Source organism: Corynebacterium renale (genome assembly GCF_002563965.1).
Taxonomy (GTDB): domain Bacteria; phylum Actinomycetota; class Actinomycetes; order Mycobacteriales; family Mycobacteriaceae; genus Corynebacterium; species Corynebacterium renale.
Genome location: NZ_PDJF01000001.1, coordinates 977211 through 1090286, shown reverse-complemented (window position 1 = coordinate 1090286; position 113076 = coordinate 977211). Strand labels below are relative to the sequence as shown.

Sequence of the window (113076 nt, the reverse complement as noted above, 5' to 3'; positions counted from 1 at the left end):
TCATCCCGAGCTACCTACTTTTGTCCATGGGTGTGAACCTGTCCTTCCTCGCAGGCGACCTCTTCAACCTGTACGTGGGCTTCGAGATCTTCCTCGTGGCCTCCTACGTCCTGCTCACCTTGGGTGGTTCGGCCTCCCGCGTGCGCGCTGGCGTGGGCTACGTGATGGTGTCCATGGCGTCCTCGATGATCTTCATCTTCGGCCTGGCCATGGTGTACGCCTCCGTGGGCACCGTGAACATTGCCCAGGTGGGTATCCGCATGGAAGACGTCCCGGACGGCACCCGTGCTGCGATCTTCGGCGTGCTACTCGTCGCGTTCGGCATTAAGGCAGCGGTCTTCCCGCTGGATGCGTGGCTTCCGGACTCCTACCCCACCGCCCCGGCGCTGGTCACCGCGGTGTTCGCGGGCCTGCTCACCAAGGTGGGCGTGTACTCCATTATCCGTATCCAAACCACGATCTTCTCCGACGGCTCACTGAACACGATGCTCATGTGGGTGGCGCTGGCCACCATGCTCATCGGCATTTTGGGTGCGATGGCGCAGAACGACATCAAACGTCTGCTTTCGTTCACCCTGGTCAGCCACATCGGCTACATGGTCTTTGGCTTGGCGCTGGGTACCGCGCACGGCCTGAACGGCGCGATCTTCTACGCCGTGCACCACATTCTGGTGCAGACCGCACTCTTCCTGGTCGTGGGTCTGATCGAACGCCAGGCGGGCACCTCGTCTCTGCGTCGCCTGGGCTCGCTCATGTACCTCTCCCCCATCATCGCGGTCTTGTACTTCATCCCGGCCATCAACCTGGGCGGTATCCCACCGTTCTCCGGGTTCATTGGCAAGGTCATCCTGCTCCAGGCCGGCTCTGAGGTCGGCGGGTTCATGGCTTGGCTGCTCATCGGCGGCGCGGTGGCAACCTCCCTGCTGACTCTCTACGTGATGATCATCGTCTGGTCCAAGGGCTTCTGGCGTGACCGCAAGGACGCACCTGAAGGCCACCTAGCTATGGCGTCGACTTCCCCGCTGGTTGATATCACCGAAGAGGTTGAGGTGACCGAGCGTGAGGACGTCGGCAAGCTCCCGTGGGGCATGGTCGGTTCCACCGCCCTGCTGGTGATCGCCTCCCTGTCCGTGACCGTGTTCGCCGGCCCTATCGTGGGCGTCACCGAGCGGTCCGCCGAATCGATCTCTGAGGTTGAGAATTACCGCACCGCAGTCCTCGGCGACTACGACCCCGCCACCGGTGAACCGGCTAACATTTCCCGCACGCTCACCCCAGAGCGGCTTGACGACGGCTCCGACACCCGCGAAGGCGACCTCTCCGACCTGACCTCACACCTCAATGCAGGAGGACAGAACTAATGCTTACTGGAGTAAAGAACCGGTTTAGGCCCTGGACCGTCCTGTGGATCACGTTCATGTGGGTCATGCTCAACGGCGAAGTAACCTGGGGCAACGTGATTGCAGGTGTGCTGCTAGGCACATTCATCGTACTCGCCCTGCCTTTGCCTAAACTCCCGTTGCCGGATAACACCAGCATCAACTGGGGTCTGCTGTTCAAGTTCATTCTGATCTGGATCAAGGACCTCATGGTCGCCTCCTTCAAGGTGGCGTGGATTGCGATTCGCCGCGAGGACCCACCAAAGGCCGCGATCGTGCGCGCCCCGATGCGTGTGCAAAATGAGCTCGTCCTGACCATGGCAACCTCGCTGTACAACTTGCAGCCAGGTGGTTCGGTCACCGACATCGACATCGCGAACCGCATGTGGACCTGCCACCTACTCATGGCCGGCACACCAACGGATCTTGAGAACGAACTGCAGAATATTGCCAACCTAGAGAAGGCAATGATCAACATTTTCGAAAGGGGCTGACATGGATTCCACAATCTACAACGCGATTCTGGCCGTTGCGGCCGCCATGTTCGCCGTCGCCTTCGTGCTGGCCGCGTACGCGATTGCACGCGGGCCCAACTCCATGGACCGTGTACTCAGCCTCGACGGGCTCATCGCCATGGTGCAGTGTGCCCTTGCTGTGTACATCTGCTGGACGCTAGATACCACCGTGGTCAACGCCATGATCGTGGTCGCACTGTTGGGCTTCATCTCCTCGACGTCCGTGGCTCGCTTCCGTAAGAGGGATGGTGCATAAATGAACTGGCAACTTGTCACAGATATCGTCTCCCTGGTGTTCATCCTGGTCGGCGCGTTCCTGGTGCTGTCTGCGTCGATTGGTTTGGTGCGCTTCAAGGACACGATGAGCAAGATTCACATCATCACGAAGCCGCAGACCACGGGTCTTTTGCTCACCGTCATTGGCGCAATTATTCGTGTCGCCGGTTCCGAGAACTTTGGCGTCGGCCAGCGCGGTGACATGGGCATTCTGGTCCTACTGATCCTCTTCACCTTCGTGACCAACCCCGTCACCGCCCAGCGCCTGGGTCGCGTGGCGCGCCGCGAGGGTCTCTACGGCGACCGGCATCGCCTTTCGCGTAACGACGCCCCCGCGCAGCGTTCCCTGCGCAACAGGCGGAAGTAGCCGGACTACAGGTTGGCCGGGGTCGCGTACGTGGTGCGTGGCCCCGGTTGTGTATTTATGTTCTTTTACAACACCGCTGGCCTGCGTTTTTACATTTACTATTGACACACCTGTTCTAGTCTTTTATTGTGGTAGTACAGCAAAAAAATTCTCGGCCCGGGGTGGGCCAGATAACGGGACGGGGTTGTGGAAACTCTTGAGATACCGCCACATATCCGAAGAGAACCGGGGGTTAACCCGCCGGCGTACTTCGCGTGCAGCGACCAGACTGATCCGATTGCAGTCATGCTTGAGGGCGCCAGGCGCCCGGAGTTCATGGCCTTGGAGCACATGATGCGCAAACCGGATGCCACGATGCGGGACACCATCAAATCCATTAGGCGTTCTTCCCAATACACGCGCGGGCGTGCCCACAACGTGGTCATCGTCGGAATGTCGATCTTGCACCAGTTACCTAAAACATTGGCGCTGCAGCGGGAACTTTTTCTCCTGGATGCGCAACACATTTCCATCATCGCATCCATCCTGGACGCTGCACCGGATGATACGTTGCCGGATATTGACGGGCTACTGGCCACACTCCTCCAGCCGACCTTGCCTGCCCAGACGTTTCCGGACCACACCGCGTTCCGCAAGGAAGTGACCAAAATCCTGGTCGCGGTGAATCCTCAGTTGAAGCCGGAACCTACCAAAAAGGAGCTTCCACCATTCGGGCTGGACCTCCCCGAGGAGAACGAAGGCGACGTCGCAGCCCTCCGCGCCGAATTCACGAAGCCTGATGGCCTCATCCTGGACGAGGCGATCCGTTCCATCGCGCGCGAACACGACTGCACGCGCGAGGATGCCTTCTACAAGCTCATCTTTGAGAACATCACCGTGAAGCTCACTCTCAACGTCTACCAGGCCGAAGACATACCGGACGCTCCGGCGTGGATGTCGGGCGTCGGATGGATGACCGGCGAATTACGCGACGAACTGCTGGCCAAGGTCACGAGCACGCGCAACCTGGCGGATTACAAGGACGCGAAATCCAACTCCTACACGCCCGGCCCAGGGCTGAAAGCCTACTTGGAAGGTCGCGACGGGACCTGCGGGGTGCCCGGCTGTACTACGCCTGCGCACCGGTGCCAGAAGGACCACCGCGTGGAGTACGCCGAAGGTGGGGAAACCTCCGCGAAGAACTTACTGAACGCCTGCTCTTACGACCACAATCACAAGACCAACGGAGGCCTGCACTACATCCTGGACCCAGAAACGGGCACCACAATCTGGCTACACACGGACGGCACCTTTGAAATTGGGCTAGCTACCGGCCCACTCTCGCCGCAAGGCAAGTGGGAGGCGAAAACGATCGCGGAATACCTGAAGGAACGCAAGCAGCGCGCGTACCGTAGCCGGCTCAATACGGAGGTGCACCCAGACCCTGAGTTTTAGCGCAGCGGAAGCTTCTCCCACATCTCCGCACACGTTGCATCAACGGCCGGGATCCACGAACCTTCACGCTTAAAGATCTCACGTTGGCGGTCGGAACCGGAACCAGTCTCTAGGATCTCGGACAGCAACTCCAGTTCTGGCAGGCAGCCTAAGTCTTCGGCTGTGCTGCGTAGGGTTTCGATGAGGGCCGGGAGGGCGTCGTGAAGCCATTCTTCATCGGTGGCGCGGCTGGTGATAATCTGCGCACCCAACCCGTAGCGGGCGGCGCGCCACTTATTCTCGGCGACGTGCCATGGTTGCAGGGTCGGCAGTTGCTTGCCTTCGGAGAGCATGCGGTCGTAGTAGACGACCAGGCTGTGCGTGAGCGCCACGATGGCGGATAGTTCGCGCAGGTTGGAGGGCGCGTCGGAGATGCGGACCTCGATTGTGCCCCACTTCGGGGCCGGGCGGATGTCTAGGTGCATGGACCCGGTGTGGCTCATGACCCCGGAAATCTCCTGGTCGTGCAGGTATTCCTCCCACTGCGCCCAGTTCTCGAACGGGTACGGCATGCCGGCGGTCGGCAGCTGCTGGTACAGCATCGTGCGGTTGGACGCGTAGCCCGTGTCCAGGCCATCCCAGCCCGGGGAGCTTGCCGACGGCGCCAGCAGGTGCGGGTAGTGCGTCATCAGCGCGTTGATGATCGGCCACACGCGATCCTCATGCGAGATGCCGATGTGCACGTGCAGGCCCCAGATGAGCATCTGGTTACCCCAGTACTGGGTGCGCTCGATGATCTCGTTGTAGGAGCCCTTCTCGCTGACGGGGTTCTCGCGGAAATCGGAGAACGGGTGCGATCCGGACGACCACAGTTTGAGTCCTAGCTCGTCGGAAGCCTCTTTGACGGCGCGCAGGTCCGCGTACAACTCCGCGACGGCGTCGGGCACACGGTCGTGGACGCCGGTCACCAGCTCCACGGTGTTCTGCAGGAATTCGCGCTCCAAGTGCACCTCGGGGTGGCGCTGTGCGACGATGTCGATAACTTCAGCGGCGCGCGGGGCCAGGTCCCGTGACTCCGGATCAATGAGAGCGATTTCCCACTCCACTCCGAGAGTGTGCCGTGGGGACCTGTTAAAAGGGGTTGCCATGGGGCCCTAGTTTACGGCCGCAATGGGCCCAACGAGAACTAGGGTGAGATCCTGGGGGTGGCGAGTTTCGTCACGAGCCTCCCCAATCGCAGGGTTATACGGCGCCGCGACGGCACCAACGCGGTCGGCGAGTTCACGGGCAGCCTGCTCGTGGCCGGGGTGGAAGAACACGGTGTTCTGCGGGACGGTCAGAAGGTCGCCGGCCAGGTTGCCGTCGATGCCTACAGCCTCCCCACGGCCACGCAGCGCATTCGCCGTATCTGCAGCTAGACCGGATTCCGTAGAGTTATTCAGCACGTGCACCACGCCGGTTGCCGGGGCCGGCGCAGGAGCTGCCGGGGCGGGCGTGGCCGCTGCGGGCTGTGTCTCTTGAGGGCTGGCCGCGGGCTGCTCCGCAGGCGCCGACGAGGCCGGGGCTGCGGTCGTGGGCGCGCTCGTGGTGGAGGTTTCGCTCGCGGTGGTGGTGGAATCAGAATCACCTTGAGTCAGTGCATAAATACCCCACAAACCAAGAAGAACGGCCACGGCGATAAGCACCATGGCGAGTCCACGCTTGGGAAAAGGTTGGGTGTTCGCATTCTCGTTAGTCACACCAGCAACTCTAGTCACATTTGGGGTGTGTCGCGTAAACGGCGCAGGCGCATCACTAGGGAGGGATAGGCCTCTAGGGCGCAAGCGTCGTCGAGAAGCGAATTGAGGCGCTGGTAAAAACGCACAGCACTCACACCCAGCTCGGCGCGAATCCGCTCCTCCGACGGGCGGCCGGCGGCCAGTTGCAGGAGGCGGTCATCGAAGTCAGACAAAGACACGTTTACACTGTAAGCCATGACTGTGCGCCCAATCGTTATTTACGGAGACCCTGTACTGCACAACCCCACCGCCCGCGCGGAGGAACCATACTCCCAGTACACAGAACTTATCGACGACATGTTTGAAACCATGAAGGTAGCAAACGGCGTCGGACTTGCAGCCAACCAAATCGGCTTGAGCCTGCGCATCTTCGTCTACAACTGCCCCGACGACGAAGGCCACTGGCACCGCGGCTACTTCATCAACCCCGAGCTCGAGACCAGCGAAGTCCCCAAAACCATGCCGGCCTCCGACGGCTCCGACGACGAAGGCTGCCTCTCCGTCCCAGGCGAAGGCTTCCCCACCGGGCGCGCCCACTACGCCAAGGTCACCGGCTACGACCTTGAGGGCAACGAAATCTCGGCCGAAGGCGAAGGCTTCCTAGCCCGCTGCTTCCAACACGAAGTGGGCCACCTCGACGGCTTCGTCTACCTCGACGTTCTGACCGGCCGCTACAAGCGCCAAGCCAAGCGCGCAGTGAAGGCCAACGGCTGGGACCACGCCGGGAACACGTGGATGCCTGGCGTCGACCGCGACCCATTCGGCCACGACGAATAATATGGGGTTCTTCCGCTCCCAAAGCTACGAGGTCGGCGACCGGATCGTGGTCCGCCGCAAGCTGCCGAACACCCCCGGTCTGGTCGGGGACATCATCGGGCACGTCGTGCAGGTAGACCCCCTCGTGGTCCGCCCGCAGAAAGTCGGCGGCTGGCCCTCTGACGAAGAGGCCATCGAAGTGCCGGCCGAACTCATCGTGATCGTGCGGCGGATGCCCGCGCGCACCGTCCGCACCGCCGACATCCGACACCTCGAACACGCGGCCGCGCTGGCCTTCCCCGGCCACGACCACACGTGGAGCAGCAACGGGAGCTGGCTGCTCCGCCAAGGCGACTCGATTACGGAGCGTTCCAACTCGGCCATCCCGCTTGGCCCGTCGGCAGGCTTCGAGCCCGTGCCCCTCCCCGAAATCCAGGCGTTCTACGACGCCCACCGCGAGCCCGTCATCCTGGCCATCCCCGAACGGATCGGCCGTGGGGCACAACAGCTTGTCGACGCCCATCCGGACCGCTGGCGCCTCTCCGACGAAATTCTCGCGATGGCTCTCACCCTCGACTCAGCCGAGGGGCCGGCCACTTTGCCCGCAGGCTACCGCTTCGATGTCCTGGACGAACCGACCGACGAGTGGTTAGCCCTCTACCACTTCCGTGGCACGCCCCTGCCCCCGAAAGCGCTGCGCCTCCTGCACTCCACCATCGAGGGCACCCTGGCGTTTGGGACCATCTTCTCGCCTACCGGCCAGGTGGTTGCCATCACGCGTGCCACCATTACCGAAAGCCCGGACGAAACCCAGTGGCTGGGACTCTCCGCTGTGGAGGTCGCCGAAACTGAACGCGGCCGCGGCCTTGGGAAAGCCATTGTGCAGCACGTTGTGGGCTGGGGACAGTCCCGTGGGGCGGGGCGTGCCTACTTGCACGTGCTCGCTTCTAATACAGGCGCGGTGTCCGTATACGAGAAGGCCGGTTTCGTGGAGCACCACCGCGTCCGGTACGCGCACGAAATTTCCCGCTAGACTGTCGCGTATGCGCATCGCAACCTGGAACGTTAACTCTGCCCGTGCTCGTGAGGAGCGCATGCTCGCGTTCCTGGACCGCCACGATGTGGACGTGCTGACGGTGCAGGAAACCAAGTGCACCGACACAAACTTCCCGTTCGCCGCCTTCGAGGACGCCGGCTACGAGGTCGCGCACGTCGGCTACTCGCAGTGGAACGGTGTGGCGATCATCTCCCGGGTAGGGCTTGACGACGTCCACGTGGGCTTCCCCAACCAGCCGGGCTTCGCAAAAGATCCGGCTAAAGAGCAGGCCCCCGAAGCTCGAGCGGTCGGCGCTACGTGTGGTGGCGTGGAGGTGTGGTCCCTGTACGTGCCCAATGGCCGTGAGATCGCTGACCGCCACTACGACTATAAAATCCGGTGGTTGTACACGCTGCGCGATTACGTCGAGAGGCAACTCGCGGCCGAACCGGCCCGGCGGCTCCTGCTCACCGGCGACTTCAACATCGCACCCCGCGACGAGGACGTCTGGGACATCACCGTCTTCGAAGGCCTCACCCACGTCACCGAACCGGAACGCGCCGCTTTCCAAGCCCTGGAAGAAACCGGATTAACCGAAGTCACCCGCGGTTTTACCGAATCCCAGAAGTACACGTACTGGGACTACAAAGCCGGGCGCTTCGGCAAGAATGAGGGCATGCGCATCGACTTCCAACTGGCTTCCGAGCGCCTCGCCGCCGAAGCGAAGGCCGGGTTCGTGGATGTGGACGAACGCTCCGGCAAGGGCGCCTCCGACCACGCGCCCGTCGTCGTGGATTATGAGTTCGCACCAGACTTTGACTCGGTGAGGTAACCCCCGCACCGTGAGTTGGAACATTGATACGTGGCAGGCCATCGGCCTGATTCTGGATTATGGCATCAAAATTTTTGCCATCGGCTACGTGCCGGAGGGACGCAAGCCATCCTCATCGACGGCGTGGCTGCTGGCCATCCTGCTGATCCCGTTCATCGGCCTGCCCCTGTTCCTCATCATGGGTTCGCCCTACGTGTCCCGGCGCCGGCACCGCATCCAGCGTGAAGCCAACGCCATGATCGAAGACGTGCAGGCAGACGTCCCCGACTACCCCGAGGGCGCGAACTTCACCCCGGAGATCGAGTCCCTGTTCAAGCTCAACCGGTCGCTGACCAACCTGCCGGCGGTCGTCGGAAAGAATAAAGGCGTGTGGACCGACTACAACGCCACGATCGCGCGCATGGCCGAGGCCGTCGACGAGGCACAAGAGTTCGTGCACGCGGAAATCTATATCACCGTGTGGGACGACACCACCGACCAATTCTTCCAAGCCTGCAAACGCGCAGTCGAACGCGGCGTGACCGTACGCTACATGTTCGACCAAATCGGGTCCTTCAAATACCCCAAATCCTCCAAGCTGAAGAAACGCCTGGAAGCAATCGGGGTGCAGACCTACGAGATGCTGCCCCTCGCCCCGTGGCGCGGACGCTTCCGCCGCCCCGACCTGCGTAATCACCGCAAAATGCTCATCATCGACGGCGAAACCGGCTTCCTGGGTTCCTTCAACATGATCGAACGCGGCTACGTGATGAAAAACCACAAGCGCGCCGGCCGCCAGTGGATCGACACCATGGTGGAACTCGAAGGCCCCATCGTGGACTCCATGAACATGATCTTCTCGGTGGACTGGTACAGCGAATCCGAAGAGCTTCTCGACGTCACCGACCACTACCAGGAACCCGAAATCCCCGAAGATGACACCTCCAGCGACAATATCGTCCAGTTGGTGCCCTCCGGCCCGGGTTATTCCACCGAGCCGAACCTGCGCATGTTCAACTCGATCATCCACCACGCCAAAGAACGCCTGGTCATGTGCTCCCCGTACTTCATCCCCGACGAGTCCATGCTCGACGCCGTGACCACCGCCTGCTACCGCGGGGTGCGCGTGGAACTCCTCGTCGGCGAAGCCTCCGACCAGTTCATGGTCAACCACGCCCAATCCTCCTACTACCAGGCACTCCTGGAGGCGGGCGTGAAGATTTACCAGTTCCCCAAGCCGTACATCCTGCACTCCAAGTTCGTTATCACCGACCCCGACAACCCGGAATTATCCCCGCTTGCGGTGGTGGGATCCTCGAACATGGACATGCGCAGCTTCGGGCTGAACTACGAAGTCTCACTCATGGTGGCGCGCGGCAACCTGATCACCCAACTCAACGAGACCGCCGCGGCATACCTTGCCGTGAGCCCCGAACTGACCTTGGAGCGGTGGAACGAGCGTGGTTGGGGCCGCCGCTACGTCGATAATGTGATGCGCCTGACGTCGGCATTGCAGTAAAGGCACCTGCCCGCCATTTCCGGTTCACCTAGCCCATCGCTAGACTTAACCTAGTTTTAGGTCTACGAGCAGGGAGGTTGTTCATGGCGTTAGTGCCCACCTCCCCGCTGGGGACCCAACACTCCGTCAACCCCAAAGACATTCCTGCTTCCGAGGACATGGTCCTGCTGTCTACCCCGGGCCGCGTAATCCGGTGGTTGGGCGTTCTCGTATCGGTGTGCGCACTGTTCGTGGGGGTCTACTTGATCATCGACGGCGTGTATGGGGCCGGGGCGGGATATATAAATCAGGCCGTCTCCCTGGCCGTGCACCCGATCTTGGGCCTGGCGTTGGGCGTTGTGGTCACCGCGCTGGTGCAGTCCTCCACGACGACGACCGCCCTAGTCATCGCGGCAGTAGGCACGGGTGCGATGTCGGTGGAGGTCGCGATTCCCGTGATCATGGGCGCGAACATCGGCACCACCATCACCCCGCTTATGGCCTCCCTGAGTTTCGCGGATAAGCATGAGCACCTGCGCCGCGCGCTCTCCGGTTCGAGCATGCACCTGCTGTTCAACCTGTCCCTCGTGGCGGTGCTCTTCCCCCTTGAGCTGCTGTTTCGCCCTCTGGAAAGGCTTTCGGCCGCGATTGCGCAGGGCCTCGAGTTCATGGACGCCATCGAGGTCCCCGCTTTCGCCATGGATCGGCTCCTCGAACCATTGATCGGTGCGGTGGGAACTGACGGGCTGCTCGGTTCGCTTTTCGACGTCCGCCTCGCCGGCCTCATCGCCATCCTTTTGGGCACAGCGATGGTGTGGACGGCGCTGCGGGTTATGAGTTCGCTGATTCAGACCCTGTTCGCTGCGACGACAAAGACCGTGCTGGAATCCATGTTTGGTGCCAGCACGGCCTCCGGTTTCGCCACCGGCTTCCTTGCCACGGTCGTGGTGCAGGCGTCGGCGGTCACGATTTCTACCACGGTCCCGTTTGCTGCCGCGAAGACGATCCGCCGCCGCGAACTGTTCAACATCATCGTGGGCGCGAACCTGGGTACTACGGTCGGCGCGTTCATCACGGCTATCGCGGTGCCTGGGGCGTTGGGAACGTTCGCGATCCAGGCCGCCCTGGTGCACATCCTGTTCAACCTGGTGGGCGCGATCGTGTTCTTTAGCGTGCCGGCTTTGCGGACGCAGATCCGCCGTATAGCACGCCAGTTTGGGCGCTTCGCTGCACGCAACGTTCCCGTCACCGTAGCGCTGTTCGCGGCCCTGTACGTGGCCGCTCCCCTGGCAGTGTTGGGGATTGGCGCCTGGAATTCTTAAGCGTCGCGCTTCATGGTGACGAACGTGCCCACCGCGAAGAGGCCCACCGCCCACGCAGTGAAGTACGCCAAGCTGGGCCACACTTCCCACGTGCTCGAAGAGAACAGGGGCTGGCTTTCGGTCACAAAGTAGGTCAGGCGCTTAAACGGCATCCAGTCGACCACCTTCGGCCCGATTCCGGGAAGGAAAGACACCACGTTTTCCAAGGCGATCGCCCAACCCAGGATCAGCGTGACGGCACCTGCCGTGTGGCGCAAGAGCATGGCAATACCCTGGCTGAAGACCACCACAAGCACCATAGCCAGCGGGAAGGCCCACATGGCGCGCACGGAATCCGCGCTGCCGAGTTCGAATCCCCGCCCCTCAGCGGCGAGCGCGTTTGCCAACACGGCCGCGATGATCCACGCCAGGAAGCTCAGCACCGCGGTAATCACGGAGTACAGGACTACCTTGGCCAAGGCCACCTGCCACCGGTTGGGCGTGCCCAGGTAGGTGGTGCGCTGCAGTCCGTACCGGTTTTCGGTGGTGAAAAGCATGGCAGCCTGGATAATCACCACGATGATAACCATTTGCCGCAGCGACTCCACAACCACGCCGGGGCGCAAAGGACCCAAGTCAAAGCCCAACTCAGGGTTAGCTTGGCCGTAGCTCTGGCCGCTCAACCAGCCGATGAAGACTGCGAAGAGGAGGATAAGACCGCTGGTCAACCACAGGGATTTCGTGGTGGACAGTTTGACCCATTCAGCTTTTATAGCGTTCACTTGGTGCCCTCCATCTGCTGGGACTGGTACTGGACGGCGTCGCCCGTCGATGTCATGTACGCCTCTTCCAAAGAAGCGTGGGTTTCGGTCAGCTCCGTCAGCGGCACGCCGAGGGAGAAGGCGAGCAGGCCGACATCGTCGCTGGTGGCGTCGGCGATGCGGAGGGTGGGCCGGCCGTCGGCGTCAACGGCGCGAGTGACGTCGAGGCCTTCTTCGCGGAAGCCAACCTCGAGGGCATCAATTTCGCGGGCGCGCACAGTCACGGACGTACCGGAGTTGGCGGCGATAAAGTCACGCACCGAGGTTTCGGCGATGAGCCGGCCCCGGCCAATGACCACGAGGTCTTCGGCGGTTTGCGCCATCTCGGAGAGCAGGTGGGAGGACACGAGCACGGTGCGCCCCTCCCGGGCGAGTTGTTGCATCAGGCCACGTACCCAGCGGATGCCTTCGGGGTCGAGGCCGTTGACGGGTTCGTCGAGAAGCACGGTGTGCGGGTCGCCGAGCAAGGCGCTCGCGAGTCCCAAGCGTTGGCTCATGCCCAGGGAGAAGCCGCCAGCTTTCTTGCCGGCGACGTCGGATAGCCCCACAAGCACCAGGACTTCATCCACACGGCTGGCAGGAATGCCGTTGGAGGCGGCGATCCACTTCAGGTGGTTTGCTGCTGTGCGGTTCGGGTGGACCGCCTTGGCGTCGAGAAGCGCCCCTACTTCGCGCAGTGGGTGCTTGAGTTCGTGATACCGCTTACCCCCGATGGTCGCGGTGCCCGCGGTGGGGTTATCCAGGCCGACGATCATGCGCATCGTGGTGGATTTGCCCGAACCGTTCGGCCCGAGGAACCCGGTGACCACCCCGGGTTTGACGCTAAAGGAAAGGTCGCTAACAGCGGTGACCTTCCCGTACGTTTTGGTCAGTCCTTGACATTCAATCACCCTGCCCACCCTACGTGAGCACAAACGCGCAGGGTAGGGTTTTCAGGAAGCCCACAGCAAAAGATCAGGCCACGACGCACCAAAGGCCGGCAGCAGAGGCAGCTTATCGACGTCCCCTAGCGGCACCCAACGCAACTCCAAAGACTCCGCGTTCGCGGTCGTGGAAAGCCGCTTTTCGCACCGCGCCAGCACGGTAGTGTACGTCCACCCCGTCGGGCCGGGACCTGCCGTGACTTTCTCGCCCACCACGGTGACGTTGGCCGGGTCGATCTCCGTTTCCTCTATCGCTTCACGCACCGCTGCCTCGGCCGCAGTTTCGTGGGAATCGCGGGCCCCACCCGGAAGCGCCCAGGTACCGCCCTGGTTCGTCCACTCCGCCCGGTGCTGCAGGAGCACGTATTTACCTTCCGCGACGAGCAGCAATCCCGCCGCCCCGTACTTTCCCCAGACTTTCTGTCCCTCGGGGCCGTCATTCCATCCGTTGCCGTCGCCGATCATGGGCCCTAGCGTAGTCGCGTTCCACAGCGCGCGGAACCGTCCGTCTCCCCAATACTTAAGACCCGATTCGTACCGCCGAAACCGAGGAGCCGATAGTCCTGGCACCACTGCACATCCGGGATGCGATTCACGTACGCGCGCAGGAGGGCGTAGTCGTGGTGCCAGCCGCGATGCGGCCCACTAGGGGTGTCGAAGGTGATGAAGGCGCCGTCGAAAGCAATGCCCGTGACCTTCTCCCACCCCACCCCAGGTTCCTGGGCACGCAGTGCGCTGTTGGGGTAGACGGCATGGCCTGCGCCGTGGTGTCCACAGTCGTAGCGTCGTGGGAAAGGGGGGTTGGGCATCGTGTACTCCTGACCTGCTTGTGACTATGATTACTGAAATGATGGCAGCTACGGGTTCGACACATACCCAACCCGCCGGGGCGGCGTCCCGCCCGGCGCGGTCGGGGTGGAATTCCGTCTGGGAAGTTCCCGCCCATTATTTCAAAACCACCTGGTCTTTCATCCGCACCACACCCGGCACGATGCTGACCATGGTCCTCCTGCTGTGCGCCGCGATCTTCGCCGCCGGCTATTCCATGAGCGTGTCCACGGCGTCGCGCCACACTGCGCTCTCCGAACTCTTACAGACCACGGAACCGACTTCCTACGCTGCGCACAACCTGTACACCTCCCTTTCCTTGGCGGACACGATCGCCACTTCTTCCCTGGTGCAGGTGGGGCCTGCTAGCCCGGAGCAGCACCGCGAATACACGTCCGCGATCCTGCAGGCCAGCACCGCGGCCTCCCAAGTAGCGTCCTGGGTGGGCTCCGGGGATCAGCGCGCCACCGAACTTATCGCGGCAATCCAGCGTGACCTGCCCATGTACACCGGCATCGTCGAGACGGCGCGCGCCAATCACCGGTCCGCGAACCCGGTGGCGGTGGCGTACCTGACGCAAGCGTCGGCGATGATGCGCGAGGACATCCTCCCCGCCGCCGAGGAACTCTTCGACCGCACCAGCCACTCCGTGTCCGCAAACCAGTCCCGGCTGGCTAAACCGCAGTGGGTTCCGCTCTCCGGGTTGGTGGCCGCCTTCGGTTTCTTGGTGGTGGCGCAGTGGTGGTTGTGGCGGCGGACGCGGCGTCGTTTTAACGCCGGCTTCGGGGTGGCCACCGTGTGCATGGTGGTGGCCCTGGGTTGGGTGGGCGCGTCCAATTTCTTCGCGTGGCAGGCAGTCTCCCGCGGCTACGAGCTGGCCGCCTCCCCGTGGGAAGCGCTCACCGATGCCCGAATCGCCGCCCAGCAGGCCCGCACCACGGAGACCCTGGCGTTGGTGCGCCGCGACACCCTGGCGGAGGCGGAGGCCTCCTTCCGGAACACCACCCGCCAGGTCACCCACGCCCTCGACGACTATGAAGCAGCCACGACGAAGGTTCACGATGACGTGGTCGCCGCCCGGGAAGCAACCGTCGCGTGGGAGGACGCGCACACCGAACTGGTGGGCGCCCTGGCCCGGGGTGATTTCCAGGAGGCCACCAGACTGACCACGCAGCACGGCGACACCGCGGCCAGCGCATTCCGTGACTTGGACGGGGCACTCGCCCAGCTTATCGACGACTCACGCACCACCCGGCGCGCGTTCGTCGGTGAAGGTGTCGCCGCCACCACGTTCCTCTCCATTTCCGTGCTCCTGCTCTCTGTGGCCGCTATCGTGGCCGTTATCGTCGGCATCCGTCCCCGTTTGCAGGAGTACCTATGATCCGCCGCCTCGCCTGCCTGACCCTGGTTGCCGCCCTGGCCGGCTGCAACGCCGTGCCGCAGGAAGCCGACAACCCGCAGATCGGGGTCGGTGCGGATACCCGCGTCGGGGTGGCCCCCTTGCCTGCCGACGCCAGCGTGGAACTTCCCGGCACGCACCCGCCCCAGGAAATCGTGACCAGCGGGTTAGAAGGCTCACTCGCCCCGGATAACGCCACACCCGAGGAGCGCATCCCGGAGATCGTGGAACGCGGGAAAATTATCGTAGGTGTGGACCAGGCGCTCAACCTGATTTCCTTCCGCGACCCCATGACCGGTGAACTCACCGGCTTCGACATCGACTTAGCCCACGAGGTTGCCCGCGATATTTTTGGCAACCCGGACGCGGTGGAATTCCGGTTCGTGGAATCCGCTGACCGCGTCGACGCGATTACCTCCGGCAAGGTGGACATGGTGATTCGGTCGATGACCATCACTAAGGACCGGGCGGAAAAAATTGCTTTTAGTACCCCGTACCTGGACGTGTCCACGCGCATGTTGGTGCGCACCGGCAGCCCGGTACGCACCCCGGAAGATATCGGTACCGACGCAGTGTGCGTCACCGACCGGTCCACTGGCCTGCAGAAGGTACGCCAGCTGGCGCCCGAGGCCACGATTATCAAGACGCGCTCCTGGTCCGATTGCTTGGTCACCCTGCAGCAGGGCCAGACGACCGTCGTGATGACAGATGACACCATGCTGTCCGGCATCGCCGCCCAAGACGCCTTCACCAACATCGTCGGGCCCAGGCTGGCGCAAGAAAGCTACGGCATCGGCATCGCCCAGGCCAACGAAGGGCTCGTCCGCCAGGTGAATTCCACACTCGAGCGCATTTTTAACGACGGCACCTGGGACGCCATGTACACCACGTGGTTCAGCAGATGGCTCCCGCCTGCCAGCCCGCCGCCCCTGCACTACCGGGAGGAAGAACAGTGAACGAAGAAACGTTCGACCCCACCGAACCGGGCACCCAAGCCGTACCCTTCGACCCCTTCGCGGACGATTCGGAACCCCTCACCGCCGGTGAACTTCCCGTCGGCGGCGACGCCGACGTTGCCGCCCTCCTTGCGGACATTGACGAACGCCGGGAGCGGAATCGTCGAGAAGCAACCGCGAAGCGGGCCCGCGAGGAAGCGATATCCACGTTCAAGAAGCGGCGCAGCGCCCGGGGCGCAGACCGCACCGTCGCCGACGGCATGGTCACCCTGCCCTTCGTACCCACCGTCAACGACGACGCCGCACTCATCGACCCCACCGACTCGAAGGTCGCCGCGCCCCAACTGCAACCCGGCGACATCGTAGCCGACCAATACGAAATCAAAGGCGTCATCGCGCACGGCGGCATGGGCTGGATCTACCTGGCCACCGACCGCAACGTCTCCGAGCGCGTGGTCGTGCTCAAGGGGATGCAGTCGCAGGTCAAAGGCCATGACGTGGGCGTCGCCGAATCCGAGCGCGAATTCCTAGCAGGCGTGACGCACCCGCTGATCGTAAAGATTTTCAACTTCATCGACGACCCCCGCGTCCCCGGCGGATTCATCGTCATGGAATACGTGCCCGGGCCATCACTAAAGGACCGGGCCCGCACCTACGACGGTGGCCTCATGCCCATCGACGTAGCACTCGCCTACATCCTGGAAATCCTGCCCGCCCTTGACTACCTGCACGAACGCGGCGTGGTGTACAACGACCTCAAACCCGACAACATCATTGCCACCGAAGACCAAGTCAAACTCATCGACTTGGGTGCAGTCTCCGGGATCGGGTCCTTCGGATTCATCTACGGCACGCGCGGATACCAGGCACCCGAGGTGGCCACCGAAGGGCCGTCGATAAGCAGTGACATCTACACCGTCGGCCGCACCCTCGCCGCACTCACCCTGCCACTGACGCGCGAGAACGGCGCACTTGCCCCGGGCCTACCCTCACCCAACGAAGAACCCCTGCTCCGCCGGTACACCTCCTTCTACCGGCTGCTCCTGCGTGCCACCCACCCGGATCCGAAGGCCCGCTTCATCACCGTCAACGAGCTGCGCACCCAGATCTACGGGGTGCTGCGCGAAGTCATCGCGCTGCGCGACGGGCGCCAATTCCCGCCCCAACACTCCCTGTTCTCCCCGCAAAGGCGCACGTTTGGCACCAAACACTTGGTCTTCCGCACCGACCAACTCATCGACGGCGTAGACCGCTCCGTACGCATCACACCCGGCGAAATCATTGCCGCCCTGCCCGTGCCACTGACCAACGCGAAAGATCCCGGCGCGCCCCTGCTCGGCGGTATTTCCTACACCGAACCCGAAGAAACCCTTGAGGCGCTGGCCACTGCCCTCGATTCTGAGCAATACGCGCAGTCCCAAGAAATCCCGTTTGCGATCGTGCGCGTCACCCTCGAACTCGGATTCACCGGCCGCGCCCGCCGCTGGCTCGACTCGCTGGAACCGCGCTTCGGGCACACGTGGCGCTACCACTGGTATTCCGCCATCACCGCACTGCTTCTCGACGACTACCCCGACGCCCAACACCACTTCGCTGAAGCACTCACGCTGCTTCCCGGAGAAGCCGCCCCCAAACTGGCACTCGCAGCAACCAACGAACTCCTCCTCCACGGCCAGTACTCCACCACCCAATTACTGCCGGAGGAATTAGCCGTCGCGGCCGCGTCCCTCGACGTTGGATTATCGGACATTCCCAACGATCGCTTCGCCGACGGCAGCCTCAACCGCGACTGGACCGTCCACACCACAGACCCCGCCCTGCTGCGCTTCCACACTATCCGACTGTATGCCCTGGTGTGGGCCACGAACCCCACCACAGTGTCGTCCGCGTTCGGGCTCGCCCGCCAGCTGCGCGCCGAAGGTGCGGTCGCGGCCGCGGTGGCTGCGCTGGACAAACTGCCCGGCGCCTCCCGACACCAGCGCATGGCAGCCCTGACCTCCGTGCTGCACCTCATCGGGCGCGAGGGCGCGTGGGCCACCCCCGAATGCATCCGCGAAGCAGAACGCCGCCTCATGGAAATCCCGACCAACGAGCCGCGCTTCTTACAGATTCAGACCGCCGTGATGGTCGCCGCGCTCGGCGGGCTCCGCGAGGCCGGCCTTGAACAACCGGACGGCGCACCCGCCACGCTTTTCGACTACCCGTACACCCAACGCGGCCTGCGCACCGGCATCGCGGAGACGCTGCGCGTCGTGGCGCGCACCGCCCCATACGCGAAACACCGGTACTCGCTGGTGGATATTGCGAACCAGATCCGCCCGGTGACCTGGCTGTAGCGGCGCGGCGCCTTAAGCGAACGCGGACGCGTACCTGGCGATCGCCAGCTCTTCGTTGGTGGGGACCACGAAGACTTTGATGGCGGAATCGTCGGTGGAAATTTCGCGTGGGCCGTCGTTAGGCAACTCGTTGCGGGCCTGATCGACCTTGATGCCGTACATCTCCAGGCCGGCCAGCGCGTCGGCGCGCACAGCCTTGTCATTTTCGCCGACGCCGGCGGTGAACGTGATCGCATTCACGCGGCCGAGCGCAATCATGTAGGAGCCGATGTAGCGACGCAGCTGGTGGATGTAAATGTTGTACGCCAGCCAGGCGTCTTCGTCCTCATTCTCGATCATTTCGCGCAGGGCGCGGAAGTCGTTGACGCCGGAGAGGCCCTTCACACCGGAGGTCTTGTTGAGCATCGCGTCAATCTCGTCGATGCTCATGCCCGCGTTGCGGTGCAGGTGGAAAATCACGCCGGGGTCCAGGTCGCCGGAGCGGGTACCCATGGCCAGGCCGGCCAATGGCGTCATGCCCATCGACGTATCAATCGCCTGGCCGCCACGGATTGCGGCCGCAGAAGCACCATTACCCAGGTGCAGGGTGATCTGGTTGACCGCAGCCTCCGGCATGCCCAACAATTCCGGCACCTTCTTGGACACGTACTCGTGCGAGGTGCCGTGGAAGCCGTAGCGGCGCACACCGTTGTCCAGGGCCACGTCCTTGTTCACCGCGTACAGTGCAGCAGCCGGGGGCATGGAGTGGAAGAAGCCCGTATCGAAGACGGCGACGTGTGGGATGTCCGGCAGGATTGCGCGGGCCACCTCAATGCCATCAATGTTGGCCGGGTTGTGCAACGGGGCCAGGGGGATAAGGTCGCGGATCATGGCCACGATCTCATCGTTGATCAGCTCCGGCCCGGAGAACAAAATACCGCCGTGCACAACGCGGTGCCCCACCGCAACAACGTCCACGTCCTGTGGGCCGCAGTGGTGCTTTGCCATGAGGTCAAAAGAAAGATTCAGGCCGGCGGCGTGGTCGGGAATCGGCTGCTCGACGACGTGCTTCTCGCCCGCGTGCTTCAAGGTGAGGCGGCCCATCGGTTCGCCCACCTGCTCGACGAGTCCGACGACGAACGGCTCGTCCTCCGCGTGCGCGGTAGGGTCAACAAGCTGGAACTTGATGGACGAAGAACCAGAATTTAAAACGAGTGCATAAGCCATTTAGCTGGCGCCTCCTGCCTGGATTGCGGTAATGGCGACGGTATTAATAATGTCGGGGACGGTGGCGCCACGGGAAAGATCGTTGATCGGCTTGTTCAGGCCCTGCAGGATCGGCCCGACGGCCAGGGCACCGCCGGTGCGCTGCGCGGTCTTGTAGCCAATGTTGCCGGATTGCAGGTCCGGGAAGATGAACACGTTCGCCTGGCCGGCAACCGGGGATTCGGGGGCCTTCTTCGCGGCGACGGAGGGTTCGCAGGCGGCGTCGAACTGCAGCGGGCCGTCGACGGCCAACTCCGGGTTGAGCTCGCGGGCTTTCTCTACCGCAGCGACAACTGCCTCAACATCAGGACCGACACCGGAGGCGCCCGTCGAGTAGCTGAGCATCGCGACCTTCGGATCAATGCCGAACTGGTGCGCAGTCCGCGCGGACACCACGGCGATCTCGCCCAACTGCTCGGGCGTGGGGTTTGGGTTGACGGCGCAGTCGCCGAAAGCCCACAGGCGGCCACGCATGACCATGAGGAAAATAGAGGACACCACGGACGCGTCCGGGGCCGTCTTGATGATCTGGAACGCGGGGCGAATGGTCTCCGCCGTGGTGTGCGCAGCGCCCGAAACCATTCCATCGGCGTCGCCGGCCTGCACCATCATGGTTGCGAAGTAGGATTCGTCCTTCATCTGCTCGCGCGCCTGCTCGATGGTCACGCCCTTCTTCTTGCGCAGCTCCGCGAAGGCGGCGGCGTACTCCTCGGCGCGGTCGCTGGTCAGGTGGTCCACGACGTGCGCGCCGTCCAGGTTCAGTCCTAGCTCCTGGGCCCGCTTTGCGACGCCCTCCTGGTCCCCCAGGATCGTCAGCTCGGCAACGCCACGGGCAAGGAGGGTGTGCGCGGCCTGCAGGATGCGGTCGTCGCCACCTTCGGGCAAGACGATGTGGGATTTCGCGGACGCGGCCTTTTCTAGCAGCCACGTCTCGAAGAGATCGGCGCTCATGACGGGCTTAACGTCTGCATCGCGGACCGCGGGGGCAACCGTGGCCAGCTCCCCGGCCGCGACCGTGGCCACGAGGTGCGCGCCGGTTGCTGCAATGTCGCGGCTGATCAAATCAACCTGGGGGCCCTCACCTTCGGCGACAAGCACGAGCGGCAGGCCGAGGGCGGCGGCGGCTTCGGCGTCGAAAAGCGGGGCACCAGTGCCGACGACCACAGTGGGTTCGGTGGGTGCCTGGGCCAGCACCTCGGCGATGGTGGTGGCGCTCAGGCGGGACGTGGCCGCGCCGAGTTCCTGCGCCAGCGACGCCACATCAAGATCGTCGACAGTGCGGTTCGCTACGGTCACGATGACAGATTGAGAGGTCAAGATGGGCACACTCCTTCGCAGAACGATAAACAACGCCAACACGGCGTAAGATACACACACCAACTCTACTATTAACCTGGCCGCGAAGCCCGGTAAATACACCCAAACCACCAGTGAGTGCGCCCGCCATATGCGACACAGTTAATATGCAAATATAAAGCGGGCCTTTCGCAAGAGTAGACAAGTCTGTACACTAGGCCGGTACTAGTTAGCACAACCGCAACAATTCGCCCGCTCAGCCTGGGTAGAGCAGATGAAAGGTAAAGAGGAATACACATGAGCCGCCCAATGCGCATCGCCGTCGTCGGCGCTGGTCCCGCCGGCATCTACGCATCCGACCTTCTGGTCAAGTCCGACCATGACGTCCAGATTGACCTATTTGAAAAGATGCCCGCCCCCTTCGGCCTGATCCGCTACGGTGTCGCTCCCGACCATCCGCGCATCAAGGGCATCGTCAAGTCCCTGCACAACGTCCTCGAACGCGAAGAGATCCGCTTCCTGGGCAACATTGAGGTAGGCAAGGACATTACTGTCGACGAACTGCGCGAATTCTACGACGCCATCGTCTTCTCCACCGGCGCCACCGGCGACAAGCCACTGAACATCCCCGGCGCAGACCTGCCCGAACATTACGGTGCCGGCCAGTTTGTGGGCTTTTACGACGGCAACCCGAACTTCACCCGCGACTGGCCCCTCGACGCCGAGCAGGTGGCAGTCATCGGTGTGGGCAACGTGGGCCTGGACATTGCACGCGTCCTGGCAAAGACCGCCGACGAACTCAAGGTCACCGAAATCCCGGACAACGTCTACGAAACCCTCTCCAAGAACGCGGCCAAGGAAATCCACGTCTTCGGACGCCGCGGCCCGGCCCAAGCTAAGTTCACCCCACTCGAACTCAAGGAATTGGACCACTCCGACACCATCGAAGTTGTCGTGGACCCCGAGGACATCGACTACGACGCAGCCTCCGAACAGGCACGCCGCGATTCCAAGTCCGTTGACTTGGTGTGCCAGACCCTCGAAGGCTACGCCATCCGCGAACCCAAGGGCGCACCGCACAAGCTGCACATTCACCTCTTTGAGGCGCCCGTCGAGATCCTGGGCGAAGATGGCCACGTCGTGGGCCTGAAGACTGAGCGCATGCAACTCGACGGCAACGGCGGCGTAACCGGCACCGGCAAATACACCACCTGGCCAGTCCAGGCCGTGTACCGTGCGGTCGGCTACCGTTCCGACGCAGTCGAGGGCGTGCCGTTCGACCACGAACGCGCAGTCATCCCGAACGATGGTGGCCACGTCCTCGACGAAGATGGCCAGATCGTGCCATCCCTCTACGCCACCGGTTGGATCAAGCGCGGCCCCGTCGGCCTGATCGGCAACACCAAGAGTGACGCCAAGGAAACCATTGGCATGGTCATCGCAGACTTCGACGCCGGCCACCTGCCTTCCCCTGCCGAGGAAAACCTGGATCCGCAGGCGATCTTGGACTACTTCGAGAAGAAGGACCTGCCCGTGACCACGTGGGAAGGCTGGCACCGCCTCGACGCAGCCGAGCGCGCCCTCGGCGAGGCCGAAGGCCGCGAGCGCAAGAAGATCGTGGAATGGGAGGACATGGTCCGCCATGCAGGACCTCAGGACTAAGATCGCACCCCTCGAGGACTTATCGGTCCGCGAGGTCCACGACCTGTACAAACTGCGCGTCGACGTCTTCGTCGGCGAGCAGGAAACCCCCTACTACGAAATCGACGACGCCGACATCCACCCTGATACCCGCCACATCCTGATCCTCGACGGGGAGGAACTGGTGGGCTGCGGGCGCGTTGTCGGCAACGTGATCGGGCGCATCATCTCCCGGCGCCCCGGCGTAGGAAGTCACGTGGTGCGCACCGCAATGTCGCTTATCGACGCCCCCACCGCCACCCTATCCGCCCAATCCCGCCTAGTGGGCTGGTACGAACGCTTCGGTTTCCAGGCCTGCGGCCCGGAAACCCTGGACACTGGCGTTCCACACACCCCGATGGAAGCGGACCTACCTGGTGAAAAACCAGGCCAGTAGCAGCACTACCGCTATCGCAGCCAGCGCGCCTAACACCCACCAGAGTGTTGCTGCTGAGATGATGCCGAAGGCATAGAGTCCGAGGGGAATGAGCGCGGCCGGAAGCACTGCCAACGGCCGCGTCGGTGGGACGATGGGCTTCTTGTGTGTGTCCATAGCGGGTCTCCTTAGGGGGAATAACCTGGAGCATATTAACCTCGGCACCCGTTAGCAATAGCCCGATAGCAAAAACGCTCCACTCCCGTGGGGCATTAAGCATAAGTGATGCTATGGCAGCAGGTTGGCGATCTGTGCAGGCAACAGTGGCTTAATCTGCGGCAACGCTGCAACCAGAAGGCCAAGGACAGCAGCTACGGCACCCGCGACGGTAACGCCGATTCCAGCCGGGGTCAGGCCCTTGCCGTCTGCGGAGCTCAGCGCGACCTGAGCTTCGGAAGAAGTCTGGCTGAGATCCTTGCCCTCAACGCAGGCGCGCAGTGCTGGCATCATCCCCCCGTAGTATTTATTTACTTGTTCGGCTCTAACTTTTGCGTCGTGATAGTCAAACTCACTGATAGTACCGGCTTTGCGCTTCGCTTCATTCTCAGCAAGCAGAGACTCGTAACTATCGATGTATGCCAATCCGCCTGCAATGTAGCCTTGAGCCTCGTTAGGAGTAAGCGTCCACGTACCATTTTCCATCTCGAAAATGTGCTTTTCGCTTTCAGGAATAGTGAACGTGCAAACCTGGCCGTCAACCTTGACCGACATTGCGTTTGCAGCTGGTGCGCAGACGCCGGTGGTAACGGCTGCGGCGGCGGTGATGGCAAGAGCGCCCTTGGTGAATGCTCGCATGGCGGAACATCCTTTCTCAGTAGCTTGGATTCAGTTCAAACGGAACTGTACGTTAGCTGAGAATTGTACCTTTTTTCGTTGCATATAGAAGAAAAAGGGGGTGCGGGTACCCCTAAGCCCCAAGCCCCGCCGCTACCCCACCGTGTTTTCCACGCTGATCGCGTCAGCGACGGCGCGTGCCCGCTGCGCGGCTTCGCCGATTGTTTCGGCGGTCGCCAAAGCAACGCCCATGCCGCGTCCGATGGTGGCGTCCTGCTTGCCGAACAATTCCACGCGTGACTCCGGCACGGCGAGTGCTTCACCCAACCCGGTGATACGAACCGAGTGCGCATCGACCGTGGAAAACAGTGAACAGGCGGCCCCCGGGGAGGTCAGGGTGACGTCGATAGGCATGTTGAGGATTGCGCGGCTGTGCAGCTCAAACTGGGATAGGCGCTGGCTAGCGATAGTCACTAGGCCGGTTTCGTGGGGGCGAGCATGGACTTCGGAGAAGTAGACGTCGTCGCCGGCGACGAACATTTTCACGCTGAACACACCGCGCCCGCCGAGCGCATTACTCACGCGCGCAGCCACGGATCGCGCGTTGCCCAGCGCTTCTTCGGAGATGCGCATCGGCTGCCACGACTCGACGTACTGGCCGGCGTCGTACTTGTAGCCGATCGGCTCGCAGAACCAAGTTGCCAGCTGCCCGGTGGCGGGGTCCGTGGAACGCACGGCAAGCATGGCGAGCTCGTAGTCAAAGTCGACGAGTTTTTCCACCACGAGGCGGGTCTCCGGCTGGCCGTCGCAAAGCACTTCCCAAGCCCGCTCAACATCTTCCTCGGACTCGATGACGCAGTTCGGGCGGGTGGACTGCTCCGCCGCCTTCGCCACGACCGGGTAGCCCAAGGAACCGATCGCCACCTCAAACTCAGTGTGGGTGGAGACGAACATGTAGGACGGCGTAGGCAGGCCCAACTCTTCAGCGGCCAGGCGACGCATGCGTTCACGGTTCGTCGATAAGGCAGCAGCCTTCGCCGAGGGCACCACCGTCGCATGCCCCCGCTCCTCGACGGCCTCCAACACGTCGGCGGCGATCGTCTCAATCTCCGGAATAATAAAATCCGGGCGCACGCGCCGAATCAGCTGCGTCACCGCCACCGGATCCGAAACGTCCACAACGTGCGCATAATGCGCCACCTGCTGCGCCGGCGCATGCGACGTCCGATCCACCGCATGCACCTCTACCCCGAAACGATGGAACGCAATCGCCAGCTCACGGGACAATTCCCCCGACCCCAGCAACATCACCGTCGTAGCATTCGCCGTCAACGGCGTGCCCAGCTCGACCTGCGCCGGCTTCGGACCAGTGCTTTCCGACGCCTCCGGGAGTGAACGTTCTTCAGAAACCATGCCCCCAAGACTACTAGCCGCGGTTACGCAGCACCGCATCTACAAAAGCCAACGCAAGATACGCCCCCGCAAGCACAAAGAACGTAATACCCATCCACCCCTGCAACGGACCCAACCACCACAACGCTACCGCGCCCACAATGAGAAGCAGCACGAGCCCCCACACCCACTGCACCACCGGATGAGATTTCTCGTCCGCACGCGACCGCGAAAACCCCATGTACCCCAAAAGCCCGAAACACAGCAATAAAATGACAATCCGCTGCTCCTGATCCCACCGCGAACCGCCAGCCGCGAGCAGCAGCACGATTGCCAAAACCAGCAGGACCTTATCTTTCATGGTGCCCACAGTAGCAGTGGGGCGTGGTCGGCGCTCCACATTTTTGGCATACTGGTGCGCATGGGGAAAAGAAATCGGGGGGCCTGGATACTTTTAGTAGCCCTCACAATGTGTGTATGTGTTGCGGCAGGTTTCGTCGTGAGTAAATTACTGACCGGCATGTCGTGGGCAGCAACGACGCACACGTGGCTGGACTATCAGGGGTCCCTGCCCACCTCCTTGACCGGGTTGCTGGCCCTGATCCTTGCGCTGTCGACGCTGAACCAACGCACCCGCTCCGACGACCGCGCCGCCTACTACGACCGCGCGCAATGGGCAATCAACCTGACGCTGGAGGAAGATCCCGCCAAGCGGTCTGCGGGGTGGGCGTTTTTGGAGGCGATTGCCGATTCTGACTGGAAGGATTCAGACGACGAAGCCTTTGCTCAAGCCGTCTTAAATTATGGCCGTCACCCACAACGCGGACGTGAGCGTTCCGGTAAGCTCGACCACGACAATAAGGAGGCGCAATGAGTTCACCTACATCGAATATGCCGCGTGACATTAACCGTGCCGTGACAGAAGAAGATGTTGCCAGAGCTCGGGAGAAGGCGTTAGACGCTTTCCAGCGCAAACTAGACGAAATCCAGCGCGAAGAAGCCAAGAACCAGCGTGGTATCCGTAAATACCTGCACCGTTTGGGGCTCGTCTAAGCCTGCCAGCCACTAGTGTGGGGGCATGACAATTCACGCAGCCCTCAACAAATTCCTCGAATCCACCCGCGCGCGGCGCGAAGAGACCTACATCTGGTTCCACCAGCACCCGGAGCTGGCTTTCCAGGAGCATGAAACCTCCGGCCGCATTGCCGACGAACTGCGTCGCCTCGGCGTGGACCCAATCGCGGTCGGCCAGACCGGCCAGGTGGGCGTGGTCAGCAACGGCGAGGGCCCGACGGTACTCATGCGCGCCGACTTCGATGGCCTGCCCGTCGCCGAAGAATCCGGCAAGCCCTACGCCGCCGACGTCGAGCTGGGGCGCATGCACGCGTGCGGCCACGACTTCCACGTCACCTGGCTACTCGCCGCCACGGAATTCCTTTCCACCCACCGTGACCTGTGGAAAGGCACGTTCATTGCCCTGTTCCAGCCGGCGGAGGAAATCGGCCAGGGCGCCCTAGACATGGTCAATTCTGGGCTTATCGACGCCATCCCCGCCCCCGAAGTAGCGTTCTCCCAGCACGTTTTCGCGGACGTCCCCGGCGGACACGTCGCTGCGTGCGCGGGCCCAGCAATGAGCGCCACGGCGAACACGCGCGTCACCATTCTGGGACGCGGCGGGCACGGCTCCATGCCGCACACCACCATCGACCCCGTGGTGATCGCGGGGCATATTATTACCCGCCTGCAAACGATCGTGGCGCGTGAACTAGCACCCGGCGAGTTCGGAGTGGTGACCATCGGCGCTGTTCATGGTGGTGAAAACGCGAACGTTATCGCCGATTCAGTCCGCCTGGAGATCAATACCCGCGCGTACAACGACGCCGTCCACGCAAAGATTTGGGCCGCAATCGACCGGATCGTGCGTGCCGAGTGCGCAGCCGCCGGCTGCGAACGCGAACCCATCATCGACCGGTGGACCGAAGTTCCCGTCACCGACAACGATGCGGCCGTCACCGCGCAGGTCATGGATTCCTTCCGCGAGATTTTCGGGGAACGCGCGGGCGAGTTCACGCCGTCGACAGGCTCGGAAGACTTCTCCCACCTCCCGAACGCCTGGGGCATCCCCTACTGCTACTGGGGCGTAGGCGGATTCGCGGCCGAGGACGCACCGAGCAACCACTCCCCGCAATTCGCCCCGGACCTGCACCCGACCCTGGATTTAGGCACGCAGGCAATTATCGCCGGCGTGGCCCCCTGGTTGACCCAGTAAACCCTTTACGTGGGAAGTGGCGCACGTTACACTCCCCGGTATGGGTAAGAACAAAATAAACCTCGGCATAGCAGCTGCCACCTTTCTCGTCGGCGCTGCCGTCGGGGCGGGCATATCTCACGTACAAGATTCCGAGCCCGAACCTTCGGTGCACGGGGGTATCGTCGATTCCTACCGCACCGAAGAGGATTGCCTTCAACATCGCAAACGGTCGGCTCCCAGCTACCCAGAATAGGATCTCAGCTGCACGTTTGATGAGCAGATGCAATCCTGGATGCTCACGTACCGGGACACCGGCGTACCGTAGGGTACATGGATGAACTGTTTGAACACTTAGCTACCACCCGCGAAGCCCGCGAGGAACTGTACGTCTGGTTCCACCAGCACCCGGAGCTGTCCATGCAGGAGGTGCAGACCCGCGCCCGCATCTCCAAAGAGCTGATGCGCATGGGCCTGGAGCCGCAGGAATGCGGGGGTGGCGTCGTAGCGGTCGTGCGCAACGGGGAGGGGCCGACGGTGCTGGTGCGCGCCGACTTCGACGCCCTGCCCATGGCGGAGGAATCCGGCAAGACCTACGCCGCCGACCCCGAGCTGGGCCGTATGCATTCATGCGGCCACGACGTCCACACGACCGCCCTGCTCGGCGCCACGGAAACCCTAGCCACCTGCACGGACGCGTGGTCGGGCACGTTCATTGCCCTGTTCCAGCCCGGCGAAGAAATTGCGGCCGGCGCGCAGTCCATGCTTGACGACGGCCTCGCCGACCTCATCCCCACCCCCGACGTCGCCTTAGCGCAGCACGTCCTCACCGGCCTGCCGGGCGGTTGCGTGGGCGGTGTCCCTGGGCCTTTCCTGTCCACTGCGAAGAACATCACCGTACGGATCCAGGGCAAGGGCGGGCACGGTTCGATGCCGCACCTTGCGGTGGACCCGGTGGTGATTGCGTCCTCGACGGTTATGCGCCTGCAGACGATCGTCGCCCGCGAACTGGCACCTGGAACGTTTGGCGTGGTCACGGTAGGTTCTGTGCAGGCGGGGACGAGCGCGAACATCATCCCCGATTCGGCGACGCTGCAGATTAATATCCGCGCTTTCGACGAGTCCGTAGCCCAGCACCTCACAGAGTCCATCGAACGGATCGCGCGCTCCGAGGCTGCGGCCGCCGGCGCGCCGGAGCCCACGTTCGAATACTCGAACTTCTACCCGCTCACCGACAATGACCCCCAGGCAGCCGGCAAGGTCATGGACGCTTTCCGTGCCACGTTCGGCGAGCAGGCGGTTCCGTTTGAGGGCGCGCAGGCTTCTGAAGACTTCTCTGTGATCCCCCGGGCGCTTGGCGTGCCCTATTTCTACTGGGGTTTGGGTGGTTTCGCCGCCCCCGAGAACGCTCCGGGAAACCACAACCCCGCGTTTGCCCCCGATATGCAGCCCACGTTGGACCGCGGTTCGGAAGCTATCCTCGCCGCGGCCGGCGCGTGGCTAATCCCCTAGGATTCGAGGACGTCGTGCAGGACGATCGTCTGGTCGCGGCCTGGGCCGACACCCACGTAGGAGATGCGGCAGCCGGATAGTTCCTCGAGGCGGCGCAGGTAATTCTGTGCCTTCTCGGGGAGTTCGTCGAAGGTGCGGCAGTCGGAGATGTCCTCGTCCCAGGCCGGCATGGTTTCGTAGATGGGCTTCGCGTGGTGGAAGTCGGACTGGGTCATGGGCATTTCGTCGAAGCGCTTGCCGTCGACGTCGTAGGCCACGCAGATGGGGATGTCGCCGATGCCGGTAAGCACGTCCAGCTTGGTCACGAACAGGTCGGTGAAGCCGTTGACGCGGGAAGCGTAGCGGGCCACCACGGAGTCGTACCAGCCGCAGCGGCGTGGGCGGCCAGTGTTGACGCCGAATTCTCCACCGGTGTTGCGCAGGTGCTCGCCCCACTCGTCGAAAAGCTCAGTGGGGAACGGGCCAGCGCCCACGCGGGTGGTGTACGCCTTGATGATGCCCAGGGAGCTGGTGATCTTGGTCGGGCCAACACCGGAACCGACGCAAGCGCCGCCGGCGGTCGGGTTGGAGGAGGTCACGAATGGGTAGGTGCCGTGGTCGACGTCCAGCATGGTGGCCTGGCCGCCTTCCATGAGGATGGTCTTGCCGGCGTCGAGGCCTTCGTTGAGCAGGCGTTCTGCGTCGATGACCATGGGTTCCAGGCGGTCGCGGTAGCTCAGGAAGTACTGGACGATTTCCTCGGCGACGATTGCCTTGCGGTTGTACATCTTGACCAGGGTCTGGTTCTTGATGTCCAGCGCGGATTCAATCTTCTGGCGCAGGATCGACTCGTCGAAGACGTCCTGGACGCGGATACCAATGCGGGAAACCTTATCGGCGTAGGTCGGGCCAATGCCACGGCCGGTGGTGCCGATCGCGCGCTTGCCCAGGAAGCGTTCCTGGACGCGGTCGAGCACCTGGTGGTACGGGGCAACCAGGTGGGCGTTCGCGGAAATGCGCAGGCGGGAGGCGTTGGCTCCGCGTGCTTCGAGGCCATCGATTTCGTCGAAAAGCGCCTCCAGGTTAATGACAACACCGTTGCCCAAAACCGGGGTCGCGTTTTCGCTCAAAACACCTGCGGGCAGCAGCTTGAGCTCATACTTTTCACCGCCGACGACCACGGTGTGGCCCGCATTATTACCGCCGTTTGGCTTCACCACGAAGTCAACGTGCCCGCCGAGAATGTCGGTGGCCTTACCTTTACCCTCGTCGCCCCACTGGGCGCCCACGATCACGATTGCAGCCATTGGAATCCTTTCCTTCATGTGGCGCTTGCTCGCTATAGTCTACCCACATGACCATTCTCTTCCTGCGCTGTGGCCCCCGTTCCCACCAGTTCGAACCGTTCGGGGAAACACTCGACCTCCCCGAGGTGCCCACCAGGAAGGATCTGCGCAGGCTAGATGTGCTTTGCGACGCCCACCTGCCGGAAGACCCCACCCCCACCTTGGACGAAATCGCGGCGCAGCCCGACGTCGCCCATCTCAGCACCCCCGGCCCCGCCCCACAGGCGCCCTACCTGGCAGAACCGCTGCGTGTGGTCGTCGCGGGAACGGACGCCGCGCTGTCCGCCGTGATAACGCGCCTCATGCGCCGCGACAGCCTGTGGGTCGAGGTCGGCTACGTGCCCGTGGAAGAATCGCCGGCCTCCGTGAACTGGGCAATCCCCGTCGGAGCGGTGGCGTTGGCCCACTACGGGACCGTCAACCCGGTACCCCTGATCCGCAACGACCGCTCAATCGCAGTGGCCGGCTCCGCGGTGATTGCGCTGGATGCCGGCGAGATTATCGTCGACGACACCCCCATCCTGCGCGGCGACCGCGACTACGGCGCCCGACTCGTCCCCCAAACCGACGCCCCCGGCATCGCCGCCGTCACGCTTCTCGACGCCTCCGGCCGCACCCGCGGCCTCTTCCGCTCACCGCGCGTAGAAACCGGGCGCGCCGTGCAAGTCGGCGGCGAAAACATCATGGTCACCGTCGACGGAGTCACCCACCCGCGCCCGGTCACGCGCGCTACGTTCTACCGGCACCTGCGTGACCTGCAAATCGTACGGCCCTGAAGCGGGCGCATAGCTAGTCGTCGTAAATCTCTGGAGGATACGCTGGAGTAGACGAAGTCGGCTCCAGTACCGCCAACGCGGATTCACGGGACATGCCGCATACTTGCAGCAGGTCTACGATGATCGACCGTGTCTGTGCCAACAGCGCGTACGCGGATAGAACACGCCCTTCAGCGACCTCCATCCCTGTCCGCGCCCCCAGCGCGCGCAGCTGGTTTACGATCAGCGGGATTTGCGTCGCCTCGGAGACCTCGGGTTTTGCCTCGTAGACCTCGGATAGGGCGAGCGTGATGTCGGAGAGTTCGTCGATGAGTTCGATCTGCGTCGGCGAAACCTCGTCGTCGTCCTCCGTGAGCGTGACCGCCCGGCGCGCCAGCACGCGGCAGTTGCGCACGCAGTTGTCCAGGGGCATGACGATGCGTTCCAGGATGCGCACCCGCCGCCGCGACGCCCACAACAGTGGCGAAAGGGTGGTGGATTCCTTGCCGATCTTCGCGGCGTCCAACATTTTGTCAATATCGCCCTGGGTATCCCGGACGGCATTGAGCGCGGCGGCGAGGGTTTTTTCGTCCCCGTCTTTGAGGGCCTTGGCGACGTCGCCAAGCACTGAAGACGCAATCGTGAGCACCTTCGACAGTTCCTGCCTGCCCGCGGCAAGTGGTGAGGACGGCAAGAAAGCAATCACCACCAGGCCTGTTATGGAGCCGATGATGGCGTCGACCATGCGGTCCGGGCCGCCGGGCGCGGTGGGAGCGCCGGCGATCGGCACCGTGACCGAAATGAGGATCGAACCGATCGCCATCTGGTTATTCACCAGCGGCGAAGCGCTAAGAAACGAGGCCACGACCAGCGCAATCCCCACCGCCACCCCAAGCTGCCACACCCCGGGGCCCAGCAGAGGGATAACCAGATCCGCCAACCCCACACCCAGGACGCAGCCCAGCGACATCTCGAGCGCGCGCTTCATGCGCTCGCCGCCGGTCAACCCGAGGATGATCACCGCGGAAATCGGGGCGAAAAACGGGTACGGGTGGCCGGCCACGTGGACTGCCACCCAGTATGCGATCGTCGCGGCCAGCGCCGACTGCACGATCGGCCACAGGCGCTTGCGTACCCTGCGCAGGCGCGAATGGAAAGACTTATCCACGATTTTCAGACGATCGCGGGTGCTTAACTTCACTGCAGGCATGGCAACCAAGCATAGTTGGCAAAAAATATGTATGCTTCGGGGGTATGCTTACAACCTATTTGCAAGCTACTCGGGGAGGGATCGCATTAATACGCGAATCCGGGGGCTTCACACTAGAACAACTCGTGGCCATGGGTGCCACACGCGACCACGCACAGGCGCTTCACGACGCCTTCGCACTCTTCTACGGACGCACTCGCTACACAGCACAGCAACGACGCGCCCAACGCACCGGCTTGAGCCTCGATGGGCTGCTTGCCGTCGTGACGTATTCCAAGCGCACTCAATCGGTGGCCGACACGTGGAAACTCGTCGTCGAACTGTGCGCCCTCGACGGCGGGCCCACCGAAATCCGCAGCGTAGCGCTCGCCCGTCTGCGCGAATGGTATCCGCCACGCACCCGCAAGGACGGGGTCTACATGCAACGGCCCAAGGGCAAATCGTGGACCCTATCAATCCAAGGTTCGGCGGACCTTATCGCCTCGCTCGGGGCGCAGATCAAAACTCTCGACGACGCCGAAAACGTCTTCCGCGACGGTGCCACCAAATTCGGGGTGATCACCAACATTATCGTCCCCATCGACGACCTGTGGAAACTCAAATACGACAACCCCGAAGACGTCACACTCCAATGCACCAACGGAGTCACCCTCACCGGGACCGAATACCTGCAACGCGCCGTGGGCACCTTCTTCCGCGGCCTCCTGTGGCACCCGATGAAAGGAATCATTAACGCCGGCCAAACGCAACGGTTCGCGAACCCGAAACAACGGCTCATGGCCATGATCAACGACCCCGTGTGCCCCTGGCCCGGCTGCAATACCCCAGCCGACGACTGCCAAGTCCACCACATACAACCCTTCTCCGAGGGTGGGCGCACCGACCTCGACAACCTGATCATGGCGTGCGCCTTCCACAACGGGGTCAACGACGACCACCGCGAAGGAACCCACTGGGGCTACCTGGACAAAGACGGCCCCAACGCCACCTGGCAGCGCGCCTAAACCCCACGCGCCACCCCGCCGGCCTGCACCGCGAGCAGGACCGGCTACTTGGCCTGCCGCATCGCCTTCCACACCACGAACACCACCAGCGCCACCGTAATCCACAGGGCGTACTTATTGATCACCTCAATGACGTTGAGCACCTGCTCACCATACCGGCCGCCCAGGTAGAACATGACGGAGTTCACCGCCAACACCCCGAGCACGTTGAGCAGCATCACAAACCAGAGGCGGACCTTAGCGATCGCCATCATGAGCACCGTGATGTTCGAGGAAATGTACATAAACGGCAGGTACGTGAACGGCGTGACCGCGGCGGCGATCCGGTTCATGGGGCGGACGTCACCGCGCATGTACTTCATCATCCACCGGTTAATCCGCGGGGTGGACTGTGTAGCAAAGTCCGCGAATTCCACACCCCACTTGCGGCCCAGCGCGTAGTAGATGGGCAGGAACTTCACCGCCCCCACGGCTGTGAGCAGCAGCATCCACGGGCTGAATCCCCGGGCACCCAGCACGATCGAGGACGTGTAGCGTCCGACGAGTAGCGCGTACCAGCCTGGGTTGTTAATCAGCCAGACGCGCAGCGGGATGAGCGCGAACGAGAAGAGCATCATGCCGATCAGCCCGGCCCACAGGAGTTTGTCTGTGCGGTCGGGGTTTTTCATGAAGCTGGGTAGTTGTGGTTCCTGGTGAGTCACTCGCACTACTCTAGTGCACAAAAAATGGGCCAGGGTTGCCCCTGGCCCAGTAGTCTGCGAAGTTTTACTTCGAGACGGAGGTTCCTACGGAGTGCAGGTCCTGGCAAGCTTCGACCACGCGGTCGGCCATGCCCTGTTCTGCCTTCTTCATGTAGGAGCGTGGGTCGTAGACCTTCTTGTTGCCCACTTCGCCGTCGATCTTGAGGACGCCGTCGTAGTTCTCGAACATGTGGGAGACGATTGGGCGGGTGAATGCGTACTGGGTGTCGGTGTCAACGTTCATCTTGATGACGCCGTAACGCAGTGCTTCCTCAATCTTCTCCTTCTCGGAGCCGGAGCCACCGTGGAAGACGAAGTCGAATGGCTGCGCATCTTTGTCCAGGCCAAGCTTCTCGATTGCAACCTTCTGGCCCATGTCCAGGACCTCTGGGCGCAGCTTCACGTTGCCTGGCTTGTACACGCCGTGGACGTTGCCGAAGGTTGCGGCCAGCAGGTAGCGGCCGTTTTCACCGGTGCCCAGGGCGTCGATGGTCTTTGCGAAGTCTTCTTCGGAGGTGTACAGGTTAGCGCCGGCCTTGGCCTCAACGCCGTCCTCTTCACCGCCGACAACGCCGATTTCTACCTCGAGAATAATGTTGGCCTTGCGTGCCTTCTCCAGGAGTTCCTGGGCGATTTCCAGGTTCTCGTCGATGTGAATTGCGGAGCCGTCCCACATGTGGGACTGGAACAGTGGCAGTTCGCCACGGTCAACGCGTTCCTGGGAGATTGCGATTAGTGGGCGGACGTACTCGTCGAGAACTTCCTTCTGGCAGTGGTCAGTGTGCAGTGCCACGTTGATGCCGTAGTGCTTAGCGGCTTCGTGTGCGAACGCTGCAAGAGCCTGTGCGCCAGCAACCTTGTTCTTTACGGAAAGTCCGGAGCCGAACTCTGCACCACCAGTGGAGAACTGGATGATGCCGTCGGATTCTGCTTCTGCGAATCCGCGGAGAGCGGCATTGATGGTCTCAGACGACGTGCAGTTGATTGCAGGGTAGGCAAAGCCACCCTTCTTCGCACGGTCGAGCATCTCGTTGTAGATTTCCGGGGTTGCTACTGGCATTGGGTAACGCCTCCTATGAAAGGTGGATAAATGCGCTTACCATTATGCCAAACTATTGGAGGTCTTGTGTAACTTTCGCGGCGGCTTCCATAAGCATCCAACCGGACAATTGTACGGAGAGATCGCGTTCGTCGATGCGGATCACGCCGGCAGTTTCCGCAAGTGACCGGGGTCCGAGCCCGTAATTGTGGGGCAGACGTGCGTCTTTGGTCCAGTCTGTAGAGAAAACGGGAAGCCCATCTACCTCGAGTCGGTGGTTCCAGACGCTCTCAGCGGACTGCACCACAAGGCGAGTTGCTAATCGACGCGTCGCCCGGTTCGCCGGCGAGTCGTCGGGAAGCCGGACGGCAACGTCGGCAAGGTAGCGCACCAGGATCCCCTTGAACAGGCCTCCGTCACCCTGCCCCGTATCCCAGTCGATGACACCGTGCGCGTTAGCCATGTAGCTGGCCACTGCCTCGACGATGCTGCGGATGGCCACGATATATTTCATGGAATCGTGTGCCCGTTCAGCGTCGGCGTAGTCTTCGATCTCCTCGCTGGTGTGTAGCCCTGCCTGCTCACGCAGGTGTAGTGCGATCTCTAGGCACGCGCCCAGGGTCACACCCTGGCAGTATGGGTGCAGGTCACGCACGATTTCGGGGCCGTGCATGCGCATGCGCAGGCCGTCCATGACGAGGCCGTCATCGTTGATGAGGTTGTCCAGAATCCAGTCTGTGATCCGGATGGCGTCGTTAAGCCGGCCAGTGCGGGCGAAAAGGATGGCACCCGGCCCGTTGGATGGCACGTTGTAGAACGTTTCGCCCTCCCGCCAGGGCAGCACGCCGGTCAGGGAATCTACGCCGTCGAGGATGTTCTCTTCGAGCCGGTGGGCGCTGCGCGGTTTCTTCAGCTTCGGCATGCCGGTCGCGCGCCCGAGGGCGAGTGCAAGCCAGGCTTTGTCGTCGTAATACTTGTTCTTTGTCAACGGGCCGAGGTTGCGGATCCGCATGCCCTTGAGTGTGTCGTGCAGGCGGTGGCGGCGCCTCTTGGTGGCCCGCCGGGAGTAGGCGTCGAGCTGGCAGTCGATGTAATGCGCCTGCCACCAGTAGTGCCAGCGCACGAACAGTGTTTCGCGGCTGGTCGGCGGCCAGGCGATGACGGCGAGATTCGTGCGCGGGATGCCCCACAGGCGTGAGGCGTGGCGTTCGTTGATAGCCTGTTCAGCGAGGTCAGCGCGGTGAACCCACTTTTCTTGCACGTAATATCCGTCCCGTCTTAACTAAATGTGACTTCTCCCATCATAACGTGACGCGCGAGTTTTGCGTTACACGCTCCTACCAGGCCTGGCCCAAGTCGGCGTGTTGCCGAATCCAGGCGTGCATCGCGATGCCCGCCGCCACACCGGCATTGATTGAACGCGTCGACCCGAACTGGGCAATCGAGCACGTCATCACCGCACCTTGCTGCGCCTCCGGGGTCACACCCGGGCCCTCCTGGCCGAAGAGCAGGAGGCAGTTTTCCGGCAGGGTCGCGGTCTCCAGGGGCACGCTGCCGGGCGTGTTATCAATCGCCACGACCTGCAGCCCGTGCTCCGCCGCCCACGCCAAGACCTCGCCGACGGTGTCGTGGTGCATGAGGTGCTGGTAGCGGTCGGTGACCATCGCGCCACGGCGGTTCCAGCGACGACGTCCCACAATGTGCACCGTATCGACGGCAAACGCATTCGCCGTCCGCACCACGGTGCCAATGTTGGAATCGTTCTCAAAATTTTCGATCGCAATGTGGAGCGGGTGGCGCCGGGTATCGATGTCGGCAACGATCGCCTCACGCGTCCAGTACCGGTAGGCGTCGACCACGTTGCGGGTATCGCCCTCCCGCAGGAGGTCGGGGTCGTAGCGTGGGTCGTCGGGAAGCGGGCCCTCCCAGGGGCCTACCCCATGGCGGCCCTGCCCCCACTCAGTAGGGCCGGGCTCACTCAAGGCCCAAATCCTCCAAGCCGAGCAGGTAACGGTATTCCAGGCCGGCCTCGCGGATGACGTCCTCGGCGCCGGTTGCCCGATCCACCACGGTAGCCACACCCACGACCTCAGCTCCCGCCTCGCGCGCAGCCTGCACGGCGGTCAACGGGGAGTTGCCGGTGGTCGTGGTGTCTTCGACGATGAGCACACGCTTGCCCGCAATATCCGGGCCCTCAATGCGGCGCTGCATGCCGTGCTTCTTGGCCTCCTTGCGGACCACGAAAGCATCAATATCCGTGCCCGCGTGCATAATCGCGGTCGCCACCGGGTCCGCGCCCAGGGTCAGGCCACCGACGGCGTCATAATCCCAGTCGGCGGTGAGTTCGCGCAGGAGCTGGCCGATCAGCGGGGACGCCTCGTGGTGGAGGGTCGCCCGGCGCAGGTCAACGTAGTAGTCGGCCTCCTTGCCGGAGGAGAGGGTCACTTTGCCATGAACAACAGCCAGGCTGCGCACCAGGCCAGCCAGGCGTGCTTTATTTTCCGCGTGCACGTGAATCATGCACCCTACCTTAGCGCTGTGGGTAGTCTTTAAAAATTTCGGAGGTACCCTCCAAATCGCGCACCATCCGTGTCCCTGCCCGCGGGTCCACCTCGCGGGGGCGCTCCCCGATCGCGGCCACATCATCGGCGCCGACCCACCCCTGGCCCACTTCACCGCGGGAGGCGGCCTCACCGCGACGTGGCAAGACCGGGGGTTCCTCTGGGCGCAGCACAGCGGGCTGCGCGGACTCCGGTTCTAGGGCGCGCTCGCCGACCAAAATGGGTGGTGCCGGCGGCAGTGGCCGGCTGGGGTCAAGGTCACTGGTGTCCAGCTCGCGGAATTGGTTCGCGCGCGGCGGGAGGACCCGGAGGGCGTCGGCAAGCAATTTGAGGGGCTCCAGACATGCTTCCCAATCGGCGGGCTCACCCGGGCACTGCGCCACGACCCACCCGTTTTCCGCCCACACGACCGGCACCACGGCAGGCAGGCCGGACAGTGCAGCCTCGACGCGGGCATCGAGGGCCCGCTTTCCGACGCCCTGATCCGTCGCAGCCACCGCGAAACCCTGCACGTCCGCGATGTGAACAAGGTCCGGGTCGGGATCGACGCCGGGGCGGGTGGCTTCGATGATGATGTCGGACTCCGCTCCCCTACGGAAGGCCACGATGGTGGTATCAGCGATGTCGCACACCTGGAATTCCGCGCCCAAGACCACGCCGGATACCACGTCGCGGGGCACCTCATCGCCTACGCGGCGGCCCCACTCCCCCTGCAGGAAATCGTCGGTCTTGTGAAATTCGGCGCCCATGTGCTGGGCCCAGTCGCGGCGCTGCCGGCGCAGGCGCCCGAAGGTCGGCAGCCAATCGCGCTGCGGGGCGTGCTCGGTGTCCGGCGCGGGTTCGGGTTCTGGTTCTGAATCGCGGTCGGCCTCCGGGATGGGGGTCTTCGGGTCGCGGACCGGCACGTTGTTTAGGTCTTGCTCGACTTCCACGTCGAGGGGTTCGGAATCCTCGTACGCCACCGGGGTGTGCGTATCGGGTTCCGGAGTTTCTGGTGGCTCCGGAGGTGCGGGCTCCGAAGTCGCACGCGACTCCGGAGGGGTAGTCGACACGTTTTTATCGCGGGCGTCGGAACGCAGCAGCCACACCCCACCTGCAGCTGCTGCCGCTGCTAGTACTAATGCCACCGTTGCCATCACGGGTACTAGCCTAGCTGTTGATTAGCCCCGATACTTAACCTTGGTACTCGTTGCCACGCTCGACAGGCAGTCCCTTGCGGGCAGCCCACTGGGACCAGCCGCCGACGTAGTGCGCTGCCCCACCGAGTCCGATGTCTTCCATCGCTGCGAGCAGCTGTGCGGAGTGGTTACCGGAACCGGAGTACACGATGATGTTCTTCGGATCCGTATTCAGCGGCACGCCGGCACGCTCGAAGACGGAACGAATCTCACCTGCAGGAAGCAGGACATCATTCTCGTCCTTGATGGCGCGCACTGGCACGTTGATCGCACCCGGGATGTGGCCGGCCTTCAGGTCCAAGGTTTCGCGCTTACCGGCGAAACGGGAAGGCTGGCGGGCGTCGATAAGCACACCATCAAAGTCCACGACCTCCTCCAACGTAGCCACGCGCATCTGGGCGGGCTGCGGGGTCAGGTCGGAAGGAAGTGGCAGGTTACCGGGGCCGCCCATCAGTGGGTTACCGGCGCGGTCCCAGGCTTTCTGGCCGCCGTCGAGGATGCGGACGTGCTCCACACCAGCCCAGCGCAGGATCCACCAGGCGCGCGACGCGAAGAGGCCGTGACCTTCGTCATAGACAACGATTTGACGCTTGGAATGCAGGCCCCACCGGTCAAACCAGCGGGCCAATTGGTCCGCATCTGGAAGCGGGTTACGCCCCTGGCGCGAACCGGGGACGCCAGCCAAAGCCATGGCCGGGTCACAGAACACGGAAGTTGGGATGTGGTGGGACACAAAGCGCCGGTAACCTGCGCCTTCTTCGTTCCCCCACTGGCAGGCAATCAGGGTTTCCCCGTGACCGTCCGCGACGAGGTTTGCAAGCTCTGACACGCCGATGAAATTGCTCATGGTTTCTTATTCTACGTCGCGCGTACCGTCCCCGCTGAGAATTGTAAGGTTCCCTGGGCCGGGCTTCGTTTCGCCGATCCTCTCCGCCGGCACTGCAGCGCCTTCGGCCACGATCACGGACTCTAGGTGGGCGCCGGCCGGGACCGTCGTAGCGCCGGAGACAATACTGTTGGACACCGTGGCACCCGGTTCCACCACGACGTCCGGGCCGATCACGCTGCGGGTGACCTCGCCGCGCACGCTCGCACCCGGCCCCACCAAAGAATCGGTCACACGCGCCGATGGTCCCACGTACGCGGCCTGGGCCTGCTGGTTCGTGCGCCACGGCCAGGACTTCGAGTTCAGGTCCGGGCCCAGCTCGTCGAGCAAGTCCATGTGCGCGGAGAAGTACGCCTGCAGCGTTCCGATGTCACGCCAGTAACCCTCGAGTTCATAGTGCGCGACCTGCTTGTTTTCCACCAGCCACGGCACAATCGTTTCACCGTAGTCGCCTAGGTCCTCGCCGTCGGCGCGGTCGGCTTCGGCGTCGATAGCCTCGCGCAAGGCGGCGACATCGAAGACGAAATCCTCCGTAGCAATCCGGTTCGTGGCCGGGTTTTCCGGCTTGTACACGTAGTTGGTGACCAGGTCACCGTCAGTTTCCACGACCCCGTAGCGCGAAACGTCCTGGTCCAGGACGGTGGTCACCATCGTCAGTGCAGCCGCTTGACGACGGTGCGTCTCCAGCACCTTCCCGTAGTCCAAAGAAAAAATGTGATCCGCCGACGCCACGACCACTTCCTTCACGCCCGCCTTCTCCAAGTCCGGGAGCTGCTGAAACAGTGCGTGCCCATTGCCGGTAGAAAACCCATCCTCCGGAGTTTCTGCCTGCTCCGGCGGGAGGATGCGCAGGCCTGTGAAGGTGCCGTCAAGATCCCACGGCCGGCCCTGCGCAAGGTGGGCGTTGAGCGGATCGGGAAGATACTGCTCCACCAGCCAAATATCGCGGATGCCCGAGTTCGCGAGGTTGTTGAGCACGCAATCGATAATGCGGTGTCCGGCCCCGAAGCGTACGGCGGGTTTCGGGCGGTCGTCGGTGAGCGGGGAAAGGCGACTACCCCGGCCACCAGCCAGGATGAGCGCCACGGTCTTCGTTGGAGTAGTCATAGCCCCACTCTAAGGAAATGTCGCGGGGCGCGCTTTGGTGCTGGGACAAAAAATTACCTATTGTGCTTGATTAATTTCGGTGCAATACTTTGCACACCCCAACCCCGCAGAGAAGGTGAATGTGATGCAAAAACTGACATGGACCGTCGTTGCCATTACAGCCGCATTGAGTTCACTGGGTATGACCGCCGCTTTTACCGCGCTCCTCCACGTATTCTTCGAACGTTCCTTTGCCACGCCAGGCGTGGGCCTGCCTTATGAAGTGTGTGTCGCGGCTCTCGGGATCGCGTTTTCTGCCTTTATTCTCTACTGCGGATTCCTCCTTGTGACGTCATGGAGTAACCGCAAGTTTGCGCTGGCGATCCAGGTGTTTCTCGCAGCGTGCGTCGCCGTATCTGCTCTTTCGACGGCGTGGTTCTTTTTCGCCACCGGGCACGGGGGCCTAATTAATATTCTGTGCCTGCTCTTCGTCTGTCTCGCGGCCACGCTTGGCGTTGGGGTGGCGCGGCAGGTGGGTCACTGAAATCGGCCATTTGGCAGCCGGATTAATTTTATTCATCTAGAAAACGGGAAAAGTGGCTGTCGAATGGCCGGTTTTCGGGACCGCGGTCTAACAGCCCCAACACGCCTAATAGCCGCGCTTGATCCATTCGTCCAAGTGCGGGGCCTCACCTCCGATGGTGGTGTCGTCGCCGTGGCCGGTGTGGACGATGGTGTCGTCGGGAAGCTCGAGGACCTTCGTGCGCAGGGATTCGATGATCGTGTCGAACGAGGCGAAGGAGCGGTCGCCGGTGGCGCCGGGGCCGCCGTTGAACAGGGTGTCGCCGCCGAAGAGTACCCCGTGGTCAGGGGCGTAGAAGACGGTCGAGCCTGGCGAATGGCCGGGGGTGTTCAGGGCGGTGAGGAAGGTGCCGTCGGGAAGCGGGAATTGCTCTTGGTCGGCGATCTCTTCGTAGCCCACCTCAGGGTGGGTCATCTGCCAGAGCATGTCGTCGCCGGGGTGCAGGAAGATGGGGGCGTCGAAGCGCTCGGCCAGCTGCGGGGCGACGGTGACGTGGTCGTTGTGGCCGTGGGTGAGCAATACGCCCAGGACTTTGCGGTCGCCGACGGCCTGGATGATGGGTTCGGCTTCGTGGGCTGCGTCGATGATGTAGCAGGATTCGTCGTCGCCGATGAGCCAGATGTTGTTGTCCACATCCCACTCGCCGCCGTCGAGGGCGAACGTGCCGGACGTGACAACTTTGTCGATACGAATAGTCATTAGAGAACCACCACCGAACGGAGAACTTTACCTGTCTTCATTGTTTCAAAGGCTTCCTCGACCTGGTCGAGGGAAACCCGCTCAGAGACGAACTTGTCCAGCGGGAGCTGCCCGTTTTCAAAGAGTTGGGCGTAGGCCGGGAAGTCGCGTTCTGGCAGGCAGTCGCCGTACCAGGCAGGTTTCAGGGACCCGCCGCGGGAGTAGAAGTCGATTGCCGGCATCTGGATTTCATCGGTCTGGTTGGGCACGCCGACCATGACCATGCGGCCGGCGTGGTCGCGGGAGTAGAACGCCTGGTAGAAGGTGGGCATGATGCCCACGGCGTCGATGGCCACGTCGGTGCCAAAGCCGCCGGTGAGTTCGCGTACCTTCTCCGCGACTTCGTCGACGGACAGGTCCTTGGAGTGGATGGTGTGGGTGGCGCCGAAGTCCTTGGCCCACTGTGTCTTTTGCTCGTCGATGTCCACGGCGATGATCTTGGCGGCTCCGGCCAGCTTTGCGCCGGCGACGGCGGCCATGCCCACGCCACCCAAGCCGAAGACGGCCACGGATTCGCCCAGCTGTATGTCGCCGGTGTTCACCGCGGCGCCCAGGCCGGCCATGATGCCGCAGCCCAGGAGGCCTACGGCGGCGGGGTCGGCGTCGGGGTTGACCTTGGTGCACTGGGCTTCGTGTACCAGGGTCTTTTCTGCGAAGGAACCGATGCCCAGCGCGGCCTCGAGCTCCGTGCCGTCGGGCAGGGTCATGGGTTGGGAGGCGTTGTGGGTGTTGAAGCAGTTCTTGGTGTCGCCCTTGCGGCAGGCGCGGCATTCGCCGCAGACGGCACGCCAGTTCAGGACGACGGTGTCGCCGACCTCGACGTGGGTGACGGCCTCGCCGATAGTTTCCACGATGGCGGTGGATTCGTGCCCGAGGAGGTAGGGGTAGTTGTCGCCGATGTCACCGTTTTTGTAGGACAGGTCGGTGTGGCAGACACCGCAGGTGAGCACCTTGACGACGACGTCGTTAGGCCCTGGATCGGGGATCACAATATCGGTCAGCTGGGTGGGTTCGCCCTTGGCGAAGGCGACCACACCTTTCACAGTTTGGCTCATGGCCCTCCTTTGTTTTTGGTTTGGGGCCCCAGCCTAACTAATAAATTCATCCACTGTTGATAACTGTTTCCAATTATGTGCGCCGTTTGTCACGCCGGCTTAACACCGCACACGCCCCCACGAACAAGCACGCCCACACCAGGCAGTTGACCACGGCGTACCAGAGGGGGTCGTGTACCACGTAGGGGTCGTCGCGAAGCACTTGGTACCCCTCCGAGACCGGGTACCTGGCCAGCGCTCCCGCACCGTACACCGGGGTCAGCCGCCCACCTTCGAGCCAGTCGAGGGGCAAGGGCATGAACAGGTTTCCGGCAAACGCCAGGATGACCACAGAGGTCGACGCCATGGCGACCGTATTTTCATTGGGCACCAGCAGCACCCACGCCAGGCCGTAAAAACCGAAGGGCAGGCACGCCACCACTGCCAGGGCGAATGTGGCCGCCCAATTCTGCGCGGGCATCGACGCCCCGGTCAGCGCGCCAGCCAGGTACACCGCACCGATGGAGAGCACCGCGCGGGCCACGATGATCAGGGCTTGTGCCGCGATAATCTGCGCCGGCCGCATGGGGGTCAGGGCGAGCTGGCGGCCCCAGCCGGAGTGGTTTTCCACGACTGCCGAACTCGCCGCGGACACTGCGGCGGTGATCCCGGCGTAGAGCGCCATACCCACCATGACGAACGCGGTCACGTTCCCGCCGGCGAAACTTTGGCCACCGTAATCTTGCGCCGCCCCGAAGATGAGGTACAGCACCACCGGGAGCAGGACGGAAAAGACCAGGTTGGGCCAGTCTTTTACCACGCGCTTGAGGTTGATCGCCGTAAATGCCAGGACCGCTTTCATCCCTTGTCCTCCGCGAGTGCCCGGAACACGTCATTGAGTGAGGTGGGCGTGATGGTCACATTACTTGCCGACGTCCGCGTGAGCAGCTGCCTGGCCACAGCGTCAGAATCTACCGCGCGCACCTTGTAGGTGTTTTCTCCGGTGCGCTGCGGGTTGAGACCCCAGCCGTCAAGTTCTGCTGGGTCGTGGAGTTCGAATTCGACCACGTTTCCGCCCGCGGCGCGCAGGACCTGCTTCGTCGGGCCGTCGGCAATAATCCGCCCCGCGTTCAGGAAGAGGATTCTGCGGGCGTATTGCTCCGCTTCTTCCAGGTAATGCGTGGTGAAAATGATCGTGGTCCCCTGCTGCGCGCGGGCGTCAATGTCCTGCCAGAACGCACTCCGGGCGGCGGGATCCATACCTGTGGTGGGCTCGTCGAAGATGATCAACTGTGGGTCCGCGAGGAGGGCGAGTGCAAATTTGACGCGCTGCTTCTCCCCGCCGGAGCAGCGGGAAATACGGCGCTTCGCGATCGGGGTCAGCCGGGTATCGTCCAGCACTTCTGCGATGGGCCGCGGGTTGGGATGCGTGGCCGCAATCATGCGCACGGTGTCTTCGACCGTGATGTCGGGCAACAGGCCGCCGGTCTGCAAGATGGCTCCGACGTGCCCGGAACGCACGGCAGCCCGCGGGGTCGTGCCAAAGACCTGGAGGGTTCCGGCGGCGGGGCGGGTGAGGCCGAGGAGGACGTCGATAAGCGTGGTCTTACCAGCGCCGTTGGGCCCCAGGATGGCGATGACCTCACCGGGGTGGACGGCGAAGGAAACCCCGTGCAGCACTGGGGTTGCGCCGAACGATTGCCGCACATCGCGGGCGGCGACGATGGGCTGGCTCACGCGGGTGCCACCGCCCACAACAGTGCCATCGTCACGATGAAGCCCACCACGTAGTTGAGCACGAGGAAGACTTTCCACGCGCGGCGAGTGTCCTCGGCGTGGGCGTCGTCGATGTTCCAGAACCGGGCCGCATTCAGGGCGTAGCCCAGGCCCGCGACCGCGACAACCCAGCCTGGCGACGGCAACGTGAACAGCAGCCCAGCTGCTACGAGGTAGGTGACGGTGACTGCGCGCGTCGTGAAGCGGGCACCCAACTCCGTGGCGATGGAGCTCAAACCGCCCTGGCGGTCGGCGTGAATATCCTGGACCGCGCCAAGCGCGTGAGAGGCCATGCCCCAGAGGAAAAAGGCGCCGATCGCCACCCAGAACGGGGTGGTGACCGCCGGGCCGACCATCGCCGTACCCACCAGCGCGGGGGTGGCAAAGTGCGCCGACGACGTCACCGAATCCAAGACCGGTTTTTCCTTAAACCGCAGGCCCTTGGCCGAATACGCCACCACCGTGAACATGGAGACCACCAGCCACAACGCCGACGCCCACGTCCCGCCGACCAGCAGGGCGACGATAAACGGCACGGTGGTCAGCACCGAGGCCCACAACACTGGCTTATGCCACTTGGGGTGCAACACGGAGCCTTCGAGCCCGCCCTTGCGCGGGTTGCGCATGTCGGACTCGTAGTCGAAGACGTCGTTGATGCCGTAGATCGCGATGTTGTACGGGATGAGGAAGAAAATCGTGCCCACGACCAGTTGCCACGTTATCCCGCCGCCGGCAAACAGGTAGGCGGCCGCGAACGGGAACGCCGTGTTTACCCAACTAATTGGGCGCGACGACGCCAGCACTACGCGTAGAAGTTCCATGTCTTACTCCTTCTCCCGCGGGCGGGGCGATTGCCCCTTCTCTGGCCGCCGCGCCAGCGGTGGCCAGAGCGCGGTGATGATCAGCCCGGCGAAGATTGGATAGAAGAGGTCCTCGATGGGGACCAGTCCCAGGTAGATGCCTAGGTTCTGGTGCTCGCCGTAGGCCACATTGCCGTAGGCGATCATGAGGTTGTCAAAGATGACCGTCAACACCAGCACCACGGCCAGTACGATGCCCACGATGGCACCCTGGCGCGGGTACTTCCGCCACCGGGCCGCGGCAACCACGAATGCGACGATGAGGAATGGTAAAGAAATCAGCAGGTACGTCACCGGGTGCCCACCACCATCCGCGCGCCCGTGGTCAGGTTCAGTAGCAGGTAGCACAGGAAGAAGAGGAAGACCGGTTCTTCGATGGGCATCTCGGGGCCGAGCATGATGCCCGTCATGTAGTCCGCGGTGCCGCGGAAGAACGTGCCCGTGGCAATACCCAGCACATCCCAGACCAGGAACGCCGCCACCAGCACCACGCTGATGATCGCGGCCCGGCACGCGTCAAGGAAGAACGTGAGCTTCCAGCGCCAGTCGCACAGGACCATGCACCCGATCGTCGCAAGCAAGAAAATTAGGTACAGGCTACCCATCGAGTGACTCCATCGGCTCGGTGTCCGTGCGCCCATATACCCGCTTGACCACGTTCTCCGCGGAAATCAGGCACATGGGAACCCCCACGCCGGGGACGGTGGTCTGGCCGGCGTAGTACAGGCCTTCGACCTTCTTTGACTTGTTGGAGCCGCGCAGGAAGGCGGACTGGCGCAGGATGTGCGCCGGCCCGATCGCCCCCGCGGAGAAGGAGAAGTAGCGGCGGGCAAAATCGGCAGGCCCGATGGAACGCTTCACCGTGATCCGGTCCCGGAAATCCGCGATGCCCGCCCAGTCCCCGATCTGGGTGATCGCCTGGTCCACGATCGCCGCCACCTTCGCGCTTTCCTCGTGGCCGTAGGCATCGCCGTGGCCTAGGGATTCGTCCGGGGCAACAGGGATCAAGACGAAGAGGTTTTCATACCCCTCCGGGGCTACCGACGGATCCGTGGCTGAAGGCTTGCACACGTAGATGGAGTACGAGGACCCCTCCGGCCGGGATTCCTGCGGGCCGTCGTAGACGACGGCGAAATCGTCGTCCCACTCCCGGGAGAACATGAGCGTGTGGTGCAAAAGCTCCGGCAGTTCGCCCTGCACGCCAAGCAGTGCCAGGACCACGCCCAAGCCGGGGTCAGTGCGGTTGAAATGGCCTGCGGAATAGGTGCGCAGCTTCTTCGGAAGAAGGTGCGCCTCCGTGTGCTCCAAGTCGCCGGCTGCGACGACGATGTCGGCCTCTAGGGTGGCCGGGTGGCCGTCGTGAAGCATCCGCACCCCGGTGGCCTTCTTGCCGGCGGTGCGGATCTGGGTGACCTCCGCGCCGGTGATAATGCGCGCGCCGTGGGCCCGGGCCAGGCGTTCCAGGGCGCGCACAATGGAGGTGAATCCACCCTGCGGGTACTGCACGCCAAGGTTCAGATCGGTGTGGCTCATGAGGTGGTACATGCTCGGCGCCTTCTTCGGCTGCGAGGACAAGAACACCGCCGGGTACTGCAGAATCTGGCGCAGACGAGGGTCGGTGAAGCGACGATCCACGTAAGACTTCAACGATTCCGTTAGCAGCACAGCCAGCGTGAGCAGGCGCGAGGTCACGTCCTTGTGCAGCAGGGGTTTCACCGCCGCGAACGTGGTGTATAGGAAACGGTCCAGGGCAACCTGGTAGACGTCGGCGGCGCTGTCTAAATACTCGCGAATGGCCGCACCCGCACCCGGTTCGATTGCTTCGAAGAGTTCGGCCACGCGCTCGGTGCCCTGGGGGACGTCGACGGGAGCGAAGCCCTCGGTGTACACGCGGTAGCCCGGGTCCAGCAGCTGCAGATCCAGCTCCGCGGCGGTGGAGGTGCCCATGAGTTCAAAGAAGTGGTCGAAGGCCTCGGGCATGAGGTACCAGGAGGGGCCGGTCTCGAAGCGGAAACCGTCGACGGTGATCTCGTCGGCGCGCCCGCCGACGTGTTGGTTCTTCTCCACGACCGTGACGTCCATCCCGGCGCGCGCCAAAAGACCCGCGGTTGCCAGGCCGGCGACACCTGCCCCGATCACGATTGCTGACTGCGGATTTTTCACTAGTGGGAACCTTTCAAACGAGGCGCCTGCACGACAGCACCCGCAATGATGCGGGCCTTCGTTGTCGACGGGACGCTAATACGATGCTGCTCGAGTTCTGCCACCGGGGTGGCATCGGCGAGTTCCGTGAGCTCTTCAAAGAAGTTCGCCGCCGCGACCACACCCATCCGGGCGCTCAACGGCAGGCGCGGGATCACGGTCCACGCGTGTTCTAGATCGCTGCGAATATCCGCGACGATCGCGTCCTTGTTGTCTTCGGTGAGTGTGGTTTCCGTGCCCGGGAAATACGCGCGCCCCAGTTCGGTGGAGTCTTCGGCGTAGTCGCGCAGGAAGTTAATCTTCTGGAACGCCGCACCCAAGGAACGGGCGCCGGCCTCCAGTTCCGCGTACTCCTCCTCCGCGATCGCGGCGCGGTCCTCCGCGAAGAAGATCGCCAGGCACATGAGGCCGATGACCTCGGCGGAACCGTAAATGTATTCGTCTAAACCCGTGGCGTCGTAGGTGGACTTATGCAGGTCAGTTCTCATCGAGCGGAAGAAACCGGCCAGGTGGGCGTCGTCAAGCTGGCAGCGGCGGGCCGTCTGCGCGAACGCATGAATCACCGGGTCAGTGTGGAAACGGTGCAGTGGCGACTGGCGGACTTGCTGCTCGTAGGTGTCTAGGAGCTTATCGACGTCCCCGTGGCCCGCCTGATCCGCCGTGCCGTCCACGATCTCGTCGGCGATGCGCACCACCGCGTAGAGGTTGCGGATATCGCGGCGCACCCGGGGCGCAAGCAGCTGGGTGGCCAGGCCGAAACTTGTGGAATAGTTCGCAATCACCTCATTGGCGGCACGGTCTGCCATGTGGTCATAGCGGGTGAGGAAATCAGTACTCACGAAGCTTCCTTTCCATCTGCGCCACAATATCTTCCACCCCGGCGCGAATCACCGGCGTCAGGTCTGGCGATTCGGCCGCCGCACGGGCCTCGGCCAGGTAGTCGGTGGCCTCGTGTGTGACCTCCGCGACGGCTTCATCCAGGCTGAGGTGGTCCAGGCGGATCGTCAACAGTGTCGAGCGTCCCGCCTGAATGTCACCGCCGGCGATCTTGCCGGTAACTTCCATGGGGGCGACGGCGCCGGCAATATCGTCGAGTGCCTGGTAGGCCCGCCCCAAGGGGTCCGCCACCTTCTCTAAGGCAGCCACCCGCTCGGGAGTATTCTCCCCGGCTGCCAACGCGCCCAGGTGCAGTGGGGCGAGGAAGGAATAGATGCTGGTCTTGAGGTAATTACTCTCCCGGACCGTGTCCATGGAGGTGTCGTGTGTGACCAGGTGGGAGACGTCGAGAAGCTCCCCATACACCGTCTGCGCCGCGTAGCCGGACATCATGGCGCACGCCTGGCGCACCAGCTGTGGGCTCAGTGCCGACGACGACAACGCCTGGAACGTGGCCATCAACCCCAAATTACCGGCCAAAATACCCGCCGACACGCCGATGTGGGCGTCCCCGCTGGACTCGGCCACCTGCGCATGGATGGTGCGTACGCCCCGGCGGTACGGGTCGGCGTCGATGATGTCGTCGTGGATCAACAGGGCGCCATGCAGCAGGTCGACCGCCCCGCCAAACACGACGGCCGCTTCTTTCTGCTCGCCCTCGACGTGGCCAGCACCGATGTGGACCAGGCGGGCACGCAGGTGCTTCCCGCCCATCGCGTTGACGCGCAACGCCTCCAGCGCGGTGCGGAATAGGGGCTCGTCGGAGTAGTGAAAAACGTACTCGAACTTCTCGCGCAGGAAGTCCAGGGATTCCTCCACGCGCTGGTCAAGGAAACTGATGTCAGTCATGGGCAGCCACCTTTCCGAGGTTGCCGGGTAGTTGTCCGCGCTGCGCTAATCGACGCCACGGCGGTTGCATACGGAAGTTCAGAAACATCGTGCGGAAGCCCCGGCGGAACCGCCGGACCAGCTGCGCCCCGCCCCGCAGCGCACGGGTATCCATTTCCACGGTCAGGTCACGCTGCAGCCACACCGTCTCCCCCGGCCGGATGGCAAAGGAAAGGTGGAGATCATCGTGGACCTCCTCCACGGTGGTATCCAGGTCCGTGCGGATGTCTCGCCACCAGCTGGTGAGCATGGAAAAGTTCGTCCCGAACAGGGGATAATGCCCCAACGCGCTACCGGTGGTGGCGTAGTAGGCGCCCAGGTACGCCGTGCTGATTAGGCGCGTGTACCAGGTTGGGGTGCCGAAGAGTGCGGTGCCTGTGGCCGCGACGGTGCGCTTGGTTGCCCACACGTTGTCGGCGTGGATGCGTTCCCACATGCGCGTGACGTCCGCGATGAAGGTGGGCGCCGGGAGGGTGTCGGCGTCGATACGCACGATGACTGTGCCGGTTGCGGCATCGTAGCCGGTGGCTGCGGCCGGCGGGATGCCCTGGCGGGGTTCGGTGATGTAGTAGGCGGACTGGAAGGCTTCGGCGACGGCTCGGGTGGCGTCGGTGGAATTGTTATCCACGACGATGATTTGGTGAGGGCGCGTGGTCTGGTTGGCTAACGCGCCCAGTACGCGCTGGAGAAAACCAGCATCGTTGTAGCACGGTATGACAACGGAAACCGTCACTTCCCCGTCCGGGAGTGGTGTCATGACGCACACCCTAAGCCAGGAATACCGGTTGTACGATTTATTACACCCGCGGGGGTAATTTCCACCTATCCGAGCAGGCAGAACACCGTTTTGTTAGGCCTAGGAACTCACTGTCGACGACGCCTTCACCGCCAGGGCGTGAATCCGCTTCCGCAGGGCATCCAACGTGTGTGCGGGGCCGGGGAATGGGATAAAGACGGTGGATTGGGTGCGGTTCGTGGTGCGGATGAACGTGATGCCCAGCTGGCAGACGTCCGCAACGAAGATCTGGTTAGCCATGTGCGAGCACCCGCTGAAAGGCTGCGTTCCGCCGACGTGGCCGTCGATGATGCCGAGGCAGGCGGCGTCGATAAGCGTGCCCAGGACCGCGTCCCCGAAGCCGGCGACGACATCGTAGGCGCCGATCCGGTCCGTGTCCGCCTGGACGCGGGCAAAATGCATGGGAAGCTCGTTGACGTCGAATCCGAGGGGTTCCTCGTAGTGGTGGACGTACACGCGCCCCAGCACGACGACGCCACGCACCCAGCCGTCACCGCGGGCAACCCACTGGACCTGGCCCAACGCGTGCAGGCTGGCTGCGGTGACCGAGTACCGGAACATCGGGGCCTGGAGGGTGACGTCCACGCGGACTTCCGCGACCGGGGAGGAAGACACTTCATCGGAGAAACAGGTGACCATGACTTCCCCACGGTTATTCAACCCGTGGCGGACCACGCGCATGGGCTTCTGGCCGTGGACAAGGTAGGGAACCAAGGTCATGTCACCGGCACCGTCGAGCATGCGGGCTGCCAAGTTTGCTGCGAGCGCGCGGCCGGGAGCATGGTTGTCCGTCATGGTTCACCCTTCCTAGAAGCAATAAAGTAACCCTACCCTAACCAGTTTGATGGGTCGGGGTCAAGCATAAAGAAAGCCCCCGGGGTAAACCGGGGGCACTTCATCAGGGGCACCTGCTTCTTAGGCGGGCTTAGGCTGCGGAGATCTCCAGCCCGTCGCGGCCTTCCGCGACATCCACGTTGACCGTGTCGCCATCGCGGATCTCACCAGCGAGCAGCTTCTTGGCCAGCGCATCGCCGATAGCCTGCTGGATCAGGCGGCGCAACGGACGAGCACCATAGGCGGGTTCGTAGCCACGCTCACCCAACCAGGACCGTGCAGCGTCCGAGACGTGCAGGTTCAGGCGGCGGGCAGCCAGGCGCTCGGCAAGCTGGCCGACCTGAATGTCCACGATGTGCTCCAGCTGGTCTGCGGACAGTGGTTCGAAGACCACAACATCGTCGAGGCGGTTGATGAACTCCGGCTTGAAGTGATTCTTCACGGCCTCCATGATCTGGTCGTGGTTGCCACCAGCGCCCAGGTTGGACGTAAGGATCAGAATCGTGTTGCGGAAGTCCACAGTGCGGCCCTGGCCATCCGTCAGGCGGCCGTCGTCAAGCACCTGCAACAGGATGTCGAAGACGTCCGGGTGAGCCTTCTCGACCTCGTCGAAAAGCACCACCGTGTACGGGCGACGGCGCACAGCCTCGGTGAGCTGGCCACCCTGGTCGTAGCCGACGTATCCAGGAGGGGCACCGACCAGGCGAGCCACCGAGTGCTTCTCCGAGAACTCCGACATGTCGATGCGGACCATGGCGCGTTCATCGTCGAAGAGGAACTCGGCCAGAGCCTTCGCCAGCTCCGTCTTACCTACACCAGTTGGGCCTAGGAAGAGGAAGGAACCGGTCGGGCGATTCGGGTCCGCAACCCCGGCGCGCGCACGACGCACCGCATCAGAGACCGCCGTGATTGCATCATCCTGGCCGACGACCCGCTTATGCAGCTCACCTTCCATATGCAGCAGCTTCTCGGTCTCACCCTGCAACATCTTGCCGGCCGGGATACCGGTCCACGCCTCGATGACCTCAGCGATCGTGTCGGGGGTGACTTCCTCACTGACCATGGGGTTCTCCGAACCGCCCACGGCCTCCTCGGCTTCGCGCAGTTTGCTTTCGGTCTCAGGGATGTCCGCGTACCGCAGCTTTGCGACGGCTTCGTAATCCCCATCGCGTTCGGCAATTTCGGACTGATTGCGCAGGTTCTCCAACTCCTCCTTGAGCTTCTGAACCTGGTCAATAGCACCCTTTTCGTTCTGCCAACGGGCCTTCATCTCGCCGAGCTTTTCACGCTCGTCGGCAAGTTCCTGCTGCAGTTTCTCCAGGCGCTCCTTCGACGCTGCGTCAGTTTCCTTCTGCAGTGCCACTTCCTCAATCTCGAGGCGGCGGACAATGCGCTCGGCTTCGTCAATCTCCTGCGGGGAAGAATCGATTTCCATGCGCAGGCGCGACGCTGCCTCATCGACCAAGTCGATCGCCTTGTCCGGCAGGAAGCGACTGGTGATGTAGCGGTCCGACAGTTCCGCAGCGCTGACCAGGGCGGAGTCCATGATGCGCACACCGTGGTGCACCTCGTAGCGTTCCTTCAGGCCACGCAGGATACCCACCGTGTCTTCCACGGACGGCTCGCCGACGTACACCTGCTGGAAGCGACGCTCCAGGGCGGCGTCCTTCTCGATGTACTTGCGGTACTCATCGAGCGTGGTCGCACCAACCAGGCGCAGTTCACCGCGAGCCAGCAGGGGCTTAATCATGTTGCCGGCATCCATTGCCGAATCGCCGGTAGCACCAGCGCCGACGATGGTGTGCAGCTCATCGATAAAGGTGATGATCTGGCCATCGGCGTTCTTGATTTCGTCGAGAACCGCCTTGAGGCGCTCCTCAAACTCACCGCGGTACTTTGCACCCGCGACCATCGAACCCAAGTCCAGGCTGATCAAAGTCTTGCCCTTCAAGGATTCCGGGACGTCACCTGCGACAATGCGGCGGGCTAAGCCCTCGACGATCGCCGTCTTACCCACACCAGGTTCACCAATAAGAACCGGGTTATTCTTCGTCCGGCGCGACAGCACCTGCACCACGCGACGAATCTCCGCGTCACGGCCAATCACCGGGTCAATCTTGCCCTCACGCGCACGCGCGGTCAGATCGGTCGAGTACTTCTCTAATGCCTGGAACTGGCCCTCCGGATCTTGGGAGGTCACTTTCTGGCCACCGCGTACCGACGGGAACGCGCCCGTAATGGACTCGTACGTTGCACCCTTACCTTTAAGCAGGTCAGACGCGCCCGAATCCCCGCGCGCAATACCAGCGAGGAGGACTTCGGTGGAGACGTATTCGTCGCCAAGCTCCCCTGCAAGTTCCTGCGCCGCAGTCATCGCATTAAGGGCGTCGCGGTTAAAGTTCGGGTTCGCCATGCCCTGGCCCTGCGCCTTCGGATAACCGTCGACGAGGTTTTTCGCCTCGGACAGGACCGTTTGCGGGTCCACGCCTGCGGCCTTCAGCACCGGCGCAGCGATACCGTCAGCCTGATCCAGGATCGCGACCAGCATGTGAGCTGGGCGAATATCCGGGTTACCGTTGGCGGAAGCTAATTGGAGAGCCGCTTGTAAGGCTTCACCAGTTTTCGTAGTTGGATTAAATGAGTTCACTATAAATTCCTTCTTTCGTTGTGTTCCTACTCAGTGTAACGCTTTAGAGTTGAGTCTATTCCACTCAAGGAAAAATTTCTTGAGTCGGGGGCGCGCAGGTTTTGGTTGGGGTTGCGTGGGGTTGGTCGGGGTTGGCGTGGTTGCAGGTTTTGCATGCGGTTTTACGTGCGGTTTTACGTACTACTTTGCGTGCGCCGCGTGAATATTTAGTGCACATCCTTGATACGCCAGGTCGCGGAAAACTCAGCCGGGGTGGCGACCTGGCGTATCAGAGATGTCAGTCAAGAACGTGGATCAAGGACGCGCGCACCTTGGCAGCCCCAGGTTTCCCACCTGCAGGGATAGATCTGTCCGGCGCCCCTGCGCCGGTCCTTTTAGCTACGCCCCCTTAAAGCGTGCGCGGGCCAGAACGAGGCGCGCTGCCGCGCGCCACAGATCTTCCCGTCCGGCTGAATGCTGACACTTAAAAGGCCAGAGCGTTGCACGCGTGGACTTTGGCGGACGGCGCAAAACTCAAACGCAGGACAGAATGATACGAAAACTACATTTTGCCTTCCACTGCTCTGCGTTTCTGCAGGTCGCGTTTTCTGAAATTCGGGAAAATGTAGTTTTCGTATCACGCACGCCCGAAAGCCCCCGCCCGCAGCCACCGAAACACGCACCGAAAAGCCAGCCTTACGAGCCAGGCTTAACATCCCAGGTCGCAAGCATTCGCCGCCCGGGGCGCGACCAAGCATATTAACCCTAGCCGATAAATATGCACGCCGTCGCCCGAAAGCTCCTGCCCGAAACCACGCAAACGCCACCCCACCACATTGCTATCGGAAACGATTTTCATTACGCTAAACGCATTATTGAAAACGGTTCCCGAAAGCGACGTTCTGCCTGATGACAAGATTCCTTTCCCTGTTCGCGGCGCTCTTCCTAGTGTTGGCCGCTGCCCTCCCCCACCCGAAATCCACCGCGGAGACGCCGCTGGTAGTGCATACGCAGGAGCACGTGGACGCACCGCACGCCACGTGGGACGGCTCGAACTTCCAGCTCATGTCCAATAGCTCGGGCCTGAAGCCGATCGAGGACACGGTGAACTGGGTGTCGCGCGGGCAGGTCGATGGCGGCCTGGGCATGTATGCCTGGCGCGTGCCGGACGATCCGCGCCTTTCTTTCATGGGCGACCCGGGCACGCTGCTGTATTACGGAGGCCCGGCGACGGGGTTCCCACAGGAGCAGATTCCGATTTGGGCGGGCTTCGGGGCGTCGGCGAACCTTCCGACGGAGAACTTCCGCGACCAGTCGTTCAATATGGAGATCGTCGGATTCGATGGGCCCGGCCGCATGGAATTGTTCAACTACGGTGGCGAGGAGTGGCCGGCGCAGCGTCTGTGGTCGTCGCACGATAAGGGCTTGCGCGCAACGTGGGTGGCGCAGGGCACGCACACTCACAATGACATGACGTTCACCAAGCCGGGCCTCTACCAGGTCTGGTATCGGGCCAGCGCGCGCACCACGGATGGTCGGTTCATCGCATCGGAACCGCAGGTGTTGCGGTGGCAGGTAGGCGGCACGGATCCCCGCCTCACCACGCTTCACGACGTCGCCTCCTCCTACAACGCCGCCCCCGCGAAGCAGACCGGCAACACGCCGACGTTGAGTATTGCGCCCTCAGCCGCCGACACGAAAGGTGCCCGGGAAGGCGTGCTCACCACCCTTTCTTTCGACACCGGCAACGCGAAGGACAGCGGCCACGCGGTCTTCTACATCGACGGATACCGGTTGGCGGAAGTTCCCGTGGAGGCGGGTAAAGCGCAGTGGGATGAGATGATTGGCGGTTATTCTTCGGATTTCCAGGTGGTGTATGTGCCGGGTGGGGCGTCGCAAAGCGGGCGCTGGGTGTCCGCTCCCTTGCAGCACCACACCGGGAAGGTGGCGCAGAGTACGTCAGAGATGGGCGAGTTCCCTACCCCGAACAGCGCGGATCCAGCGCCGGCGTTTGAGACCGCGCCGTTTAGCCCGAGCAGCCACGAGGTTGCTGTGGCGACCAGCGAGGTCATGGGCGAGGATTTTGAGGTGACCATCACCCCGGCGGATGCGGATACGTCCGTCGAGGTCAGGGGTGGTTTGTATCGCGTCGGCGATGAGCCGCTGCAGGAGCTTCCCGAGCGCGTGCCCGCCGACTGCGAACTCAACTACATCAGCTCGCCGGGCAACCGGACGCTGCGCACGTACGTCGGCGATTGCACCGGCCCCGGCTACCAACTCCTGCTGCAGATCACGCCGGAATCGCGTTCCGACGCCCCCGGCGCAGCACTGTTCAGCCGCCTTTTTGCCGAGGGCTACCGGGCGTTGCCGGCGACGTCGACACGCTACTCCCGGGCCGAGGGACCCGCCGCGTCGGAGCAGAAAGATGGTTGGGCCGACGCGGTCACGCTTTACGACGGCCACGTGGACATCGCCCCACACCAGCGCGAGGGAAAACTCGTGATGGCTGCCAAAGACGAGACCAACAACCACGCCCGGGGCGCAGTGTGGCGCGACCTTAATGCTGTGACGTTTGCGGTGCCGCAACAGGCGCAGAAAACCCTCCGCCGCCCCGTGCCCGGCCTGGCCTCTGCTGGCGAAAGCGTCTACGAACTGCCCGCGACCCAACGCCGCGGGTTGGTGTGGCCGGGCCTGAGCAACGAGCACATGTACCAGAGCCACCCGGGTAAGTACGTATTCCACTTCACGCCGGTGAGCGCCCCGGCTGGCGGGCAGTGGCGCGCGTTCAACGGGACCGAGGCGATTGCTGGGAATCAGCAGGCGACAAGCTACTCCGAACAGGGTTCCATGCACCGGCATCTGGCCTGGTATTTCACTCAGCCGGGGACGTACGAGATCGAAGTGAGAGTAGATACTCCGCTGAGTACTACGGAGGCGGGTACTTTGCGCTTCCGCGTTGGCGAGACCGACGCTGCCGGCGGGGCGCCTGGGGTTGATGTTCCTGCGCCCGGCCAGCCGGGGCAGCCTGAACCTCCCGCCCCGGGTTCGGTGGCTCCCGCGAATCCGAACGCTGTTGAATTGACCAGCGGACACATCGACTTCGGCCCCCAGCACCGCGACGGCACGCTGGGTTTTTACGTCACGCACGAATCGGATACCTACAAGCCCCAGGACGTGGCGCTCGTGGTGGGCGCGCAGCGGCGCGTCCAATTTGAGGCCGGTTCCCTACCCCGGGACGTCGCTGCGATCGTGGGCCGATTCGTTTCACCCGGCACCGGCTTCTACCATCTGCCGCTGACCCAAGCGCCGGATGCGCCATGGCCCGGATTTAGCACCACGCACGTGGCCCAGCAATTCCCGGATGGCATGAACATCGAGGTCGCGCCGCAATCCGCGCCCGAGGGTGGACGCTGGTGGGCCGGCCACCTGCCTGGCTTGGGTGTCGACGCACGCACCCTGGCCAGCAGCGACGGACCTTCGGTAGTGGCTGGCGACGGGCCTTTCCACACGCACGCCGACTGGATCTTCAGCACCCCTGGCGAATACACGATTGCGATGCGGGCCGTTTCCCTGGACGGGGCGACTAAAACCGAGTGGGAGACTATCACTTTCCGCGTGGACCTCGGGGCGGCCGGTTCCGCGGGCTCGGGCGGTTCTGGCGTGGGCGGCAGTGCAAGCACAGACAGCTCAGGGTGGAAAGGTGTCTTCGACGAAGCCAAGAAAATGTTCACGGCCGCGGACAAGTTCGCAGCAACAGCCCTAGGCAACAGCCCCGCCGACCCCGCAGGCAAACCAGCCGGCACGGCTCCGGCGGGCGCGGGCGCGAATGCGCCTGCAAACACGCAGGCCAGCAGCCCAGGGCGCGCGGCACTCGCCGATACCGGCGCGCACACCCAGCTCCTGTGGGCGGGGGCGTTGGCGCTGCTTGGCGCGGGCGCCCTGACCTTGGGCGGCAGCGCGTTCCGGCGGGCGCACGCCACTCTGCGAGAGGGTTAGACTCGGGCCATGACTATTCGCGTGCCGCACCACGAACTCGCCGACACCCTGGCTTTGTACGGGCCGGGGATCATCATCCCGACGCCCGCGGACGGCGATTTCGCCCGCGTCCACGAGGTGGTGGTGCGCGTCGTTGACGGTGGCCGGGCCATGGAGGTGCCGGGCAGCCTGGCGCGCAGCGTCACAAACCGCCTGCCCGCCGACGACCGCGTGACCATCATCTTCCAGCCCCGCGACCCGCACGGTTGGGTCCTGCTTATCGAGGGCCACGCCTCCACCACCCACGGCAGCTGGGAAGAATCACGCTGGTCTTTCGCCGGCGGCTTTGCAGTCGTCGACGCCCAAGACACGATGGTCCGCGTGGAGGTGGCGTCCGCGATGCTGCACCGGGCGCGGGGGTTGTAGTTACAGGGCTCGCGCCCACTCCACGATGGGGTCAAGCTTCTCGACGTCCACGCGGTCCACATCCTTGCCGTACGTGTCAATCATCATGCGGTCATTGTCCGACTTACGCGGCTTCAGCTTCAACGCACTAATTACGCCCCGCATCGTGGCACTGTGCGCGGTCGACAGTTCCGAATAGTTCAGGCGTCCGGGCAGGTAGAAGCGGGTGACGCAGCTAGCTCGGTCACCGAGGAGCTTCGCCGCGAAGTCCTTTTCGACGGCCACCTCATCCAAACTCATCCCCACCGTCACCAGCGCCACCGGGTGCACCTGCAGCGCCTCTTTTGTTTGGTGACGCAGGTAGCTAACCCCCGCGCTCGCCGGGCCGTGAATCGGTGCGAGCACAATCGTGGGCTTATCGAGCGCGCCCGCGCCCTCAAGTTCGCGGGCGGTGACCCCAAGGCGGTGCGCTAGCGCCTCCGCATACTGGCGGGTAGAACCATAAAACGACGAGAACAAAACATCGCAGGCAGACATGGTCTTTATTATCCTAGAAAGGTGCTGATGCCTCAAGCAATGGTGGCCTTATTTATTTGCACAAATTTTCTAGTTGGCAATAATAATCGAGCACGAATAAAACAAAATTCGACACGGAATGGCTTTAAATTTTCTTAAAAACAAGCCCCATACACATTTTTATGCAATCACCGAATTACACCCCAAAAGAGCGATTTATTGCATCATAACATTTTCAAATTCGCCAATCCATAAAATAAGAGACACCAGTCTCAACTGCGAAACAATCGAGGATAAACATTACGAAAGTAAATGCATGTGCAGGTTCCAAACACCTTCTTCACAGCAGAAATATTAGATTGCTTAATTACATGAGAAACTGTTTTTTTCCACATTCCAATAAGTCGAGGAGGATACTTGCCCGCCCATTACAACGCGTGATGAAAGTTTATATTGATTGTAGACGGATGCACCAGAATAGACTGGCTCATCATCCCCGTTTACCTCATAAACTAAGTCAAGTACTTCAGAAGGAGACACGCCAGTAAAAGCCTGTTGCAGCCTACTATTTCGCAAACGGTCATAGTCTTGATCCTCGTCATTACTTTGCAAATGTAAATTTTCTTTTCCGTTGTCTAAACTTGAAGTGTCTACTACAAAAACCCCTCCCCCTACGTCTTGATAATACCACTTACCTGAAGGTGCCTACACAACTAAAGCCAGTTCCGCCAGAGTATTTTTATCAAAAAGGAGTTCTTCACCAAAAGTTTCTCCATCATCTTTTTTCAAATCTTTATTAACCATTTCGACAGATTCCCTAATTGATTCCCAAGGAATTACAATAGAGCTACAAGCTGGAATCACCTCCACCTCCCCCATTAGGTCAGAAACGCCCCCGTCAATCCCTTCTAACCTAGCGAAAAAGGCAGCGGGTGAAGTACGCTGCGTTGCATAATTGGTTAACTCAACCCCCTCAGGCGTTAACTCGCCAGTCAATTTCCCCAAATATACCCGATCCTGCAGCTCTATATCCCTTTCAGCTTTCCCAACTTCGACCAAATACGTGTCTAATGTGGTCTGATTCAGTTCCCGATTAAGCTCTAGCTGTTCGGAGATCTGAACTATTCCCCAAATTCCAACAATTACCATACTGAAACTCGTTATAATCTCAGTGACATTTTTAAATTTAGAGGTCCTGTCCATTTCTGCACCTTGCCTTAAATCGTTGTTATGAAAATGCATCAAGCAATATACCTCCTTCTTGCAATACACTTTAATACGCGTATACAAGTTTTTCTTTTTGGGCCACGCCGATTTAGCAGTGCGGAACACTGTAGATTTCCCCAATTCTTTCGCAGCATATTTGCAAATGACTTAACAAACACTTTTAAAACATTTAATTCTCACCCTCCACTTCCCGCACCTTTCTTCCCAATATATAAAATATTCGTCGTGATTCAAAAAACAGTGAGCACATTTTATTGGATAAATCCGGCATTCTAATAACACCTTCACAATCTTTACCATCTAGCACTGAACGAAAACTTACAGGTTTGCAAATTGTTTTATTAAAAATATTTTTTATTTTTAATAAATATTAAAGGCAATCACGCTTTCTAGACCTTCAATTTATAAATATTAACGCTACTTACAGAACAAAGGGCGGTAAGCGAAACTCTGAAGTCATACGGCAATGAAAAGTGTACTAATAAATAAGTTAGTCTTGGTTTACACGATCGCTGCAGGAATTTCGTATTCCGCTTTAGCAACCAGGCCAACAGTGCATCCGCCCTTGCCTGCGTTGATCACACTGCCCTGATCGACAAAGAGTCGCGACTGCGCCTGGCTCGGCGTAGCAACAACGGCCGTCAACGCCAGCGCAACTGAAACCACCGCGGCAAGTACTGCGCGTGGGAAAGAATAAAGGGAACGAAGCATGGAAAACTCCTCTTGGGAAACAGCTGTCAAGAAGCTGATTTTCGGCTAGGTATATAGCTTCGCACATTGGCCGGTGTTTTGCACCTCACGCACCCTTTTCACGGGAGGGGAATGGGCCGGTAGGGGCGTCGATAAGCACCCAACTAGCGGAGGATGTGGGGCACACCCACGCCCAGGAAACTCAGCAACAGAATGATGATCGTCGCGATGATGCCTCCCGACGAAGAACCTTCCCCGGCCGGCTCAGGGTTGGGGAACGCCTCCCGGTAAATCGCGTCCATCTGCTCAAGAGTGACCCGGGGACGATCGCGGGGATACGTGGCGCGCGCCAGCTTATTGTTGGGACTCTGCACCTGCCAGTACCAGCCGGACGTCACGCCCACGAAGTAGCGCTGGCCACCGCGCTCAATCCAGGTGGGGCCGCCGGAATCGCCCTCGTGCAGCGCCTCGCCACCAACGTAGAAAATCGAAGACCCCGCAACTGCCGCAACCGTGCTGCACGAATAACTCACGCCGTCCGGGTGCGTCGTCCTGCCGTGGAAACAGATCCGGTCACCCGTGCGCACCTGGTCCAGGTCCATCTGCTCCGCAGCGAACACGTTCTGCCCCACCTGCACCCCATCGCTGAGCTTGATGATGGCCCAGTCGTTGGAAAACGTACCCGGATCCCACTGCGGCGAAGGGTGGAACGTGCCGGCCTGCGGGTAGTACTTGCCGCCCGAATAGAGCGCCACCGGTTCGCCGGCGCGGTTACCGCAATGCGCCGCAATCACAGCGATACGGCGCTGCTGGTCCACGGCGCCCACCGTGCAACTGCCCAGCGACGTTTCCACCACGCTGCCCTGGTTGACCACCGGTCGCGCCTGCGCGCCCGCCGGCACGGGGGCCACGAGAGAGGTCAGCAGTAATACGAAGGCCATAACAGCGGCGAGCGCAGTACGGGCTCGGCGGGCGGCGCTAGTAAGGGGAGCTGGATTCACCACAGGGTCCTTTCCCGGAAGAAAGCAGGAGACGTGCAGCATAGTAACCCGCGCGCCTACTCCCACGCCCCAACACCCCCACGCGCATCCGCACGCGGAACCCCAACCCGCCCCCGCTACACTTAACCGAATGGAGCCTTTACGCTTAACCTTCGCCGGCGACCCGGCGCGCATGGATGCCCGCGCGCTCACGGAGACCGCCCAGGCTGCGGTGCGCCTCGTACAAGCGCTACAGCCAGGTAAGCGCACCACGTTGACGGTGGCCGACGTCCACTTCGCCGAACACAGTATTACTGTGAACGCGCCCGCAGAGGTCACGGAATTGATTGAGCGGGGCTTAAGCCAGCTGGCACAGGAGGCGACGCGGCCGCGCGGGTGGTCGGACCAGGCGTTGTCGGCGGCGTCGCGGGTGCTACGCGGTGCGTCTCGTCGCGGGGTGAAGGAGATGCGGGTGGGGCGTGTGGGCGTCGATAAGCAGTTGAAGTCCCACGTCAAAGCTGCCCGCACCGGGGAAGTCCAGTCCTTGGGCAGCGTGCGCGGGCGGCTGTTCCGGTACTCCAGCCGCGGCGGGTACGAGGCCGCCATCGAGACCCCGCAGGGCGTGGTCCGCCTGACGTTGGGGCGCGAACACGCCACCACAGTCAAAGCCCTCCTGGACAAGGAGGCCGTGGCATGGGGCGTGCTCACCCGCCACACCCGCGACAATTCCCCCACCGCATTGCAGGTCACGGGCATTTCCGCCCCGAAAACTAGGAAGTCACATGCTTAAACCCACCCTTCCAATCCAGCTCGTCGACGCATCCGTGCTGATCGCCGCATTCACCAACGACGACACCGACGACCGCGCCAGCCGCGCCCACCAACTCCTCGCCGACCACGGCCGCACCTGCACCCTCGCCGTCCCGGCGCTCGCCTACCTGGAACTCTGCGCCGCCGGGGCCGGCGCGTGGGTCGAAGAACTCGGCCTCATCATCGCCGAACTCGACGCCCTGACCGCCGCCCAGGCAGCAGAAATCGGCAGCTCTTTACCGCTTCACGACGCCACCCTCCCCGCCACCGCCCTCATCCACGGAATAGACCGCCTCTACACCTTCGAGCCCGCGCTGCTGGCCTTGGACATCGAAGGTGTCGATGTGGTCGAGCCGACCGCTGCGCAGGGGATGCTGTTTTAGCGCTTGTAAAGTTGCACTGGGTCGTGGCAAGTTTGCGGTCTGGTACCTATGATGGGGCCCGTACACAAAACCGTACGAAGGAGAACTTTTATGAAGCCCGTATACACCCAAACCGTAACCTCCACCGGCGGCGGCCGCGACGGCCACGTTAAAGGCGAAGGCGGCATCGACTTCAAAGTCGCCGGCCCCAAGGTAGACGGCGCGGTCAACCCGGAGTCCCTGCTGGCAGCAGCATGGGCTGCCTGCTTTAACGGCGCACTCCAGAAGACCATGAAGGAAGCAGGCGTAGACGTCGAGGCACACCAGCCGTCCGTCGACGCATCCGTCACCCTTAACGAAGTCGAATCCGGTTTCCGCCTCTCCGGCGAAATCGTCGTCACCTTCACCGACAAGGACTCCCTCGAGGACGCCGACAAGCTCGTCGCCGACGCCCACGCCTTCTGCCCATTCTCTAAGGCACTGTCCGGCGACATGGACATCGCGGCACGCGCAGCGTAGCGCTTGCTAGGGCGGGGGCGCTTGGGCGCTGCGTTGCTGGCGCTTGCGCTACGTGATGCGCCGCGTTTCCGCAGGCCACGGGCTTATGCTCGTGGTCTTTTCTTCTGCGCTGGCGCGGATTTGCTGCTAACGCATTCATTTCTTTGCATAATTATGGGCTGGAGTTAACATCCCAGGTCGGCCAGCTTCCGCGCGGGGCACGCGACCTGGCATATTAAGTCTGGCTGGTAAGGCTGGCTTTTTGGGGGACGTTCCGGGCCGGTTAGGAGCGCCCGACCAGACCCGCGTGATACAAAATCTACAATCTGCAAGATTTCCAGAAAGCCGACCTGGGGAAACGCCGACCGGTCGAAGCCAGAATGTAGTTATCGTTTCATTCCATATTCTGCTTGAGTATTTTTGCCTGGCCAGAACGCCGTGCACTCCCGGAAATCCGCCCCGAAAAGTTCTGGCGGACCACCGGATGGGACAATCTGCGGCGCGCGGCAGCGCGCCACGTTCCGGCCACGTCCACTTAAAAAGGGGCGGAGCTAAAAGGACCGGCGCAGCAGCGCCGGACAGATCTTTCCCTGCCGGTGGTGAGCCTGTGAGAGCTCAGCAGACCGGCATTCGTACTCCCCGAGTGCTCTACTCAGATTAAACCTCAGCAATGAATACAGCGCCGATTGCTTATGCATAGCAAGTTTGCACTATGCACGCTGTTTCTAAATCAAACGCTGATCCCAGTGCTTCTGCAGAAATTGCAACCCCTTAAGGAAGCATCAACCAATGCCTATAGGCGACATCGTGGTCCCAAACATGCTCTCTGCGTACAACTCACAAGAGATTTTGAGAATCAATCTGTTAGCCAATTAGGCTATGCAGCCAGCCACAGGTACCTGGTAGATTCGAGTGCTTTAGTTTTTATGTCTCCTTTCGAACAGTCCTAAAACGAGAAATACCAGGGTAACTATCGCCGCCACCATCGATATTAGGAGCGAAATTGCCCCCAATGGCAAAAGCCCAATGGCTCCAAAAACAATAACAAGGATGAAAGAGACGACCGCGGTAATAGCACTTTGTCGCGCTCGTCTCATTGATTTCCCATGTTTCTGGGGAGATTCTTGGAGATAGCCATTTACCACATTGGAAGGCGTTAATTCGGCAGTGTTGTCAGCCACCTTAACCATAGGAACAGACGTAGTTTCGACAGGCTTTTCACCCACCACAGTTTGATGTTCAGCTTGTGGATCTAATTTTTCCTTCGATGATGACTCTAACCGCGATACAAAAGCATGCCGAACTTCTGAAAGTTGGGTTTCGGGAATCTCGTTACTCTCTGTTTCCAACTCTTCAAGCTGTTTAGCTGCCCATTCCTGAAAATCGGATTGCAGGATCACCGGTTTGTTGTATCGCCGGGCTAGATTCATTTTTCCATCTACCGCCTCAGGTGAGTCAGTAATTAGTACGTCGCAACGAGTTTTGGTCACGGCCTGCTTGTATTCCAAACCAAGCTGATCACACAATGCTTGTAGCGCTGCACCTTGAGGATAAAGCTTGCCGTCAATGATCGTTGATCCGCGGAACGAGACTCTCGTTCCTAGTCGGAAAACCTCTTCCGGGCTAACACGATCTAGTTCTCCACCAAACGTATCCTCAATAGCTACAGATGCTGGAATGCCTGTGCTAAGTTCAACAACATCCTCATTCGAGTGCTCTTCAAGTGAAGCTTTCGTAAGAAACGGCCCATTGGAATACCAATACTCAAAGTCTTTTTGGGAAACAATTGGGTGTCCGTACTCACGGGCTCGCTTTGCTTTCGTGGACATTGAGGAGGGGTCAAAGGCAACAAGAACATCGCATCGAGTCTTTGATACGTTCTTTTTGTATTCGAGACCGCGTGCGCGACAGATTTCGTCGAGACGATCATCGTCAGCCGTACCGCCAAGAAGATTATTCCGACCTGTGAAAGCGACGCGGGTGCCAGGCAGAAAGAGCTGGGATGGATTAATCTCCGTGGATTCGACGTCAGGTAGCGTAACAGTATCCATACCGGCAGAATGTGCGCGACGGATGATTTCATCCCGGACGCTTTCCGTCCAGACACCGCGAGAAATCGCCCATGCAGAAAAAATCTCAGCCGTTTCGGTCAATTCTGCACGGTCCAAGTCATCAATGGGACCTCCAGAAAATGCTGCCCACGCATTGTCAGAATCTGTAGCACGGCGAGCATCAAGAACCATCTGCATAGAGGGCGCCCACTCCGGGGCATATACAGATCCTTCAGTTTCCGCAGGAGCACTTGGCACTGGTTGAGCACTGTCAACAGTAAATGCATGATTGCGATACGCCTGTGCCATCGAATGGGCACGTTCAGCTACGTTTTGACCGTCTGGCTCATAAGCCAATTCACTTATGTCGTAGCCCATACCCAGGGACAAATCAAGCCCTTTTTCTTGATGCCGGACAGCCCGCTCAAGCATGGCCAATCCATCGGCCACGACAATACTTCCTGCTGCTTGTCGCAATAATAGAGGCCAGAAATCTCCAAGTGTTGGGGCTAAGGCGAGTCCGCCAATAGGAACATTATGTTGGCGGCCGAACTCTCCAAGATCTGACATTGGGTTTAGCCACGTTCCGAAGTCAGCAACGACTTCCCCTGATTCGACAATCACTGCATGCGCACAAACAATATGGTCACTGATACCGAACTGAACCCCGTCAAATGCCAAAAATGCGATGCGATTAGTTGCCTCAGATGAGCTAACCTCTCGACGGATCATACGAACCAACGTGTTGTTCGCGCGGATGTGTCGACGCTCGAGGGGAGCACTAAAGCGGAGATGCTCGAGATCTACAGCACGCGACAGAGCAACATAAAACTGGCCATCGGTGTTCATCCCACCCTTCAAATCAATGAAGAGTTTCGGAATAGTTTTTCCCTGTGATTTATGCACTGTCAGTGCCCATGCCAAAATGACTGGAAATTGTGTAACGGTCCCAGCAGTATCACTGCTCAGATCTCCGTTTGAGATACCAGGTGTCTTAATCTCCCAAGTGTGTTTACCCAGTTCTACAACTTTGCCACTGTGGTCAAGACGTACCGCCAGATGATTGGGGGAAGCCTCGATTAACGTGCCGAAGCTACCGTTGACAAACCTGTTGTCTTTGTCATTGATTACTGTCATGACGCGAGCGCCAACCGCATAGCTGAAGTTCTCAGTCCCACTAAACGACTTGCTGTCAGCGTTACCGGTGTATTCCGCTATTGAGAGGAACTGTTCAGTTTGAAGAGCATCTAGATGGCGCTGATTGATTTTATCGACAGTGTTACGCCGTGCGGCCAACGTTACCCAATCATCAGGCGCATCAAAGTCAGCGTCAACCAGTTCGTTAAGCACGCCAAGAGCATTATCACTGACGCTGCCCTCTCTGACTTGATTAAGCACCTCAAGGAAAGTGGAGTCACTTTGGCGCCACACCGTCGTTAAGTTGATTGGTGCGATACGGACCGAATCATAACAGTGAGCAGAAAAGAAATAAGGTGAAGACCACCGGCTGTCGAAATACTCAACCTCAGCAGCGGTAACGACGGGCGGCAACTGCAACAAGTCGCCGACGAGGATCAGCTGTATACCGCCAAAAGGATCGTCATTACCTCGCGCTCGCTTCAAGGCAATGTCCATCATGTCAAAGAGGTCCGCCCGCACCATTGATATCTCATCCACGACAAGGACATCCGCGGCTTGGAGCACGGATCGCGGCCACCATTTTCCACCCTCAGTAATATCCTCAGGCCCCATGCCCGGCCGGAAACCAAACGTCCGGTGGATTGTAAAGCCGTCAATATTCAGTGCTGCCACGCCTGTCGGCGCCGTAACTAAAACTTTTTTGCCAACATTGCGATCCAAATACATCCGCAACAACGTAGATTTACCGGTGCCAGCTTTACCGGTCAGAAGCACGTTCTCCCCAGAATCCATCAATTCCAAAGCCTGCTGGAATTCAGGTGTTATTTGGATATTCTCCGCCTTTTGCAATGCGGGCATTTTGCTAGTTGCAGTCTCGTAAGAACCGTGTATCTCGCGACTTAGTTTATCCCCAACAACTGCACTATTTCTTATGCTCTTACCAATTGCCGTTTCGCTATTCTTCTTGCTTTTGGAAGCCCTCGAAGTTCGGCTCCGCTGGCATGGACAACCCCAACCAATATCTCCATAACGTTGAGCCGTAACGCGGCCACATGAGTTACAACGTGTAGCATGCGGATCGCCGGCCAAACTGGGATTCGTTAACGGCCCAAGGTAGGTATATCCATTATCCTCGGCGTTTTGCTTAACTGTGGATAAATCTACTGGCATCTCGCTATCGTTTTGAAGGACTCGCGCTTCTTTGGCCCATTCGCGCCAGTAACAGGCTCGACACACAGGTTCGCCAATCTTCAACCTGTCTAGAACATATTCAAAACGATAGTGTCCCTCGAAATTGCAACGCGTGCATCGAGTCAGTAGAAACGCGGTAGGTTTGGTGAAATTTTCTAGGAGAGTCAAACCTCCTTGCGAATACAACCCGCGGAGATGCTCTAAACACCACGTAGGCCGGGTCCTTGTCGTAAACGCACCGGGCTTGTCGCATCCTTCTACACAGCAAGTTTTCATCGATTTATACTTTCACTCTCGAGCTAATTTCATCGTTTCAAACAGTCAGGGGGGTTAACCAACCGGAAAGGTTGTCGCCCTGTGTCATTAATGGGTCTCCATTGTCGCAGTTCTCCTATTCATCTAATCTGAGCTCTGCGGACTTGACGCACCCCACATGATGGGCATTTTGGCTACCAGTCCGGCGATCTGGCCGGCCAATAGATTCCCGAAAGCGGGCAATACTCTTTAAATATCCACAACTCTTCGACAAGACAGCTGAAGTTGGCAGACTCATAGGTTCTCACCTTAGCTGGTCACCCCTAGCAGCGTCTTCGGAATACCCACCATCCCGATCACGTTGCTGCCACTGCCGTTTTTGCTGCTCGGACCTCTTGTGATTCCGTACTGCCAGGAATGCAAGCACGACTGCGATGGCCAGTGGCATCCAGATCTTGGAGTATTCGGCGAGGAATAGGATCCAGTCGGGGACGTCGAAATGCGGCAGCGAGGGAAACGGAATATGCGGAACCGGTAAATCAATCTGCGGCAACGTAGGCACTGGCAGGGTGATGTCGGGAAGCGAGGGAAGATCCGGGAGGTCGAAGTCGGGGAGGAAGCTGAACAACCAGTGCAGGAACCGCCCGACCAAGGGGCCGAGCACCAAAAGCGCGATCGCCCACCCGCTCTTACCCAGGCCGGCCATAAGTGGGTAGGCCACTCGCTTGAAGTTCGAAGATTCCATCTCCGCATAACGCTTCGCCCCACGTGAGTCCTCAGGAGGGGTGAACTCGACGAGGCCGGTGGCGTCGCGGAAGTCGATGCCAAGAACTTCGCCAAAAATGTTCGACCGTATCTCCAGATGCGGCTTCGTGCGCAGCGTGGACGCCGACGACACAGAGGTCAGCTTGTTCGGGTCGATGTGGCGGCTCAACGCGACGCGCCCGTTGGGGACGTTGTCGAACTGGCGGCGAACCTCACCATCGACGCTGATCTGCAGGCGTAGCTGCGGGTTGCCGGCCCATTTTTTCAACCGCTCAAGATAAGAATCTTCAACCAAGTACGGCTTCGCGTCCCGATCTTCGTCGCCCGGCCAACTCGGGTCAATGGCGCGGAACTCTGCATCAAAACCGGTGGTGACCTCGATCGCGCCGTAATCGGGGTGGTCCAAGCGCCAGGTTTCCACTTACGCAGCCTTCCGCGCACGCCCGAGAGGCAGGTGGCTTCCGACCAGTGCGAGCACCACCAGCACCGGCAAATAGATCCAGGTGCCCTCGTCGAAGTACATGCGCATGGCGATGAAGTAAGCCACCCCCACGATCACTGCAAAGGTGAGGTTCGGGCGGTGCAGGTGGGCGTCGATAAGCGCACCAACGAAAGCGATAACTAGTAGCCCTGCGAGGATCCAGCCGCCGACGGCCGTGTGCGCAAGTGGCGGGCCGAGGATGATGAGCGCGGCGGTGACCGCGGGCGTGACCCAGGCGATGGGACGGCGCGGCTTATCCTCCGAGGCTTCCTGTTGCATGGCAAACAGGCTAGCACGCAGTTGAATGTCCCGGCCACAGAACAAGGCACGCACATTCCCGGGCGCCCTCACCTGCTTTCTCATCACCGTAGCGAACCTGAGTGTGGCCGGCGTCTCTGCCCCATTTTGGGGAATCCTCATCGGCTGCGCGGTGGCGTACGTGATGGACCGCGAGTAGGTGGTTGGGGTTGCTGGCACTTAGTCAAAAAGGCTACGCCGGTTGAGGTCCGCGAAGTCGTCGAGAAGCTCCAAGAGCTCAGGTGCACGCCAGGCGCGGGTGCGCTTGTCCAGCTGACTGTCCACTAGTATGCCTTGTTTCTCCAGCGTGGTCAGCGCATTCAGCGCAGAGGCAGTTGTCGCGCCCAACTCTTCGGCGACGATACGCGTAGTCAACACTGGGCGCTGCAGCAATAGTTCCAGCACCCGCCATGCCAGCGCGTCCGAGCGTGCCTGCAGCCTACTTCCCCATGAGCGCATGACGGCGCGGAGTTCACCGGCTAGCCACGTCCCATGCTCAACCGCCTCCAGTGCTGCTTCAGCGAAAAAACGAACGATGGGATCCAGCCGTCCGTCGCGGTAGGAGTCCAGGGCTGCAAAGTATTCGTTGACCCGGTGCAATAACGCCACAGAAAGCGGCACCGGCCCATTCAGGCTCAGTCCCCGGGCTTTTAGAAGCACGTGGATAAGAGCGCGACCAGTTCTTCCGTTACCGTCGGCGAACGGGTGAATCGTTTCGAACTGCGCGTGTGCAATCGCGGCCTGCGCAAGTGCCGGCACATCGTCCCGGCAGATGAAGGCTTCCAAATCCTGCAGCAGCTCAGGGATATGTACGTGGTGCGGGGGCACGAACAGTGCACCGCCAGGATGATGAGCGTCAGGCCCGCCGATCCACACCGCCTGCTCGCGCACGCGGCCGGCGATGTCTGGTTCCGCCTCGCGCAACAAAATCCGATGCATTTCTAAGATTGTTCGCAAGTTGATCTCTTCGGCTTCGATTGCACTGCGCATCTGACGGACATTCGCAACAATCAACTGGGCATTACGAGACCCGGCACCCGAGATTTCTGCTTCAAAAATCTTGCGCGACGATGCGGTGAGCTGCACGATCCTGCTAGACGCCACGGATTCACCCCGCAGAAGTAAGGGGATGAATGGCAGGAGATTTGTTGACTCCTGCGCATCGAAACGCGTGATCGCTACGGTCGCGCGGTCGGCGAGCGCAATAGTAGCTGGCTCTATAACTACTTGCTCATGTGCGATGGCGGGGACGATCGCACTCTCATAGTGACTTGGCGTGCGCTGCCGTGCCCGGCGCGACAGGTTCTCCAAGGACCCCTCCCACGGCAACATTTCACGTGAAACACTCGGCCAAGTCATACAGCAAAACTTAGCATGCTATCTTTGCGTGTCCACGGAAACCACCAAACTTAAGGGTATAAGTTTGCGGGTTTGCAGGCTTCCGCAAAGTTAGTGGCTTAAGTTGAGTTGACCCGGTGCCCGTTTCCTATCCATACAGTGCATGGATAAGGCGACGCTACCTGAGGTTGGCTGGGATTGTCGCGAAGCCTCCATTCTGCAGGTTTCCAAAAAACGTGACCTGGGGAAACGCGCCTACAGGCAACGCAGAATGGAGGCTTTGCGACAGCCCGCCGGTTTCCCCTCCGGTTTCCGCCCTGGTCCGTGCACCGAAGCCAGTCACTCCGTGAATAATTATGAGCCAGCCTTAACTTCCCAGGTCGGCCCGCCACCCCACGAAGCCCGCGACCTGGGATATTAAGCCTGGCTGCAAAGGCTAGCTTTCGCGTCCAGACGCACACCCGGAAGCCGCAGGCAAGCGTGTAAGCGTTATCCCTGGGAGCCCATCACCCGGTGGCAGCCGGTGGAATAACTCAGCCCGAGGTCATTCTTCTGCGTTAACCTGATGTCAACATAGCCATCAGTGAGGGGGTTGTGGAAGGTTGTCATCTCTCCAGAAGAACTCACAATTTCTATGGTGTACCCCAGTGGTTTGACGTGCTCACCCAGAATTTCGATAGCCGCATCTTTTTTTTCTGCGGCTCAAAACCTCTCATGAGGCCACCAATGCCGGAGTCGATCCGAGCTATATCGACCGCTTCTCCCCCGCAGGCTCCGGGCGAGTTGGGTTTATCTTCAATATCCCAGGTAGTACCGGACGTTAGTTCTTCACGGATGTCCCGCCGAACATCGGTAAGCGCACTACGCAGCGCCAACTGAACTTCTTCAGCTCCCTGACGTTCGGAAAGTGGCAGCTGACCGCGGGAGTCAGATAGGTAGGGGTCTCCCGGCACGCAGGAGCACGGCGCAACACTGGCGACAGCGACGGTGAAGATGGCGTATTTCTTCATGGCTTTGACTCACAATCAGCGTAGCGAACTGGATATGCGAATCATCGTGATAACTATATCGGTGATGCGATGCAACCCGTGGGGCGTTAGAGCGCCTGCATCCTTGATCAGCATCCTTGACTGACATCTTGTATACGCCAGGTCATAATTTCAGGCCGCCAAAACCCGACCTGGCGTATACAAGATGCGCTACAAATATTCACACCAAGAACGCGCCCAGCCCCTACCCCAGCGCCCAGCCCCCAACCCCCAGCAACAAGAAAACCTCGCCACCTGCGCATTGACGCACCGGCAGCGAGGCCACACACCTAAAAATCAGCTAACCAAAAACCTATTCCACTTGTCCCGGCAGTAGGTCGGCGGTCTTTCCGGGCGCCCACCTGAAGATCCACGGGGAGGCCAGGATGAGCGCTGCGATGATCGTCGATACTATGCCTAGGCCTAGTGTCCATCCTGCGACAACGGCGATTGGTGCGATGACTGTCATGCCGATTTCGAAGGGCGCGAAGCCCACGTAGGCGACGCCGTATTCGTTGAGGGTGCCGGATTTCATCTTCGGGTCGACCATCTTGAGTAGTGCGATGCCGGTTGCGACTGCGGCGGTTGCCCAGCCCCAGCCGAAGATGCCGCGTTCGACCCATTTTTCACCGAAGAATTTCGGCGCGAGGTAGGCCAGGAAGATGAAGCAGTAGATGATGCCGATGACGAACAGGACCACGAGTGGGATCCAGTAGTCGGCGATTGCGGCCGGCACGATGGATGCGATGCCGAAGGCGATGAGGTAGTCGGTGGCTGCGCCGGAGACGGTGTTGATGGTGTCGCGGTCCAGGTAGTCGGGGGTTTTCACGGCGTTGAAGAAGAGCTTCACGACGATACCGACAACGAAGGACATCGCAAACAGTGGGATGGAGACCTGTGGGAAGAGGTCGTTGATCCAGCCGTTGAGGTAGTACGCGGCCATAACCACGAGTGTGACCACGCCGGCGTGCAGGGCCATCGGTTCGATGGAGGATGGGCTGGTGGTTGCTTTACCGATGGAGGGGCGTTCTTCGAGGCGGTCGATGTAGCCGGAGAGTAGTTCGGCCGGCAGTTTCTCGGGGAGGTCTGCGGTCTTGCCCTTCTTGATGGCCCAGGATGCGAAGATCACGCCACCGATGATGGCCGCGAAGGTACCGACGGTTGCGGAGGTAAAGCCCAGGGAGGATGCCACACCATTCATGTCCATGGCGTTGTCCATCGCGGAACCCACAGCCGCCGCGGTACCGAAGCCGCCGACGAAGCCGACGGGCAGCATCATGCCGAACCACGGTTCGGTGCCCCAGACCGGCTGGAAGAGGAAGAGGCCGAGCAGGATGAAGATGCCCCACTGACCCATGAACATGCCGGCGGAATACGCCCACATGGTGCGCGCACCGGAGCGCACGGAGCGGTCGAACTGCATACTAAACGGCATGGACGCGAAGACCACGGCGATCAGAATCGTGGTGTAGGCGCCCATCTTGTCGGAGAAACCGATCCAGCCGAGGACCTCGGGCCCGAAGATGAGGCCCAGCAGGCCGGCGGTGATGGAGGACGGGATAAGGAGGTTTTGGAATAGTTTCACCCGGCGGCGGATAAAGTTGCCGATGACCATGAGGATGGAGATCCATCCGACGTCGATAAGCAGTGAAAATGGGGTGTATTCCACGCTAACCTCCTCTATTTAATATGCGGTCGAGGCTTTAAGACGACCATACTGTGACCCAGTAAGCATACCCGGAAACGTAGGATTAGGAACATGCTTTCCCCCGTAATCATCATTGGCGCAGGTCAGGCAGGTTTGGCAACCGCCCACGAGGTACTTAGGCGGGGGATAACTCCTTTGCTTGTCGACGCCAACCCCGCCCCCGGCGGCGCTTGGTTGCACAGGTGGCCGTCGCTCACGCTGGGTCGAGCGCACGGTATTGCTGATCTTCCGGGTTTTCCGCTGGATAGGCCGTCGAGAAGCATTCCGGCGTCGCGTGTGGTCAGTGACTATTACGCCGCCTACGAGCAGCATCTGGGGCTGGATGTGCGCCGGCCGGAGAAGGTGCTGCGGGTGGAGCGCGAGGGCGCCGTTTTTGTGGTGGCCACGGATAAGGCCGAGTACCGGGCGCGCAGTGTGGTGTCGGCGACGGGGACGTGGGATTCCCCGTTTGTGCCGCACGTGCCGGGGCGTTTCGGCGGGCGGCAGCTACACACGGTGGATTACACGCGGGCGGAGGATTTCGCTGGCCAGCGCGTCCTCGTGTTGGGCGGCGGGTTGTCGGCGGTGCAGTTTCTCCTGGAGCTTGCGCCCGTGGCGGAGACCACATGGGCCACGCGCCGCCCGCCGGCGTTTACGCAGCGCACCTTCGATTCACATTGGGGTTTGGACGTTGAGCGCGCGGTGCGGGAGCGCACGTTTAGTGGGAAGCGGCCGGCGTCGGTGGTGTCGACGACCGGTATCCCGCAGTGGCCGGAGTACATGGCAGCTGTCCGCGACGGCGTGTTGGTGTCGCGGGGGTGGCCGGCGCACCTGACGCGGAGCGGCGCGGTCTTCGGGCAGGCGCCTACGGCCAGCGACCTGGTCGTGCCGGAGAGTTGGGATCCCTTCCCCGCTGGTCACGCTGAGGAGTACAACGTCTTGTTCTGGAACACTGGCTTCCGGCACAGCCTGGGGCACCTGCGCGGGTTGGGCCTGCGCACGGGTGGCCCGCGGATGCTCGACGAAGTCACGCCGGAGGGCCAGCCGGGCCTTTTCCTGGCGGGTTACGGTTCGACGGCGTCGACGACCGGCGCGAATCGGGCGGGGCGGCGCGCGGGTCTGGCGGTGTCGAGGTATCTGCGCAACCTAGACCGTTGACACGTCAACATAATCCCCGTAGGGTGGAGCCATGAAATACTTTGGATTCCTTTCCTTCGGACATTATGCACTTCCAGGCCAACGCGGCCCCAGCGCGAAAGACGTACTCCAGCAGTCCGTCGACATCGCACAAGCCGCCGACGACCTCGGCGTGAACAACGCCTCCTTCCGCGTCCACCACTTCGCCCCGCAGGGCGCGTCCCCCATGCCGCTGCTCGCGGCGGTCGCGGCGCGCACCAAGCGCCTTGAAGTGGGCACCGGCGTTATCGATATGCGGTATGAAAACCCGCTCTACCTGGCCGAAGAGCTCGGCGCCTTAGACCTGTTAGCGGACCAGCGCACCGCAATCGGCGTCTCCCGCGGGTCACCCGAGCCGGCCGTGCGCGGTTGGGAATCCTTCGGCTACCAGGCCAAGGCCCCCAACGGTGCCGACCTAGCCCGCGAACATTTAGAGAAGTTCCTCGCTGCGGTGCGCGGCCACCAGATGGCTACCGCCGCCCCACTGGGCGAGCAGTACCCGCAGATGTACCAGCCGGGCTCCGCCCTGCCGATTTTCCCGCACGTCCCGGATTTGGATAAGCGCGTCTTCTACGGTTCCGGCTCCTACGATTCGGCGGTCCAGACCGCGAAGGATGGCCTGAACTTGATGAGCTCCACCCTGGTCAGCGAGGCCGACGGTTCTTCGCTGGGCGATATTCAGTACGAGCAGATCCAGGCGTACCGCACCGCCTGGAAGGAGGCCGGCCACGACTGGGAGCCGCGCGTTTCGGTATCGCGCTCCATCTTCCCGATCGTCTCGGATGAGGATCGCCGCCTCTTCGGCCCGCACGGCGCCAGCGAGGATCAGATCGGTTCCCTCGGGGAGGGCCGCCAGGTCACGTTCGGCAAGACGTACGCCGCGGAGCCGGATCAGCTGATCGAACAGCTCAAGGCGGATAAGGCCGTCATGGACGCCGACACCCTACTGATCACGATCCCGAACACGATGGGCGTGGACCTCAACGTCTCCATCCTGGAGAACTTTGCCAAGCACGTGGCGCCCGAGTTGGGTTGGGAGCCCGGCACCCCGTACATGCCCGGCCGCTAGCCCGCGCATGTACGGCTAGGCCGTATGATGAGCACCATGTTGCACCGTGCTCCGCTTGGTTCTGGACCCTACGCCGAGGTAGCTGACGCTATTGCGTCCTACCCTGACGTATTTCGCGATGCCGTGCATACCCGGTTCTACCAGGACCAACTGGAGGCACGCGCCCTGTTCACTGTGCGCATGGAAGAGGCGCACTTGGATTTGGCACCGCAGGTGTCCGCCGTGCTGGAGCGCGCCCACGACTGTCAGCTTCACGACGACGACGTCGAAATCCTCGAGGCCCTAGGCCGACAGCATCGCCGGCACGGGTTTCCCAGCGCGGTGTATTCCGTTTTTGCGAACGCCCTCAAGGATGGGTTGCGTGCCGTGCTGTGGGAGGCGGGGATCCCCTACTCGGTTGCGGCCGCTGATTCCGAGGTCGTCTTGACCCGCATCTGCGAGACGATGGCGCAGGCTGCCCTGGAGGCCGACTACCTGGGCATCCCACCGGCTGCCGCCGGGGAAGTTATCAGCGTCAACCGAGTGAGCCGGCGCATTTCGGTGGTGACCGTGGACCTGGGACTGCCCATGTTGTACCGGCCCGGCCAGCATGTTTTGGCCACGGCCACGTATACCCCGGGCCAGTGGGTACGGCTCGCCCCGGCGGTTCCGCCTTCGGATTTCGGGCAGGTGGAGTTTCATGTGCACCGCGAACCGGATTCGGCCTACGAGAATCTGGCGTCGGCGCAGGTGGGTGACCATTGGACGTTCGGGCAGCCGGTAGGGGCGTCGATAAGCGATGGGCCGGTGACCGTGATCGCCCGGGGTGCGGGCTACGGGGCGGCGCGGTCGGTGATTTTCTCCCGCCTGGCGCACCCGAATCCACAGCGCATGGACGTGTACCTGCAGGCCGATTACCCCGGTGAGCTGTACGAACTGGCGCAGTTGCGCACGCTCGCGGCGGCGTCGCAGTGGCTGAATATTACGGCCGCCACCGTCCACCCCCGGGACGAATGGTGGGTGAAGCCGGCCGTCCCGGTCACGGGTGCCACGCCGCTAGACGGCCGCGACATCGCGGACCTCATCCGCCCCGATTCCCCGGCGTACCGGGTGGAGTTTTAAAGAATCGGCAGGATTTTCCGCTGCTTTTCGACGTCCTCCGGATCAACATCCACGTACAGAATCTGGGCGTCTTCCCCCGCTTCGGCGATGATCTCCCCATCCGGGGCGGCGACCATCGAATGCCCAATCCCTCGCGGCGCGGAATCCTCCGGGTCGAGGTCGTGGGGTTTCGCCATGTCACACATCGCCACAAACGCCCCGGTGTCCAGCGCCCGAGCACTGACGAGCGTGCGCAGCTGGCGCAGCTTTCCGGGCCCGTGCGCCCACGACGTCGGCACCACGATCACCTGCGCCCCGGCGCGCGCCAAGTCCTGGAATAGGGCAGGAAAACGTAGGTCAAAGCAGATCGCCACGCCTACCTGGACGCCCGCGATCTGGTGAATCACCTGCCGGGAGCCGGGGCGTACGGTGTCGGATTCGGCGAAGTTGAAGGCGTCGTAGGTGTGGATTTTGCGGTACGCTCCCCTGGTCCGCCCGGCGATGAGCGCGGTGTTGTACACCCGGTTCACGGTGCCCACGGTGTCCGCGGGTTCGAACATACCGGCAATTACGGTGACGCCATGCTCGAGGGCGGCGGCCTCGAGGGTCTGCGCGAATTCCCCGTCGCGGCCCTGGGCCTGCGTATCCAGCCGCCCGGTGCCGAAGCCCTGGGAGGTGGCCTCCGGGAAGACGATCAGTTCCGCGCCTGCGCCGGCGGCCTCGGCGACGCGGGCGGCCGCCCGGCGGGCGTTGTCGGCTGTGACGTTTCCTGCGTCAAATTGGACGAGGGCAATTTTCATGGGCCACCTTCCCTGTGGATAACTGGGGTCTTCGTACCATTATCCACAGATTTTTTGGCGGTTTGCGCGCGGGAAAAAATTTCCTGCCACAGTGGGGGTATGCATTCTGAAATTTCTTTAGACACCACCTTTGAGCTGCACTCTTACCAGCCTGCGGTGAGCCCGGGCGTCGATAAGCTCTCCGGGGCGGGGCGCACGGCCGCCGCAACTTTCCATGCCGCGTCGGTGTGGCAGGGCCGCCTTGACCACGCCGCTGCCGAGCACGCGCGCCTTACCGACGGATTGCGCCGCGCTGCTGCCGACGTCCGCCGCCTCGACCGGGAGGTCGCCGCATGGTTCTAGACCCCACCGAACTGCGCGCCCTTGCCGCCGCGTGGGATGCCGCCGCCCGCGCCGCCACCGCCGAAGCACACCTCGCCGCCGACACCGGCCACCACTTGGCCCGCGCCAGTACCGGATCGCTTCACGACGGCGCCCTCCGGCTAACCCACGTCCTCACCCCATGGCGCGACACCGCGGCCGAACTTCGTGCCGGCGCGACCATCCTGCGCCTGACCGCCTCCCTGCACGAGCACCTCAGCCAGTGGGTGCGCCGGCTGACTCCCCGCGCGGAGGCCTCCGGTATGCTCGACCCGCTTCTCGACGCCGCCAGCGCTCTCGGCGACGTGCTGGACTGGCAGTGCGCCAACGCCATCCGCCTGCTGTGTACCCCGACGTGGCCAACCGGTACCACCTTGGGCATGTACCACGACCTGGACCTGGCTGCCGTCCACGAGATGGTCCTGCTGGACAACCCAGACCTGGTACCGCTTGCGTCAGCCCACCCGGATGCGCTCTTCTTGGAAGCCCCCGGTGGCGGGGTCGTGGCCGCGTTCGGCGATATCGATACGGCCCCAGCCGTAGCCACCTTTATTCCGGGTGTCGGGTCCGCCGACCCCGCCCGCTGGGCCAGCAGCTTCGCCCACGCCCGCGCGGTGCACCAGGCAACGGGTGCGGCGGCGGTCGCCTGGATTGGATACAACGCCCCCGCCAGCCTGGACCGCGCCCTGAACAAGGAGCCGGCGCGGCACGCGGGCGCCGAGTTGCGACGCTTCCAGCGGGACCTGCGCGCCCGTAACCCGCACGCCCGGTTGACGGTGATTGGGTATTCGTACGGGTCGGTCGTCGCGGGCACTGCCGCGCGCGACGAGCCTCTTATCGCGGACTCCTTAGTACTTGTGGGTTCGCCGGGCGTGCCCGCAGATTCCGCCGCTGACCTGCATGTGACCGGCCGTGGCGGGGTGCATGCGATGACCGCAGCCGGCGACCCGATCGACCTCGCGGCCGGCCCGCGCGGGGGCGTGCACGGCACAGACCCCACCTCCCGGCGCTTCGGGGCGCGTGTGTGGGAGGTGGGGCCTGGGGATCACGGGTCGTATTGGAACGATCCCGCATTCTTCGATGCGTTACGCCAGATTGTGCGCTAGTCGCGGGGGATCCACATTTCGATGGCCACGTTGCGGGGCACGGGAACGATCTCCCCGCCGGCGATACGTTCGGGGCGGGGCCGGCCTTGGGCGGCGTCGCGGAGGGCGGCGTTTTCTTCCTCGAGTTCAGCGACCCGGTCACGCAGCCTTCGGTTCTGGCGGGTCAGGTCCAGGATTTCCTTGATACCGGCGAGGTTGACGCCGTCGTCTTGCGAAAGCCGCTGGATTTTGCGCAGCGCCGCAATGTCTTGGTGGGTGTAGCGACGCCCGCCGCCTTTGGTGCGCTCCGGGGTGACCAGGCCTAGGCGGTCGTATTGGCGCAGGGTCTGGGCGTGCATGCCCGCGAGTTCGGCGGCTACGGAGATCACAAAGACTTGTCGTCCTTGGCTGTCTACCATTTAGACCGCCCCTTCCCAACCGGCCCGGGGGTCGAAGCCCGAGTCGCGTTCTGCTTGGGCGTAGGTGCGCAGGGCGGAGCGGGCGGCGTCGTCAAGCTTCTCAGGGACCTTGACCTCGACGGTGACCAGCAGGTCCCCATTCTTGATGCCGCGGCCACGCACGCGCAGGGTGCGCCCGGAGCGGGTGCCGGCGGGGACCTTCACGCGGACGGGTTTGTCCAGGGTCGGGACGGTGAGCGTCTCGCCGAGGGCCAGTTCGGCGAAGGATACGGGCACGGTGACTTGGAGGTCGTCGCCTTTGCGGGTGAAGACCTTGTCGGGGCGCACGCTCACGGTGACGAACAGGTCACCGGCGGGGCGGCCGTTGGGCCCGGCTTCGCCTTGGCCAGCGAGGCGTACTTTCTGACCGTCGGTCACGCCGGCCGGGATGCGCACCGTGATCGAGCGCGTCCGGTGGACGGTCCCCGTCCCGTTGCAGGTGCCACACGGGTCTTCGATGACTTCGCCGTCGCCACCGCAGGTGGAGCATGGTGCGGAGAAGCCGAAGGTGCCGCGCTGTTGCTGCGTGTAGCCGGAGCCGTCGCAAGTAGCGCACTTCTTTTTCTTACCCGTCTTCGACCCCGAGCCGTGGCAGGTCCCGCACGGCGCTTCGCCGGAGATGTTCAGGGGGATGGTGGTGCCGGTTGCGGCTTCGCGGAAGTCGAGGGTTATTTGCGTCTCGACGTCCGCCCCGCGCGTCGGCCGAGCTGACTTCCGAGCACCGCCGCCACGGTGAGCGAAGCCACCGAAGATGTCACCAAGACCGCCGCCTTCAAAAAAGCCTCCACCTTGTCCACCAGCTCCTCCTCCGAAGAGGTCGGAGAGGTCGAAGTCTTGGAATCCCGCTTGGCCGCCCGACGAGCGAAACCCGCCCGGGAACCCGGAACCTCCAAACCCGCCACCATTTTTGACCATGGTGCGAAATTCGTCGTATTCCTTGCGCTTGTTTTCGTCGCCGACGACGTCGTACGCCGCTGCGGCACGCTTAAATTTTTCTTCGGCGGCTTTATCGCCCGGTTTCTTGTCCGGGTGATTTTCGCGCGCTATTTTGCGGTACGCTTTCCTAATTTCGTCGTGGGTGGCGTTTTTACTCACCCCAAGGTCGGCGTAATAATCTTTGTCTACCCATTCCCTTTCGGCCATGGGGTCCTCCTAGTGTGTGTTTTGTTCTAATTCTAAATAACTAAAAGGGCGGCACCGCACCACCGTCGCCGGGCCCGTGAAGGGTCCGTCGGTGGCGGCGGTGCCGCCGTGTGAGTACGGGGGTGCTTTACGCGTTGTCCCCGTCTGCTGCGTCTTCTGCAGGCGCGTCGTCGATGACGACCATCGCGGTGCGGATCACTCGGTCGCCGATGCGGTAGCCACGGCGCAGGACCGTGCCGATCGCTTTGTCGTCGCCGGTGGAAATATCCTGGACGGCTTCGTGGATGTCGTGGTTGAATTCCTCGCCGGGTTCACCGAAGCCGGTGACTCCCAGGCCCGCGACGGTGGACTGGAGTTTTTCCGCGTAGGCCTTGAAGGGGCCTTCGAGGTCGCCGTGTTGTGCGGCGAGTTCCAGGTCGTCGAGGATGGGGAGGAGTTCTGCCACGACCGCTGCCTTTGCACCTTCGATTGCGGCGGTGCGCTCCCGGTCGGTGCGGCGGCGGTAGTTGGTGTATTCGGCTGTCAGCCTTTGCAGGTCCTCGGTGCGTTCGGCGAGGGCTGCTTCGGCTTCGGCTACGGGGTCGGTCACGGGGACTGCGTCAGGGTCAAGCTCGTTGCCTTCGACGACGGCCTCTTCTTCCGGTTCCAGTTCGGGTCCCGGTGCTGCTGTGGCCTCCTCGTCGGTGACCTCAGGAGCACCCGGATCGTCGGGCATCTCGTGAGGGGTAGTCACTACTTGTCACCGTCCTTGGTGTCGTCTTCGTCAACGACCTCTGCGTCGACTACGTCGTCGCCATCGGCCTGGCCAGCTTCCGTGGTGCCCTGGTTAGCTGCGGCTTCGTAGATAGCCTTGCCCATTTCCTGGGACTCGGTTGCCAGCTTCTCGACGGCTGCCTTAATAGCATCCAGGTCCTCGCCCTTGAGAGCTTCCTCGACGCCCTTTGCGGCCTCTTCAACCTTATCCTTGACGTCCTGGGAGATCTTGTCCTCGTTCTCCTTCAGGGCGTTGCGGGTCTGGTAGACCAGGGACTCTGCAGAGTTGCGGGTCTCCTGCTCTTCGCGGCGCTTCTTGTCCTCTTCGGCGTGAGCCTCAGCATCCTTGACCATGCGGTCAATCTCCTCCTGGGAGAGGCCGGAACCATCCTGGATGGTGATGGTGTTTTCCTTGCCGGTGCCCTTGTCCTTCGCGGTCACGTGGACGATGCCGTTAGCGTCGATGTCGAAGGTGACCTCGATCTGTGGGACGCCACGTGGTGCCGGAGCGATGCCGCCAAGTTCGAAGGAGCCGAGCAGCTTGTTAGCTGCTGCCATCTCACGCTCGCCCTGGAAGACCTGGATCTGGACGGAAGGCTGGTTGTCTTCTGCCGTGGTGAAGGTCTCCGAACGCTTGGTTGGGATGGTGGTGTTGCGCTCGATGAGCTTGGTCATCACGCCGCCCTTGGTCTCGATGCCGAGAGAAAGCGGGGTGACGTCGAGAAGCAGAACATCCTTGACCTCGCCGCGGAGAACACCTGCCTGCAGGGCTGCACCCACTGCAACGACCTCGTCAGGGTTGACACCCTTGTTTGCGTCCTTGCCGCCGGTCAGTTCCTTGATCAGCTCGGAGACTGCTGGCATACGGGTGGAGCCACCGACCAGAACAACCTGGTCAATGTCGCCGATCTTCATGTCAGCGTCAGCCAGTACCTGGTTGAACGGCTTCTTGGTGCGATCCAGCAGGTCCTGGGTGATCTTCTGGAACTCGGAACGGGTCAGGGTCTCATCCAAGAACAGTGGGTTCTTGTCTGCGTCGACGGTGATGTACGGCAGGTTGATGGAGGTCTGCTGGGAAGCGGACAGCTCAATCTTTGCCTTCTCTGCTGCCTCACGCAGACGCTGCAGGGCCATCTTGTCCTTGGTCAGGTCGATGCCGTTCTGGTTCTTGAACTTCTCGACGAGCCAGTCAACAATACGCTGATCCCAGTCATCGCCACCGAGCTGGTTGTCACCGGCGGTTGCCAGGACTTCCACGACGCCGTCGCCAATCTCCAGCAGGGAGACGTCGAACGTACCGCCACCAAGGTCGAAGACCAGGATGGTCTGCTCTTCATCATTCTTCTCCAGGCCGTAAGCCAGAGCCGCGGCGGTTGGCTCGTTGACGATGCGCAGGACGTTCAGGCCTGCGATCTGGCCAGCTTCCTTGGTTGCCTGACGCTGTGCGTCCTCGAAGTATGCAGGGACGGTAATAACTGCGTCGGTGACATCCTCACCCAGGTAAGCCTCTGCGTCGCGCTTCAGCTTCTGCAGGATACGTGCGGAAATTTCCTGCGGGGTGTACTTCTTGTCATCTACCTCAACGGTCCAGTCAGTACCGATGTGGCGCTTGACGGAGCTAATGGTGCGGTCGACGTTGGTGACCGCCTGGTTCTTTGCCGGCTGGCCAACAAGGACCTCGCCGCCATTCTTTGCAAACGCTACGACCGAAGGCGTGGTGCGGGAGCCTTCAGCGTTAGCGATAACGGTGGGCTCACCACCTTCGAGTACGGAAACAACAGAGTTTGTTGTACCTAAGTCAATGCCTACTGCGCGTGCCATAGTAAATATTCCTCCTGATTGTTAAGCTTTTCATCTTAAGTTAAGTGCGGGTGACTCAACTTCTAGTGAGCCACTGTAGCACAGCCCTTGAGCCTGTGCCACTCAACCTCACACCCAGTACAACGAACAAGCCCCAAAGTTATTCCCACCCGACTCAACTTTCTTTGTCTGGGCGTAGTCTGACATTAGATGACACCAAAAACACCAGCGTGTAGGGTTATCACTCATGAGCAGCAAGGATAAAGACAGCTCACCGGACGCTTTCGGACAACATTCCGAAGACATCACCCGGCGTGCTGAAACCACCGCCCCACAAGATGACATCAGCGCCGAGGCCCGCGAAGCTTTCGCCGAGGAACTCCCCGCCGCCATCGAAGAAAACGCAGGCGAAGACCCACACCTCGACGACGATTCCATCACCGACCGCTCCATCATCCTCGGTCGCGACGGTGCCACGATCGCGCGGTGGGCACTGCGGTTTATCATCATCGTCGTGGCCGGCTGGATTCTCTGGCAGGGCATGGGCATCATTTGGGCAGGCATCCTGCCCGCAATTCTGGCCCTCCTCATTAGTACGGTCCTGTGGCCGCCCGTGAAATTCATGCGCGGCAATAAGGTTCCTCCGGCTCTGGCCACCATCATCGGGATGGTCGGCGCCATGGGCATCGTTGGCGGAATCATCGCCGCGATTGCGCCGTCGATTTCTGATCAAATTCCGCAACTTGCCAACCGCGCCCGCGAAGGCCTCAACCGTCTGCTGGAGTGGATCCAGGGTCCACCACTGAACTTGGAGTTGGGCGAGCTGGAAAAAGAGATCGACAACCTGATCAACACCGCCACCGACTTCCTCCAGAACAATTCCCAGAACATTGCCTCCGGCGTGTTCAGCGGCGTTTCCATCGCCACCTCTTTCCTCACCACCGCCGCGATTACGCTGGTTCTCACTTTCTTCTTCCTCAAGGACGGCGTGCGCTTCCTACCGTGGCTGCGTTCCTACACCGGTGGCAACATCGGCTGGCACCTCACCGAGGTCCTGACCCGCACGTGGAACACCTTGTGCGGCTTCATCCGCACCCAGGCGATCGTGTCTTTCGTTGACGCCTTCTTCATCGGCCTGGGCCTCATCGTTCTGGACGTCCCGCTGGCGCTGGCGCTGGCTGTGATCACGTTCTTCGGTGGCTTCATCCCAATCATCGGTGCATTCACCGCCGGTGCCTTGGCCGTGGTGGTGGCACTGGTGACCAACGGCGTGACCAATGCGCTGTTGGTCTTGGCGCTGATCCTGATCGTCCAGCAGATCGAGGGCAACGTGCTACAGCCGATGCTGCAGTCCAAGGCCATGAACCTCCACGCCGCAATCGTGCTGCTCGCGGTGACGGTAGGCGGCGGCCTCTTCGGCATTCTGGGCGCCTTCCTGGCGGTCCCGGTTGCTGCGTCCATCGCGGTGTGGGTGCGTTACCACTCCGAGATGGTGGCGTTGCGCGCCGGCGAGATCACCATCGAAGACATCGAAATTGCCACGTCAAAGGGTGAAACGATGACACCGTCGGAGGCATTCACCGCGGTCAAGGACAACATCGTCCACATGGCCAAGAAGATCACTCCAGGCAAATCTGCAGACTAAACCGCTTCACGACGTCCCTCCGGCCGCCCGGCCGGGGGGAATTTTTATATCCGCCCAGCGCACACCGGTTTCCCTTGAAAGGTATTCCCAACGCCGTTACCGTGGGGTCATATCAACAAAACGAAAGGATGTATTTATGACTTACGATCTTTCCGGCAAGACCGTCGCTGTTATTTCCACCGACCAGTTCGAGGATTCCGAGCTGCAGAGCCCAGCTCAGGCGGTCAAGGATGCGGGCGCTAACGTCGTGGTCCTGGCCCCTGAGGCTGGCTCCATTACCGGCAAGAAGGGCGCAGAAGTTGCAGTCGACCAGACCACGGCCGACGCGCTAGCCGCCGGCACGACTTTCGACGGCATCCTCATCCCGGGCGGCACGAGCAATTCCGACCAGATCCGTATGGATGAGGCAGCCGTCGAGATTGTGAAGAAGCACAACGAGGCAGGCATGCCCATCGCCGCTATTTGCCACGGCCCATGGCTGCTCATTGAGGCAGAGGCCGTTCGCGATAAGAACGTTACGTCCTACCCTTCCCTGCGCACCGACCTGGTGAACGCAGGCGCGAAATGGGAGGATTCCGAGGTCGTCTGCGACAAGGGCCTGGTCACCTCGCGTACGCCTCGCGACCTTGAGGCTTTCAACGCCAAGTTCGTTGAGGAACTCGCCGAGGGGTCACACAAGGACCGCCGCTAAATAGCAAAAAGAAATGGCCCCGAGGGGCCATTTTTTAATGCTCGTGATCGGCGTGGTGGAAACCAACGTGGTGCAAAATCCGGTGCACACTGTCATCTTCAAGCGTGTAGCGGACCTCGCGGCCGTCACGCTTACTACTGACAACACCGGAGTGTTCCATGGCACGCAGCGCGGCAGAGGCCGTGGCCACGCGCACGCCGGTTAATTCCGCAAGCTGGGTGACGGTGGTGTTTCCGGCACCACGGTCGTGAAGGACAGCCATCAGACGCAGGCGAGTTGAGTCACCCATGAGTTTGAACACGCGGGACCATTCGTCTGCTTTATCCAAAATTTCGTCCATGGTTACCTATCCTAGTGAAAAATATCGGTCTAGTACTTGCGCAGGTTGATCGGGCCTTGGCCCCGGAACTCACCGCGCAGGTAATCTGCGACCACCAACAGCAGCTTATACAGGTCCTCCGTTAACGTACCCAGGGCACGCACGGCCAACGCCCCACCCTGGGTGCGCGTAATCGAGGCGCGCGTTGGGGTGGAACCCTCGTACTCGTTAAGCATGCGGCGCAGGGTGTCCACGTGCTCGTCGTTAAGCTGCGGGTCGTATGCCAGCAGCGTCGCGACGTGCGTGAAGCCTTCCAGGATGACCATCTGGTCGGTGTGGAAGCGCTCGCCCTTCGGTTCTACGTAGAGGTTGTCGATGACCTGCAGTTTCCCGTCGATGAAGAGGCGGGTGTGCAGGCGGGCCTCGTCGTAGAGGAAGGACCCACCCTTCGGGTCCCAGCCCGGCGTGATGATCTCCGCGGTGAGGAAGCTGGATTGCGAATCCAGGTGCGCTTCCGTGAACTGGCGGTAGCGGGAATCACGGTACAAAATCAGCTGGTCAGGAATGTACTCGAAGACGGAATTCGGTGCCATCTTCACGGTCATCACCTGGGCGCAGTAATCGTCCGGGGTCCGGTACACCTTCGTGGCACCCTGGCCGGTGAGCAGCAGCGAACCGCCCTCCTCCACGGTGATGTCGAGGGTGTAATCGTCGCCGCCCAAGTAGCCACCACCGGGGATGATCAGCGTGTAGTACACCTGACCCGACTTGTCCAGGTAGTGGGCGCGCATGAGCTTCATGGAACCCTGGTGGAACTGGTGGGTTGCCACCGACTTGCCCGCGCGCGGAGCGATGGTCAGCTCCAGCTCACCGATAGGATTGCGCGGCACGTACGGCTGGTTCCCCACAATTTTTGGGAAGTCAGGCATTTACTTCTCCGCGAGGTCGGTCATGAGGACATCCTTGCGGATCCACTCCAGGACGGCATCCAGGCCCTCATCGGTCTTCAGGTTGGTGAACGCGAATGGCTTGTCGTGGCGGAAGTTCTTGGAATCAGACTCCATGACGGACAGGTCAGCGCCCACGTACGGTGCCAGGTCCGTCTTGTTGATCACGAACATGTCAGCCTTGATCATGCCCTGGCCAGCCTTGCGTGGAATCTTCTCACCCTGGGCGACGTCGATGATGTAGATAGAGAAGTCTACGAGCTCTGGGGAGAACGTTGCGGACAGGTTGTCGCCGCCGGACTCGATGAAGACGACGTCCAGGTCGGGGTGGCGCTTGAGCAGCTCTTCGTAGGCGGCGTCGTTCATGGACGTGTCCTCACGAATTGCGGTGTGTGGGCAGCCGCCGGTCTCGACGCCGATGATGCGGTCCTCAGGCAGGATGCCTTCGCGTGCCAGAATCTTGGCGTCCTCGGTGGTGTAGATGTCGTTGGTAATTGCGGCCATGGAGAATTCATCGCCGAATGCGCGGGTAATACGCTCAATGATCTGGGTTTTGCCGGAACCGACAGGGCCGCCGACACCAATCTTGATAGTCATAATAAAACTCCTTTGTTGTGATTTTTTAGGACATGAACATGCGGGCGTGCAGGCCCTCGTGGGCCATCTGCGCCAGCTCGATGCCTGGCGACGCCGCGCCCAAGTCCAGTTCCGTGAGCTCCATAGTATGCGCCGCAGCCTCCCGAATCGCAGGGTAGGAAGCGGTGAGCACGCGCTGTCCCGCATCTTGGCCTAGCGGGATGCCGCGGATAGCGTTCTGGGTCATGGAGGTGGCCTGCTGCATGAGGAACGCGCGCACCGTCGTCAGCACGTCGGCGCCGGCAGAGCCCAGAGCCAGGCCGAAGACGATCGCGGGGTTGCCGTGGAAGCGGTCGTCGTTCAGGCCTTCCTGGTAGAACTCCACGAGGGGCTCGCCGGGGAGCACGATCGCGGCAATCTTGGACATGCGCTTGCCCATCGACGCCATCGACGCGCGCACCTGCTTCGGCACGATCGCTGCGGCAGCCATCTGGTCGAGCAGCTCAATCTGGGCGTAGGCTTCCTCGGCGTGGCCTTCAGCGGCGCGGGCAATCTCGCAGGCGAAGCGGGCGATCAGGCCCTCGTTTGCGGACAGCTCGCGAATGTAGCCGTTGAGCCACTCCGAGTAGGTGTCCGGATCTGTGACCACGTCACGCTGCAGGTACATCTCCATACCTGCGGAGTGCGCGAAGGAGCCCGTCGGAAGTGCGGAGTCGGTGAGGTGCCAGACCACGAGCTCCAGGTCTGGGGCCGTACCGCCGGGCTTAGTGGGAGTGTTCTGCATGGCGGAAAGCCTTTGGCATGACGCGGTCTTCGCGGCTGTACTCGGTGCCAGCGTGGTCGAGGAAGTGCTCGACGGTGTGGTCGTACTGGACGACCATGACTGGCTGGCCGTATTCACTATCGGCGTCGAAGAACTGGGCCTGCAGGTGGCGGTTGCCCAGACCGTGTGCGACGGTACCCATTTCGTAGATGGACTTCGGCTTGATCACGATGACGTCGGTAGGCAGGGCCTTGACCGTGATGATCGTGTCTTCATCCTGGTAGAGGATGTCGCCGTCGTAGAGTTCGCGGAAATCTTCGCCGAGGCGCAGCCCGATTTCGCGGCCCGCGGTGGTGGTGCCGCGCTGGATGCGCTTGGTGAGGTCCAGGTTCGGCAACTCGTAGAATTCCTGGTTTTTACCTTCTACGTCTGCTGCGGGCAGATCTTTAATGTTGCCCTGGATTTCTGTGATAAGCATGTTTCCTCCTCAAATGAGGGTTTAATAAAAGAAAGGAAGGTATCCGCATTCAATGATACGGATACCTTCCAAATTATTCAAGTAGGTACTTGAATTTTCCTCTTCTTAGAACAGGAAGTAACGCTGAGCCATTGGCAGCTCGGTAGCAACCTCGGAGGTTACCTTCTCGCCGTCAACCTTAACCTCGCAGGTCTCTGGGTCGACCTCGATGTTCGGGGTAGCGTCGTTGAGCTTCATGTCCTTCTTGGTGATGTCACGCATACCGTGAGCCTCGACGACCTTACGATCCAGGCCGAGCTCTTCTGCCAGGTTGTTCTCAATAGCAACGGTAGGCAGGAAGGTCACAGCGGTCTCGCGTGCCGACGGAGCCAGGCCACCGAACTGGTAGCGCATGGTGCGTGGCTGCGGGGTCGGGATGGAGCCGTTGGAGTCACCCATGTTCGCACGGGTGATCATGCCAGCCTTGATGACCATCTTTGGCTTCACTGCGAAGAATGCTGGATCCCACAGGACCAGGTCAGCCATCTTGCCAACCTCGATGGAGCCGACGGTGTCGGCGATACCATGAGCGATAGCTGGGTTGATGGTGAACTTCGCGATGTAGCGCTTGACGCGGTTGTTATCTGCCTCGCCGTCGCCCTCGAGCGGTCCACGCTGCTGCTTCATGCGGTGCGCAACCTGGAAGGTACGGGTGACAACCTCGCCGACGCGGCCCATTGCCTGGGAGTCAGAGGAGGTGATGGACAGGATGCCCATGTCGTGCAGGACGTCCTCTGCCGCGATGGTCTCGCCACGGACGCGGGAGTCTGCGAATGCAACGTCCTCCGGCAGGTCCGGGTTGAGGTGGTGGCACACCATAATCATGTCGAGGTGCTCCTCGAGCGTGTTACGGGTGTACGGCAGGGTTGGGTTGGTGGACGCAGGCAGAACGTTGTTCAGGCCAGCAACCTTCACGATGTCTGGAGCGTGGCCACCGCCAGCACCCTCGGTGTGGAAGGTGTGGATGACGCGGTCCTTGAACGCTGCAATGGTGTCGTCAGCGAAGCCGCCCTCGTTCAGGGTGTCAGTGTGGATCGCGATCTGGATGTCCATCTCGTCAGCGACGGTCAGGGCAACGTCGATAGCGTTCGGGGTGGAAGCCCAGTCCTCGTGAATCTTCAGGCCGATAGCACCTGCGCGGATCTGCTCCTCCAGCGGAGCCTTCTCTGCAGCGTGACCCTTGCCCAGGAAGCCAAGGTTGATTGGCAGGTCCTGGGTTGCCTTGAGCATGCGGTGCAGGTTGTACGCACCAGGGGTGATGGTGGTTGCACAGGTTGCGTCCGATGGGCCGAAACCGCCACCGATGAAGGTGGTCACACCGTTGTCCAGAGCGGTCGGAACCTGGTCTGGGGAGATGAAGTGGATGTGGGTGTCGATGCCACCAGCGGTCAGGATGAGGTGCTCACCAGCGATAACTTCGGTGTTCACGCCGACAACGATGTCCACGTTGTCCTGGGTGTCTGGGTTACCAGCCTTGCCGATAGCAGAGATGTAACCATCACGGATTGCAACGTCGGCCTTGTAAATGCCGGTGTAGTCCATGACGATGACGTTAATAATGACAAGGTCAGGAACCTCAGAGCCCTCACGGGTAAAGCGACCGTTCTGGCCCATGCCATCACGGATAACCTTGCCACCACCGAAGGACACTTCTTCACCGTAGGTGGTGTAGTCCTTCTCGATTTCGATAATAAGATCAGTGTCAGCCAGGCGGACACGGTCACCCGTGGTGGGGCCGTAGATTTCCGCGTATTGCTGGCGAGTCAGTTTGTTAGACATATAACGGCTCTCCTTTGTTTATCTGTATTACTTGTCCAGAGGACCGTTGACTTTGCCGTTGAAGCCGTGAACCTCACGGTTTCCGCCGTAGTCGATCAGGTCCACGCTGCGGGAGTCGCCTGGCTCGAGGCGAACTGCGGTACCAGCTGGAATATCCAGACGCTTGCCGCGTGCTGCTTCGCGATCAAACTCGAGAGCGAAGTTCGCTTCTGCGAAGTGGAAGTGGGAACCAACCTGAACTGGGCGGTCACCGGTGTTGGTCACCTGCAAGGTGATAGCTTCCTTGCCCTCGTTCAGAGTGATGTCGCCTTCTTGGATGAAGTACTCTCCAGGAGTCATAGTTCTGGACGCCTTTCGTAAACGTGTTTAGCGAATTGGGTTGTGGACGGTAACCAACTTGGTGCCGTCGGGGAACGTAGCCTCGACCTGGATGTCCGGAATCATCTCCGGAATGCCTTCCATAACGTCATCGCGAGAAAGAACCTGAGTACCCAGGGTCATCAGCTCTGCCACGGTCTTGCCGTCGCGAGCACCCTCGAGAACCTCAGCGGTAATCAGGGCGATTGCCTCTGGGTGATTCAACTTGACGCCGCGCTCCTTGCGACGACGAGCAAGATCTGCGGCAACGACGATGAGCAGCTTTTCTTGCTCACGGTTTGTCAGGTGCATGACTCTCCTTCGATTGTTATTTCGACCCGTTAGAGCCTAAGGCGCGAAAGTGTCGCATTCATTGTTTTTCAGCACTACAACGGCACCCTGCCACCAGCGATAGCTCCTACTGCCGACGTGGTCCCCTACCGGGGGCGGAGTACACCGCACAGGATAACCATTGCCTGCAGTACGAAAACTCTGTGTAGTTATAGAGTTGCCTGCCTCGGATTTCCCCTTAGATAAATAAGGAGTACCGCCCGGAAGCGTGCACGGTTGCCCTATGCAAGACCAGCCCGCACGTAGGCGCGCAGAACGGTCCTGCGTTTCAACCTCGACGCCACCATAGCACAATAAAACTGCAGGTCACGGCTATCTTTTAAGGGCCACCGCATCTATCAATCAATCAAAAATCGCCCCAAAACGTTCAAATAGACGCTTTAACGCACAATTCCTGGCTACCCTACACTGCACATACAAGCGTTCAATTGATAATACTTTAGGGCCACGTGCGGTGGTACGCGTGTAATTTATAGCTTTCTCCATTGCAGAAAACCGCAGGAAAGAAAAAATTTAAGCGCCCCGGACCAATTACCCGAAATCACCCCCGAAAGGGGGCAACTGCGTGAGTGCAGCTGCCCCCACGTGCCACCCGAACCCCACCCGTCACGCACAAGCGCTACACCGAACGCCCCCACTCGGCCTCTGGTGGATGCACAAGCAACGCCCGCGCACCCGTATCCGCCGCATAGATTTCGCCGTTCACCCGGAAATTCTGGGCAATGGTCTCCGGCGTCAAAGCCTCACGGACCGTGCCGAAGGCCACCAGATTGCCAGAATTCATGACGGCAACTTTGTCAGCCACGTGCGCTGCCAGGCCCAAATCATGCAGCACGACGACGATCGCGCTAGCGTGCGTCGACGCAATGTGGCGCAACAGGGACGCCAACTGCATCTGGTGCTCGATATCCAGGTGGTTCGTTGGCTCGTCGAGAAGCACTACCGACGATTCCTGCGCCAACGTGCGTGCAATCGACGTCCGCTGACGCTGACCGCCCGACAACTCCGACCAGCGATGATTGCGGTAGTCCGTCATATTGACGTGCGCCAAGGAATGTGAAACGCGGGCGTCGTCGTCTGGCTTGCCGCGCCCGAAAAGCCCGCGGCCGGCGGTCACGCCGAGGCGAACGATCTCGGCGACGGTCAAATCTACGTCCATCTCCGCCATCTGCGGGGCATACGACAAGGCGCGCACCTTTTCACGGCGCGACATGGAGGAGGAGGCGTGGCCGTCGATAAGCACCTCACCCGTCGAGTGGCCCAAGCCCACAATCGACTTCAACAGCGAGGACTTGCCACACCCATTCGGGCCGACCAACGCAACAATTTCACCGGGGTTCGCCCGGAAAGACACGTTCTTTACGGCGTTGAAGTCGCCGTATGCGACGCTGACGTCGCGAACTTCCAACGTAGCCATTTACGCAGCCCTCCCCTTCGCGCGCTGCCCGCGACGCAAAATAACGAAGAACACCGGCACACCAATCAGCGCCGTGATCACACCGACTGGAAGTTCCTGGGCGTCGAACAGGATGCGGGCGACGGCGTCGGCAAGCACCAAAAGAATGCCACCCACCAGCGCCGCCAGCGGAATCACGTGGCGATGCGCCGACCCCACCAGCATGCGCACCGCATGCGGCACGATCAGGCCGACGAAGCCGATCGCACCGACAGCCGCCACCGTCGACGCGGTGAGCAAAGCGACGATAACCAGCACCGCGGCGCGCGTCCACACCACCGGCACGCCCATGGACTCGGCGGTGTCGTCGCCCAGGCTTAAGACGTCGAGGTAGCGCGACAGCGCCCACAGAATGATGACCGCAACAGCACACACGGGCGCCGTCAACGCCAGCTGATCCCACCGCGACGTACCCAGCGCACCCAGCAACCACGCGGTGATGGACTGGATGGCGTCCGCGTCACCCTTGGCAAACATGAGCATATACATGATGGCCTGGGAAAACTGGCCCACCAGCACACCAGTGAGGACCACCCGGGCCGACTGGAAACCACTGCCACGCAGCAGGATCATGAGCAGCCCAAAAGCGGCGAGCCCGCCGATCATCGCGCCACCGGTGACACCAATCGCGCCACTGATCCCCAGGACGATGACCGCCACTGCACCCACCGACGAACCGCCCGAAATGCCCAGCAGGTACGGTTCAGCCAGCGCGTTTCGCGTGACCGTCTGCAGGCAGGCACCCGCCACCGCGAGTGCTGCGCCCACCACAATCGCCATGAGGATGCGCGGAATACGCAACTCCAGGAGAATCGACTGGCGCAGAAGACTCGGCGCCTCGTACCCGCCGAGCCCGAACGTTCCCAGCACCTCCGGCACCGTCAGGCTGGCAGTACCCATAAATACGGACGCAACAGCAATGACAATCAGTGCAAGTATGCCTACGACCCAGGCCACGGCAATGCGCCACGTACTAATACGTGGCGCATCGTTATCGGAGCCCGCACGCGTCTCTGCTTCTTCAGCAGGATGTGTGTGCTGCATGCTCATTTAGAACTTCTTCAGACCTTCACCGATAACCTGCAGCGGCTCAATCGCGCGTGCCGACGGCGACAGCCCCACACCCGGAACAATGATGAAGCGCTCGTTGATCACAGCGTCCATGTTCTTGGTCGCAGGGTTTTCCTTGAGCATGGCGATCTTCTCTTCAGCCTTGTCACCTGGCGCGCCGCGACCTGGGAGGTCCGTGATCATGATGATCTCTGGGTCCTTGTCTGCGAACGCTTCCCAGCTAATCGACGGCCAGTCCTCTTCAATATCGCTGAATACGTTCTTGGTGTTGGTGATTTCTCCGATCGTCTCGGTGATCGGGAAGTTACCCGCAACATACGGGGCACCCTCGTAAACGGAGTACAGGTAGGCCACGCGCTGGCCCTTGCCGGTGGATTCCGCCTTAGAAACCTGCTCACGCTGGAAGTCGATGAGCTTCTTGGCTTCTTCTTCACGGCCGAGGAGCGTGCCTAGCTGCTCGTAGTCCTTCTCGAGGGTGTCGTAGGCGTTCGCGTCTGGGTCCTGGCATTCCAGGTTGGTGTACCACGCGCCGACGCCCAGCTTGGCGTTTTCTTCGCGGGTGCCGGAGGTGTCGGCGTCGTAGACCAGGCTGAACGGGCTGACGATGAGGTCCGCGTCAACGCCGCGGATCTGCTCTGCTGTAGGGATCTTGTCGGAGAGAACCGGCAGGTCCTTCGCGTCTTCGGCGGTCTTGTCCCAGTATGCGTCCTTGGTGTGGCCAACGCCGGCCAGCTGGTCCTTCGCCCCGAGGGCGAGGACGGTTTCAGTTGCTCCCTGCTCGGTGGTGACCACGCGCTGGGCTGGACCCTGGATTTCGACGGTGAAGCCGCAGTTTTCTACCGCGATGGTTTCCTTGTTCGCGGAGCTTGCCGCGGTGGTGTCGGTGTTTGCGGTGGTGTCGCTGCTGGAGCAGCCGGTCAGGGCTAGGGCTGCGGCCAGGCCGGTCGCGACGAGAGCGAGAGTGCGTTTCATGGGTTTCTCCTACGGGTACTTTCGTATTACTTATTCAATCTTTTCCCAGACTATTCAGACAATACTCCATAAGTCAATTTTGCATTTGAATATAGTTTTATTCATTCAGCACCTGCAGATATACAGACCTGTCTAGCAGTTTCATACCGAGCGGTCTACATTGTGGGAAAGACTACGAAGGAGGAAACATGACGCACACCCGCATCCACGTCGCCGTCGTCGGCGCCGGCGCGGCCGGCCTACACGCAGCCCAACTACTCACCACAGCAGGTCGCGGCATGTGCGTTGACCTCTACGACAAGCTCCCCTGCCCACACGCACTCCTGCAACACGCAACCGGCGCAGGAACGCTCCGCTTCGTCGGCAATATCACCGTCGGGCGCGACGTCGCACTTGCCCAGCTCAACCGCACCTACGACGCCGTGATCAGCACCGTCAGCGAGCTGCACTCACCATACGGGCACCCCACCGACATCCTGTACGACGCCTTCACCGGCCGACTACGCCCCAGCGCCGAAGAACGCGGGCTGCACCCCGCCACCTTCCCCGACGAACTCAAAGCAGCGGGTCTTCCCATCACCGTGTGGCAAGCCCCGTCGCAGACCACCGCGCCACTGGAAACCCTCGAGCAGTGGACCTACGCCCTCTACCAAGCAGAACAGGTGCCTATCTGTGACTAAACACGCATACCTCATCGGCGGCGGACCTGGCGCGACGGACCTCATCACCGTGCGCGGCTTGCGCGCGCTTCAGGCTGCCGACGTCATCCTGGTAGACCACTTAGCCCCCGACGTCACAGAACTCCTCGGCCCGGATTCACGGGCCGAGGTTATTGACGTCTCCAAACTGCCCTACGGCAAACAGGTGGCCCAGGAAAAGATCAACGAACTCATCGTGACGCATGCGCTCGCCGGGCGCACCGTCGCGCGGCTGAAAGGCGGCGATCCCTACGTGTTTGGGCGCGGTTACGAAGAACTGCAGGCGTGCCGGGAAGCCGGCGTGCCGTGCTCCGTCATACCGGGCGTCACCAGTGCCTTTGCGGTTCCAGCAGCAGCCGGTGTCCCCGTCACACATCGGGGCGCCACACACGCCGTGACTGTCGTATCCGGACACCTCCCCCCGGGGCATCCGAAAAGCTTGGTCGACTGGGCCGCACTGGCGCACTCTGGCGCCACGCTGTCCGTGATCATGGGCGTGAAGAACGCCCCGGCGATCGCCAGCGCGCTCCTCGAGGCCGGGAAGCCGGCCACCACCCCTGCGGTAGTGATCCAAGAGGGCACGCTATCTGGCCAGCGGATCTTTGCCACCACCCTGGCGGAGCTGGGCCATACGATCATCTCACACGAGGTGCACGCCCCGGCGGTCTACGTCATCGGGGAGGTCGCGGGCCTCACCACCTAGAGCGCGAACGCTGAAGGCCCTGCCGAACACGCAACGTTCGGCAGGGCCTTCGGCGTTGGCGGAAACCTGCATAATTATCGCCCACGGTTAATATCCCAGGTCGCGCGCCTCCACGGGGAAGCCAGCGACCTGGGATATTAAGGCTAGCTCTTAAGCACAGCGCTAAACCAAGGAATCACTGACAAGCGACGGTTCCCGTGCCGGGCTGGTCTCGGCAACGATGCGCAACCGGGAGCGCTTATAGGACGTCACGGCCAAGACCACGCCGATGACCAGGACCGCCACCACGGCTACCGCGGCGTACTGCCCGCCGATCAGGCGCGGAATGTTCAGCGCCACGATCAGCGACCCCACGAAACTCCCCAAAGCGGCCGGGTTAATACGGCTGACCAGCCACGCCGCTATCGGCGCGGCGATACAGCCACCGACGAGCAGAGCCAGTACCGCCGGTAAGTGGTCGAGGAGTTCGTCCCACAGCCCGGCGACGAACCCGAGCGTCGCGGCGAGCGCCACGATGCATTCCGCCGTGTTCACCGTGCCGATGACTTTGCGCGGCTCCAGCTTCCCCAGGCCCAGCAGCGTGGACGTGGTCACCGGGCCCCAGCCGCCGCCACCGGAGGCGTCGATAAAGCCCCCGAAGAGCCCCAACCCGGCCAGAAACGGGGTGGAGTGGCTGCGCCCGGACGGCCGGCGGGGCCGCAGGAATCGGACCATCAGGCACAGCCCGATACCGATCAGGATGGCGGACATCCACGGCTTGGCGGCCGAGGCATCCACGTTGCTGAGCAGCGTCGCCCCGGTGAAGGCACCGATCCCGCCGGGGATCGCTAGGCGCGCCACCACTTTCCATTCCACGTTGCCCAATTTCCAGTGCGAGGCCCCGGAGACCGCAGTGGTCCCCAGTTCGGCGACGTGCACGATCGCGGACGCCGCCGCCGGGGTCACACCGGCGAGCGTGATGAGCATTGTTGTGGACGTCACGCCGAAACCCATGCCGAGTCCACCGTCGACAAGCTGGGCCGCTAGGCCGGCAATACTAATGAAGAAGAGCGTAACCATGCCCCCACCTCCGTAAAATAGCGGTCAGCCACGACCTGTGCGAGCGCCTCCCCCAACGGCGGGGCAACATGCGTCCCGGGCACGTGGCGGGCTTTGTCCAAGAGCAGGCCATCCGTAACAAACAGCGGGACCACATGAGCGGGCCCCTCCAAGCGGGGGCTGCGGGTAGCGAACGCCACCTCCCAGCCCAGGCTGCGCGCCAGGCCCGTCACGGCCGCGTTGGCCGGCTCGTGCGAGGAGCCCACCGCGTACAACACGGTGCGCTTACCCGCCGGGGCCTGCTTCTCCAGGACGGCGGAGATGTCGGGGCCGGTGCCCAGGCCGCCGGCGATGCGCAGGCTGATGCCGGTCTCATCCTGAGCGCGCGCCACCGCCGCGGGCACATCCCAGGTGGAGTGGTAGGCCTCCGTAAACAGCAGGGGCACCACGACAGCCCGGTGGTGCCCTGCGGCAACCAGGTCGGCTGCCACTTCGCTTAACGACGGCCGCGCCAACTCCAAATTCGCCGCCCCCACAGCATCCGCGTCCAACCCCGCCGCCTGGCCTGCCGCGCGCGCCACAGCGTGAGTCGAGGCGCCGGGGTGGCGTGAGCCGTGCGCCAAGGTAATTAATGCGATCGTCATTCCTGCACCTCCGCGATGGTGACCAGGCCGGCGGCAAGCGTGTTGCCGGAGGAGGCGTCGATAAGCAACAGTGAGCCCACCGCTCCCCGGGCCTGGTACTTTTCCACCGGCAGTGGCTGGGCGAGCTGGACGGTGGCCTCGGTGATGTCGTTGAGTTCGATCGGCTGAGTGGGCTGCACACGGGCCTTGACCAGCGCGGTTCCGTAGCGGACCTTGACGATCGCGTTCGGCGGGATCGCCTGCTGCGTCAGACCCACGAAGTGCGCACGCAGGCGCGTCGCATCGGCGGGGCGGCGCACGGCGAGCAGGTCGCCGCGGGTGAGGTCGATGTCGTCCGCGAGACGCAGCACCACAGAATCACCGGTGCGGGCCTCCTGCTGTGGGCCATCAGTGCCGTCGATTGCGGTGACCGTGGTGGTGCCGTGCGGGGTGTCCACGGTATCGCCCACCTCAATCGCCCCAGCTTTCACCCGGCCCGCGTAGCCGCGGTAGTCCAGGGCGTGTTCGCGGATGACGTACTGGATGGGGAACCGGAAATCCAGGTCGTCGGCGCGGCCGCGGTTCACCTCGATGGTTTCCAACAATTCCAGGACCGTGGGGCCGGTGTACCAGTCCATCGCCGAACTCGGGTGGGCCACATTATCACCGTGGAGGGCTGAAATCGGCACCGCGTGCGGTTCGGCGATGCCGGCCTCGCGCGCAGCCGCCGTGAACTCGGCCTCGATCTGGGAGAACACTTCCCTGGAGTAATCAACCAGGTCAATCTTGTTCACCGCCAGCACCACAGTCTTCACGCCCAACAGGCCCGCGACCGTGAGGTGGCGGCGCGTCTGCTCCACCACGCCGTGGCGGGCATCAACGAGCAAGACCACCACCTGGGAGGTGGAAATACCGGTAACCGTGTTGCGCGTATACTGCACGTGACCTGGGGTATCGGCCAAAATAAAGGAACGCTTCGGGGTCGAGAAATAGCGGTACGCCACATCGATCGTGATGCCCTGCTCGCGTTCGGCGCGCAGCCCGTCGACGAGCAGCGACAAATCCAGGCCCTGGAAACCACGCCGCGCGGAAGCCGCCGTGACCTGCTCTAACGTGTCCGCCAGCACGGACTTCGTGTCGTGGAGCAGCCTGCCGACGAACGTGGACTTGCCGTCGTCGACAGACCCGGCGGTGCACAGCCTTAAGGTTTCGCGGCCGGCCAACGCGGCGGCGGCGGCGATTGCATCGCCGCCAGGGGTCAGAGGGGTAGTCATCAGAAGTAGCCTTCCTTCTTGCGGTCTTCCATTGCGGATTCGCTGAGCCGGTCATCGGCCCGGGTGGCGCCGCGTTCGGTGATGGTGGAGGTCGCGATCTCGGCGATCACGTCAGCTGTGGTGGCGGCCGTGGATTCCACAGCCCCGGTGCACGACATGTCGCCGACGGTGCGGTACCGCACTGTCTTGGTCACCAGTTCCTCCCCGGCGCGCGGCCCGCCCCACTGCCCGGGCGCAAGCCACATGCCGTCGCGGTTGAACACTTCGCGTTGGTGGGCGTAGTAGATGGGCGGGAGTTCGATGCCCCGGGCTGCGATGTACTCCCAAATGTCCAGTTCCGTCCAGTTGGAGATGGGGAAGACGCGGATGTTTTCGCCGGGTAGGTGGCCTGCGTTGTAGAGGTCCCACAGTTCGGGTCGTTGGCGGCGGGGGTCCCAGCCGCCGAAGGAGTCGCGGACGGAGAAGATGCGTTCTTTGGCGCGGGCGCGGTCTTCGTCGCGGCGGGCTCCGCCGAGGACGGCGTCGTAGCCGCGGTTGGCGATGGTTTCTACCAGCGGCACGGTTTGCAGGGGGTTGCGTGTGCCGTCGGGGCGTTCGTGGAGTGCGCCGGAGTCGATCCAGTCTTGTACTTTGGCCACGTGGAGGCGCACGCCGTCGCGGGCTGCGAGCTGGTCGCGGAAGTCGATCACTTCCGGGAAGTTGTGGCCGGTGTCCACGTGGATGAGCTCAAACGGCACCGCGGCGGGTGCGAAGGCGCGGCGGGCGAGTTCGTAGACCACGACGGAGTCTTTGCCCCCGGAGAAGAGCAGGCCGACGGTGTCGCATTGGCCGGCGACTTCGCGCAGGATGTGGAGGGATTCGTTTTCTAGGTCGCGTAGGTGTGGGGATAGTGAGTTCATGTGTGCAGTCCGCATTCTGTTTTGGCTTGTCCTGCCCAGCGTCCGGAGCGCGGGTCGGCCCCGGGGGCTACGGGTGCGGTGCAGGTGGCGCACCCGATGGAGGGATACCCTTGGCTGGTCAGGGAGTGTTCGATGAGGCCGTGTTCGGCGATGTAGGCGTCGGTGTCTTCCAGCGTCCAGGTCACCAGGGGGGAGATCTTGAGGCGCCCGGCCGCGTCGATGCTTATCGACGGCACCTTCGCCCTGGTTGGCCCGTCGTCCCTGCGGACTCCGGTCACCCACCCGGCGAATTCGGCGAGTGCCTGGCCTAAGGGTTCGACTTTGCGCATTCGGCAACAGGCCGTGGGGTTGCTGCGGTAGAGGCTGGGTCCATAGGTGGCGTCTTGTTCGGCGCGGCTGAGCACCGGCCGGATGGTCAGGAGGCGCCCGGGGTACCGCGTGTCCACGGCGTCGGCGACGTCGAGCGTTTCCTGGAAGTGATATCCGGTGTCCAGGAACAGGAATTTCGCGTCCGGGAGGTATTCGTGGCCCAGGTGTGCCAGGACGGTGTTCTCCATGGACAAGGTGATGGCCAGCGGTCCGGGCGCGTGTTCGTGCGCCCAGGTGAGGATGTCTTCGGCGGGGGCGTCGAAAAGCGTGTCAGCCCACTGCTCTACCAGCTGCTTGTTGCGGGCGGCGGTGGCAGTGTCAAGGGGCCGTGGCGGTTCCTGCGCGGGGGACACGTCCGGGTCCTGGTAGGTGGCGGTATTGAGAAAGTTGATCACAGTGTGACCCCGTGTTTCGCTAGCGAATTTTTCAGGGCCTGGCTGGTTGACCGCGCCGGCGCGGGCCGGTGTGGCGGATCGTCCTGGCCGTGGTACTGCACCGATACGATGCGCAGGCAGTCGCCGCACTTCCAGGCAAAGTCCGTTTCCTCATTCGGGGTCAGGTCCTCGCTGGCGCAATACGGGCAGTACAAGGGATGGTTGCGGTTCGGGTTCGGGGGGCGGCGGAAACTCATTGCAGGTCCTCCTCGGCGGCGCGTTGTACCCAGTGTTGGAACGTTTCGCCCTCTTCGCGCTGCTGCGTGAAGTGGGTGACCACGCGGGTGACGTAGTCGGCGACGTCATCGGCGAACACCTTGTGGCCTTTGAGTTTGCGGCCAAAGTTGGGATTCAGGCTCATGGAACCGCCTAGGTGTACTTGGAAGCCTTCGCGTCGGGTGCCGTCGGCGTCGGTAAGCGTCTGCCCCTTGAAGCCGATGTCGGCGACCTGGGTGCGGGCGCACGAGTTCGGGCAACCGTTCAGCGCGATTAAGATCGGCACGTCAACCTCGCCGAGGCGGTCCTCGAGGATGTCGACCAGCTCAATCGCCCGTGACTTCGTGGTCGTGTGCGCCAGCTTGCAGAACTCCATGCCCGTGCAGGACAGGATGTTGCGCCGCCATTCACTCGGCCGCGAGTACAGGCCCACCTCGTCGAGGGCTTTCTGCAGCGCAGCAACGTTGCCGTGGTCGACGTCGAGGAAAAGCAGTTCCTTGTAAGGCGTGGTCCGCAGCTTCTCGACGCCAAACTGACGCGCAATATCCGCGATCGCCACCAACTGCTCGCCCGTGGAATGCCCCACGGTTGGCTTCACGCCCACATAAAACTTGCCGTTGCGCTGGCGATGTACCCCGATGTGGTCGCGGTACCCGGTGTTGGTTTCGTTGTGGGGGCCGTCGAGAAGCGGACGCCCCAGGTATTCTTCCTCCAGCACGCTCCGGAATTTTTCGATTCCCCACTCCTTGACCAGGAACTTCAGGCGTGCCCGGTTGCGCAGGCGGCGGAAACCGTAATCGCGGAAGATGCTGAGCACGCCGGCCCACACCTCCGGGACCTCCTCAAGTGGGATCCAGGCGCCCAGGCTATGGCCGAGCATCGGATTGGTGGACAGGCCGCCACCGACGAAGCACTCGAAGCCCGGGCCGTGCTCCGGGTGAACGGATCCGATGAAGGCCAAGTCCTGAATTTCGTGGGTGACGTCCTGGCGGGCGTTGCCGGAGATGGCGGACTTAAATTTGCGGGGCAGGTTATGGAACTGCGGGTCGAAGAGATACTTTTCTTTGATCGCTTCGATGGCGGGGTGGCGTCGATGATTTCGTCGGCGGCCACTCCCGCGACCGGGGACCCCAAGATAACGCGGGGCACATCGCCGCAGCCCAACAGCGGGGAAAGGCCCACGGCGTCTAGCTTGTCGAAGATTGCCGGGATGTCTTCGATGCGCAGCCAGTGCAGCTGAATGTTCTGCCGGTCCGTAAAGTCCGCGGTCGAGCGGGCATACTCGCGGGAAATTTCGCCCACCACCCGCAGCTGCTCCGGGGTGACGCGGCCGCCGTCGAAGCGCACGCGCATCATGAAGTACTGGTCCTGCAGAACCGCATTGTCCTGGCCAGTGAATTCGGTGCCTAAATCTTGGCGGCGTTGGGTATAAATTCCCAGCCACTTAAAACGTGGCGCGAGGTCATCCGCCGGGATCGATGCAAAACCCTGCTTGGAATAAATGTTGACGATCCGGTCATAAACCTGGAGGACTTCCTGCTCCTGCTTGACCTCTTCGTCGTGGTTAAGGGGGGTGCGCCCATCTACTTTCCACTGGCCGTCGGACTTCTTGGCCCGCGGGCGGCGCCGGGTGGTTACTGCCATGGTCTACTCCTGTGCGTGGTGCGAGTTCGTTGCACACATTCAAGTAGACGGACCGGTTCACGGCAAGTAGACCGTTCGGTTCGATTGATAGCATTTAGCCAGTTCAAGGCCATACCTGCTGGTCTAATTTTCATTCACCGGACGCTGGACATGAATGTAAATAGCAGCTTTGGGTTGTGCCCGCCGGCACACCTATTGGCCTAAAGTTTTATAAGCGATATCACATTGTGGCCGGACCGGGCAGACGATACTCTTGCGCAGCAAGGCAAGCCTCACCTTAAATATTTCGCGCGGGGCTTGCCAGGACACTCCCACTTGCTTCATCCCCTTTCCCTTTAACCTCATGAGAAAGGACCCCTGTGCCCGCTCTTGCCCAGCCACGTCGCCACATGCGACGCGCAGCACTTGCCGTAGTAACCACATTCGCGCTGCTCCCCACCACCATCGCGCACGCCGACGCCACCACCGGCGCCCTCGAATGGGGACTACGCCCCAGCTTCAACAGCTACACCGGCGGCCCGACCATCATCGACGAAGGCGCCACCCAACCCGTCACCGGGACATTCTCTTTCCCGCTGAAATCCCACACCTACGACGCCGCCGAGAACCGCGTCGAAGCCCAATTCAGCGGACGTGTCGTGTACAAGCAATACTGCCCCACCAAGGAACCGGCAACCGACCCAAACTGCGCTTTGGACCTCACATTCAAGGACCCGAAAGTTGTCATCGATGACGACGGCTCCTACCTCGAAGGCACCGTCTCCTCCAAGCAGTACCCCAAGGGTGGCGTCTTCGCACCGGGTAAGCCCGTCAAGGTGGCTACGCTCAACACCGACGCCGCGAACTACACCAATACCAACGGCACCGTGAAGTGGGAAAACATCTCCTCCACCCTCACCCAAGAGGGCTGGAAGATGTTCTCCGAATTCTACGAGGTCGGCGAGGCGCTAGCGCCCGTATCCTTCCACTACACCGGCGAAGGCCCAGGGGCTGCGAGGAAGACGGGACTCAGCGTCGGGGAGGCGTGGACGTCGCCAGGTACATACGCTGACGTCACCCGCACTTTCGCGTACGGGGATTACATCGTGGCAGTCGTCGCGGAACAGGGCGTGGCCTTGCTGGACCACACCGCGAAGCAGATCGCCTTGAAGGAAGCGCCGATCACCCGCGATAACGTCTCCGCCTTCAACCCGGCGACCGGCGTGCTCTACTTCGCCGAACGCAACACCCCGGAGATCAAGTCCATCGACGTCGTGCCTGCGGCCGCAGCGCTCGGCGAGCCAGTTACCGTCGGGCAAGCACCCGGCATCGTCCAGGCACTGGCAGTCCACCCGAAGACCGGCAAACTCTCCGCCCTCTCCCAGAAGGACGACAAGTCCGCCTACCTCTCCACGTTGGAAGGCACCCAGCTGCGTGACCAGGCACTGCCGACCACCGCAGAACTCTTCGACTTCCCGCTTCAGGAGCAGTACTCCAACGCCTACACCGCCTCCTTCCGCAACGATGACATCCAGGAATTAGCCCCAGTCAGCGACGGCACCTTCCTGTTCAATACCAACGCCGACGTCTACGCCGAAGGCATCGACTCCACTGTCAAAGGCACCCTGTTGCGCCTCAACCCAGACGCGACTACCCCGGCGGAAGCCGCGGCCGTGGTCCCTGGCACCGCAGAAAAGGAAAGCAACCGCTACTACAGCGCCCTGCGTACCGACGGCACTACCGTCGTCCGCTACAACAACTTGGACGGAGCCGGCTCCATCTTCCAGGTCCTGACCTACGACAACGGCACGCTGACACCAAAGACCGAGGCCAAGCCAGTCGCCGGGGTCAACACCGTCGCAGACGTGACCATCAAGGACGGCACCATCTACGCCCTGGATTCTGTGAACGGCAACCTCGTGGCCATCGACTCCGACCTCAACGCCACCACCCTGGCGCAGGTCCCCAACGGCCAGCGCACCAACAAGCCGCTACACCAGTCGCTCCTGCCAGCTGAACGCGGCTACTACGTGGCAACCCAAGACGAAAACGGGGGCTCCTGGCGCGGCGGCGCGTTCTTGCTGCGACACATCATCAACAACGACTACGTTGCGCCGAAGCCCGAGCAGCCGAAGGCGGACGACAAGGCTAAGACCCCGGATGTGAAGAAGGAGCCGTCGCAAAGCAGTAAAGACAAGACCTGGAATGTTTCCAACATCCTGATCGCAGTGTTCTCCGCGCTGGGCCTTGGCGGGCTCATCGCCGCCATTGCGGGCGCGCTGCAGTTTCTTGGGATTCGGTAAGGAGTAAGCAATGAAACGAATCATCCTCGCAGGAACCACCGCCCTGGCCGTCGCCGGCGGAGTAGTCGCGGTGCCCCTGGCCAGCCCCTTCGCGGCCGTCGCGTCGGCACACACGAGCGACCAGATGCCCATGGTGTACGCGGTGAAAAAGGCCGCCGACGCCGACACCTACCTCGGCGAAGTCACCGCATTTTCGCAGGTGGCCTCCTACCGGCACGCGTACCACACCGCTACGGGCAACGAGAAGTTCGACAACTACTACACCTCCACCCAAGCACAGCGCGACGCCCACCTCTGGTCCGAACAAGCCTGCTACGCCGCCAAGGCACGCCTGGCGCTTGCCACTATGAAGATGGAAGGCAACGCCGAGGCCCGCGCCCTGGACCTCAGCAAAGTGGGCATCGACCTGGCCGAAACCCAAAAAGCGCTACCCATCCTGAAAGCCGCGTACGAAGAAGCGCGCTCCATCTCCTGGAGCATCGACTCCACCGACCCGCTGGCCAACACCTGGAAGTCCCGGTCGAAGATGTTCAGCGAAGGCGCAGGCAGGCTCGAAGAACTTGTCGACGAAATCACCGCCGGCACAGGCGTCCGCGAAGTCTCCGCGTTCGCCATCGTCGACTGGGGCGTCAACGAAAAATACCTTCAGCCCGTCCTGGAAGAGCATCATGTTGCCGGCACTGACACCATGAAACTCACGGTCACCCACACGACCACCGAAGCCGGACTCCCCGCCACCACGACGACCGACGGCGCCACAAACCTGGCGCTCCTGGAATCGTGGCACGGCACGTTCCCGGAGCCGGCAGTAGAGGAAGCTCCGGCGCCTGCACCGGAACCAGATCCGAAGCCGGACACCAAGCCGGCGCCGGAGAAGGACACGGACAAGAAAACCGACCAGGACCAGTCCGAGGACAAACCTGCTGCTGAGAAGCCGCAGTGGTTGCCGATGGTCTTGTTCGGCCTGCTCAGTAGTATCGCCACCGCTCTAGGATTGGCGGTGCACTGGTTCTTCAACCTGCGCTAACATGCGAACGGCCCGCAGCACTACGCTGCGGGCCTTCAGCCGCATTTAGACCAGAGCGTACACTGCCGCGGTGGCGGCGAATCCGACAAGCGAGAAGATCGTCGATAAGACAGTCCAAGTTTGCAGGCCTTGTTTGACGCTCAGGCCCTGGTACTTAGTCACGATCCAGAAGCCGGAGTCGTTGATGTGCGAAAGGCCGAGCGCGCCGAAGCCAATCGCAATCGTGACCAGCGCCGTCTGCGTCCCGGACAAGCCCGCCTCCACGATGGGGGTCGCCAGCAGGCCGGCCGTGGTGAGCATGGCCACCGTCGCGGAGCCCTGCGATGCGCGCAGCGCCAGCGACAGCAAGTAGGCCATGAGAATCAGCGGCATGTTCATGCTGACCAGCAGGTCGGAAAGCACCTTCCCAATCCCCGACTCCACCAGCACGGCCGCGAAGCCACCACCCGCGCCCGTCACAAAGATGATGACCGCCACAGCGGGCAGGGAGGAGTCCAGGACCGAGGAACCCTTATCCCGCGACCACCCTTGTTGCGTGCCGACGACCGCCCACGCCACCAATACCGCCGTGAGCAAAGCTACCGGCGCGGAACCGACGAACGACAGCACCGAGTGCGCCGTGGAACCTTCTTCCGTCATGAGGACACCGCCGGTGCCCAGCAGGATTTGGACGATTGGCAGGAGAATCAGGCCGATAACAGTCCACGGCCCGGGTGGGTTTTCCGCCGGTGGGGCTTCTTCCGTGGCGGGTGATTCGCCGAGCACGATGGCGTCGGTCTTGAACAGTTTTGCCGCGAAGTAACCACCCACGGCAGTCACCGCAGCCAGCGGCAGGCCCCACGCGAGGACGGTCCCGATTTCGGCGCCGACCAGTTCGGCGGTCGCCACCGGGCCCGGGTGCGGTGGCAGGACCACGTGCACGGTCAGTAGCGTGCCGGCCACCGGCAGGCCCAACTTCATGGGGTGGATGCCGGCAGTGCGGGCGAACCCGAACACGATGGGTGCCAAGATGATGAAGCCAACGTCGAAGAATACCGGGATACCCAGGATGAATGCGGCGGCCGTCACGGCGGCAGCGACCTTCTTCGGGCCCAACTTCTCCGTGAAGTAGCGGGCCAGGGCGTCGGCGCCGCCGGACACTTCGATGAGGCGTCCCAGCATCGCGCCGAGGCCCACGACTACGATCACCGAGCTCAGTGTCTTACCGATACCACCGGTGACTACGCCCACCGATTCGGCGAGCGGGACGCCGGAGAGGATCGCGGTCCCGATGGACACCACGAGCAAGGCGACGAACGCGGGCATCTTCACCCAAATCACGAGTGCAAGCAGTACCGCGACTGCCGCTAGCCCTAGCCCGATGAGGGCCCCGCCCGTCATCCGTCGAGCCTTTCTGGGGAGACCAGGCGGATAACAGACGAATCGTCTTGCGCGCCCATGCGGCGGGTCAAGCCGTTCAGGTAGACCTGCTCCGCGGCGGCAGCCAGCGGTACGCCGATGCCGGCCTTGCGGGCAGCGTCGGTGACGATGCCCATGTCCTTAACAAAGATGTCCAGGCGGCTCTTCACCTCCACGGGCTCCTCGCCGTACGCCTGCAGCATGCGCGGGCCACGGTCGCCGAGCATGAAGGACGACGCAGCGCCGCTCATCAACGCGTCGAGGGCGGCAGCCTCGTCGAGGCCCAGGCGGTTGGCCAGCGCGAGCGCCTCGCCGGCGGCGGCGATGTGAATGCCGCAGAGCAGCTGGTTGACAGTCTTCATGGCCTGGCCCTTGCCGGCCTCGTCGCCGACGCGCACCAGGGTCGACGCCATGGTGTCCAGCACGTCGTGGGCGGTGTCCCAGGCGGTGTCGTCCGCGCCGACGGTCACCAGCAGGTCGCCCTTGCCGGCGCGCGCCGGCCCGCCGGAGACGGGGGCGTCGACAAGCAAAATGCCACGATTACGTAGGCCCGGCACGACGGAGGCGATGGCGTCGATGCCCACGGTGGAGGTCACGATAACGCACGAGCCTTCGCTCATGACGTCCGCGATACCGTTGGCGCCGAAGAGGGCTTCCTGCAGCTGGGCCTGCGAACGCACGGCCAACAGCACGAAGTCCGCGCCGCTGGCGGCCTCGCGGGAGTCGGTGTAGGTTTCCAAGCCGGCTTCTTTGCCCAGCTCGAGGCGGGCTTCGGCGATGTCCACACCGCGGACGGTGAACTTTTCAGCCAGGTTGGTGGCCATGGGAAGGCCCATTGCGCCCAGCCCGACGACGGTAATTGTGCTCATAATTTTTGTCCTTTACTTCGATAGTGTTGCGGTGACCTCAACGAGGGACTTGTCATTGCCCACGTTGCCTGCGAAAACGATGTATGGGACGCCGGCGGCGGGGCCGTCGTCAAGCCGCCACAGCGAGATGATCCCCGGCTGCATCGGCCCGATCACGGTGGCATGGCCCATCTCCAGGCCCTTCGACGCGACGTCCGAACTCGTGATGCCACCCTTGGCGATCACGAACCGCGGGGTCAGCGCGTGTGCAGTGGCATTAACGACGTCCACCACCGCCTGCGACACCCGCCGCGCGATAGCCAACGACTCCTGCTTGTCAGCCCCCGTGATCAGCGTGCGGGAGGTGTGCACCACGACGTTGCCGCCGGCCAGCTTCTCCTGGACGGTTTTCGCCAGGCTGTCCAGGTAGGAATCGCCCTCGTCGAGCGCGCGGGCGACGTCAAGTTCGACGACCTCCGCAAGCTCCGCGTCGAGCAGCGCGCCGAGCTGGCGGGTCGTGGTGGGCACGTGCGAGCCGACCACAATGAGCCCGCCGGGGACGGTCGGCTCCGTGGTGCGGGACTCGGCGACGGCCTGGGCGGTCAGCGGTTCCGGGATCTCCTGGCCGATGCGGGCCCGCACGAAAGGCGGGCCGACGCGGTAGATGAACGTCTTGCCTGACTCCTCAGCCTTGATCAGCCCCAGGGAGAGTAGGCGCAAGTCCTCTTCGGTGACGATGTCCACGGTGACCGGCTGGCGGTCAGCCACCCCGGCCAGGGCTGCGGCGATAGCATCCGCGCCGGCGCGCACGGTCGCCAGGTCGAGGTGCAGGACGCGGTCCGCGGGGACGTCGCCGCCGGTCTTTTCTTCCACCCACTCCGCGAGGTTGCTGGACGCGAACCCAAAGGTTGCATCCTGGGCGAATTCCGTTTCACCAACGGGGGTGTACCCGCCCGCGCCGCCGGCGTAATGCACGCCGCCGACGGTGATGCGGCCGGCGTCGCCGAACGCGGGCACGATGACGATGCCGTCGGTGTCCTGGCCATGCTGGGCGGCCATGTCGGCCAAGGTATAGGGCTCGAGCGGGAAGTGGCCGCGCAAAGTCGAATCGGAACGCGACACGAATGCCACGCGGATTCCGCGCTGCTCAGCGGCGGCGTAGGCGGCTGCAGCGACGTCCTTATTAATCTGCTCGGCGTCTTCCGGCGCGAGGGAACGCGAGTTCGTCATCACGTAGATCGCGGGCTTGCCCTGCTCAAAGGCCCAGGCCAGGTCCTCGGGCTGCCAGCGCGTCAGGACGGGAAGGTCTGCCACGGATTGGGTGCCGGTGGGGTCGTCGTCGAGCACGATAAAGATGGGTTCCGCGTCGCGGCCCGCGGCGGCGCGGACGTCGGCGGCGGCTACGTCGACGGGGTCGGGGTAGCCGGCGGTGAGTTCTTCGAGGGTTCTCATATCCACTCCTTAGACGTCTGATGTCTTAGGAGTCACCCTACGGAACGACCGTATTGCCTGACAAAAAGTTCACCCCCGCGGGGGTGCATTTACTGAACGTAACCCTCAATATCCCCGCGGGTCTGCGCCATGTGAGAGCGCATCGCATTCTTCGCGCCCTCCTCATCCCCCGCGCGCAACGCGGCGAAAATCTCCCGATGGTGCTGCTGCGCACGCTCGCGCACCTCCGGCACCGACGACGTCAACTCCCGCGAGCGGCGCATCGCCGACTCCAACGGCTGCACAATCGCCAAGAGGAATGGGTTGCCGGTGGCCTTAAAAATCTCCTGGTGGAACGCCACGTCCGCGGAGGCGCAGGCGGCGGCGTCGTTGCGGGCGGCAGCGTCGTCGTAAAGCGCTAGTTGTGCCTCCATGGCCTGCAAGTTCTCCTCGGTGGCGCGGGCGGCGGCATGGCCGCAGGAGCCGACCTCAATCATGCGGCGAATCTCGATGAGGTTGCGCGACACATCCTTCGGCGTGCGCGACTGCAACGCCACCTCCACCAGGGACCGCATATCAATCCACTGGTCCTGCGGTTGCAGATACGTGCCGCGCCCGTGCTGGACCACCACGATCCCCCGGTCGGAGAGCGTGCGGATCACCTCCCGGACCGTGGCCCGCGAACAGCCCAGAAAATCCACGAGTTCACCTTCTGGCGGGAGCACGCCCGGTTGGAATTGGCCCTCCGCAATCGCACGCAACATGGTCTCCACGCCCTGTGAGACCAAATCCCTAGCCATGTGCGTCCTCCTTAATTCATACGCGCCATTATGATAACCAGAAGTGGGGGTTTCTGGAATGCTGGCCTGAAGAAAGGAACGCAGATCATGAAGGCACTTGGCTTTGTACTCATCGCCGTGACGCTGGTTGGGGTAGTGCTCACCATCGTGCAAACCGCCACCCAGGATTGGACCAATTCACTACTCTCGCTGGGTGGGTGGCTGTGCGTCGTGGGCGCGGCGGCGTGCGTCGCATGGGCTGCGGCCGAAGATCGGGCGGCCAGCCGCACCCGCTAAAAATCAGGGTTTCACCTGATGCCCCGGCGCGGGGTTGGCCGCTATGCTGGGGCGCATGTATGACCCGAACGTTCGCCTCAGTGACCAGGAACGCAGCGCCGCTTTAGACGCGCTGGCGGCATCGTTGGGCAACGGCCGGTTGACCATGGACGAGTTCGACCGCCGCTGCACCGCCGTCGCCCGCGCCGAATACCAGGGCCAGCTGGGCGCCCTGTTCGCCGACCTGCCGCGCACCGACGAGCCCACCTTCACCGCCTCTGAACTGCAGGTTGCCCACCAACAGGGCAAGAAAACCCGCGCCGGCGTCTTTGGCTTATCGACGATCGCAGCCCTGACCATCGGCGCCCTCATCGGGGACGAGGCGCTGATTATTGCCTTCGCGGTCGTGGCCGCGCTGGCCATCCTGCTCTACGTGATGAAGATCGGCCCCGACTCCTGGTACACACCGTCGCCCGCGAAGTTGGCGCGGCAGCGCGCGAAACTCGCCCAGGTGGAAAAGCGCGCACAACGTCGAGACCAATGGAATGAAATTACCAATCAGGCCTATAACGTGGCCAAAGGGGCTCTAGAGAAACGCAAGTGGCATGATGGAGGGCATGTCTGACACATCTTCTGGCAAGTTTCCAACCGCCGACCGCCTGAACAACGTCACCTACGAACTGCGCGGACCACTGTCCGTCAAGGCGAACAAGATGATCCGGGACGGGGAGAAAGTCCTCAAGCTCAACACCGGTAACCCCGCATCCTTCGGCTTCACAGTCCCAGAAGACGTGCTCTCTTACCTGGAGCCGCGCCTGGATACATCCCACGCGTACACCGATTCCCGCGGCACCATCGAAGCCCGCGAAGCCGTGGTCAAGCGGTACGAATCCGACCCCGACTTCCCCGCCTTCGATGTTGACGACATCTTCCTCGGCAACGGCGTCTCCGAACTAATCCAGATGACCACCCAAGCCATGATCAACCGTGGCGACGAAGTCCTGGTCCCCTCCCCCGACTACCCGCTGTGGTCCGCGGCCGTCACCATGAGCGGCGGCACCGCCGTACACTACCGCTGCATCGAAGAAGACGGATGGAACCCCGACGTCGCCGACATGGCCTCCAAGATCACCGACAAAACCAAGGCGATCGTGGTCATCAACCCGAACAACCCGACGGGCGCGGTCTACACCCGCGAAACCCTCGAACAGATCGCGGACCTGGCGCGCACGCACAACCTGATCATCTGCGCCGACGAAATCTACGACCGCATCACCTACGACAACACGCCCACCTACTCCATGGCGTCCATTGCCCCCGACGTACTCACCCTCACCTACAACGGCCTGTCCAAGGCCTACCGGGTATGCGGCTACCGTTCCGGCTGGATGGTCATCACCGGACCCACCGACGAAGCCAAGGGTTTCATCGCCGGCATGGAACTCCTGGCAGGCATGCGCCTGTGCCCCAACTACCCAGGACAACAGGCACTCATCGGCGCACTCGGCGGCAAGCAGGACATCTTCGACCTCACTTCCGACGGCCGCCTGGCCGAGCAGCGCAACGTCACCTACGACAAGCTGAACGCCATCGACGCCATCGACGTAGTCAAACCGATGGGCGCCCTCTACGCATTCCCGCGGATTAACCCCGACATGATCGAAATCCACGACGACGCCAAACTCATGATGGACATCCTCGAACAGGAAAAGATCCTGCTCGTCGGTGGCAACGGGTTCAACTGGGAAACCCCAGGCTACTTCCGCGTCGTCATGCTCCCCTCCGCCGACGACCTCTCCGAGGCGATCGAACGCCTGGGCAACTTCCTGTCTTCCTACCGTCAGTAACCACGCCCGATAGTGCGCACCTCCCACCCGGCCTCCTGCCAGGTGGCGGTGGGCAGGACGGCGCGGGCGTCGATAAGCAATCTGCGGGAGACCCATTTGCCTACCTTTTTGGGCTTCAAGTCGGCGAACTGCGGCCAATCCGTGCCGATGATCACCAATTCCGCGTCCAGAAGCGCCGCCCGGACCGACTCCGCCTGCGGAAGGTCGCTGACCGTGGCTTTCGGGTCGTAGACCGTCACGCGCGCTCCCGCCGTGACCAGCGCCCGGGCGACCGCCAACGACGGCGAATCGCGGACGTCATCCGAATTCGGCTTAAACGCCGCACCCAACACCGTGATCCGGCGACGCTGCACCCCGCCCAACATCTCGCCAGCCCACCCCACCACCCGGGCG

General features: G+C 62.0%; 115 protein-coding genes and 1 pseudogene (2 of these 116 running past the window's edge). 42 read left to right on the top strand and 74 right to left on the bottom strand.

Annotated features, from left to right (window positions below):
- The 5 genes from ATK06_RS05145 to ATK06_RS05125 all read left to right on the top strand — a co-directional run.
- Positions 1–1361, top strand: partial view of a Na+/H+ antiporter subunit D gene (locus ATK06_RS05145; RefSeq protein WP_098388954.1) — the 3' portion only. The gene continues 370 nt to the left of window position 1, outside the view; only the last 1361 of its 1731 coding nucleotides appear in the window; its start codon lies beyond the left edge, outside the window; the stop codon is at positions 1359–1361.
- A complete protein-coding gene (locus ATK06_RS05140; RefSeq protein ID WP_048380865.1) occupies positions 1361–1873 on the top strand; it encodes a Na+/H+ antiporter subunit E in 513 nt (170 codons plus the stop codon). The genes ATK06_RS05145 and ATK06_RS05140 overlap by 1 nt, the downstream gene beginning before the upstream one ends.
- 1 nt (position 1874) lies before the next feature.
- Positions 1875–2150 carry a monovalent cation/H+ antiporter complex subunit F gene (locus ATK06_RS05135; RefSeq protein ID WP_098388953.1) on the top strand — a complete coding sequence of 92 codons (276 nt, stop codon included), beginning with the start codon at positions 1875–1877 and terminating at the stop codon, positions 2148–2150.
- Positions 2151–2537, top strand: coding sequence for a monovalent cation/H(+) antiporter subunit G (gene mnhG, locus ATK06_RS05130; protein WP_048380869.1), 387 nt, complete (start codon positions 2151–2153; stop codon positions 2535–2537).
- 186 nt (positions 2538–2723) lie between these two features.
- Positions 2724–3971, top strand: a complete 1248-nt coding sequence (locus ATK06_RS05125) for an HNH endonuclease signature motif containing protein (protein ID WP_143341397.1) — start codon at positions 2724–2726, stop codon at positions 3969–3971.
- Here the strand turns inward: ATK06_RS05125 and ATK06_RS05120 are convergent.
- The 3 genes from ATK06_RS05120 to ATK06_RS05110 are packed head-to-tail and all read right to left on the bottom strand — an operon-like array spanning position 3968 to position 5907.
- Positions 3968–5098 carry a glutamate--cysteine ligase gene (locus tag ATK06_RS05120; protein WP_048380876.1) on the bottom strand — a complete coding sequence of 377 codons (1131 nt, stop codon included), beginning with the start codon at positions 5096–5098 and terminating at the stop codon, positions 3968–3970. The genes ATK06_RS05125 and ATK06_RS05120 overlap by 4 nt on opposite strands.
- Before the next feature lie 6 nt (positions 5099–5104).
- Entirely contained in the window at positions 5105–5689 is a 585-nt protein-coding gene (locus ATK06_RS05115; protein ID WP_053072837.1) for a LytR C-terminal domain-containing protein, read from the bottom strand.
- 14 nt (positions 5690–5703) lie between these two features.
- On the bottom strand, positions 5704–5907 hold the full coding sequence (locus ATK06_RS05110; RefSeq protein WP_309543692.1) for a DUF3263 domain-containing protein: 204 nt from the start codon (positions 5905–5907) through the stop codon (positions 5704–5706).
- Between the two features lie 16 nt (positions 5908–5923).
- Between ATK06_RS05110 and ATK06_RS05105 the strand changes: the two genes are divergently transcribed.
- From ATK06_RS05105 to ATK06_RS05085, 5 genes are all read left to right on the top strand, one after another.
- On the top strand, positions 5924–6505 hold the full coding sequence (locus ATK06_RS05105; RefSeq protein WP_048380880.1) for a peptide deformylase: 582 nt from the start codon (positions 5924–5926) through the stop codon (positions 6503–6505).
- 1 nt (position 6506) lies between these two features.
- On the top strand, positions 6507–7517 hold the full coding sequence (locus tag ATK06_RS05100; RefSeq protein ID WP_048380882.1) for an N-acetylglutamate synthase, CG3035 family: 1011 nt from the start codon (positions 6507–6509) through the stop codon (positions 7515–7517).
- Between the two features lie 10 nt (positions 7518–7527).
- Positions 7528–8352, top strand: a complete 825-nt coding sequence (locus tag ATK06_RS05095; RefSeq protein WP_048380884.1) for an exodeoxyribonuclease III — start codon at positions 7528–7530, stop codon at positions 8350–8352.
- 10 nt (positions 8353–8362) lie between these two features.
- Entirely contained in the window at positions 8363–9850 is a 1488-nt protein-coding gene (cls, locus tag ATK06_RS05090; protein WP_098388951.1) for a cardiolipin synthase, read from the top strand.
- An 83-nt stretch (positions 9851–9933) separates the two neighbouring features.
- Positions 9934–11151 (top strand): Na/Pi symporter, encoded by a 1218-nt coding sequence (locus ATK06_RS05085; RefSeq protein WP_098388950.1) that lies wholly within the window; start codon positions 9934–9936, stop codon positions 11149–11151.
- On the opposite strand, the gene ATK06_RS05080 is transcribed toward ATK06_RS05085, so the two are convergent.
- From ATK06_RS05080 to ATK06_RS05065, 4 genes are read right to left on the bottom strand one after another with little or no spacing between them, the layout of a single operon-like run.
- The gene (locus tag ATK06_RS05080) at positions 11148–11912 is read right to left on the bottom strand and encodes an ABC transporter permease (RefSeq protein WP_048380888.1); all 765 of its coding nucleotides are present in this window, start codon (positions 11910–11912) and stop codon (positions 11148–11150) included. The genes ATK06_RS05085 and ATK06_RS05080 overlap by 4 nt on opposite strands.
- Positions 11909–12841 (bottom strand): ATP-binding cassette domain-containing protein, encoded by a 933-nt coding sequence (locus tag ATK06_RS05075; RefSeq protein WP_098388949.1) that lies wholly within the window; start codon positions 12839–12841, stop codon positions 11909–11911. Before ATK06_RS05075 ends, ATK06_RS05080 begins: the two co-directional genes overlap by 4 nt.
- A gap of 42 nt (positions 12842–12883) precedes the next feature.
- Positions 12884–13339, bottom strand: coding sequence for an NUDIX hydrolase (locus ATK06_RS05070; RefSeq protein WP_098388948.1), 456 nt, complete (start codon positions 13337–13339; stop codon positions 12884–12886).
- Positions 13340–13344: 5 nt separating this feature from the next.
- Positions 13345–13683, bottom strand: a complete 339-nt coding sequence (locus ATK06_RS05065) for a hypothetical protein (protein WP_048380896.1) — start codon at positions 13681–13683, stop codon at positions 13345–13347.
- A 26-nt stretch (positions 13684–13709) separates the two neighbouring features.
- Between ATK06_RS05065 and ATK06_RS11230 the strand changes: the two genes are divergently transcribed.
- Genes ATK06_RS11230 through ATK06_RS05045 form a run of 3 tightly spaced genes read left to right on the top strand, consistent with a single transcriptional unit; the run spans position 13710 to position 18393 of the window.
- Positions 13710–15083, top strand: coding sequence for a hypothetical protein (locus tag ATK06_RS11230; RefSeq protein ID WP_048381092.1), 1374 nt, complete (start codon positions 13710–13712; stop codon positions 15081–15083).
- Positions 15080–16057, top strand: a complete 978-nt coding sequence (locus ATK06_RS05050) for a glutamate ABC transporter substrate-binding protein (protein ID WP_098388946.1) — start codon at positions 15080–15082, stop codon at positions 16055–16057. Before ATK06_RS11230 ends, ATK06_RS05050 begins: the two co-directional genes overlap by 4 nt.
- Positions 16003–18393: a serine/threonine protein kinase gene (locus ATK06_RS05045; protein ID WP_098388945.1), complete on the top strand. Its 2391-nt coding sequence runs from the start codon at positions 16003–16005 to the stop codon at positions 18391–18393. The genes ATK06_RS05050 and ATK06_RS05045 overlap by 55 nt, the downstream gene beginning before the upstream one ends.
- Before the next feature lie 12 nt (positions 18394–18405).
- Here ATK06_RS05045 and ATK06_RS05040 read toward each other — a convergent pair whose 3' ends face one another.
- Positions 18406–19599, bottom strand: coding sequence for an acetate kinase (locus ATK06_RS05040; protein WP_098388944.1), 1194 nt, complete (start codon positions 19597–19599; stop codon positions 18406–18408).
- The gene (pta, locus tag ATK06_RS05035; RefSeq protein ID WP_098389401.1) at positions 19600–20958 is read right to left on the bottom strand and encodes a phosphate acetyltransferase; all 1359 of its coding nucleotides are present in this window, start codon (positions 20956–20958) and stop codon (positions 19600–19602) included.
- 273 nt (positions 20959–21231) lie between these two features.
- Between pta and ATK06_RS05030 the strand changes: the two genes are divergently transcribed.
- Both ATK06_RS05030 and ATK06_RS05025 read left to right on the top strand, forming a co-directional pair.
- Positions 21232–22596: an FAD-dependent oxidoreductase gene (locus tag ATK06_RS05030; protein WP_098388943.1), complete on the top strand. Its 1365-nt coding sequence runs from the start codon at positions 21232–21234 to the stop codon at positions 22594–22596.
- The gene (locus ATK06_RS05025; RefSeq protein WP_098388942.1) at positions 22577–23011 is read left to right on the top strand and encodes a GNAT family N-acetyltransferase; all 435 of its coding nucleotides are present in this window, start codon (positions 22577–22579) and stop codon (positions 23009–23011) included. Before ATK06_RS05030 ends, ATK06_RS05025 begins: the two co-directional genes overlap by 20 nt.
- Before the next feature lie 267 nt (positions 23012–23278).
- Here the strand turns inward: ATK06_RS05025 and ATK06_RS05015 are convergent, their stop codons facing one another.
- From ATK06_RS05015 to ATK06_RS05005, 3 genes are all read right to left on the bottom strand, one after another.
- Positions 23279–23845: a hypothetical protein gene (locus tag ATK06_RS05015; protein WP_048380902.1), complete on the bottom strand. Its 567-nt coding sequence runs from the start codon at positions 23843–23845 to the stop codon at positions 23279–23281.
- A 132-nt stretch (positions 23846–23977) separates the two neighbouring features.
- Positions 23978–25237 (bottom strand): formate-dependent phosphoribosylglycinamide formyltransferase, encoded by a 1260-nt coding sequence (gene purT, locus ATK06_RS05010; RefSeq protein ID WP_083986117.1) that lies wholly within the window; start codon positions 25235–25237, stop codon positions 23978–23980.
- Between the two features lie 13 nt (positions 25238–25250).
- Complete coding sequence (locus ATK06_RS05005; protein ID WP_098388941.1) at positions 25251–25577, bottom strand: hypothetical protein; 327 nt, start codon at positions 25575–25577, stop codon at positions 25251–25253.
- A gap of 138 nt (positions 25578–25715) precedes the next feature.
- Here ATK06_RS05005 and ATK06_RS05000 point away from each other — a divergent pair, with 138 nt between their 5' ends.
- From ATK06_RS05000 to ATK06_RS04990, 4 genes are all read left to right on the top strand, one after another.
- A complete protein-coding gene (locus ATK06_RS05000; RefSeq protein WP_143341396.1) occupies positions 25716–26090 on the top strand; it encodes a hypothetical protein in 375 nt (124 codons plus the stop codon).
- Positions 26087–26269 (top strand): hypothetical protein, encoded by a 183-nt coding sequence (locus tag ATK06_RS11075; protein WP_143341395.1) that lies wholly within the window; start codon positions 26087–26089, stop codon positions 26267–26269. The genes ATK06_RS05000 and ATK06_RS11075 overlap by 4 nt, the downstream gene beginning before the upstream one ends.
- Before the next feature lie 25 nt (positions 26270–26294).
- A complete protein-coding gene (locus tag ATK06_RS04995) occupies positions 26295–27485 on the top strand; it encodes an amidohydrolase (RefSeq protein WP_098388939.1) in 1191 nt (396 codons plus the stop codon).
- Between the two features lie 312 nt (positions 27486–27797).
- Positions 27798–28976 (top strand): amidohydrolase, encoded by a 1179-nt coding sequence (locus ATK06_RS04990; RefSeq protein ID WP_048380910.1) that lies wholly within the window; start codon positions 27798–27800, stop codon positions 28974–28976.
- Here the strand turns inward: ATK06_RS04990 and ATK06_RS04985 are convergent.
- Positions 28973–30262, bottom strand: a complete 1290-nt coding sequence (locus ATK06_RS04985; RefSeq protein ID WP_098388938.1) for an adenylosuccinate synthase — start codon at positions 30260–30262, stop codon at positions 28973–28975. The two genes, ATK06_RS04990 and ATK06_RS04985, sit on opposite strands and share 4 nt — an antisense overlap.
- Before the next feature lie 47 nt (positions 30263–30309).
- On the opposite strand from ATK06_RS04985, the gene ATK06_RS04980 reads away from it, so the two are divergent.
- On the top strand, positions 30310–31077 hold the full coding sequence (locus tag ATK06_RS04980) for a hypothetical protein (protein ID WP_098388937.1): 768 nt from the start codon (positions 30310–30312) through the stop codon (positions 31075–31077).
- Between the two features lie 13 nt (positions 31078–31090).
- Here ATK06_RS04980 and ATK06_RS04975 read toward each other — a convergent pair whose 3' ends face one another.
- Positions 31091–32266 carry an FUSC family protein gene (locus tag ATK06_RS04975; protein WP_048380912.1) on the bottom strand — a complete coding sequence of 392 codons (1176 nt, stop codon included), beginning with the start codon at positions 32264–32266 and terminating at the stop codon, positions 31091–31093.
- Between the two features lie 44 nt (positions 32267–32310).
- Between ATK06_RS04975 and ATK06_RS04970 the strand changes: the two genes are divergently transcribed.
- The gene (locus ATK06_RS04970; protein WP_098388936.1) at positions 32311–33270 is read left to right on the top strand and encodes an HNH endonuclease signature motif containing protein; all 960 of its coding nucleotides are present in this window, start codon (positions 32311–32313) and stop codon (positions 33268–33270) included.
- Positions 33271–33314: 44 nt separating this feature from the next.
- Here ATK06_RS04970 and ATK06_RS04965 read toward each other — a convergent pair whose 3' ends face one another.
- The 8 genes from ATK06_RS04965 to ATK06_RS04930 all read right to left on the bottom strand — a co-directional run bounded on the left by ATK06_RS04965 (position 33315) and on the right by ATK06_RS04930 (position 40781).
- A complete protein-coding gene (locus ATK06_RS04965) occupies positions 33315–33971 on the bottom strand; it encodes a DedA family protein (RefSeq protein WP_143341394.1) in 657 nt (218 codons plus the stop codon).
- A gap of 64 nt (positions 33972–34035) precedes the next feature.
- The gene (gene fbaA / locus ATK06_RS04960; protein WP_048380915.1) at positions 34036–35070 is read right to left on the bottom strand and encodes a class II fructose-bisphosphate aldolase; all 1035 of its coding nucleotides are present in this window, start codon (positions 35068–35070) and stop codon (positions 34036–34038) included.
- 52 nt (positions 35071–35122) lie between these two features.
- Entirely contained in the window at positions 35123–36310 is a 1188-nt protein-coding gene (locus ATK06_RS04955; protein WP_048380917.1) for a glycoside hydrolase family 76 protein, read from the bottom strand.
- A 76-nt stretch (positions 36311–36386) separates the two neighbouring features.
- Positions 36387–37031: a TrmH family RNA methyltransferase gene (locus ATK06_RS04950; RefSeq protein ID WP_231913551.1), complete on the bottom strand. Its 645-nt coding sequence runs from the start codon at positions 37029–37031 to the stop codon at positions 36387–36389.
- Positions 37024–37569 (bottom strand): orotate phosphoribosyltransferase, encoded by a 546-nt coding sequence (gene pyrE, locus ATK06_RS04945; RefSeq protein WP_048380920.1) that lies wholly within the window; start codon positions 37567–37569, stop codon positions 37024–37026. The genes ATK06_RS04950 and pyrE overlap by 8 nt, the downstream gene beginning before the upstream one ends.
- 10 nt (positions 37570–37579) lie before the next feature.
- Positions 37580–38749, bottom strand: coding sequence for a type III secretion system chaperone family protein (locus ATK06_RS04940; protein WP_143341393.1), 1170 nt, complete (start codon positions 38747–38749; stop codon positions 37580–37582).
- 34 nt (positions 38750–38783) lie between these two features.
- The gene (locus ATK06_RS04935) at positions 38784–39635 is read right to left on the bottom strand and encodes a sulfurtransferase (protein ID WP_048380927.1); all 852 of its coding nucleotides are present in this window, start codon (positions 39633–39635) and stop codon (positions 38784–38786) included.
- 6 nt (positions 39636–39641) lie between these two features.
- The gene (locus tag ATK06_RS04930) at positions 39642–40781 is read right to left on the bottom strand and encodes a glucose-1-phosphate adenylyltransferase family protein (RefSeq protein ID WP_048380929.1); all 1140 of its coding nucleotides are present in this window, start codon (positions 40779–40781) and stop codon (positions 39642–39644) included.
- Positions 40782–40905: 124 nt separating this feature from the next.
- Between ATK06_RS04930 and ATK06_RS04925 the strand changes: the two genes are divergently transcribed.
- Positions 40906–41304 (top strand): hypothetical protein, encoded by a 399-nt coding sequence (locus ATK06_RS04925; RefSeq protein WP_048380930.1) that lies wholly within the window; start codon positions 40906–40908, stop codon positions 41302–41304.
- 105 nt (positions 41305–41409) lie between these two features.
- On the opposite strand, the gene ATK06_RS04920 is transcribed toward ATK06_RS04925, so the two are convergent.
- The 13 genes from ATK06_RS04920 to clpB all read right to left on the bottom strand — a co-directional run bounded on the left by ATK06_RS04920 (position 41410) and on the right by clpB (position 54054).
- Positions 41410–42042 (bottom strand): MBL fold metallo-hydrolase, encoded by a 633-nt coding sequence (locus tag ATK06_RS04920; RefSeq protein ID WP_048380932.1) that lies wholly within the window; start codon positions 42040–42042, stop codon positions 41410–41412.
- Positions 42042–43136 carry an S-(hydroxymethyl)mycothiol dehydrogenase gene (locus ATK06_RS04915; protein WP_048380934.1) on the bottom strand — a complete coding sequence of 365 codons (1095 nt, stop codon included), beginning with the start codon at positions 43134–43136 and terminating at the stop codon, positions 42042–42044. The genes ATK06_RS04920 and ATK06_RS04915 overlap by 1 nt, the downstream gene beginning before the upstream one ends.
- 73 nt (positions 43137–43209) lie before the next feature.
- Positions 43210–43977 (bottom strand): ABC transporter permease, encoded by a 768-nt coding sequence (locus ATK06_RS04910; RefSeq protein WP_098388933.1) that lies wholly within the window; start codon positions 43975–43977, stop codon positions 43210–43212.
- On the bottom strand, positions 43974–44930 hold the full coding sequence (locus ATK06_RS04905; RefSeq protein WP_231913552.1) for an ABC transporter ATP-binding protein: 957 nt from the start codon (positions 44928–44930) through the stop codon (positions 43974–43976). The genes ATK06_RS04910 and ATK06_RS04905 overlap by 4 nt, the downstream gene beginning before the upstream one ends.
- Positions 44849–45712 (bottom strand): prenyltransferase, encoded by an 864-nt coding sequence (locus ATK06_RS04900; protein WP_048380936.1) that lies wholly within the window; start codon positions 45710–45712, stop codon positions 44849–44851. Before ATK06_RS04900 ends, ATK06_RS04905 begins: the two co-directional genes overlap by 82 nt.
- Before the next feature lie 3 nt (positions 45713–45715).
- Entirely contained in the window at positions 45716–46099 is a 384-nt protein-coding gene (locus ATK06_RS04895; protein WP_231913553.1) for a lycopene cyclase domain-containing protein, read from the bottom strand.
- On the bottom strand, positions 46042–46311 hold the full coding sequence (locus ATK06_RS04890) for a lycopene cyclase domain-containing protein (RefSeq protein ID WP_231913554.1): 270 nt from the start codon (positions 46309–46311) through the stop codon (positions 46042–46044). Before ATK06_RS04890 ends, ATK06_RS04895 begins: the two co-directional genes overlap by 58 nt.
- A gap of 37 nt (positions 46312–46348) precedes the next feature.
- Positions 46349–47914 carry a phytoene desaturase family protein gene (gene crtI, locus ATK06_RS04885; protein WP_098388932.1) on the bottom strand — a complete coding sequence of 522 codons (1566 nt, stop codon included), beginning with the start codon at positions 47912–47914 and terminating at the stop codon, positions 46349–46351.
- Positions 47914–48759 (bottom strand): phytoene/squalene synthase family protein, encoded by an 846-nt coding sequence (locus ATK06_RS04880; protein ID WP_048381101.1) that lies wholly within the window; start codon positions 48757–48759, stop codon positions 47914–47916. Before ATK06_RS04880 ends, crtI begins: the two co-directional genes overlap by 1 nt.
- 22 nt (positions 48760–48781) lie before the next feature.
- Positions 48782–49738, bottom strand: a complete 957-nt coding sequence (locus ATK06_RS04875; protein WP_098388931.1) for a polyprenyl synthetase family protein — start codon at positions 49736–49738, stop codon at positions 48782–48784.
- Entirely contained in the window at positions 49731–50534 is an 804-nt protein-coding gene (locus ATK06_RS04870) for a glycosyltransferase family 2 protein (RefSeq protein ID WP_098388930.1), read from the bottom strand. Before ATK06_RS04870 ends, ATK06_RS04875 begins: the two co-directional genes overlap by 8 nt.
- Before the next feature lie 99 nt (positions 50535–50633).
- Positions 50634–51368 carry a hypothetical protein gene (locus tag ATK06_RS04865; protein WP_048380947.1) on the bottom strand — a complete coding sequence of 245 codons (735 nt, stop codon included), beginning with the start codon at positions 51366–51368 and terminating at the stop codon, positions 50634–50636.
- A gap of 130 nt (positions 51369–51498) precedes the next feature.
- Positions 51499–54054: an ATP-dependent chaperone ClpB gene (gene clpB / locus ATK06_RS04860; RefSeq protein WP_098388929.1), complete on the bottom strand. Its 2556-nt coding sequence runs from the start codon at positions 54052–54054 to the stop codon at positions 51499–51501.
- Between the two features lie 888 nt (positions 54055–54942).
- Between clpB and ATK06_RS04855 the strand changes: the two genes are divergently transcribed.
- Both ATK06_RS04855 and ATK06_RS04850 read left to right on the top strand, forming a co-directional pair.
- The gene (locus ATK06_RS04855; RefSeq protein WP_098388928.1) at positions 54943–58029 is read left to right on the top strand and encodes a choice-of-anchor M domain-containing protein; all 3087 of its coding nucleotides are present in this window, start codon (positions 54943–54945) and stop codon (positions 58027–58029) included.
- Positions 58030–58038: 9 nt separating this feature from the next.
- Positions 58039–58434, top strand: coding sequence for a hypothetical protein (locus ATK06_RS04850; RefSeq protein WP_048380952.1), 396 nt, complete (start codon positions 58039–58041; stop codon positions 58432–58434).
- Here the strand turns inward: ATK06_RS04850 and ATK06_RS04845 are convergent, their stop codons facing one another.
- From ATK06_RS04845 to ATK06_RS11225, 4 genes are all read right to left on the bottom strand, one after another.
- Positions 58435–58950 carry a flavodoxin domain-containing protein gene (locus tag ATK06_RS04845; RefSeq protein WP_048380954.1) on the bottom strand — a complete coding sequence of 172 codons (516 nt, stop codon included), beginning with the start codon at positions 58948–58950 and terminating at the stop codon, positions 58435–58437.
- 684 nt (positions 58951–59634) lie between these two features.
- The gene (locus ATK06_RS04840; protein ID WP_098388927.1) at positions 59635–60171 is read right to left on the bottom strand and encodes a hypothetical protein; all 537 of its coding nucleotides are present in this window, start codon (positions 60169–60171) and stop codon (positions 59635–59637) included.
- A 486-nt stretch (positions 60172–60657) separates the two neighbouring features.
- Entirely contained in the window at positions 60658–60867 is a 210-nt protein-coding gene (locus tag ATK06_RS04835) for a hypothetical protein (RefSeq protein WP_048380959.1), read from the bottom strand.
- Positions 60868–61010: 143 nt separating this feature from the next.
- Complete coding sequence (locus tag ATK06_RS11225) at positions 61011–61847, bottom strand: trypsin-like serine protease (protein WP_169916249.1); 837 nt, start codon at positions 61845–61847, stop codon at positions 61011–61013.
- A 130-nt stretch (positions 61848–61977) separates the two neighbouring features.
- Here ATK06_RS11225 and ATK06_RS11220 point away from each other — a divergent pair, with 130 nt between their 5' ends.
- From ATK06_RS11220 to ATK06_RS04820, 3 genes are all read left to right on the top strand, one after another.
- Positions 61978–62616: a hypothetical protein gene (locus tag ATK06_RS11220; RefSeq protein ID WP_048380963.1), complete on the top strand. Its 639-nt coding sequence runs from the start codon at positions 61978–61980 to the stop codon at positions 62614–62616.
- On the top strand, positions 62609–63019 hold the full coding sequence (locus tag ATK06_RS04825) for a type II toxin-antitoxin system VapC family toxin (protein ID WP_098388925.1): 411 nt from the start codon (positions 62609–62611) through the stop codon (positions 63017–63019). The genes ATK06_RS11220 and ATK06_RS04825 overlap by 8 nt, the downstream gene beginning before the upstream one ends.
- A gap of 90 nt (positions 63020–63109) precedes the next feature.
- A complete protein-coding gene (locus ATK06_RS04820; RefSeq protein WP_048380967.1) occupies positions 63110–63517 on the top strand; it encodes an Ohr family peroxiredoxin in 408 nt (135 codons plus the stop codon).
- 896 nt (positions 63518–64413) lie between these two features.
- Here the strand turns inward: ATK06_RS04820 and ATK06_RS04815 are convergent.
- The 3 genes from ATK06_RS04815 to ATK06_RS04805 form a co-directional block, all read right to left on the bottom strand.
- Positions 64414–68046 (bottom strand): DEAD/DEAH box helicase, encoded by a 3633-nt coding sequence (locus ATK06_RS04815; protein WP_231913555.1) that lies wholly within the window; start codon positions 68044–68046, stop codon positions 64414–64416.
- A 391-nt stretch (positions 68047–68437) separates the two neighbouring features.
- A complete protein-coding gene (locus ATK06_RS04810) occupies positions 68438–69319 on the bottom strand; it encodes a hypothetical protein (RefSeq protein ID WP_048380969.1) in 882 nt (293 codons plus the stop codon).
- Positions 69320–69658, bottom strand: coding sequence for a hypothetical protein (locus tag ATK06_RS04805; protein ID WP_048381106.1), 339 nt, complete (start codon positions 69656–69658; stop codon positions 69320–69322).
- 25 nt (positions 69659–69683) lie between these two features.
- Between ATK06_RS04805 and ATK06_RS11070 the strand changes: the two genes are divergently transcribed.
- Positions 69684–69836: a benzoate/H(+) symporter BenE family transporter gene (locus tag ATK06_RS11070; RefSeq protein ID WP_111704112.1), complete on the top strand. Its 153-nt coding sequence runs from the start codon at positions 69684–69686 to the stop codon at positions 69834–69836.
- Between the two features lie 20 nt (positions 69837–69856).
- On the opposite strand, the gene ATK06_RS11490 is transcribed toward ATK06_RS11070, so the two are convergent.
- From ATK06_RS11490 to ATK06_RS04795, 4 genes are all read right to left on the bottom strand, one after another.
- Positions 69857–71035: a Fic family protein gene (locus ATK06_RS11490; protein WP_048380971.1), complete on the bottom strand. Its 1179-nt coding sequence runs from the start codon at positions 71033–71035 to the stop codon at positions 69857–69859.
- 468 nt (positions 71036–71503) lie between these two features.
- Positions 71504–71641: a hypothetical protein gene (locus ATK06_RS11215; RefSeq protein WP_161796007.1), complete on the bottom strand. Its 138-nt coding sequence runs from the start codon at positions 71639–71641 to the stop codon at positions 71504–71506.
- A 5-nt stretch (positions 71642–71646) separates the two neighbouring features.
- Complete coding sequence (locus ATK06_RS11065; protein ID WP_048380973.1) at positions 71647–72024, bottom strand: hypothetical protein; 378 nt, start codon at positions 72022–72024, stop codon at positions 71647–71649.
- A 331-nt stretch (positions 72025–72355) separates the two neighbouring features.
- Positions 72356–73711 (bottom strand): sodium/glutamate symporter, encoded by a 1356-nt coding sequence (locus ATK06_RS04795; RefSeq protein WP_048380975.1) that lies wholly within the window; start codon positions 73709–73711, stop codon positions 72356–72358.
- Between the two features lie 90 nt (positions 73712–73801).
- Between ATK06_RS04795 and ATK06_RS04790 the strand changes: the two genes are divergently transcribed.
- The 3 genes from ATK06_RS04790 to ATK06_RS04780 are packed head-to-tail and all read left to right on the top strand — an operon-like array spanning position 73802 to position 77075.
- Positions 73802–74887 (top strand): NAD(P)-binding domain-containing protein, encoded by a 1086-nt coding sequence (locus ATK06_RS04790; protein WP_098388923.1) that lies wholly within the window; start codon positions 73802–73804, stop codon positions 74885–74887.
- 31 nt (positions 74888–74918) lie between these two features.
- Positions 74919–75974: an LLM class flavin-dependent oxidoreductase gene (locus ATK06_RS04785; RefSeq protein ID WP_048380979.1), complete on the top strand. Its 1056-nt coding sequence runs from the start codon at positions 74919–74921 to the stop codon at positions 75972–75974.
- A 36-nt stretch (positions 75975–76010) separates the two neighbouring features.
- Entirely contained in the window at positions 76011–77075 is a 1065-nt protein-coding gene (locus ATK06_RS04780; protein WP_053072852.1) for a hypothetical protein, read from the top strand.
- On the opposite strand, the gene ATK06_RS04775 is transcribed toward ATK06_RS04780, so the two are convergent.
- The gene (locus tag ATK06_RS04775; RefSeq protein ID WP_048380982.1) at positions 77072–77854 is read right to left on the bottom strand and encodes a nitrilase-related carbon-nitrogen hydrolase; all 783 of its coding nucleotides are present in this window, start codon (positions 77852–77854) and stop codon (positions 77072–77074) included. The genes ATK06_RS04780 and ATK06_RS04775 overlap by 4 nt on opposite strands.
- 99 nt (positions 77855–77953) lie before the next feature.
- Here ATK06_RS04775 and ATK06_RS04770 point away from each other — a divergent pair, with 99 nt between their 5' ends.
- Together ATK06_RS04770 and ATK06_RS04765 are read left to right on the top strand one after the other, a co-directional pair.
- On the top strand, positions 77954–78196 hold the full coding sequence (locus ATK06_RS04770; RefSeq protein WP_048380983.1) for a hypothetical protein: 243 nt from the start codon (positions 77954–77956) through the stop codon (positions 78194–78196).
- Positions 78187–79320 (top strand): alpha/beta hydrolase, encoded by a 1134-nt coding sequence (locus ATK06_RS04765; protein ID WP_053072853.1) that lies wholly within the window; start codon positions 78187–78189, stop codon positions 79318–79320. The genes ATK06_RS04770 and ATK06_RS04765 overlap by 10 nt, the downstream gene beginning before the upstream one ends.
- Here the strand turns inward: ATK06_RS04765 and ATK06_RS04760 are convergent.
- From ATK06_RS04760 to dnaK, 4 genes are all read right to left on the bottom strand, one after another.
- On the bottom strand, positions 79317–79718 hold the full coding sequence (locus tag ATK06_RS04760) for a heat shock protein transcriptional repressor HspR (protein WP_048380986.1): 402 nt from the start codon (positions 79716–79718) through the stop codon (positions 79317–79319). The two genes, ATK06_RS04765 and ATK06_RS04760, sit on opposite strands and share 4 nt — an antisense overlap.
- On the bottom strand, positions 79719–80900 hold the full coding sequence (dnaJ, locus tag ATK06_RS04755) for a molecular chaperone DnaJ (protein ID WP_048380987.1): 1182 nt from the start codon (positions 80898–80900) through the stop codon (positions 79719–79721). It abuts the gene before it with no gap.
- Between the two features lie 127 nt (positions 80901–81027).
- A complete protein-coding gene (gene grpE / locus ATK06_RS04750) occupies positions 81028–81633 on the bottom strand; it encodes a nucleotide exchange factor GrpE (RefSeq protein WP_048380989.1) in 606 nt (201 codons plus the stop codon).
- Entirely contained in the window at positions 81633–83474 is a 1842-nt protein-coding gene (gene dnaK / locus ATK06_RS04745) for a molecular chaperone DnaK (protein WP_048380991.1), read from the bottom strand. Before dnaK ends, grpE begins: the two co-directional genes overlap by 1 nt.
- A 226-nt stretch (positions 83475–83700) precedes the next feature.
- Between dnaK and ATK06_RS04740 the strand changes: the two genes are divergently transcribed.
- On the top strand, positions 83701–85098 hold the full coding sequence (locus tag ATK06_RS04740) for an AI-2E family transporter (protein WP_083986127.1): 1398 nt from the start codon (positions 83701–83703) through the stop codon (positions 85096–85098).
- Positions 85099–85234: 136 nt separating this feature from the next.
- Positions 85235–85789, top strand: a complete 555-nt coding sequence (locus ATK06_RS04735) for a type 1 glutamine amidotransferase domain-containing protein (protein WP_048380993.1) — start codon at positions 85235–85237, stop codon at positions 85787–85789.
- Between the two features lie 34 nt (positions 85790–85823).
- On the opposite strand, the gene ATK06_RS04730 is transcribed toward ATK06_RS04735, so the two are convergent.
- The 11 genes from ATK06_RS04730 to ATK06_RS04680 form a co-directional block, all read right to left on the bottom strand.
- Positions 85824–86129 (bottom strand): ArsR/SmtB family transcription factor, encoded by a 306-nt coding sequence (locus ATK06_RS04730; protein WP_048380994.1) that lies wholly within the window; start codon positions 86127–86129, stop codon positions 85824–85826.
- Between the two features lie 29 nt (positions 86130–86158).
- Positions 86159–87037, bottom strand: coding sequence for an urease accessory protein UreD (locus ATK06_RS04725; protein ID WP_098388922.1), 879 nt, complete (start codon positions 87035–87037; stop codon positions 86159–86161).
- On the bottom strand, positions 87038–87655 hold the full coding sequence (gene ureG, locus ATK06_RS04720) for an urease accessory protein UreG (protein ID WP_098389398.1): 618 nt from the start codon (positions 87653–87655) through the stop codon (positions 87038–87040).
- 22 nt (positions 87656–87677) lie between these two features.
- Positions 87678–88415 (bottom strand): urease accessory protein UreF, encoded by a 738-nt coding sequence (locus ATK06_RS04715; protein ID WP_048380999.1) that lies wholly within the window; start codon positions 88413–88415, stop codon positions 87678–87680.
- Positions 88396–88872 carry an urease accessory protein UreE gene (gene ureE / locus ATK06_RS04710; protein ID WP_048381002.1) on the bottom strand — a complete coding sequence of 159 codons (477 nt, stop codon included), beginning with the start codon at positions 88870–88872 and terminating at the stop codon, positions 88396–88398. Before ureE ends, ATK06_RS04715 begins: the two co-directional genes overlap by 20 nt.
- 105 nt (positions 88873–88977) lie before the next feature.
- Positions 88978–90690, bottom strand: coding sequence for an urease subunit alpha (gene ureC, locus ATK06_RS04705; RefSeq protein WP_098388921.1), 1713 nt, complete (start codon positions 90688–90690; stop codon positions 88978–88980).
- A 27-nt stretch (positions 90691–90717) separates the two neighbouring features.
- On the bottom strand, positions 90718–91029 hold the full coding sequence (locus ATK06_RS04700) for an urease subunit beta (RefSeq protein ID WP_048381007.1): 312 nt from the start codon (positions 91027–91029) through the stop codon (positions 90718–90720).
- A 27-nt stretch (positions 91030–91056) separates the two neighbouring features.
- On the bottom strand, positions 91057–91359 hold the full coding sequence (locus ATK06_RS04695) for an urease subunit gamma (RefSeq protein WP_048381010.1): 303 nt from the start codon (positions 91357–91359) through the stop codon (positions 91057–91059).
- Positions 91360–92017: 658 nt separating this feature from the next.
- Positions 92018–92815 (bottom strand): ABC transporter ATP-binding protein, encoded by a 798-nt coding sequence (locus tag ATK06_RS04690; RefSeq protein WP_048381012.1) that lies wholly within the window; start codon positions 92813–92815, stop codon positions 92018–92020.
- Positions 92816–93898, bottom strand: a complete 1083-nt coding sequence (locus ATK06_RS04685; protein ID WP_053072863.1) for a FecCD family ABC transporter permease — start codon at positions 93896–93898, stop codon at positions 92816–92818.
- A gap of 6 nt (positions 93899–93904) precedes the next feature.
- Positions 93905–94897 (bottom strand): ABC transporter substrate-binding protein, encoded by a 993-nt coding sequence (locus ATK06_RS04680; protein WP_048381014.1) that lies wholly within the window; start codon positions 94895–94897, stop codon positions 93905–93907.
- Positions 94898–95085: 188 nt separating this feature from the next.
- On the opposite strand from ATK06_RS04680, the gene ATK06_RS04675 reads away from it, so the two are divergent.
- Positions 95086–95577, top strand: a complete 492-nt coding sequence (locus ATK06_RS04675; RefSeq protein ID WP_048381016.1) for an NAD(P)-binding protein — start codon at positions 95086–95088, stop codon at positions 95575–95577.
- Entirely contained in the window at positions 95570–96298 is a 729-nt protein-coding gene (gene cobA, locus ATK06_RS04670) for a uroporphyrinogen-III C-methyltransferase (RefSeq protein WP_053072855.1), read from the top strand. The genes ATK06_RS04675 and cobA overlap by 8 nt, the downstream gene beginning before the upstream one ends.
- A gap of 162 nt (positions 96299–96460) precedes the next feature.
- On the opposite strand, the gene ATK06_RS04665 is transcribed toward cobA, so the two are convergent.
- From ATK06_RS04665 to ATK06_RS04635, 7 genes and pseudogenes are all read right to left on the bottom strand, one after another.
- Positions 96461–97357: a sulfite exporter TauE/SafE family protein gene (locus ATK06_RS04665; RefSeq protein WP_048381018.1), complete on the bottom strand. Its 897-nt coding sequence runs from the start codon at positions 97355–97357 to the stop codon at positions 96461–96463.
- A complete protein-coding gene (locus ATK06_RS04660; RefSeq protein ID WP_048381020.1) occupies positions 97321–97980 on the bottom strand; it encodes a sirohydrochlorin chelatase in 660 nt (219 codons plus the stop codon). Before ATK06_RS04660 ends, ATK06_RS04665 begins: the two co-directional genes overlap by 37 nt.
- Positions 97977–99233, bottom strand: a complete 1257-nt coding sequence (locus ATK06_RS04655) for a sulfate adenylyltransferase subunit 1 (RefSeq protein WP_048381021.1) — start codon at positions 99231–99233, stop codon at positions 97977–97979. The genes ATK06_RS04660 and ATK06_RS04655 overlap by 4 nt, the downstream gene beginning before the upstream one ends.
- Positions 99233–100132, bottom strand: coding sequence for a sulfate adenylyltransferase subunit CysD (gene cysD / locus ATK06_RS04650; protein ID WP_048381024.1), 900 nt, complete (start codon positions 100130–100132; stop codon positions 99233–99235). Before cysD ends, ATK06_RS04655 begins: the two co-directional genes overlap by 1 nt.
- Positions 100129–100896 (bottom strand): phosphoadenylyl-sulfate reductase, encoded by a 768-nt coding sequence (locus ATK06_RS04645; RefSeq protein ID WP_048381026.1) that lies wholly within the window; start codon positions 100894–100896, stop codon positions 100129–100131. Before ATK06_RS04645 ends, cysD begins: the two co-directional genes overlap by 4 nt.
- Positions 100893–101132: a hypothetical protein gene (locus ATK06_RS04640; RefSeq protein ID WP_048381028.1), complete on the bottom strand. Its 240-nt coding sequence runs from the start codon at positions 101130–101132 to the stop codon at positions 100893–100895. Before ATK06_RS04640 ends, ATK06_RS04645 begins: the two co-directional genes overlap by 4 nt.
- A pseudogene (locus ATK06_RS04635) lies at positions 101129–102795 on the bottom strand (nitrite/sulfite reductase). The gene ATK06_RS04640 and the pseudogene ATK06_RS04635 overlap by 4 nt, the downstream one beginning before the upstream one ends.
- Positions 102796–103154: 359 nt before the next feature.
- On the opposite strand from ATK06_RS04635, the gene ATK06_RS04630 reads away from it, so the two are divergent.
- Together ATK06_RS04630 and ATK06_RS04625 are read left to right on the top strand one after the other, a co-directional pair.
- A complete protein-coding gene (locus ATK06_RS04630) occupies positions 103155–105077 on the top strand; it encodes an HtaA domain-containing protein (protein WP_143341392.1) in 1923 nt (640 codons plus the stop codon).
- Between the two features lie 10 nt (positions 105078–105087).
- Entirely contained in the window at positions 105088–106104 is a 1017-nt protein-coding gene (locus ATK06_RS04625; RefSeq protein WP_053072856.1) for a hypothetical protein, read from the top strand.
- Positions 106105–106149: 45 nt separating this feature from the next.
- On the opposite strand, the gene ATK06_RS04620 is transcribed toward ATK06_RS04625, so the two are convergent.
- The 4 genes from ATK06_RS04620 to ATK06_RS04605 form a co-directional block, all read right to left on the bottom strand.
- The gene (locus tag ATK06_RS04620) at positions 106150–107484 is read right to left on the bottom strand and encodes a GntP family transporter (protein WP_098388919.1); all 1335 of its coding nucleotides are present in this window, start codon (positions 107482–107484) and stop codon (positions 106150–106152) included.
- Positions 107481–108374, bottom strand: a complete 894-nt coding sequence (locus ATK06_RS04615; RefSeq protein ID WP_098388918.1) for an NAD(P)-dependent oxidoreductase — start codon at positions 108372–108374, stop codon at positions 107481–107483. The genes ATK06_RS04620 and ATK06_RS04615 overlap by 4 nt, the downstream gene beginning before the upstream one ends.
- 9 nt (positions 108375–108383) lie before the next feature.
- Complete coding sequence (locus ATK06_RS04610; protein WP_172607363.1) at positions 108384–109808, bottom strand: four-carbon acid sugar kinase family protein; 1425 nt, start codon at positions 109806–109808, stop codon at positions 108384–108386.
- Between the two features lie 83 nt (positions 109809–109891).
- A complete protein-coding gene (locus ATK06_RS04605; protein ID WP_048381040.1) occupies positions 109892–110581 on the bottom strand; it encodes a FadR/GntR family transcriptional regulator in 690 nt (229 codons plus the stop codon).
- Positions 110582–110668: 87 nt separating this feature from the next.
- Between ATK06_RS04605 and ATK06_RS04600 the strand changes: the two genes are divergently transcribed.
- The 3 genes from ATK06_RS04600 to ATK06_RS04590 are packed head-to-tail and all read left to right on the top strand — an operon-like array spanning position 110669 to position 112683.
- On the top strand, positions 110669–110857 hold the full coding sequence (locus ATK06_RS04600; RefSeq protein WP_048381042.1) for a hypothetical protein: 189 nt from the start codon (positions 110669–110671) through the stop codon (positions 110855–110857).
- Between the two features lie 55 nt (positions 110858–110912).
- A complete protein-coding gene (locus ATK06_RS04595) occupies positions 110913–111461 on the top strand; it encodes a DUF1707 SHOCT-like domain-containing protein (protein WP_161796008.1) in 549 nt (182 codons plus the stop codon).
- The gene (locus tag ATK06_RS04590) at positions 111454–112683 is read left to right on the top strand and encodes a pyridoxal phosphate-dependent aminotransferase (RefSeq protein ID WP_048381119.1); all 1230 of its coding nucleotides are present in this window, start codon (positions 111454–111456) and stop codon (positions 112681–112683) included. The genes ATK06_RS04595 and ATK06_RS04590 overlap by 8 nt, the downstream gene beginning before the upstream one ends.
- Here ATK06_RS04590 and ATK06_RS04585 read toward each other — a convergent pair.
- Positions 112677–113076, bottom strand: partial view of a UDP-glucose dehydrogenase family protein gene (locus ATK06_RS04585; protein WP_048381046.1) — the final stretch only. It continues 881 nt past the right edge of the window; only the last 400 of its 1281 coding nucleotides appear in the window; the start codon falls outside the window, past its right edge; its stop codon occupies positions 112677–112679. The two genes, ATK06_RS04590 and ATK06_RS04585, sit on opposite strands and share 7 nt — an antisense overlap.

Excerpts from the sequence above, each read along its gene's own strand:
- ATK06_RS04700 (WP_048381007.1), bottom strand. The coding sequence starts at position 91,029 with ATGACTCCTGGAGAGTACTTCATCCAAGAAGGCGACATCACTCTGAAC.
- pyrE (WP_048380920.1), bottom strand. The coding sequence starts at position 37,569 with ATGATTCACGTGCACGCGGAAAATAAAGCACGCCTGGCTGGCCTGGTG.
- dnaJ (WP_048380987.1), bottom strand. The coding sequence starts at position 80,900 with ATGGCCGAAAGGGAATGGGTAGACAAAGATTATTACGCCGACCTTGGG.
- ATK06_RS05015 (WP_048380902.1), bottom strand. The coding sequence starts at position 23,845 with ATGCGAGCATTCACCAAGGGCGCTCTTGCCATCACCGCCGCCGCAGCC.
- ATK06_RS04845 (WP_048380954.1), bottom strand. The coding sequence starts at position 58,950 with ATGTCTGCCTGCGATGTTTTGTTCTCGTCGTTTTATGGTTCTACCCGC.
- ATK06_RS04715 (WP_048380999.1), bottom strand. The coding sequence starts at position 88,415 with ATGCAGAACACTCCCACTAAGCCCGGCGGTACGGCCCCAGACCTGGAG.
- ATK06_RS04690 (WP_048381012.1), bottom strand. The coding sequence starts at position 92,815 with ATGGCTACGTTGGAAGTTCGCGACGTCAGCGTCGCATACGGCGACTTC.
- ATK06_RS04655 (WP_048381021.1), bottom strand. The coding sequence starts at position 99,233 with ATGACTACCCCTCTGACCCCTGGCGGCGATGCAATCGCCGCCGCCGCC.
- ATK06_RS04920 (WP_048380932.1), bottom strand. The coding sequence starts at position 42,042 with ATGACTATTCGTATCGACAAAGTTGTCACGTCCGGCACGTTCGCCCTC.
- ATK06_RS04730 (WP_048380994.1), bottom strand. The coding sequence starts at position 86,129 with ATGGACGAAATTTTGGATAAAGCAGACGAATGGTCCCGCGTGTTCAAA.
- ATK06_RS04785 (WP_048380979.1), top strand. The coding sequence starts at position 74,919 with ATGAAATACTTTGGATTCCTTTCCTTCGGACATTATGCACTTCCAGGC.
- ATK06_RS04765 (WP_053072853.1), top strand. The coding sequence starts at position 78,187 with ATGGTTCTAGACCCCACCGAACTGCGCGCCCTTGCCGCCGCGTGGGAT.
- ATK06_RS05005 (WP_098388941.1), bottom strand. The coding sequence starts at position 25,577 with ATGAAAGATAAGGTCCTGCTGGTTTTGGCAATCGTGCTGCTGCTCGCG.
- ATK06_RS04910 (WP_098388933.1), bottom strand. The coding sequence starts at position 43,977 with ATGAAAGCGGTCCTGGCATTTACGGCGATCAACCTCAAGCGCGTGGTA.
- ATK06_RS04780 (WP_053072852.1), top strand. The coding sequence starts at position 76,011 with ATGTTGCACCGTGCTCCGCTTGGTTCTGGACCCTACGCCGAGGTAGCT.
- ATK06_RS04840 (WP_098388927.1), bottom strand. The coding sequence starts at position 60,171 with ATGCATTTTCATAACAACGATTTAAGGCAAGGTGCAGAAATGGACAGG.
- ATK06_RS05140 (WP_048380865.1), top strand. The coding sequence starts at position 1,361 with ATGCTTACTGGAGTAAAGAACCGGTTTAGGCCCTGGACCGTCCTGTGG.
- ATK06_RS04735 (WP_048380993.1), top strand. The coding sequence starts at position 85,235 with ATGACTTACGATCTTTCCGGCAAGACCGTCGCTGTTATTTCCACCGAC.
- ATK06_RS04740 (WP_083986127.1), top strand. The coding sequence starts at position 83,701 with ATGAGCAGCAAGGATAAAGACAGCTCACCGGACGCTTTCGGACAACAT.
- ATK06_RS05120 (WP_048380876.1), bottom strand. The coding sequence starts at position 5,098 with ATGGCAACCCCTTTTAACAGGTCCCCACGGCACACTCTCGGAGTGGAG.
- ATK06_RS04790 (WP_098388923.1), top strand. The coding sequence starts at position 73,802 with ATGCTTTCCCCCGTAATCATCATTGGCGCAGGTCAGGCAGGTTTGGCA.
- ATK06_RS04875 (WP_098388931.1), bottom strand. The coding sequence starts at position 49,738 with ATGACTGACATCAGTTTCCTTGACCAGCGCGTGGAGGAATCCCTGGAC.
- ATK06_RS05030 (WP_098388943.1), top strand. The coding sequence starts at position 21,232 with ATGAGCCGCCCAATGCGCATCGCCGTCGTCGGCGCTGGTCCCGCCGGC.
- ATK06_RS04890 (WP_231913554.1), bottom strand. The coding sequence starts at position 46,311 with ATGGTCCTGTGCGACTGGCGCTGGAAGCTCACGTTCTTCCTTGACGCG.
- ATK06_RS04770 (WP_048380983.1), top strand. The coding sequence starts at position 77,954 with ATGCATTCTGAAATTTCTTTAGACACCACCTTTGAGCTGCACTCTTAC.
- ATK06_RS04855 (WP_098388928.1), top strand. The coding sequence starts at position 54,943 with ATGACAAGATTCCTTTCCCTGTTCGCGGCGCTCTTCCTAGTGTTGGCC.
- ATK06_RS04825 (WP_098388925.1), top strand. The coding sequence starts at position 62,609 with ATGCTTAAACCCACCCTTCCAATCCAGCTCGTCGACGCATCCGTGCTG.
- ATK06_RS04605 (WP_048381040.1), bottom strand. The coding sequence starts at position 110,581 with ATGGCTAGGGATTTGGTCTCACAGGGCGTGGAGACCATGTTGCGTGCG.
- ATK06_RS04695 (WP_048381010.1), bottom strand. The coding sequence starts at position 91,359 with ATGCACCTGACAAACCGTGAGCAAGAAAAGCTGCTCATCGTCGTTGCC.
- ureC (WP_098388921.1), bottom strand. The coding sequence starts at position 90,690 with ATGTCTAACAAACTGACTCGCCAGCAATACGCGGAAATCTACGGCCCC.
- ATK06_RS05095 (WP_048380884.1), top strand. The coding sequence starts at position 7,528 with ATGCGCATCGCAACCTGGAACGTTAACTCTGCCCGTGCTCGTGAGGAG.
- dnaK (WP_048380991.1), bottom strand. The coding sequence starts at position 83,474 with ATGGCACGCGCAGTAGGCATTGACTTAGGTACAACAAACTCTGTTGTT.
- ATK06_RS04935 (WP_048380927.1), bottom strand. The coding sequence starts at position 39,635 with ATGAGCAATTTCATCGGCGTGTCAGAGCTTGCAAACCTCGTCGCGGAC.
- ATK06_RS05050 (WP_098388946.1), top strand. The coding sequence starts at position 15,080 with ATGATCCGCCGCCTCGCCTGCCTGACCCTGGTTGCCGCCCTGGCCGGC.
- ATK06_RS04850 (WP_048380952.1), top strand. The coding sequence starts at position 58,039 with ATGACTATTCGCGTGCCGCACCACGAACTCGCCGACACCCTGGCTTTG.
- ATK06_RS04600 (WP_048381042.1), top strand. The coding sequence starts at position 110,669 with ATGAAGGCACTTGGCTTTGTACTCATCGCCGTGACGCTGGTTGGGGTA.
- ATK06_RS04805 (WP_048381106.1), bottom strand. The coding sequence starts at position 69,658 with ATGCAACAGGAAGCCTCGGAGGATAAGCCGCGCCGTCCCATCGCCTGG.
- ATK06_RS04980 (WP_098388937.1), top strand. The coding sequence starts at position 30,310 with ATGACCATTCTCTTCCTGCGCTGTGGCCCCCGTTCCCACCAGTTCGAA.
- ATK06_RS04660 (WP_048381020.1), bottom strand. The coding sequence starts at position 97,980 with ATGACGATCGCATTAATTACCTTGGCGCACGGCTCACGCCACCCCGGC.
- ATK06_RS05070 (WP_098388948.1), bottom strand. The coding sequence starts at position 13,339 with ATGATCGGCGACGGCAACGGATGGAATGACGGCCCCGAGGGACAGAAA.
- ATK06_RS04835 (WP_048380959.1), bottom strand. The coding sequence starts at position 60,867 with ATGCTTCGTTCCCTTTATTCTTTCCCACGCGCAGTACTTGCCGCGGTG.
- ATK06_RS04970 (WP_098388936.1), top strand. The coding sequence starts at position 32,311 with ATGCTTACAACCTATTTGCAAGCTACTCGGGGAGGGATCGCATTAATA.
- ATK06_RS04640 (WP_048381028.1), bottom strand. The coding sequence starts at position 101,132 with ATGAGTTTCCGCCGCCCCCCGAACCCGAACCGCAACCATCCCTTGTAC.
- ATK06_RS05100 (WP_048380882.1), top strand. The coding sequence starts at position 6,507 with ATGGGGTTCTTCCGCTCCCAAAGCTACGAGGTCGGCGACCGGATCGTG.
- ATK06_RS05025 (WP_098388942.1), top strand. The coding sequence starts at position 22,577 with ATGCAGGACCTCAGGACTAAGATCGCACCCCTCGAGGACTTATCGGTC.
- ATK06_RS11075 (WP_143341395.1), top strand. The coding sequence starts at position 26,087 with ATGAGTTCACCTACATCGAATATGCCGCGTGACATTAACCGTGCCGTG.
- ATK06_RS04880 (WP_048381101.1), bottom strand. The coding sequence starts at position 48,759 with ATGGCAGACCGTGCCGCCAATGAGGTGATTGCGAACTATTCCACAAGT.
- ATK06_RS04990 (WP_048380910.1), top strand. The coding sequence starts at position 27,798 with ATGGATGAACTGTTTGAACACTTAGCTACCACCCGCGAAGCCCGCGAG.
- purT (WP_083986117.1), bottom strand. The coding sequence starts at position 25,237 with ATGGTTTCTGAAGAACGTTCACTCCCGGAGGCGTCGGAAAGCACTGGT.
- ATK06_RS04925 (WP_048380930.1), top strand. The coding sequence starts at position 40,906 with ATGCAAAAACTGACATGGACCGTCGTTGCCATTACAGCCGCATTGAGT.
- ATK06_RS04820 (WP_048380967.1), top strand. The coding sequence starts at position 63,110 with ATGAAGCCCGTATACACCCAAACCGTAACCTCCACCGGCGGCGGCCGC.
- ATK06_RS04620 (WP_098388919.1), bottom strand. The coding sequence starts at position 107,484 with ATGACGGGCGGGGCCCTCATCGGGCTAGGGCTAGCGGCAGTCGCGGTA.
- ATK06_RS04760 (WP_048380986.1), bottom strand. The coding sequence starts at position 79,718 with ATGGTAGACAGCCAAGGACGACAAGTCTTTGTGATCTCCGTAGCCGCC.
- ATK06_RS04930 (WP_048380929.1), bottom strand. The coding sequence starts at position 40,781 with ATGACTACTCCAACGAAGACCGTGGCGCTCATCCTGGCTGGTGGCCGG.
- ATK06_RS04775 (WP_048380982.1), bottom strand. The coding sequence starts at position 77,854 with ATGAAAATTGCCCTCGTCCAATTTGACGCAGGAAACGTCACAGCCGAC.
- ATK06_RS04995 (WP_098388939.1), top strand. The coding sequence starts at position 26,295 with ATGACAATTCACGCAGCCCTCAACAAATTCCTCGAATCCACCCGCGCG.
- ATK06_RS11490 (WP_048380971.1), bottom strand. The coding sequence starts at position 71,035 with ATGACTTGGCCGAGTGTTTCACGTGAAATGTTGCCGTGGGAGGGGTCC.
- ATK06_RS04625 (WP_053072856.1), top strand. The coding sequence starts at position 105,088 with ATGAAACGAATCATCCTCGCAGGAACCACCGCCCTGGCCGTCGCCGGC.
- ATK06_RS05085 (WP_098388950.1), top strand. The coding sequence starts at position 9,934 with ATGGCGTTAGTGCCCACCTCCCCGCTGGGGACCCAACACTCCGTCAAC.
- ATK06_RS04870 (WP_098388930.1), bottom strand. The coding sequence starts at position 50,534 with ATGACACCACTCCCGGACGGGGAAGTGACGGTTTCCGTTGTCATACCG.
- ATK06_RS04865 (WP_048380947.1), bottom strand. The coding sequence starts at position 51,368 with ATGACGGACAACCATGCTCCCGGCCGCGCGCTCGCAGCAAACTTGGCA.
- ATK06_RS04675 (WP_048381016.1), top strand. The coding sequence starts at position 95,086 with ATGACGCACACCCGCATCCACGTCGCCGTCGTCGGCGCCGGCGCGGCC.
- ATK06_RS11230 (WP_048381092.1), top strand. The coding sequence starts at position 13,710 with ATGATTACTGAAATGATGGCAGCTACGGGTTCGACACATACCCAACCC.
- ATK06_RS04680 (WP_048381014.1), bottom strand. The coding sequence starts at position 94,897 with ATGAAACGCACTCTCGCTCTCGTCGCGACCGGCCTGGCCGCAGCCCTA.
- fbaA (WP_048380915.1), bottom strand. The coding sequence starts at position 35,070 with ATGCCAGTAGCAACCCCGGAAATCTACAACGAGATGCTCGACCGTGCG.
- ATK06_RS04915 (WP_048380934.1), bottom strand. The coding sequence starts at position 43,136 with ATGAGCCAAACTGTGAAAGGTGTGGTCGCCTTCGCCAAGGGCGAACCC.
- ATK06_RS05135 (WP_098388953.1), top strand. The coding sequence starts at position 1,875 with ATGGATTCCACAATCTACAACGCGATTCTGGCCGTTGCGGCCGCCATG.
- cysD (WP_048381024.1), bottom strand. The coding sequence starts at position 100,132 with ATGAACTCACTATCCCCACACCTACGCGACCTAGAAAACGAATCCCTC.
- ATK06_RS04685 (WP_053072863.1), bottom strand. The coding sequence starts at position 93,898 with ATGCAGCACACACATCCTGCTGAAGAAGCAGAGACGCGTGCGGGCTCC.
- ATK06_RS04665 (WP_048381018.1), bottom strand. The coding sequence starts at position 97,357 with ATGGTTACGCTCTTCTTCATTAGTATTGCCGGCCTAGCGGCCCAGCTT.
- ATK06_RS04975 (WP_048380912.1), bottom strand. The coding sequence starts at position 32,266 with ATGCCTGCAGTGAAGTTAAGCACCCGCGATCGTCTGAAAATCGTGGAT.
- ATK06_RS04725 (WP_098388922.1), bottom strand. The coding sequence starts at position 87,037 with ATGCCTGACTTCCCAAAAATTGTGGGGAACCAGCCGTACGTGCCGCGC.
- ATK06_RS04985 (WP_098388938.1), bottom strand. The coding sequence starts at position 30,262 with ATGGCTGCAATCGTGATCGTGGGCGCCCAGTGGGGCGACGAGGGTAAA.
- ATK06_RS11070 (WP_111704112.1), top strand. The coding sequence starts at position 69,684 with ATGTCCCGGCCACAGAACAAGGCACGCACATTCCCGGGCGCCCTCACC.
- ATK06_RS04590 (WP_048381119.1), top strand. The coding sequence starts at position 111,454 with ATGTCTGACACATCTTCTGGCAAGTTTCCAACCGCCGACCGCCTGAAC.
- ATK06_RS11220 (WP_048380963.1), top strand. The coding sequence starts at position 61,978 with ATGGAGCCTTTACGCTTAACCTTCGCCGGCGACCCGGCGCGCATGGAT.
- ATK06_RS04595 (WP_161796008.1), top strand. The coding sequence starts at position 110,913 with ATGTATGACCCGAACGTTCGCCTCAGTGACCAGGAACGCAGCGCCGCT.
- ATK06_RS05045 (WP_098388945.1), top strand. The coding sequence starts at position 16,003 with ATGGCTCCCGCCTGCCAGCCCGCCGCCCCTGCACTACCGGGAGGAAGA.
- ATK06_RS05065 (WP_048380896.1), bottom strand. The coding sequence starts at position 13,683 with ATGCCCAACCCCCCTTTCCCACGACGCTACGACTGTGGACACCACGGC.
- ATK06_RS05105 (WP_048380880.1), top strand. The coding sequence starts at position 5,924 with ATGACTGTGCGCCCAATCGTTATTTACGGAGACCCTGTACTGCACAAC.
- mnhG (WP_048380869.1), top strand. The coding sequence starts at position 2,151 with ATGAACTGGCAACTTGTCACAGATATCGTCTCCCTGGTGTTCATCCTG.
- ATK06_RS05040 (WP_098388944.1), bottom strand. The coding sequence starts at position 19,599 with ATGGCTTATGCACTCGTTTTAAATTCTGGTTCTTCGTCCATCAAGTTC.
- ATK06_RS04900 (WP_048380936.1), bottom strand. The coding sequence starts at position 45,712 with ATGGAACTTCTACGCGTAGTGCTGGCGTCGTCGCGCCCAATTAGTTGG.
- ATK06_RS11065 (WP_048380973.1), bottom strand. The coding sequence starts at position 72,024 with ATGAAGAAATACGCCATCTTCACCGTCGCTGTCGCCAGTGTTGCGCCG.
- ureE (WP_048381002.1), bottom strand. The coding sequence starts at position 88,872 with ATGCTTATCACAGAAATCCAGGGCAACATTAAAGATCTGCCCGCAGCA.